Origin of the sequence: Kribbella catacumbae DSM 19601, from assembly GCF_000372465.1 — a bacterium.
Taxonomy (GTDB): Bacteria; Actinomycetota; Actinomycetes; order Propionibacteriales; family Kribbellaceae; genus Kribbella; species Kribbella catacumbae.
Genome location: NZ_AQUZ01000005.1, coordinates 1 through 112,081, shown reverse-complemented (window position 1 = coordinate 112,081; position 112,081 = coordinate 1). Strand labels below are relative to the sequence as shown.

Sequence of the window (112,081 nt, the reverse complement as noted above, 5' to 3'; positions counted from 1 at the left end):
CCGGGTGCTGCTGGCACTCAACACGGTGCTGGACTGCGGAACCGCGATCAGCGGCGAAAGCCACCGGACCCTTCCGCCGCTGGGCTGCAAGATCGCCGACAACCTGTTCGTCGCGGACGCCGGTCAGCTGGTGAACATGCCGTTCCAGGACGGCATCAGCTGGTCGGGCAACCTCCACTGGGGTCAGGCGATCGACGGCAACGCGCCGGCAGCGTCCTTCAAACGCCTCGACCCGAAGCTGGTTGCCGGGCCGGACGGCGTACGCCGGCTGACGCGGAAGAGCCCGGCCATCAACGCGGCCGCCGGTGGCTACCCACGCGTCGAGCTCGATGTGGACGGAGACAGCAGAGGACGCCGGGCAGATGTCGGCGCGGACGAGTACTCGAACCGCAAGTGCCGGTTCCATCCGCTGACGGCGGCCGACGTCGGTCCGAACGCCTCATGACTACGCAAGCGCTCGTCAAGACGCGCCGTGAAGAAGAACTGATCCGGACCCATCTGGACCGGCTCCGGCTGGATCTCGTCGTCGCCGCGAGGATCACCAGGGTTCATCGCGAATGGTCGCGTCCATTGCAGCCAGACCCGTTCTCGAGGCTGTACCTGATCCTCGAAGGCGAAGGCCGGCTCGTCGTGGGGGAGGAGGAGCTCTACCCGGAGCCAGGGGACCTCTGCTATCTCCCGGCCGAGGTCCCGGTGTCGTACGAGACGATCAGCGACAACGTCTTCCGCAAGCACTGGCTGCACTTCTCGGCGCTCATCGGCGACCGGGACATCGGCGAGCTGCTGACCTTGCCGTACATCGTCAAGAGCAAGGCACCGGAAGAGGCCGCGGCCCTGTTTGAGCAGGTCGGAGCGGCCGATCGCGATCCACCCGGCCTCGCGACACCGTTGCGCCTCCGGTCCGCGTTGACCGCGCTGTTCGCGCACTACCTGGACAGCGCGCCACCAGGGTCTGTCAAGCTCTCAGCGCAGCAGACGAGTGAGTCCAGCGTCGTCCAGTACATCCAGCAGAACCTCGGGACCCCGCTGACCGTCGAGGAGCTGGCCGCTCAGTTCGGCCAGGACCTGGCGACGTTCGTCCGGCGCTTCCGGACCGAGTTCGGATTATCGCCGAAGCAATACATCAAGCGCGCCCGGATCGAGTGGGCGCAAAGTGAGCTCGCGTCGACCACCCGGCCGATGGAGGAGATCGCGGCCGCGGTCGGCATGGACCAGTCGTACTTCTCGAAGGTGTTCCGCCAAGTCAGCTCGGTGACCCCGAGTGAGTACCGAAAGCTGTACCGCCCCAACGGTTGAGGAGACTTGTCATGGATCGTCGTGCTTTTCTGGCCGGCGGCATCGGTGTTGCTGCCGTCGCCGCCCTGCAACTACCCAGACCACGATCGGCGGACGCGCAGGCGACCGCAGTGGTCACATCGCTGTCCCAGCTCCAGTCGGCCATCAACTCCGCCACGGCCGGCACCACGATCGTCCTGGCCAACGGCTCGTACGCCGTACCATCGGGCTCGCCGATCACGGTCAGCGGCCGCAACGGCTCCAGCACGGCGCCGATCACCATCCAGGCGGAATCGCGCGGTGGCGTGACGCTGACCGGCGCGCAGAGCTTCGTGATGTCGAACTCGTCGTACGTCACGATCAGCGGGTTCGTCTTCAAGCAGACCAGCACGCTGGACCTGCCGTCCAGCTGCACCCGGATCCGGATCACCCGCAACGACTTCCAGCTCGGCTCGGCCGCCAGCCACTGGCTGGTCGTCCGTGGTGACGACGTGAAGGTCGACCGCAACGTGTTCCACGACAAGTCCACGATCGGCTGCTACCTGGTGATAGACGGCCCGTCGGGTGATGAGATGGCAAAGCGCACCTACATCCTGCGCAACCACTTCCGGGACCACTCCTTCGGTGGATCCAACGGTGGTGAGCCGATCCGTCTCGGAGTCAGCAGCCGCGCGTTGAGTACCGCGGCGGCGACGGTCGAGTACAACCTGTTCGAGCGCGCCAACGGCGACCCGGAGGCCATCTCGGTGAAGTCGTCGGGCAACACGATCCGTTACAACACGGTGCGCTCGTCCGTCGGCGGCATCGTGCTCCGGCACGGCAACACGAACCGGGTCGAAGGCAACTACTTGCTTGCTGGTAGCAACGGAATCCGGATCTATGGAAACGACCACCTGATCGTGAACAACTACGTCGGCGATGTCAGCAGCGCCGGGATCGTGCTCGGCAGCGGCACCGTGCGTGACCACTTCGAGGGCGAGTCGTCGAGTTCCCGCACGGGCAACGACGCACCCGACCGGGTCACGATCGTGCTCAACACGCTGCGCAACAACGCCCAGGCCATCGCCGGAGAGAGTCAGCGCACGCTTCCGCCCCTGGCGTGCAGGATCTCCGACAACCTCCTGGTCGGTTCGAGCGGCCAACTGGTCGACATGCCGTACCAGCAGGGCATCACCTGGTCCGGCAACCTCCTCTGGGGCTCGGCATCAAACGGCAACATCCCGTCCGGCGGCTTCACCCGGGGCGACCCGAAACTCACCGCCGGCACGGACGGCATCTACCGGCTCGCTTCCGGCAGTGCGGCGATCAACGCGTCCAGCATGGACCACTCATCGCGAGTCTCCGACGACCTGGACGGCCACCCCCGTACTGCGCCGTACGACGTCGGCGCCGACGAGTACTCGACCGCCCAGCCGGTACGCCGCCCGCTCACCACCGCCGACGTCGGCCCGAACGCCGCCTGACTCAATGCAGCCGTTCGACCAGGAGACCCGCGGCAATCAGGATCATCGCGACACCTGACCCGCGGGTTACCCCTCGCGCGACGGCCGGCCGCGTCCGCAGTACGGCGCGGGCCGCCGTCGCGACGCCGGAGTACACGACTCCGCAGATGACCACGTGCAGCAACCCGAGCGTCCCGATCTGGATCGCGACCGGCCAGCTCCCACCGATGAACTGTGGCAGCAGGGCGAGGAAGAGGAGGAACCCCTTTGGGTTGAGTCCGCTGATCCCGGCCCCTTTGAGCAGGACTCGCTTGGGGGATCGCTCGGCAGCAGAGCCTGCAGTCGGCTGGGCGGGCCGTGCCACCGTTTCGACGCCGAGCCAGAGCAGGTAGCCGGCGCCGACGACGGTCAATCCCGTCAGCACGGCCGGCCGGCTGGCAACCAACGCTGCCAGTCCAGCTGCAACCACGCAGGTCGCCGTCACATATCCGAGCAGCAACCCGCCGACAGCCGGTACGACGGACCGCTCCCGGAAGCCGGCCGCGATGGCATAGGCCCAATCGGCCCCCGGCACGAGGACCAGCAACACCGAGACCGTGGCGAAGGCGGCCAGCGAGGTAATCTCCATGTCTGGGAGACTATGAAGAATCTGCCCAAAGGTGGTTCCAACTTCTACCTCGACTGGGCTGCTCTGAGGGAGAATCTACCCCGTGGATGCAATCGACCGGCAGATCCTTGCTGAGCTCCAGTTGGACGGCCGGCTGACGGTCACGGACCTGGCGGCGAGGGTGCGCCTCAGTCTGTCGCCGTGTCACCGGAGGTTGCGGGATCTGGAGAAGGCCGGCGCCATTCGCGGGTACCGCGCGGTGGTGGATCCGGTGGCGCTCGGGCTCACCTTCGAGGCGCTGGTGTTCATCACCATGCGTCAGGAGGACCGGGACACGGTGGCGCAGTTCGAGGCGGCGCTGGCCGGGTTGCCGCAGGTCGTGCAGGCTCAGCGGCTGTTCGGCGATCCGGACTATCTGCTGCGGGTGGTCACGAAGGACCTCGAGGCGTATCAGCAGTTGTACGACGAACACCTGGCGACGCTGCCCGGCGTACAGCGGCTGAGTTCGACGCTCGTGATGAAGCAGATCGTGGACGCCAGGCCGCTGCCCACCTAGATCACCGTGGGCTGGGCGTTGCCCGCCTCGGCGATGCCGCGGCGCATGTCGACCCGGGAGAGCAGGACCAGGCCGATGACGAAGAAGATGCCGAGGGCCACGATCGCGGGCCGGTAGGAGCCGGTGATCTGGTGTACCAGGCCGAAGACGAGGGTGCCGAGCCAGGAGGTGCCGCGTTCGCCGGCCTGGTACAGGCTGAAGTACTCCGCTTCGCGGCCCTTCGGGATCAGCTGGCTGAAGGCCGACCGGGACAGCGCCTGGGTGCCGCCGAGCACGATGCCGATGGCGGCGCCCATCGCGAGGAACGGGACGATCTGCCGGGCCGGCAGCAGGAAGCCCGCGATCACGATCACCATCCAGACCACCAGCCCGCCCATGATCGTGCGCTGGGCGCCGAACCGGCGGGCGAACCGGCCGAAGCCGAGCGCACCGAAGAAGGCGATGAACTGGACCAGCAGGATCGTCATGATCAGCACCTGGGTCTCGAACCCGAGCTGCTTCTCGCCGTACGTCGAGGAGACCGCGATGACGGTCTGGATGCCGTCGTTGAAGAACAGGTACGCGACCAGGAACAGCAACGTCATGGGATAGGTCCGGACGTGCTTGAGCGTCGCGAACAGCTGCCCGAAGCTCTGCCGGACCAGACTCCCGCTACCGGTCGCTACGACGCTGACCGGCGGCCGGTTCTTCAGCCGGACGAACGGTACGAAGGTGAACAACCCCCACCACAGCCCTGCGGTGAGCAGGCTGAGCCGTACTGCGGCGCCCTGGCTGAGACCGAGAGCATCGTGCGCGGTGACCACGCCGAGGTTGATCGCCAGCAGGATGAAGCCGCCCAGGTAGCCGAAGGCCCAGGCGCGCGACGAGAGGTCGTCGCGGTCGTCGGGCGCGGCGATGTCGACCAGGATCGAGTCGTAGATGACCATCGACGACCCGAGGCAGAGGTTGCCGACGAACAGCAGGAACGCGCCGAGCTCCCAGCGGCCGCCGCCGACGAACACCATGCTGCAGGCGGCCAGCGCACCGGTCCACGCGAAGGCGCACATCAGCACCTTCTTGCGCGGCGAACGGTCCGCGATCGCCCCGACGATCGGCAGGAACAGCGCCGACATCAGCGTCGCCACAGTGACGACGTAGAACGCGAGCGATCCGGGGGAGATGCCGAGCCCGAGGACCTGGAGATTCGTGTGGCAGGGGTCTTCCGTCGTACCGACCCGGCCGCAGGCGGCGGTCTCGGCCACCGAGGTGAGGTACGGCGCGAACAGCACCGTGGCGACCGTGGTGACGTAGCCGGAGTTGGCCCAGTCGTACAGGTTGAAGCCCCAGTACTCACGCTTGTCGACACTCGCCGGGGCCGAGAGAATTCCCATGCGGAGGAGTGTGGCAGGTGTGAGGATGACTCGGTGCCTTCTTCGATAACTCTTCAGCCGATTGTCGCTGAACATCACCCGCTGACCGAGCGGCTCTGGCAGCTGTACCGGCACGACCTGTCGGAGTACTGGGGCACCTACCCGGACGCGGAAGGTCTGTTCGCGACTGCCCGGCTGCGGTCGTTCTTCACCGACTCGGACCGGTGCGGCTACCTCGTCCGGCAGGACGACCGGGTGGTCGGGTTCGTGCTGGTGCGCGGGTTGCTGAGCGGGCTGCGGGTGATGGGCGAATTCTTCGTACTCCGTGCGGCGCGTCGGCGGCAGGTCGGCTGGGAGGCCGCTCTCCTCGTAGTCCGCCGGCATCCGGGCGACTGGGAGATCGCGTTCCAGGAGAGCAACGCGGCCGCGGCGAAGTTCTGGCGTCGGGTGGCGACGGAGGTGGCCGTTGCCGGCTACAAGGACGAGGAGCGGCCGGTCCCCGGCAAGCCCGAGATCGATCCGGACACTTGGCTGTCCTTCACGGTGTGACCCACTGACCGCGCTGGACCAGTACGTCGCGGAGCAGGTCGGTCCGGTCGGTGATCAGCCCGTCGACCCCGGCATCGAGCAGCCGGTTCATCGCGGCCGGGTCGTCCACGGTCCAGACGTGCACCTGCTTGCCGAGGGCATGCGCTCGGCGGAGCAGCCCGGGGGTGAGCACGCGCAGGCGGCCGTAGTACTCGGGGATCTGCAGGCACGCTCCCCGCGACGACATCCGGTACGGCGCGAAGCGGAGCCGGGCGATCTCTCGCTGCCCGAAGCCGGTCGCCAGCCGCTCACCCAGGTCGCGCCGGATCAGCTCGACCCGAGCCTGCGAGAACGAGGAGACGCAGACCCGGTCGATCGCGTCGTGGTCGCGGATTACCTGGGCCGCGGGCAACACGCCGTTGTCCGCCTTGATATCCAGGTTGATCCGGACGTCCGGGAAGCGCTCCAGCAACTCCGACAGCAGCGGGATCGGCTCGTGCCCGTTGATCCGGGCCTGGCGCACCTCGGACCACGGGAGCTGCGAGATCACGCCGGTCCGGTCGGTGACGCGGTCCAGGCGGTGGTCGTGGAAGGCGATGACCACGCCGTCGCTGGTCGCGTGGAGGTCGGTCTCGAGGTACCTGTAGCCGAGCCCGACCGCGTGCTCGAAGGCGTGCATCGAGTTCTCGTAGCCGAGGTTCTCCGGGTGCAGAGCGCCGCCGCGGTGGGCCATCGCGATCGGCCCCTCGTGGTCGAGATAGGGATACACGCCGAGAAGTATGTACCGTTTGAGTGGTGACGGTACTCAGCCCCCGCCCAGACCTGTGGACCCTCGACCCTGAAATCCTGCACCTCAACCACGGTTCGTACGGCGCTGTCCCGCGCCGCACCCAGGAGTTGCTGGCGAAGCTGCGAGCGGAGACCGACGCGAACCCGATGCTCTGGTTTCGCTCGGTCGCCGAGCGCCTGACCACCAGCCGGCTGGAGCTCGCCGCCTACCTGCAGACCGACCCGGCCGGCTTCGCGCTCGTCCCCAACGCCAGCGCCGGCGTCACCGCGGCGCTCGCGACGATCCCGATCCCGGCCGGCAGCAGGATCGTGCTGACCAATCACGCGTACGGCGCCGTCCGGTACGCCGCGGAGCGCTTCGCCAAGGCGGCTCAGGCGGAGGTGGTGGTGGTCGACGTACCGCTGGAGGCCGACGACGACACGGTGGTCGCGACTATCGAGGCAGCTCTGGATGGCCGGACCGCCGCGTTGATCGTCGACCAGATCAGCTCGGCGACGGCGATGGTCTTCCCGATCCGCCGGCTCGCCGAGCTGTGCCGGTCGCGTGGCATCCCGTCGATCGTGGACGGCGCCCACGCTCCGGCGCTGCTGGACGCGCCGGCGGAGGACGGCGCCGACTTCTGGACCGGCAACTTCCACAAGTGGCCGGCGGCACCTCGCGCGACGGCGGGTCTCGTGGTGGCCGAGAGGTGGCGGAAGGCAACAGTGCCGTTGATCGTCAGCTGGTCGGAGTACGACGAACGCCTGCCCGAGCGTTTCGACCAGCAAGGCACGCACGACTACGCGCCGTGGATCGCCGCCCCCGAATCGTTGCGGGTCCTCGCCGAGCTGGAGTGGCCGCGACGCCGATCGGAACTCTCGGCCATGCTCGACGAAGGCGCGAAACTCCTCGCCAAGGCACTCGGGACGTCAGTCGCCGAGGTCGCCCGTCCCGCGGCCACCATGCGCCTGGTGGAGCTCCCCTTCGCCGGGGTGCCCTCGCCTGAGGCGGGCGAGGCCTTCAAGAAGAAGGTCTCCCGCGACCTGAAGGCAGAAATCACACTGACGGCCTTCGACACCCGCGTGTTCGTCCGACTCTCGGCCCACGCCTACAACAGCATCCACGACTACCAACTGCTCGCCGAGCGCCTGCCGTCGGTCCTCTGATTTTGTCGGAGGGCCTGGCTAACCTCCTGAGCCATGACCTCCTCCTACCTCCACGCCACCCAGACCTCCTACGACACCGTCGCCGCGTCGTACGCCGAGATCCTGGGCGACAACCTCGCGGAGAACCCGTACGACCGCTCGATGCTCGACCTGTTCGCCGAACTGGTGACCGGACAGGTCGGTGACCTCGGCTGCGGCCCGGGCCGGATCACGACGTACCTGGTCTCGCTCGGGCTGGATGCTTTCGGCATCGATCTGTCGCCCGAGATGGTTGCGGTGGCCAGCCAGTCCTACCCGGAGCTGCGCTTCGAGGTCGGCACGCTGCTGGACCTCGAACTCCCGGACGGCAAGCTCGGGGGAGCGCTCGCGTGGTACTCGCTGGTCCACACGCCGCCCGAGGACCTGCCGAAGGTCTTCGCCGAGATCCACCGCGTCCTGGCGCCCGGCGGTCTGCTGCTCCACACCTTCAAGGTCGGCACTGAGACCTATCACCTGGACCAGGCGTACGGGCATCCGCTGTCACTCGATGTCTACTGCTACGAGCCGGCGGACATCGCCGCACTGCTGACCGCCGCCGGCTTCACCGAGGTCAGTACCTTCACTCATGCTCCGCTGCCCCAGGAGAAGCAGCCCCAGGGCTACCTGCTGGTCCGCAAGGTCTAGCGCGGCAGCGGCCTCACGACTCCGTGATGACGGTCCGATCGGCCGGCCTGTTGGTCGAGGGCGGTGTTGTGCGGAGCGCAATGCTCAAAGCGCCACGGATCCCGCGTCTGACGAGTATGAAAGGGATGACACAGCAGTGGGTGTGTTGGTGGCATCGTCATCGAACACGACGGTGAACGCACCCGCGATAGACAGCGTCCTGACCAAGCTCGGTCTGGAAGGAGACAGTGATGATGTCGTCCATGCTGATGGGGTCATCTTCAGCCAAGATGTCACTCACATGCCTGAAGAGAGCCGTGAGCGACTGGTCAGCCGCATCCTCCGGTAGGCCGATCGAGAATGACTTGCATTCGAAGCCTTTAGTCATCAGCACATCGTGGCACCCGCCGTGCCCTGGCTGAGCCTGACGGCAACTTCGCGGTGGCCCGGCTTGGGGAGGATTTCTGCCCGAATCGGTAGCAAAATTCTCCCCAAGTCCGGTGAGAAGGAGCTCCCCGAACGGTAGGGACCGGAGCAGTGGCCGGCCTCAGTGGGGGTCCGTTGGAGAAGCAGCCCCAGGCGTATTTGCTGTTCCGAGCGTGAGGGCGCCGAGGAATTTCGGTGCGCCGGGCTGGTAGAAGACGTCGAGGTCGGTGATCGTGAACCCGGCGGTGGTGATGAGGTCGGCGATCGGTCGGGTGAGGTGGCAGCCGCCGGCCACGCGGCGCTGCACCGGCTCCAGGCGACGTTGCCAACGGCGTACGGGTTCGTCGGGGGCGAGACCGTGCTCGACGAAATGGAAGGAGCCGCCCGGCTTGAGGACGCGTTTGAGCTCACGCAGTGCAGCGACGGCATCCGGGATCGTGCACAGGGTCCAGGTGGACAGAGCACTGTCGAAGATCTGGTCTTCGAACGGCAACGCCTGACCGTCGAGGCCCGAGCGCAGTACCGGCACTCGGGCCTCGGCCAGGCGGTCCGTAGCGAGTCGCCAGGCGACATCGGACGGTTCGACAGCGGTCACCCCCGTCAGGGTCGCGGGGTAGTGACGAACGTTGTGACCGGACCCGAACCCGATCTCGACAACGTCGCCCTGCAGCCCTTCGCAAACCCGCTGCCGAAGCGGCTCGGCCAGCTTCGCCCCGCACATGACGTTGACCAGCCGGGGTACCACGCGATCCGAGTAGATGCCCATCTCCGCATGCTAGGCGCGGCCCCGGACCGCCAGCACTCACAAACCTCATCCGGCCAGTCCTGGTCAGGCGTGGGTGGGCGTGGCTTGGGCCGCGTTGAGCAGGTTTGTGAGTGGCGGCGGTCCGGGCCGGCCACCCCCTAGCCCTTCACCGCGCCCGCGGTCATGCCGGCGACGATCTGGCGGTTGAAGAACAGGAACATCACCAGCGGGGGAATGGTGATCAGCAGGATGTTCATGAACAGCAGGTTGTACTGCGTGGTGAACTGGCTGGAGAAGTTGTAGAGGGTGAGCTGGACGGTGGCGTTCTTGTCGCCGGGGAGGAAGTAGAGCGGGTTGACGAAGTCGTTGAAGACGACGACCGACTGGACCACCACGACCGTCACGATGACGGAGCGCAGCAGCGGGAAGATCACCTTGAAGAAGAGCCGGATCGGGCCGGCGCCGTCGATGATCGCGGCCTCGTCCAGTTCGCGCGGGATGGTCGCCACGAAGGCGCGGAACAGCAGGATGCAGAACGACAGCCCGAACGCGATCTCGACCAGGATCAGCCCGGGCATGGTCCGGAACAGGCCGAGCCGTTGCAGCACCCAGATCGTCGGTACCACCGCGGGCGGGATGATCAGGCCGGACAGCACCAGGAAGTGCACCAGCCCGTTCCAGCGGCTCGCCTTGCGCTGCAGCACGAATGCCGCCATCGCGGCGAGTACGACCATCCCGGCCACGCTCGCGACGGTGAGGATCGTGCTGTTGATGAACGCGATGATCAGCATGTAGTCGCGCGCCTCGACGACGGCGACGAAGTTCTGCACGAACTGGAACTGGTGCGGCCAGGAGAAGTCCAGCAGGGATGCCTGCTGGCGGTCCTTGACCGCGGTCAGCACGATGAAGGCGAACGGCACCACGAAGACGACGATCGACACCAGGATCGCCACCACGCTGAGCAGGTGGTTCTTCCGCGGCCGTGCACCGGCCAACGCCGTAGTACTGCTCACAGCTCCACCTCCTTGCGGTTGAGGAAGCGGGACAACGGCAGCACGATCGCCGTCACCACGACGAACAGGACGACGTTGCCCGCGGTGGACAGACCGTAGAAGCCGGCCTGGTACTGCTTGTAGATCACCGAGGCGATCACGTCCGAGGTGAAGCCGGGACCGCCACGGGTCATCGCCCAGATGAGGTCGAACGACCGCAACCCGCCGATCAGCGACAAGATGATCACGGTGACCGTCGCCGGCCGGGCGAGCGGCAGGATGATCCGCCGGAAGCTCTGCCAGGCCGAGGCGCCGTCGACCTTCGCAGCTTCGAGGTACTCACCCGGGATCGAGACGATGCCGGCGATGTAGATCAGCGTCGCCAGCCCGACCCCTTTCCAGACGTCGACCGCCGCCACCGACAACAGCGCGTACTTCGGATCGGTGAGCCAGCCCGGCCCGTCGATCCCGATCACCGAGAGCGCGCTGTTGATCAGCCCGCGCTCGGGGTTCATCAGCACGGTGAAGGTCAGGCCGACCCCGATCGTGCTGACCAGGACCGGGAAGAACACCACGGACCGCAAGTAGCCGCGGGCAACGATCTGCGAGGTCAGCAGGACGGCCAGCAGCAGCCCGAGGACGACCTTCGTTCCCGACGTGACGACGGCGTAGATCAAGGTGTTGGTGAAGCCCTTCACCAGGGCGGGCTCCTGGAAGAACGTGACGAAGTTGCCGAAGCCGATGAACTTGGACTCGAAGATGCTCCACCGGGTCAGGCTGAAGTAGAACGAGGCGAAGGTCGGGATCGCGAACAGTACGCCGTACACGATCGCGGCCGGCAGGTAGAACCAGGTCGAGTAGGGGCTACGCAACCGGCCGCGATCCGGCCCGGCGACGGTGGTGCGCGTCTTCGCGGGGGTGTGGATCGACGTCGTGGCCACGGCTCACCAGCCCGCCAGGCCGAGCTGCTGGGCCTGCTTCTTGACATCCTCGTCGTAGAGCGAGGCGCCGGCGGCGGCCTTGCGGATGCCGGAGCCGACCTCGACGGTGATCTGCTCCAGCGACGGGCCCTTGACCGGCGAGAGGAACTCCAGCGCGAGGCTCGACGCGCCCTCGGTGTCGATGTAGGGCTGCATGTCCTTGACCACCTGCGGTACCTCGGTGGGCAGCTTGCAGTCCTTCACCGCGAACGGGCCGGTGACGGCGCCGGCCTTCGCCTGCGAGTCGCAGCCCTCCTTGCTGGCCACGAAGGCGAGGAACTTCTTCGCCGCGTCCAGCTTGGCCCCGGTCGTACTGGTCGGGATGTAGACGCCGCCGGGCGACCAGACGGTCAGGCCGTTCTTCGCGGCGTCGTCTCCCGGGATGGCGAACAGGCCGACATCCTTGGCCGCCGCCGGGTAGGTGGCGACCAGTTCGCTGACCACCGCGGACAGGATCGGGTAGTGCGCACCCTTGCCCTGGGCAAGCAGTTTCAGTCCGTCCGGCATCTTCGCCGACGCGAAGTCCTTGTTCTCGTAGCCAAGGTCGTGCACCTGCTGGAGGTGCTCGAATCCCTTCCGGGCCGCGGGTGAGGTGCCGTACTTGGCCTGGTTCTGCGTGTACTTGTCGGCGAAGTCCGGCTCGGCCGCCGACACGTTGTGGAAGTCGCCGAGCACGAACAGCTGCGAGGTCCAGGTCTCGCCGTAGGTCTGGATCACCGGCGCGACCCCGGCGGCCTTGATCTTGGCGTTGTTCGCCATGAACTCCGCCCAGGTCTTCGGCACCTGCAGGCCGAGCTTGGCGTACAGCGGCTTGTTGTAAAGGATCGCGCCGCCCATGAAGCCGCCGTACGGCGCGCCGTACACCTGGCCGTCGGCGGTGACGGTGCTCTTGAAGTTGTCGGCCAGTGCGCCGGCGAACGGCTGGTCACCGACCGGGACGAGGTTCTTCTTCGGCGCGATCGCCTGGAACAGCGAGCCCGTGTTGTACAGGAAGACATCGGTCATGTCGCCGGTCGACAGCCGGGTCTTGATGATGTTGTCGCCTTCGCTGCCGGCCGGCCGGGTCTCCACCTTGATGGTGATGCCCGGGTTCTTCGCGGTGAAGTCCTTGCCGAGCTGTTCGGCCGTCTTCAGGGTCTGGTCGGCGTTGTCGACCAGGAAGTTGAGGGTGACGGCGTCGCTGCCACCCTCTTCGCTGGAGCCGAGGCTGCCCGCGCTGCAGGCGGTGAGCGCGAGCGCGGTGATCGCCAGCGTTGCCAGTGCTGTCGTGCGTGAGCGGATCATGCGAGAGGTGTTCATGAGTGGCCTTTCACTGCGCGGTGAGCAAGGAGTCGAGCCGTGCCCGCAAGGCCTCGGCGCCGGGTGAGAAGTCGCCCCCAGCGACATCGATGAGCTTGGCCACCGGGGCGTCGAGGTAGCGCTCCAGACGGCCTGCGAGTTGGGCCTCGTCTTCGACGACACCGGCCTCTACCGCCGTACTCACGACGGCCTGCCAGCTCGGCTCGTGGTCGACGAGTTGGCGGATGCTCGGATCAGCGCCGAGCGGCGCCACTTCGGCGTACGGGTCAGCGACCGTCCAATCGTGCTGGCCATGCAGTACTTCGACCGGAGTGCTGCTGTCTGGCAAGTGAACCGTCGCGGTCGCGCCGACGGGGATGGTGGCGGTCAGCCGGAAGCTGCCGTCCGCACGAGTCCACTCGACGCGGGCCTCGCCGTACGGCGTGAGGTGGCAGGCCGCGGCTCGTGTGAGTCGCGAGTCGGCCAGTGGGCGGATGACGATCGAGCGGTAGCCCGGTGAGCCGGCCGCAAGGCCTGCCACTCGTCGGTGCATCCAGTCGGCGACGGCGCCAAGGGCGTAGTGGTTGAAGGAGGTCATCTGGCCGGGGTTGATGCTGCCGTCGGGGAGCATGCTGTCCCAGCGCTCCCAGACAGTGGTGGCGTCCATGGTCACCGCGTAGAGCCAGGAGGGGCAGCCGGTCTGCAGGAGCAGCCGATAGGCCAGTTCGGGCTCACCGGCGTCTGCCAGCGCATCGGTCATCAGCGGAGTACCGATGAAGCCAGTGCTGATCCGGAAGCCCGCTATGCGCACCAGGTCGGCCAGCCGCTGACCAGCGCGCTTCCGCTGCGCCTCTGTCGGCAGCAGCGCCCACTGCAAGGCCAGCGCGTACGTCGTGGTGGCGTCACTGAGCACACGGCCACCCTCGGTCGTGTACTCCGCTGCGAATGCCGTGCGGACCCGGGCAGCGAGGCCGGAGTACTCGCGAGCGAGGTCGGCGTCGTCGGCCAGCTCGGCCGCCCAGCCGACGATCTCCGCCGAGCGGGCCAGGTGAGCCGTCGCGACGACATCGTGGTCGGCCTTGGCGCGGAACGGGTTGTCCGGGGGAGCGGTCGGGTCGAGCCAGTCGCCGAACTGGAAGCCGCCCGTCCACAACAGGTCATCGCCGGCCAGGTCGGCCATCCGATCGACCCACGCCCGCATGCTCGGCAGTTGCCGGACGAGCAGGTCGCGATCGCCGGTGCGCTCGTAGAGCACCCAGGGCACGACGACGGCCGCGTCGCCCCAGGCGGCTGTCGCCGGTCCAGCGCCACGGATCACATCGGGGATCACGAACGGGACCGAACCGTCCTTGTGCTGCTCGGCGGCGAGGTCGGCCAGCCAGTTGGTGAGGAAGCCGGCGCTGTCGAACAGGAAGCTCGCGGTGGGGGAGAAGACCTGGATGTCGCCGGTCCAGCCGAGCCGTTCGTCGCGCTGCGGGCAGTCGGTCGGTACGTCGAGGAAGTTGCCGCGCATGCCCCAGACGACGTTCTCATGGAAGCGGTTGAGCAACTCGTGCGACGACTCGAACCAGCCCGTACGCCGGAGGTCGGAGCCGACGACGACTGCCTCGAGGTCCTCCTTGGCGAGTCCGTCGACCCCGGTGACCTCGGCGTACCGGAAGCCGTGGAAGGTCAGCGCCGATTCGAGGGTGGCCTCGTCGGGGCCGGCGAGCACGTACGAGTCGGTGGCCTTGGCGGTGCGGAGTGGGCGGACGCCGAGTTCACCGTTCTCGAGTACTTCGGCGTGCCGTAGTACGACCTCGTCTCCGCGTGAACCGCCGCGTACGCGCAGGCGGACCCGGCCGACCACGTTCTGGCCGAAGTCGACCAGCGTCTTGCCTGTCGGCGACGTGGTGAGCTCGACGGCCGGAAGCACGTCGGTGACTCGCACGGGTGGGCCGTCGGGTGCGACCAGCAGGCTGAGGTCCGCATCCAGTACGTCGACCGGCGTGGGATCTGCCGGCGAGTGGGTGAAGTCCGTGCGCTGGCCGTCGTAGAGGTCGTCGGCGACGATCTGGCTGTCGCGGGCGGTCCAGGTGTTGTCGCTGGCGAGCACCTGGGTCTTGCCGTCGGCAGTGGTGACTTCCAGTTGGGCCAGTACGGACAGGCGTTCGCCGTACAGGCCGCGCTTGCCCTCGAAGCCGAGGCGGCCGCGGTACCAGCCGTCGCCGAGCAGGAAGTCCAGCCTGTTCTCACCTGGCTGCACGAGTTCGGTGACGTCGTACGTCTGATAGCGCAGGCGGAACTGGTACGCCGTCCAGCCGGGCGCCAGTTCCTCGTCGCTGACGCGGCGGCCGTTGAGTTCCGGCAGGTAGACCCCATGGGCGCTGGCGTAGAGGCGGGCGCTGACGATGCCGTCCGGCAGCGTCGTCGTGCCGCTGACGATCGGTGCGGGTTCGTCGTGGGAGCCGATGTCACGGGGACTGACGAAACGCGCGCTCCAGTCATCGGGGCTGAGCAGGCCCGCCTCGACGACGGCCGAATCGCTCCAGTCGCTCCACTCAGCGCCGTCACTGACTCTGATCCGTACCTGGGCCTGCTGGCGGGAGGCCAACGGCGTACCGGGCCAGGGGACCAGCACCTGGTCCGGCGACTGGACAGTGTGTACCTCGGGTAATGCGTCGCCTCGGACGATCTCGACCTCGTAGGCGGCTTGGCGGTAGTCGGCGGTCGCTGTCGGGACCTGCCAGGAGAGGCGGGGTGACGCGGTACCGAGGCCCAGTACCGGGCCGGGGCCGGTGTGGTGCTCGAAGCGGACGGACACAGGTGCGGCAGCAGGACGGGTCATGGCGCTCCAGACTGTGAAACGATTCATTCGCTATCCCCTGATCCTGCGGCCAGGGCTGGGCCGCGGATAGTCCGGAGTGCACCGGAGGTAGCACGAAATGCACCTGGGCCCGTATGTTGGACCATGGCCGATCCGCCGGTCGAGAACACCGGGACCCTGCTGCATTTCATCGACGGCTCGTACGCGTACGCCGGGCGCTACGTGCACCCGGACGCGCACCCGGTCCACACCCACAGCTTCTTCGAAGTCGCGGTGGTGATGGGTGGCGCCGGTATGCATCACAGCGCCGCCGGCTATCAGGAGCTGGTGGTCGGTGACGTGCTGCTGCTGCGTCCGGGCGTCTGGCACGGGTACACCGGCTGCACGAAGCTCGATGTGTTCAACTGCTGCTTCTCCGCCGACCTCTTGCAGCACGAGCTGGCCTGGACGCGCGAGGACCCGCTCCTCGGTTACCTGCTCTGGACCGGCCCGAACTCGGCCCGCCGACGAGGAGTACTGACCGGCCACCTCGATCCGATCGCGCTGGAGTCGTGCGTCAGCCAACTGGAGCACTTGGAGGATCTGCGCGCGCGGCCGTTCGATCTGCACCGAGGTGACGTGGTCGGACGGCTGTCACTGTTCCTGAGCTGCCTGGCCCGCGCGCTGGCCGGTGACGACCTCGGCGCGGCCCAGCCCGCGCATCCGGCAGTACTGACGGCGATGCGGTTGATGGAGGCCGATCCGGCCCATCACTGGACTCTGACCGAGCTGGCCGACGAGCTCCATCTGGCGCCCGGCTATCTGGTCCGGTTGTTCAAGTCGTCGACCGGACTGCCGCCGATCGCCTACCTGTCCCGCCACCGCGTCGAGCTGGCGGCGCACCGGTTGCTGCACACCGACGAGCCGATCAGCCGGATCGGCGAGGCGGTCGGCTGGCCGGATCAGAACTACTTCGCCCGCCGCTTCAAGTCCCACTACGGGTTGAGCGCGACGACCTATCGGGCCCGCTTCACCCGCGCTTGATCAGAACTTCGAGGCCGTCCAGGATCCGTTCCAGGCCGAAGATCAGGCCCTGGCTCTCGCTCCCGTCCATCGACTGCAGCGCGGCCGCGAGGCCGGGGAAGCGCTCGGCCTGAGTGTTCAGTACTTCGATCATTGCCGATGTGATGTCCTTCTCGGTCGCCCCCGTCGTTCCGCCCGGCATCGTCAACGACTGCTGCGCGACCGTCCGCACGTGCCCGACGATGGTCATCACCGAGTCCAGTTGCTGGCCGCCGTTCAGGCCGGTGTCCGTCAACGCCCGGACGCCGCACTCCGTCCAGGTGAGCTCGTTGGGTCCGAGCGCGCGCCGGCCGACGGTCGACAACAGCACCCACGGGTGCTTCTCGAAAGCGGCGTACAGGTCGAGAGCCCAGGCCATCAGCGCTTTCCGCCAGTGTTGCCGCGGGTGGTGCGGCGGTACGCCCATCGCGAGGTCGGTCATCAGCGACACCAGCTCGGCCTTGCCTGGCACGTAGCGGTAGAGCGCCATCTTCGTGAAGGACAGTTCGCCCGCGACGCGCTGCATGGACACGGCATCGAGGCCGTCGCGGTCGGCGACCGCGATCGCCGCTTTGGCGATGGCGTCCAGGCTCATCGCGGGCTTCGGTCCGCGGGTGGGTGGCGGCGGGTCGCCCCAGAGCAGATTGATCATCACGGCTCCCCAGCTTGTGAACCTCTGCGAACTGTGTCTACCATACACATTACTGAAACTGTGTCCGTCGGACACTATTAGGGAGGGCTTGATGAAGATCCTGATTTCGGGCGCGAGTGTCGCCGGACCGGCCCTGGCGTACTGGCTGGGCCGGGACGGCCACGAGGTGACCGTGGTCGAGCTGGCTCCGGCACTGCGCAAAGGCGGGTACGCCGTCGACTTCCGCGGCAGCGCGAACAAGGTCGTGCTGGAGCGAATGGGTGTCCTCGACGACCTGCGCGCCCGGCAGACGGGTGGCTCGGCGATGCGGTTCATCGCCGAGGACGGCCGGCAGCTGATGCGACTGCCTCCGGAGTTCGCCGGGGGAGAGCTCGAGGTACTGCGCTCCGAGCTGTCCCAGGTGCTCTACGACCACAGCCGCGACAGGGCGGAGTACGTGTTCGGTGACTCGATCGCCACGCTGGAGCAGCACGCCGGTGGAGTGGACGTGGCCTTCGAGAGCGGTTCCGCGCGGACCTTCGACTTGGTGATCGGAGCCGACGGGCTGCACTCCGTCGTCCGCCGGCTGGCCTTCGGGCCCGAGCGGGACTTCGTCAGCCATCTCGGCTACTACGTCGCCGGGTGGGATCTGCCGAACGAGTTCGGAGTCGAGCGGGACGGGCTGATGTACAACGTGCCGGGCCGGCTGGCGAGCGTCGGGGTGGATCACCGCGACAGCCGTAAAGCAGGTGCGATGTTCGTCTTCGCCTCACCCGAGTTGACCTACGATCGCCGGGATCCCCAGCAGCAGAAGGAGATTGTGCGCTCTACCTTCGCCGGGCTCGGCTGGCAGGTTCCGGAGCTCCTCGCCGGTCTGGACAATTGCAGCGAGCTGTACTTCGACTCGATCAGCCGCGTGGACGCCAGCCGCTGGTCGACGGGACGGGTGGCTCTGCTCGGGGACGCCGGCTATGGCGCGACCCTCGGTGGCATGGGCACCGGTACTGCGATCGTCGCCGCCTACGTGCTGGCCGGCGAGTTGGCAGCGGCGGACGGCAACCACGCGGCTGCCTTCGCGGCGTACGAGAGTCAGTTGCGCAAGCCCGTAAAGGCTTGTCAGGCGGGTGGGAATCGTGCGGGGAAGTTCCTGGCGCCGGCGACACGCTTCGGGATCGCTGCGCGCAACCGGCTGCTCGGTACGCCGTTCCTGCTCAACCAGATGCTGCGGCTAGGAGAGAAGGTCAGCAGTGACTTTGTGATCCGTGACTACGCTCGAGCGCCTCAATGCCAGTAGTGCGCCACCTGCCGCCGCGGCCGTGGTCAGCAGGAAGGCCAGTCGGAACTCTGTCGGACCGGGGGAGTCCGCGAGCACCAGCGTCAGCACAGCGATCGTCAGTGCTCCGGCAAGGTATTGCGAGGTCGTCAGCAGTGCGCCGGCCGTTCCTTGCTGAGCAGGGGCCACGTCGTGGGTGCCGATGATGAACATGCAGGTGTAGATCACGCCGTGGCCGAAGCCGCTGAGGAGTAGGCCGGGCAACAAGCTCCCGGCGTACGAGCTGCCGTCTAGGGCGAGGGCTAGCCACAGTAGGCCGACAGTGGCGATGGCGAAGCCCGCTGCGAGGACTGCTGCCGGGCCGTACCGGCGTACGGATCGCTCTGCGGCGGCGTTGCCGATGGTGACGAGTATCGCCAGTGGCAGGAACGCCAGGCCTGCTTGGAGTGGTGTGTATCCCTTCTGTGACTGCAGGAGCAAGGTGAGGACGTAGAACTCCGAACCCACGCTGGCCATGTAGAGCGCAGTGGCGGCAGCCCCCGCCTTCAAGGAGCCCGTACTGCGGAGCGCAGGCTCGATGAGCGCGTTGCGGGACCTGCGCTCGTTGCGGACGAACGCGACGAGCATGACGACGGCAAGCCCGAGGCTGACGGCTGCGGCGGTGGGGTGGTCAGCGCCGAGAGTCAGGCCGATCACTAGCGCTAGGACGGTCGCAGTACCGAGAGCGGAGGCGATGAGGGGAACACGGGAGGCGACACGGGTCTGTGGGGTGCTGATCCAGATGACGGCGCCTAGTGCGGCCAGCAGGGTGAGTGGGACGTTCACTAGGAAGGTCAGGCGCCAGGAGGCGCTGGTGAGGATGCCGCCGAGGATCGCTCCGGCAGCAAGGCCCGAGGCGCCGACCGAGCCCCACACCGCAAGCGCCCTGCTGCGAGCGGGACCGGCGGCGAACGTCGTACCGATCAGGCCGAGGATGGCTGGTTGCAGGAGGGCTGCCCCGAGACCCTGTGCACCGCGGGCGGCGAGCAGGACTGTGCCGTCCTGCGCGACGCCGCCGACTGCGCTGGCAAGTCCGAACCAGATGATCGCGGCAACGAACAGCCGCTTGGCGCCGAGGCGGTCGGTGAGCCGTCCGCCGACGACGAGGAAGCCGGCGAACAGGACGGCGTACGCGCTGATCACCCACTGCGCCAGCGCCGGCTCCAGCCGCAGGTCGGCGGAGATGCTCGGCAGCGCGATGTAGATGATCGAGTAGTCGAGCGCGATCAGGAACTGGGCGACGGACAGCACGGCCAGTGTGGCGGCCGAGGACTTCGGGCGGGTCATCCCGCCATTCTCAAACCTTCACACTGATGTGAAGGCAAGCGTCTCAGCCGAGCAGCGGCAGTTTGTGCAGGAACGTCTCCCACGAATCGGGCAGCCAGCCCGGTACGCCGAGGACGCCCATGTAGAGCCACATCGCGACCAGCACACAGACGAACAGGGCGAGGGTGCCGAGTGCCTTCAGCCAGGCCGGCTGCTTGCCGGTCCAGGCGGTGAGCACCTTGACCCAGTCCTTGACCTTGTAGAGCAGCCGCTGCGCCCACTCGAACTCGCTCGCCAGCACCGCCAGACCCGCGATGAACAGCGGGATGCCGCCCGGTCCGGGCAACCATCCGGTCAGCGGCGCGGCGATCAGCAGGATGCCGCCCACGATGCCGACCCCGATCCGGTAGATCAGGTGCTTGCGCGGGTTGGCACGGATCTTCCGCCGCCACTCCCAGCGATCGTCCTGGGCGTCCAGCGTGATGTTGTCGTCCGTGCGGTCGGGACTGGTCTGCTCGGCCACGACCCCAGCGTACGTGCTCACCGGGCCTAAAACCCGGGCATTTCTACGCACTTTGTGGTTTGCCGAACTCCCAGTGCCAGGGCTCTTCGCGGCTGCCGCCCTGGTCGGCCCAGGACGGGTGGACCCAGCCGTAGGCACCGGCGTGGGCGACCATCCACTGGTACTGCGCTGTGCCGAACTTGTCGACGCCACCACAGAGGTCGATGGCGACACCCCAGCCGTGGTTCGACGTACCGGGCAGGGCGGCCAGTGACGGCTTGCGGCCGTACAGGTCCACCTGTGCGGAGTACGAGCGGTAGGAGTCGGTGATGCAGAGGTTCTTGCCGAAGGCCTGCCGGAACGCGGTCGAGAGCTGCTGGTACGCCGCTGCCGCGTCGCAGCGGAGCATGTGGCCGTTGCCGAGGCCACAGAGCTGCGACGCCGGGATCAGGCCGTTGCTGTAGCCACCCCAGCCGGCACTCGTGCTGCCGGTCGCAAGGAACGGCATCGGGTTCACGGCGTCACCACCGAGGCGTACTTCGAAGTGCAGGTGCGCGCCGGTCGAGTTGCCTTCCGAACCGACCGCTCCGATGCGTTGGCCCGCGGTGACCTGGGTGCCGTCGGCGACGTCGATCGCGCTCAGGTGCGCGTACAGCGTCTCCAGCCCGTTGCCGTGGTCGATGCGAACCAGGTTGCCCGCCCACGCCGGGTGCTCGACCCGTACGACGCCTGCGGTGACCGCGCGGACCGGAGTACCGAGTGAGGCTGGGAAGTCCTGGCCGGTGTGGAGGCCGCTGGCCCACAGGGCGCCCGACTGGCCGAACGAAGTACCGATCTCGTAGGTGCCTTCAGCCAGCGGCCAGGTCCAGGCGCCGGTGCCGACGTCGATCGACGTGGCTGTGTTGCCGCAGCGGAATGCCGACGCGCTCGCCGTGGTCGCCGGGGCGATCTGTGCCTTGGCCGGCTTGCCGAGTGTCGGCCGCAGCGCGGCGTACAGGCTGTCGGGGATAGAGGTGACGACCACTGAGCCCTTGGCCTCGTCGGCGGCGATCATCTCGGCGTTGTCGAGGGCGATGCCGACGTGGAAGAGGCCGACGGACCGACTGCCCATCAGGAGGATGTCGCCTGGCTGCACCTGCGTGTTCGGGACTCGCTGGTAGTCGGCGTAGACGGAGTTCGCGAGGCCGGCGAGGGTCGTGTAGGGCTGCCAGGCGGCTCGTGCCGCGCCGAGGCAGCCGTACTTGGCCGGGCCGGTGTCACTGACACCGTACGGCTTGCCCATCAGCGAGAAGGCTTGATTGACCGCGCGGATCGTCTCGGCCGACAGCACGCGTACTGCGCGCCCGCCGTTGGCAACAGCTGCCGTTCCCGGCACAGGCTGCTTGGCGATCTTGAACGGCAACAGCCCGGTGGGAAGGTCGTAGGGGTTCTTGATCGTGGCGGCGGCCGGCGGCTTCACCTTCGCCGCAGCCAGCTCAGCCAGGTACGTCTGCCAGTTGGCGAGCGCCTGCTGGTTGCGTGTGGTCTGCAGCTGCTTGGAAAGCTGAGTCGCACCGGCCAGGTCGGCGAGTTGGCCTTCCATGGCCATCGCCGCGCTGGCTGCCTTCTCCCGAACCGTCTTGCCGAGCTCGGTGGCGGTGTTAGCCGCCTTGTCGGCTGCCGCGCGCTTGGTGGCGGCGTCGGCTGTCGCAGTACCGGCTGTTGACTCTGCTGCTGTGGCTGCCTTGTACTGCGCGACCTGGGTGCTGCCGAGCTGCCGGATGGCGGTCTGACGGTCGGCGATCTCCTGTAGGTTCTCCGCGACCGGTGCGAGAGACCACAGCATCGACTCGGTGCCGAGGACCGTCGGGATGCCCAGCTGGTAGGCCTGGGCTGTCAGCAGGCCGAGGCGGCGGCGCTCGACCTGCGACCTGTTCTGAGAGCTGGAGGCGTACGCCTCTGCCTTCTTCGCGGCGGCCTCGGTGGTCTGCGCGACCTTCAGAGCGTTCGTGTAGGCGACAGTGGCCTTGGCTACGTCGATCTGGATGGCGGCGGCCTCGGCCTGGAGCTGCTCGAGGGAGCGGTTCACATCCGTGACGGAGGCGGGTGGAGGCGGCGTGGGGTCGGCGAACGCGGCGTAACTGGGCAGCGCGACCACTGCAACCAGTGCGCCGACTGCGGCGAGCCGCAGCCTCCGGCCGTTGCCCAGCATCAAGCCCCCATGTCCTCGTGACCGAATCCCAACCAAAGGGCGCCTCACGCGCGCACGGGAGGAGGACCGCCCCCGTGCCTGGCCCAGCGTATGCGCCCGACGGTCATGACGGAACCCCAGGTAACCGTCCGTGACAATGAGGCAGGACACACCGCCCGATCGTGACCGTCGTCACCTGCTGTCGCCCGGCGCGGGAAACCCCGGCCGGACCGACTAGGATTTCGGTCATGGCCTCGCACTTTGACGTTGTTGTCCTCGGCGCCGGCCCGGGTGGGTACGTCGCGGCGATCCGCGCCGCCCAGCTCGGGCTCAAGACCGCCATCATCGAGAAGAAGTACTGGGGCGGTGTCTGCCTGAACGTGGGCTGCATCCCGTCCAAGGCGCTGCTGCGGAACGCGGAGCTGGCGCACATCTTCCGTAAGGAGGCGAAGACCTTCGGCATCAGCGGCGAGGTGAGCTTCGACTTCCCGACGGCGGTGCAGCGCAGCCGCAAGGTGGCCGACGGCCGCGTCAAGGGCGTGCACTTCCTGATGAAGAAGAACAACATCACCGAGTTCGACGGGTGGGGTTCGTTCGTCGACGCGAACACGCTCGACGTGTCGCTGAACGACGGAAGCTCCGAGACGGTCACCTTCGACAACTGCATCATCGCCACCGGCGCCACCACCAAGCTGCTGCCGGGCACCCAGCTGAGCGAGCGGGTGGTGACGTACGAGGAGCAGATCCTCACCGAGGAGCTGCCGGGCAGCATCATCATCGCCGGTGCCGGCGCGATCGGCGTCGAGTTCGCCTACGTGCTGGCCAACTACGGCGTGAAGGTGACGATCGTCGAGTTCCTGGACCGGATGGTCCCGCTCGAGGACGTCGAGGTCTCCAAGGAGCTCGCCAAGGCGTACAAGAAGCTCGGCGTCGACGTGCTCACCTCGACCCGGGTCGACTCGATCGACGACTCCGGCGACCAGGTGAAGGTGACCGTCACCGGCAAGGACGGCAACCAGCAGACGCTGGAGGCCGACAAGGTGCTGCAGGCGATCGGCTTCCAGCCGCGCGTCGACGGTTACGGCCTGGACAAGATCGGCGTCAAGCTGACCGAGCGCGGCGCCATCGACGTCGACGGCGTGCTGCGCACCAACGTGCCGAACATCTTCGCGATCGGCGACGTGAACGCGAAGCTGATGCTCGCGCACGCGGCCGAGGCGATGGCCGTGATCGCGGCCGAGACGATCGCCGGGGTCGAGACGATGGAGCTCGACTACGTGATGATCCCGCGCGCGACGTTCTGCCAGCCGCAGGTCGCGAGCTTCGGCTACACCGAGGAGCAGGCCCGCGAGGAGGGCTACGACGTCAAGGTCGCCAAGTTCCCCTTCACCGCCAACGGCAAGGCGCACGGTCTGGGCGACCCGACCGGCTTCGTCAAGGTGATCAGCGACGCGAAGTACGGCGAACTGCTCGGCGCGCACCTGATCGGCCCCGAGGCCACCGAGCTGCTCCCCGAGCTCACCCTGGCCCAGAAGTGGGACCTCACCACCAAGGAACTGGCCCGCAACGTGCACGCCCACCCCACCCTGAGCGAAGCCCTCCAAGAAGCCTTCCACGGCCTCGAAGGCCACATGATCAACTTCTGACCACCAGCTTCAGCGCGAAGGGCCCCGGCAACTGCCGGGGTCCTTTCTGCATTCCCGGGCGGATACTGAGGGAATGAGCGGGTGTTGCGAGCCGGATGACTGCGGGGCCGTTTTCAGTGAGCGGTTCGCGCGGCGAGTCGCGCGGCGCTATCGACGGCAAGGGTTGAGTCCGGCGGCGGAGCAGATCGTGCAGTTCGTCGCCGGGCAGGGGGTTCGCGGGGCGACGGTTCTGGAGATCGGGGGCGGGGTCGGTGAGATCCAGTTGGAGTTGTTGCGGCTGGGCGCCGCGCGGGTGACCAATCTGGAGCTCAGCGCCAATTACGAAGAAGAGGCCGAGCGGCTGATCAAGCAAGCGGGTGTGGGGGATCGGGTCACGCGGCGACTGCTCGACATCGCTGAGGCGCCGGGGGAGGTGGAGCCGGCTGATGTGGTGGTGCTGCATCGGGTGGTGTGCTGCAACCCGGACTACGAACGGCTGCTGTCGGCCGCAGGAAGTCACGCGAGGCGGATGCTCGTGTTCAGCCACCCGGGTGACGACGTGCTGGCGAGGACGGCGATCTGGTTCGAGACGCCCTCCGCAGGCTGAGGGGCAATTCATTCCGCGCCTACGCCCATCCAGCGGAGGCGATGGTGGCCGTAGCCGAAGCAGAAGGCTTCACAGCGCAGTACCGGCAGCGCTCGGGAGCCTGGAACGTCGTAGGAATGGCGCGCTAGGAGGCCGCTGAATTAGGGCGATTATTCAGCGCCCTCCTAGCGGGCTTGCTGACGGCATTGGCCGATGCGAGGCTCGGAGCCATGCAAACTCTCTATGAGGCTGCCGGTGGCGATGAGGGACTTCGCCGGCTCGCCGAGGCGTGGCATACGCGGGTGATGGCGGACGAGGTGGTCAGCCACGCGTTCAGCCATGGATTCCATCCCGAACACACCGAGCGCCTCGCCGCCTACTGGATCGAGGCGCTCGGCGGTCCGACGGCCTACACCGATTCCTACGGCAGCGAGACCTCGGTAGTCCGGATGCACAGCGGCAACGGACCCCACGAAGAGATGGATCGCCGAGCAGTAGCCTGCTTCGACCAAGCGTTGACCGATGTCGGACTCTCCTCAGACGATCCCGTACGCCCAGTCCTGTCCGCCTACTTCAGCTGGGCAACGAACAACAGCATGTCCCGGTACCACGGCTCCGCAGCCAACATCCCCGCCGACCTATCCATCCCCCGCTGGTCATGGACCGGCCTCCAAACCGGCTAGTCGGCGGAGCGTCCGCCAAGAACATCCGTCCGGCGCCCGGATCCGACGCATCCACCCACACCACTGGCCGCGGCCCGGCCGGCCTCTTCGCCGTCTTCAACCCCACCGCGTGAAGGAAATTTGCCGCTCCATGACCAATTTCCTTCACGCGGTGCGGATTGGTTCGAGCCCCCGCTTTTCGGCTTCGGCGAAGCACCTCCCGAACCGCTCAATTGACTCGCTTTGGGGTTAACCACCGAGAGGGCGGTTTGCCTAGCTGGATTCTGAGCAGGCAACCCACCCCTGGCGGGGTCAACCCCTCAGAGCGGGGTTCGCCCATTGGCGGTCTCAGGTTGACGGTACGGAGCGGTAGACCGTGACGAGAGGTTGAGGTGGGGCGTAGAGGTGGAGCGCCAGGCCGGGAGCGGCTTCGGTGTCGACCAGGCCGTTGGCGGCGGCCGGTTCGAAGGGTAGGGGAACGCTGGATCTGATGCCGGGGGCAACGAGTAGCGGGTGGCCGGCGAACGTGGTGGAGACGCCGTTGTGGACGTGGCCGGTGAGGATGGCGGTGATGGGCTTGTCACGCAGTACGGCGGCGAAGGGCTCGGCGTCCCGCAGGATCCACTGATCCATGACCGGGTGCTGGAGCTCGTTCGGCGGGTGGTGGAACGCCATGAACAATGGACCATCGACAGCTTTCGCCAGTACGCCGCTCAACCAGGCGAGCGAGTCGGCACTCAGCAGCCCGTGGTCCTCACCCGGCACCGACGTGTCGAGCAAGACGAACCGCGCCTCGCCGACATCCCGTACCTGATGCACCGGATGTCCCTCGCCAGGCGACTCGACAGGCAGCCCCGCGCGCAAAGGCGCACTGACATCGTGATTGCCCGGCAACAGCAGAACCGGTACGTCGAGCGCCAACTCAGCCGCGACCTCGGCGTACTCCGCCGCCAGCCCGTGATCGGCCAGATCCCCAGTCACCAGCACCACATCCACCGGCCTGCTGAACCCTCGCAGGTACGCCGTGACACGACGCAGCCGGTCTCGTGCGACTGAGGATCCATCCAGGTGCGGGTCACTGAGATGAGCGATCACGTACATCCGAACCTCCTACGAGCTAATGACAGACCTCCAACCTACCGTTAGAAGGTTCATCCGCAGAAGGCTGTGGGGAGGTCGGGGCAGGGGACCAGGCCGTCGCGTTCCAGGATCGGCTTGGCCGTTGCCGAGGTCAGATAGGTCAGGAACGCTTCCTGCAGGGTGTCCGGGCCGGGAGCCTTGTAGGTGTAGGCGTATTCGACCTCCCAGAACTTGTACGACGAGTCGGCCACCTTGGCCGCCTCGGGTACCACGCCGTCGATCGCCAGTGGCGTGATCGCCGGGAACTTCCGCGAGCTGCCGAGTTCGGCGTACCCGATGGCGCCTTCGATCTCGTTCACGCGGGCCAGCAGTTCCTCCGTCGTGCCGACCTCGCAGCGGTGCTGCTTGGCGACCGGGTCGTCCTTGGTGCGGCAGTCGTCGGAGGTGATGCCCAGCTCCTGGTCGCCGGCGAGGACCTTGTCGCGGAACACCCGCCGCGAGCCGGAGTCCGGCCCGACCCGGCTCACCATCCGGATCGGCAGGTCGCGCCCGCCGAGCTGCTTCCAGTTCGTCACGCGTCCGGCGTAGACGGCTCGCAGCTGAGCGGCCGACAGCGCGGTGACATCCGCCGACCGGTTCACGACGATGGCGAACACGACCACCGCCACCGGCTTGCCTTGCAGGTCGGGCGAGTCCTCGGCCCGCCCGTCGGACATCGCGATCAGCTTCTCCGCGGCGATCGGGTCCTTGGCGCCGGTCTCGTTCAGCGACCGCGTTCCGCTGCGACTGCCGTTGGCCGCGATCGTGATGTCGGCGCTCGTGCACTCGGCGGCGTACGCGCTGCGCAGTTCGCGGACCGTGGGCTCGACAGCGGTCGACCCGACGATCCGCAGTTGCCCGTCCGCGCAGTTGTCCGGCGGCTGCAGTACGTCGACCACGAACAGCGCGACGAGAGCACCGACCAGCACCATTGAGAGCGCGCCGAACATCAGCGTTCGCCGGCCAGGTCCACGCGGCCGTGGCTCGTGATAGACCCCGCCACCTGCGGACCCGCCGGCCAGGTAGCCCGAGTGCGTCACGCCGTCGCCGCGGCCGCTCAGTACGAGCAGGAACTTGAAGCTGTCGCCGCGGTTGATCGCGGTCCGCGGCAGGATCAGCTTGCTCGTCTCGATGAAATTCTCCGAGTCGAGCTGGCGCTGCAGCATCTCGCCGAGCGCCTCGGGCTTGGCCTCGGTCACCTCCAGCCCGACGATCTTGCGGTCCGGAAAGGCGAAGGACACCTTCTCGTGCACATGGTGCGGCTCGATGTCCATACCGCCCGCGTTGTCGACCCGCAGCAGCACGACGCTCGGGTCCGGTACGACGGCGCCCTGGTACCGCACCTCGACGTCGACCATGTGCGAACTCGGGAAGACCCCGATCGGCGCGTCCACCTGGACCCGGTAGACGAGCCGTTTGCGGCGCAGGAAGTACCGGTCGACCAGCCAGACGACCACCGTGCCGATCAGCGCGGTCGCGGCGATCACGGTCTCCAGGTTGATGTCCCCGAGGCCGGACAGGTCCACGGCCAGAACGTTCATAAAACCCAAGGCGGAATCCATTGCCCCCACAGCATCCGTCGGCGGACCGACGAGCGTAGGCAGCACCGGCGGCGACCCGGTGAACAACGGTTGAATCCCGCGCTGCAATCGTTGTCTTACCGCCCGGTGACGCGCCACCGCAAAGCTTGGCCGGCGCGGCGGTGTCTGCAAGATTGGCGGCATGGCTGAACAGGTTGACGTGGTCGTGATCGGGTTGGGTGTCGGCGGCGAGGAGACCGCCGGGCGGTTGGCGCAGGCCGGGCTGAAGGTGGTCGGGATCGAGTCGCGCCTGGTCGGCGGTGAGTGCCCGTACTACGGCTGCATCCCGAGCAAGATGATGATCCGCGCGGCCAACCTGATCGCCGAGACTCGTCGCGTCGACGGCATCGCCGGTACGGCGACGGTCACCCCTGATTGGGCCCCGGTCGCCAAGCGGATCCGCGAGGAGGCGACCGACAACTGGAACGACCAGGTCGCCGTCGACCGGCTGGTCGGCAAGGGTGTGACGTTCGTGCGCGGCCGCGGCACCTTCACGGGTCCGGGCCGGGTCGTCTCGGGCGATCGCGAGTTCGAGGCGAGCCGCGGCATCGTCGTCGCCACCGGAACGGTCCCGGTGATCCCGCCGATCGACGGTCTCGCCGGTACGCCGTACTGGACGAACCAGCAGGCGATCGAGACCGAGACCCTGCCGGCATCACTGATCGTGCTCGGCGGTGGCGCGATCGGGCTGGAGCTGACGCAGGTCTTCGCCCGGTTCGGCGTACAGGTGACGGTGGTGGAAGGCGCTGATCGGTTGCTGGCCATGGAGGAGCCCGAGTCGGGTGACCTGGCCAAGGAGGCGCTGGAGCGAGATGGCGTGACCTTCCGTACCGGCGTCCACGCCAAGCAGGTGAGCCACGACGGCGACGGCTTCACGCTGAGCCTCGAGGACGGCAGCGCGGTGACCGGGGAGAAGTTGCTGGTGGCAACGGGGCGCCGGGTGGACACGAAGGAGCTCGGGCTGGACAAGGTCGGCCTCGACCCGTCGGCCCGGCTCGTTGCGGTCGACAAGCAGGTCCGCGCCGCCGACGGCGTATGGGCGGTCGGTGACGTCACCGGGGTCGGCGCGTTCACCCACAATGCGATGTACCAGGCCAACATCGCTGTCTTCGACATCCTTGGCGCCGAGGACGCACCGACCGCGAGCTACCACGCGATGCCACGGGTGACCTTCACCGACCCGGAGATCGGTGCGGTCGGGCTGACCGAGAAGCAGGCGCGCGACCAGGGCCTCGACGTCCGGACGGGGATCAGTCAGGTGCCGGCGTCGACGCGCGGCTGGATCCACAAGGCCGGCAACGAGGGCTTCATCAAACTTGTCGTGGACAACGAGCGAAGAGTCCTGGTCGGCGCGACCAGTGCGGGGCCGACCGGTGGTGAGGTGCTCGGCGCGCTCGCGGTGGCCGTGCACGCCGCAGTACCGGTTCACTCTCTGCAACAGATGATCTACGCATACCCGACGATCCACCGTGCGATCGGGGACGCGCTCAGGGCATTGTGAGACCCCTTGTTGCGATCGGGTCGCAACAAGATCAAGAATGTGCCCATGCATGTTCCTGACGGGTTCTTCGACGCGCCCACCTCCATCGCCACCGGCCTGATCGCGGCCGGTGCGGTCGGCTTCAGTCTGCAGCGCGCGAACCGGGAGATCCGGGAGACGGGTCCGGCGCTGGCCGGGCTGACTGCCGCCTTCGTCTTCGCCGTCCAGATGGTGAACTTCCCGGTCGGCGCCGGCACCAGCGGCCACCTGCTCGGCGGCGCACTGGCCGCTGCGCTGGTCGGACCGTGGACGGCTGTCCTGGTGATGTCGACGGTGTTGCTCGTGCAGGGCTTGCTCTTCGCCGACGGTGGCCTGACCGCACTCGGCACGAACATCACCCTGATGGGCGTGGTGACCGTGATAGTCGGGTACTTCGTCACTCGCGCGCTGCTGAAGGCGCTGCCCAAGCGAGTCGGCAGCGTGGTGCCCGCGACAACCGTCGGCGCCCTCATCTCGGTGCCGGTCGCGGCGCTCTGTTTCACCGGCCTCTACGTGATCGGTGGCGCGGTCGACATCCCGCTCGGCAAGCTCGCCACGGCGATGGTCGGCTGGCACATCCTGGTCGGCCTCGGCGAGGCCGTGATCACCGCCGCCGTCCTGAGCGCGGTAGTCGCCACCCGCCCCGACCTCGTGTACGCCGCCCGCCACCTGCAGGCCGACCTCGTCCTGGTCGATGCCGATGGCAACACTTCGACAGTCTCGCCGGACAAGCCGATCGCCGCCAAGCCGGCCGGCCGCTCGTTCGGGGTCGGTGTCGCGGCGACGCTGCTCGTCGCGGGTGTGGTCAGCCTGTTCGCGAGCGCGCATCCCGACGGGCTCGAGTTCGTCGGCGCCAAGCTCGGGTTCGAGAGCGCAGCGAAGGACTCCGCCGTGGCCGGCAGCCCACTGGCCGACTATGGCGTGAGCGGCATCGGCAACTCCCAGGTGTCGGGAGCGCTGGCCGGCATCATCGGCGTACTGGTGACGATCGCCGTCGGTCTCGCGATCGCGAAGATCGCCTCGCTCCGTTCGTCCGCCCGCGCCGAGCAGACTGATCTGATGCAGTCGTGAGCGGTTCGGCCGGTGACGGCCTGCTGGTGGTGGTGGACAGCCGGATCCACCGGCTGCCCGCGCAGGTGAAGATCGTCGCCCTTTTCGTTTTCGTCCTGGCCGTCGTCTCCACCCCGGCCGGCGTCTTCTGGGCCTTCGCCCTGTACGCCGTCCTGCTGGCCGCCTGCGTCGCGCTCGCAAAGTTGCCGGTGGCAACCGTGATGAGGCGGCTCGCGGTGGAGACGCCGTTCCTCGTGTTCGCGCTGGTGCTCCCGTTCGTCGCGACCGGCCCGCAGATCGACGTACTGGGGGTGTCCGTGTCGGAGTCCGGCATCCTCGGCTCGTGGAACGTCCTGGCCAAAGGCACGCTCGGAGTGGTCGCGGCGATCGTGTTGTCCGCGTCGACCGCACCTCGCGAGCTGCTCGCCGGCCTGGAGCGGTTGCGGCTCCCGTCGACGCTCGTCGCGATCCTCTCGTTCATGATCCGGTACCTGAGCGTGGTCTCCGACGATCTGCACCGAATGCGAATCGCCCGCGAGTCCCGCGGGTACGCCGGCGGCCGGGCCGGTCACCTCAAGGCGGTCGCTGGGGGAGTGGGTGCTCTCTTCGTGCGGAGCTTCGAGCGTGGCGAGCGAGTCCACTTGGCGATGCAGTCCCGTGGCTACACCGGCCGGATGCCGCAGCTCGCGACTTCCGGCGCGGCCCGCAACCAGTGGCTGGAGGGTCTGACGATCTCCCTGCTCGCAGTACTGATCGCGGTGACGGCTAGGGTTGCCAGCTTGTGAGCGGTCCATCGATCCACGTCGAGCGTCTCGTCTTCGCCTATCCCGATGGGCGGCAGGCGCTGTACGGCGTCGACTTCACCATCCAGCGCGGCGAACGCGTTGCCCTGCTCGGCCCGAACGGCGCCGGCAAGACCACGCTCGTACTGCATCTGAATGGCATCCTCGGCTCGGTCGCGGGTGGCAGTGGCAGCGGGCGGATCCAGATCGGTGGCTCGGACCTGCACCGCGAGCACTTGCCCGAAGTACGTCGCAAGGTCGGGCTGGTGTTCCAGGATCCGGATGATCAGCTGTTCATGCCGACCGTGCGCGACGACGTCGCCTTCGGCCCGGCGAATCTCGGGTTGCGTGGTTCGGAGCTGGAAGACCGCGTCCAGGAAGCGCTGGTCCAGGTCGGGATGCAGGACCATGCCGATATCGCTCCACACCATCTGTCTTACGGGCAGCGCCGCCGGGTCGCCGTGGCCACGGTCCTGGCGATGCGCCCCGAAGTACTGGTCCTCGATGAGCCGTCGAGCAACCTGGATCCGGCGAGCAGGCGCGAGCTGGCGGACATCTTGTCCGGTCTCGACGTCACGCTGCTGATGATCACGCACGACCTGCCGTATGCGCTGCAGCTGTGTGAGCGCAGCCTGCTGATGGACGCCGGCCGGATCGTCGCCGACGGCGAGACGCGCGACCTGCTGGGCGACGCCGAGCTGATGGCGGCGCATCGGCTGGAGCTGCCCTACGGCTTCGACCCGCTGTCCGTTCCAGGTCCCGAACGCTGACTTCTGCCCGGCCTGTCGATTTCGTGCTGTCTCGCTCGACGCGTTGGCAAGACCAACCGAGAGGACAGCACCATGACCACCATCGCGACCACCACCCCGAGCACCACCGTCACTGCGCGCAGGCTGCTGACCGCGGGGATCGTGGCCGGCCCCTTCTTCAGCGTGGTCGTCGCCGCCCAGGCGCTGACCCGGGACGCCTTCGACATCCGCAAGCACGCCGCGAGCATGCTGACCGTCGGCGACCACGGCTGGATCCAGATCGCCAACTTCATCGTCACCGGCCTGCTGGTGATCGCCGGCGCCACCGCCCTGCGCCGCAGCTCGGGCAACCGCTGGGCGGGCCGACTGCTCACCGTCTACGGCGTCAGCCTGATCGCCGCGGGCCTGTTCGTTCCTGATCCGGCCCTCGGCTTCCCCGCCGGTACGCCGGAAGGCCAGCCCGTCACGATGAGCTGGCACGGTGGCCTGCACTTCGTGGCTGGGAGCGTCGGCTTCACCGGCTTCGTGATCGCCTGCTTCGTGCTGGCACGTCGCTTCGCCCGTCAAGGCGAGCGCGGCTGGGCGGCGTACTCGATCGTCACCGGGGTCTTCTTCCTGGCTGCCTTCGCAGGAATCGCGTCCGGCTCCGCCGGCGGCCCCGTCCTCGCCTTCTACGCAGCCGTCGCCCTGAGCTGGACCTGGATCTCCCTGGTACTACGCAAGTTCCAGCGGTCCGCCTAGTGCTTGAGGGTGCGACACCCCGGACCGCCACCACTCAGTAACCTCCGCAAGTAAGCACCCCGCCCGCTCAGCAGGCGGGGTGCTTACCGCCATTTGCCTACTTTGTGAGTGGTGGGCGTCCGGCTTGTCGCGAGCGTGTGGCTGACATCGACGGTGGGTGGCTCGGGTGGGAAACGGCGGTTACTGGTTGCGGCAATCTGTGGTGAATTTCTAACCGAGGCCTTGCATGTTACTGGCTGGTCGTGGATGGTGACTCTCAGTTCACCCTGCCTCGGTTCCCCCACACCAGAAGGCGGTCCGCCCCATGAAGACCCTTGCCGGACTCATCAGCGCAGCTGTTCTCGGCACCGCGCTCCTCACCAGCCCGACCGTCGCCCACGCGGCGGCGCCGGTCTATGTCGCTCTGGGTGATTCGTACGCCTCGGGCGTCGGCACCCGGACCTACATCCCCGAGAGCGGCTCTTGCCAGCGCTCCACCAAGTCCTATCCGTACCTCGATGCGGCCCGCGTCGGCGCCGCGCTCACGTCGGTCGCCTGCTCGGGTGCCCGGGTCTCCGACGTCACGGCCAACCAGCTCGGCCCGCTGAACAGCGGCGTCAAGTGGGTCACCCTCCAGGTCGGCGGCAATGACGCCGGCTTCTCGTCTGTGATCACCGAGTGCGCCAAACCGTCCTGGCTCGGTGACTGCACGACCGCGGTCAACAACGCTCAGGCGACCATCAACAACACGATTCCCGGCCGTCTGAACACGCTCTACGCCACGGTCAAGAGCCGCGCGTCGACGGCGAAGGTGATCATCGTCGGCTACCCGCGGCTGTTCAACGGCACCGACTGCAACGCCGGCACCTTCTTCAGTCCGACCGAGATGACCCGGCTGAACCAGACCGCCGATCTGCTCAACTCCAAGATCGCAGCCTCGGCGGGCGCGGCCGGTTTCACCTTCGTGAACCCGACCGCGCTGTTCATCGGCCACGCGGTCTGTGGCAGTCCCGAGTGGATCAACGGCCTGTCCAACCCGGTCAGCGAGTCCTACCACCCGAACACCACCGGCCAAACCGGCTACGCGAACCTCGTAGACGACCACCTGACCTAGAAAAGAAAACACCTCTCGACCTGCGCGGCGCCCCTGAACGTGATGTCATGCAGGGGTGCCGCAAAGGTCTGTTCGCTGGCTTCTGTCGGCACGGGTCCAGGCCAATGGCCTTGATCGTCCGGTGCACGGGGCCGGCCCCGGAGGGGTGGCCGACGTCGTCCGCCGGACGGTGGGGCTGCAGGCGCAGACCTGGCGAGGCGCCGCGTACGCCGTACGGGCCCGTTCGACCGCGACCACCTGGTCCGATGTCAGCCTCGCGCAGGAAGCCGATCGCTCGGTCATCCGCGGCTGGTTCATGCGCGGCACCCTCCAACTGGTCGCCACCGAGCACGCCGGCCCGCTCCTGGCCCTGCTCGCCCCCAAGCTCATCAAGGACAGCCGCCGCCGGTACGCCGAACTCGGGCTGACCGGCGATCTCCCCGACCGTGCAGCCGACGTGATCGAGTCCCACCTCCTCGCCAACGGACCCGCTACTCGCGCGCAGCTCGGCGCAGTACTGGTGAGCGCTGGGCTGATCAAGGAGCCGACCGGGCAAGCGGTCTACGCGTCGATCCGGCACACCGGCCTACTCGGGCGCCTTTGCTATGGGCCGGGCCATGACGCTGACGAGACTTGGGTGGCCGTGCGGGACTGGCTCGGCAGGCCCCTTGAGTTGTCGGGCGAGCTGGACGAGCTCGCGCGCCTGTACCTCACGGCGTACGGGCCAGCCACTGCGCAGGACTTCGCGACCTGGTCGGGGTTGCCGGTGCCAGTCGCCCGTACTGCGATCAAGGCCGTCGCGACGACGCAGTACAGCGTGGAGGGACAGGACCTGGCGGCGGTCGACGACCTGGCTGGTCGCGAGGACGTCAGGTTGCTGGGGGAGTTCGACCCCTATCTGCTCGGTTACAAGGACCGGCATTGGGCGCTCGCCGACGAGCATCGCAAGCACATCCATCCCGGCGGCGGCATGCTGCGCCCAGCCATCGTCGAAGGCGGCCGCGTGATCGGGACCTGGAAACACTCCGACCACGAGCTCGAGCTGTTCGACCCGCGACAGGTCGACGGACTGACCGCCGAGGTCGAAGATCTGGCGCGATTCCGGGGCTGAACGGCACCTGCGCCTTCGGTTGGCTGTGAGATGCATCACGTGAGGTCGCGCAGAGGATTCGCCGGATGACAGATTGCAGCGACTATGCCCGCCCGGCGTAGGCACTGCATTTGGGGAGGAATCTGTGAAATCTCGCACCTGGTTGGCCGGTCTCGCGGCCGGCGCAATCTCACTCAGCCTGACGGCTCCGGGGCTGGCCAACAGCGCACCCGTTCCGTCCACCGATTCGGCCGTCGCCAAGAGCCCGGAGATCCGCACCGTGGAGACTCCGAAGGCCGGCGGCAAAGGCCTCGTCACCAAACGGGACGCGACCGGCCGCGCCCACTCGATCCGGCCCGTGACCCCGCTGAAGGCACCCGCCTCGGTCAGCGCGAAGGCCGGCAAGTCCGCCACCAGCAAGCCCGACGCCGTCGCCGTCGCGAAGGCACAGATCTCGACGATCGCCCCGTACTTCGGCGCCCGCCCGGCCGACCTCGCGGCGAAGTCGAGCGCGCTCAACTCGTACGGCTCGCAGGTCCGTTTCCAGCAGAGTATCGACGGCGTCCAGGTGTACGGCGGCGAGATCGTCACCAACCTGGACAAGTCCGGCGCCCTGGAGTCCGCGAACGGTGAGGTCGCGCTCGCGACGTACGGCGCCTTCCCGAAGGCCGATGCGGTCGACGCCGCCAAGGCCAACGCGCAGAGTTCCGCACTGGAGGCGGTCGCGAGCCGCGGCAACCTCGACGCTTCGAAGCTGACCGCCAAGCTGGCCGGACCGCGCTGGCTCGACCTGAGCATCGTCACCCGCCAGCCTGGCTCGGTCGCCATCCCGGTCTACCTGTACGACGTGACCGGCGCCGGTGACGTCCGCTGGCAGGCGATGGTGCACGCGTCGGCCGGCAAGGCGCTGCTCGCCTGGGACATGACCGAGCACATCAACCGCGTCGTCTGCGACGCGAACCGCGCCATCATCCAGACCGGTGGCGAGGATGTCCGCTGTGGTGGCGGCGTCTTCGCTCCGACCCGGGTGGAGGGCGGCCCGGTCTCGTCGGTGCCGGACGTCAACCAGGTCTTCGAGTTCTTCGGTGACACCTCGAACACCTACGCCACGCTCGGCACGGACCTGACCCAGCTGATCGGCGTCGACTACGGCGACGGCCATGGCAAGGCGCTTCGCGGTACCGTCCGGATCTGCGTCGACGGCGGCTGCCCGTTCGCCAACGCGTTCTGGAACGGCGAGCAGATGGCCTTCGGTGAAGGCGTCAGCACCGACGACGTGACCGGCCACGAGTTGACCCACGGCGTCACTCAGGAGACTTCCGGTCTGGCCTACCTGTGGGAAGCCGGCGCGATCAACGAGGCGCTGTCCGACATCATGGGCGAGTTCGTCGACCTGACCAACGGCTCCGCGGACGACACCCCGGCCAACCGTTGGCAGATCGGCGAAGGCTCCAGCCTCGGCGTGATCCGGTCGATGTCCGACCCGACGCAGTTCAGGCACCCGGACAAGATGACGAGCGCGCGCTGGTTCGACGACCAGTTCTTCCAGGACAACGGCGGCGTGCATCGCAACTCGGGGGTCGGCAACAAGACGGCGTACCTGATCGCCGACGGCGGTTCGTTCAATGGCCAGACCGTGGCCGGCATCGGCCTGGACCGCTCCGCGGCGCTGTGGCACGAGACCCAGAAGGTGCTGACCAGCGGAGCGGACTACGGCGACCTGGCCGAGGGCCTGCGCTCGGTCTGCAACAAGCTGCAGAAGCACGACGTGAAGGGGATGACGAAGGCGCACTGCGCCCAGGTCGAGCTGGCAATCAAGGCCACCGAGCTGGACCTCGAGCCGGGGATCGGCAAGCCGGCCCAGGCACCGGTCTGCGACACCGCGGGCGCCAAGGTCAAGAACCTGATCACGACCAGCTTCAAGAAGTACCCGGACGGCGTCGTCACGCGCAGCGCGGGCTGGGTGCTGGGCAAGGGTGAGGGCGACCCGAACGCGCAGGTCGACACGTCGTACTCCTCCGACGGCAACGACTCGATGTTCGGCCAGATCACCCAGCCGGACGACAGCTCGATCACCGTCCAGACGGCGAACGCGATGAAGATCAAGAACGAGAAGACCTACCTGCGCTTCACCCACGCGTACAACTTCTACAACGTGTTCTTCATCTTCGCCGTCCGCACCGGCAAGGCGACGATGGAGTACTCCGCCGACAACGGCGCCAGCTGGGCCGACACCTCGGCGCTGCCCTGGAAGAACGGGCCGACGGTCGACCCGAACTTCCCCGCCGAGCCGGCCTCCTGGCACGGCAACTCCGGTGGCTGGGAGACCAGCCGGCTGGACGTCTCGCAGTTCAGCGGCGACCTGCTGAAGTTCCGCTGGAACGGGCGCGGGGGAGACTTCTCCGACCTGATCCCGGGCAACTGGTGGCTCGACAACGCCACCATCTACACCTGTAGCCAGTAGTCGACGGGGGAGCCCGCCGGATTCGTTCCGCCGGGCTCTCTCCTCGTCTCGTATATGCCTGATCGGGTATATATGGAGTCATGAGTGAAACGCTGACAACCGAGAACGGCCGGACCGTACTGCGGATGGAGCGCGCCCTGCATCATCCGCCGGAGAAGATCTGGCGAGCGCTCACCGAACCCTCGGAGCTGGCCGGCTGGTTCCCGGCGGCGGTCGAGCTCGACCTGCGGCTGGACGGGCGGATCGCGTTCACCTTCGAGGACGAAGATCACGACAGCGAGAACGCCGGCGTGATCCGCGCTTACGATCCGCCGCATGTGCTCGAGTACAACTGGGGTGTCGAGATCCAGCGCTGGGAGCTGATCCCGACCGCGGACGGCTGCCTGCTGAAACTCACCGCCACGTACGACGACCGCCCGGGCTCGGCCAGCTTCACGGCCGGCTGGACGCTTTGCCTGGACGCCCTCGACCGGGTCCTCGGTGGCTCCAGCGTCCCCCGAGAGCACTACGCGCTGCTGCATGAACACTTCATCAAGGTCTACGGCCTCGACCAGGGCAAGCTCCTCGAAGACGGCTCGATCCACTTCGAACGCCAGCTCACCGCCCCGAAGGAGGAGGTATGGCCGGAGCTGGCTAGCTTAGTTGCTGAAGGCATCGATGTCGGGCCGGTAGTGACAAGCGAGGAACCGGTCGAGCTGGCCTACTCCTGGCAGCACGGCGTCGTGACCTGGCGACTCCGAGACGGCAACGGGGGAGCGAGGCTCGAACTAACCCAGACCGGTCCGGCCGAGGAGTTCCTCACCCCCTGGCGCGACCTGATCGAACAACTAGCCACCAACCTAGCTACCCGCACTGCCACAGGCGTCTCTTGACCTCAACTCTTGTTGAAGTCCTATGGTCTCGGCATGACCTCTGACGAGAAGCTGATCCGGGATCTGGTGGCACGCAGCCAGGACGCACAGCTCGACCCCGCCGTACTGCCTGCGTTGCACACCGATGACCTGGTCATCGTCAACGTGGCCGGCCGCCGGCTGTTCGGACGAGACTCCTTCGCTTCGGCGATGGCGTCGGCGCTGTCCTCGCCGCTGAAGGATGTCCGGACCACGCTGGAGATCGACGACCTCCGTTTCGCCACCCCGGACGTCGCCATCGTGAGCCTGACCAAGACGATCCACGACGAACGCCCCGACGCAGGCCCGGCCGACCTGCCGTCGACCGGCGCGATGACGTACGTCCTGACTCGCGCCGGTGACGACTGGCGGATCGCCCTGGCTCAGACCACGCCGATCCACTGACCCGCTACACGTCGACGGTTGCTGGGGTGCCGACGTACTGGCGGAGGTGTTCGGCGGTGAGGGAGGCGCTGCTTTCGACCAGGTCGGCGGGGATGCCGGTGAAGACGATCTGACCGCCGTCGTGGCCGGCGCCGGGACCGAGGTCGATCAGCCAGTCCGCGTGCGCCATCACCGCTTGGTGGTGCTCGATGACGATCACCGTGTTGCCCTCGTCGACGAGCTGGTCGAGCAGGCTGAGCAACTGGTCGACGTCGGCCAGATGCAATCCGGTGGTCGGCTCGTCGAGGATGTACGTCGTTCCGTTCTTCCCCATGTGGATCGCGAGCTTCAACCGCTGTCGCTCGCCACCGGACAGCGTCGTCAATGGTTGCCCCAGGCCCAGATAGCCGAGGCCGACGGCAACCAACCGGTCCAGGATCGCCCGGGCCGGTCCCTTCCGGAAGAAGTCCCGCGCCTCGAGGGCCGACATGCTCAGTACTTCGCTGATGTTCTTGCCCCGCAACGAATACGCGAGCACCTCCGGCATGAACCGTGCACCGTTGCAGTCCTCGCACACCGAGGCGACCTCGGCCATCATCGCCAGATCCGTGTAGACGACCCCGAGCCCCTTGCAGCCCGGGCAGGCCCCGACCGAGTTCGCGCTGAACATCCCCGGCTTCACCTTATTCGCCTTGGCGAACTCGGCCCGGATCGGATCCAGCAACCCCGTGTACGTCGCGGGGTTGCTCCGCCGCGACCCACGAATGGGATCCTGCCCGGCGACGATCACACCCTCTCGCCCAGCCAGCGACCCGTGAATCAGCGAACTCTTCCCCGACCCCGCCACCCCGGTCACGACGGTCAGGACACCCAGCGGGATATCGACACTCACATCCTGCAGGTTGTGCAGCCTCGCCCCTTCGATCCGCAGACTCCCGGTCGGCTGCCGCACCTGATCCCGCAACCCGACCCGGTGCTCGAGGTATCGCCCGGTCAGTGTCCCGGACTTCTTCAGCCCCTTGAGATCACCTGCATAACAAAGCCGTCCACCCGCCTGCCCCGCACCAGGACCGAGATCGACCACGTAGTCGGCGATCTGGATCGTCTCCGGCTTGTGCTCGACGACCAGTACGGTGTTGCCCTTGCCTCGCAGCTGGAGCAGCAGCTCGTTCATCCGCTGGATGTCGTGGGGGTGCAACCCGACCGTCGGCTCGTCGAACACATAGGTGACATCGGTGAGGCTCGACCCCAGATGACGGACCAGCTTGACCCGCTGCGCCTCACCGCCGGACAGCGTCGACGACTCCCGATCCAGGCTGAGGTAACCCAGCCCGATGTCCACCATCGACTCCAAGGTGCCCAGTAGGCCGTCGAGCATCGGCCCGACGGCAGCGCTCTTGATTCCCCGGACGAACTCGGCCAGATCGCTGATCTGCATCGCCGAGCAGTCCGCGATCCCGACTCCGTCGATCCGCACCGACCGGGCCGCCTCGTTGAGCCGGGCGCCACCGCAGTCCGGGCACCGGGTCAGCTTCATCGCGCGATCCGCGAACACCCGGACATGGTTCTGCATCGACTCGCGATCCTTGGCGAGCAACTGCCGCCGTACCTTGGTGACCAGACCCTCGAAGGTCAGATTGCTCGTGCCGATCTTCACCTTCATGGACGGCTGGTAGAGGAACTGCTCCCACTGCTCGGCCGGATAGTCCTTCAGTGCGAGGTCCGGATCGAACAACCCTGACTTCGCCATCAACTGCCAGTACCAGGTACCGACCCCGAACCCGGGCACCTTCACCGCACCTTGATTCAGGCTCAGCTCCCGGTCGACGAACTCGTCCAGGTCGATCTCGGATGCCTTGCCGAGCCCTTCGCAGGTGGGGCACATGCCTTCGGCCCGGTTGAAGCTGAACACCGACGGCGGCCCGGCCTGCGGCGTACCGAGCCGGCTGAACAGGATCCGCAGCATCGTGTGCGCGTCGGTCGCGGTGCCGACCGTCGAGCGGGCGTTCGCGCCGATCCGCTCCTGGTCGACGATGATCGCGGCGCTCAGGTTGCGCAGCGAGTCGACCTCGGGGCGGGCCAGGCTGGGCATGAAGTTCTGGACGAAGGCGGTGTAGGTCTCGTTGATCAGCCGCTGCGACTCGGCGGCGATGGTGTCGAAGACGAGGGAGGACTTGCCGGATCCGGAGACGCCGGTGAAGACGGTCAGCCGGCGCTTGGGGATGTCGACGGAGACTCCGGCGAGGTTGTTCTCCCTCGCACCCCGGACCTGGATGACGTCGTGGCTGTCGGCGGTTTCGTGGGCGGAAAACTCCAGCTGATTCGTAGCAGGCATACGTTCAAGTTTCTCATTGACCCGCCTGTAGAAACTTTTCCCGTACTGCGCCCTGCCGCCGCGCCTAGCTGCCAGGTGAACCTTCTATCAGCAGGTTAAGCCGCTAGTGCCGGGTCAGCCGGTCACCGGCGCGCTCCAGAGGCCGACGAGGGCATCGATCAGCCCGGTCGCCATCTCGTCCCAGGCCGGCCGGGCGACCGGTGTCCCCTCGGCGAGGCCGCGTTCCTGCTCGGCCAGCAGATGCACCATCAGCAGCCGGGCCATCTCGCCGCGCTCCCGCCGTACTGCGGGCGGCAGCGCCGGCAGGCTGAGCTTCAACCCGTCGACGATCTGTTGCAGCGAGGGCGAGCTCAGGGACTCCTCGATCATGATCTGGCGCAGCCCGGGGTCCGTCATCACCTGGGCGCCGAAGCGCGCGAACCAGGTCGGCGGGCCGATCTCGGCGAGGTGCTCGGCCTGCGGCCGGATCAGGCAGTTCAGCCAGTCCCGGACGTCCGGGTCGGCATCGAGTTCGGCCAGCATCCGCGCCCGCACCTGCTCGATCTGCCCGGTGTGCCGCTGCACGATCGCGCGGACCAGGTCGGTCTTGGTGCCGAAGTGATAGCCGACCGCGGTGTTGTTGCCCTGCCCCGCGGCTTCGCTGATCTGCCGGTTGGAGACCGCGAACACGCCGTGCTCGGCGAACAGCCGCTCGGCCGTCGCCAGGATCACGTCGCGGGTGGCACCGGCCCGGCCGGCCCGTGGGGTCTTCTCGGCCGTGGCGGGTCGGCTCTTCGTCTCGTTCACAGGGCCAGTCTGCCAGCCCATTTGCTTAAGTCAACTGACTGACTTAAAGTCGATCACGCTGTCCACCCTTGCGTTCGTCGACCGGAGGCTCCCGTGTCCACTACCCCTGCCAATCCGGCCGAGGTGTCCACCCCACCCAAGGTCAGCGCCGTCATCGCGGTGCTCGCCTTCGGCGGCATCGTGGTCTCGCTGATGCAGACCCTGGTCATCCCGCTGATCCCCGAACTGCCCAAGCTGCTGAACGCCTCGCCGTCCGGCACGGCGTGGGTCATCACCGCGACGCTGCTCGCCGCCGCGGTCGCAGTACCGGTGGTCGGCCGCCTCGGGGACATGTACGGCAAGCGCCGGCTGCTACTGATCAGCCTCGGGCTGCTCATCACGGGTTCGGTCGTCGCGGCCTTGAGCGACTCGCTCCCACCGATGATCATCGGGCGCATCCTGCAGGGGATGGCCTCCGGCGTGATCCCGCTCGGCATCAGCATCATGCGCGACGAACTGCCGACCGAACGGCTCGGTTCCGCGACCGCGCAGATGAGCGCCTCGCTGGGTGTCGGCGGCGCGCTCGGGCTGCCCGCCGCCGCCTTCCTCGCCGACCGCGCGGACTGGCACGTGCTCTTCTGGACCTCCGCCGGCCTGGGTGCCGTCGTGCTCGCGCTGGTACTGACCTTCGTCCCCGAGTCCGCCGTCCGTACCGGTGGCCGCTTCGATCTCATCGGCGCAGCCGGTCTCTCGACCGGTCTGATCTGCCTGCTGCTCGCGATCTCGAAGGGTGGCAACTGGGGCTGGGGCGCGCCCAGGACGCTCGGCCTGTTCGGCGCGGCGATCGTCGTTCTGGGGATCTGGGGCTGGTGGGAGCGGCGGGCGCCGCAGCCGCTGGTCGACCTCCGCACGACCGCACGGCCTCAGGTCCTGCTCACCAACCTCGCGTCGGCCGTGTTCGGTTTCGCGATGTTCGCGATGTCGCTGGTCCTGCCGACGCTGCTCCAGTTGCCCAAGGCAACCGGTTATGGTCTGGGTCAGTCGATGCTGACCGCCGGACTCGTGATGGGTCCCTCCGGTCTGGTGATGATGGCGACCGCGCCGCTGTCCGCCGCGATCTCGAAGGCCCGCGGCCCGAAGGTGACACTGATGGCGGGTGCCCTCATCGTTGCCCTCGGCTACGGACTCGGCATCGTCGCGATGTCGGCCGTCTGGCAGCTGATCGTCGTGTCGGCCGTGATCGGCGCCGGTATCGGCTTCGCGTACGGCGCCATGCCGGCCCTGATCATGGGCGCCGTCCCGATCTCGGAGACGGCCGCCGCGAACAGCCTGAACACCCTGATGCGCTCGATCGGTACGTCGATCTCCAGCGCGGTCGCCGGTGTCATTCTCGCCCAGATGACGATGAGCCTCGGCCCGATCAGCGTCCCGTCCGAGAACGGCTTCCGCGTCATCCTCGCGATCGGCTCGGGCGCCGCCCTGACCGCCTTCATCATCGCCGCCTTCATCCCCCGCCGCCGTCCCGCGGTCACCGCGGAGGCCGCGCCCGCGGAGGTCGCCACGGTCGGCTGAGCCTCACGCGTCCAAGCCGGTTAGTGCAGTTGACGATGACCTACTGACGAAAGCGGGGGACGTCCGGACGGCCACCACTACCCAACCTGGCCAGCAAACGCTTCCCCTCAGCATGTCGAGGCGTCGGTGCTGGGTTAGGTAGTGGTGGCGGTCCGGGACCACCCCTGCGCCTACCGGGGCCGACCCCACCCACGACACCGGGGGAGGCGGTCGTGAGGATCAGGCGGGCGGTTCGGCCAGCGTGGTCACCTGGCCGCACGAAGCTCGGCAACGGTCGCGACGACCTGGGCTACCTCGTCTTCGGTGTTGTAGTAGTGCGGCGACAGCCGCAGACACCAGTCGACATCCTTGTCGCCGAAGTCGAACTGGGCGAACCGGCGGAAACTCAGAGCCGAATTGATGCCGCGGGCATCCATCGCCGCCTTGAACTCGTCGGCCTGCCAGCCCTCAACCGCGATGGTGACCAATGCGCCCAACTGCTCACCCCGATCCAGAGCCCGTACGCCGGGCAGCGCGTCGAGCTCGTCTCGCAACCGGCGAGCGAGCAACGGAGTCCGCGCCGAGATCGCCTCCAACCCGACTGCGCGGGCATACCGCACCGCCGCGGCGCAGCCGAGAACCGTCGCGTAAGGGAACTCCCACTCCTCGAAGCGGGCGGCCGTCTCGCTCGGCCGGTAGGCGCCCGTCGCCGTCCAGTCGGCACCGTGCATGTCGATGAACAACGGCTCGTATCCAGCGCGCAGGAAGCGATCCGAGACGAAGAGGAAGCCCGAGCCGCGCGGACCACGCAGGAACTTCCGGCAGGTGCCGGTCAGCAGATCGCACCCGATCTCGTCGACATCGATCGGGTACTGACCGACCGACTGGCACGCGTCGACCAGATACAGCAGCTCCAGCTCCCGGCAGTGCCGGCCGATCTCCGCGACCGGTTGGACCAGACCGGAGTTGGTCGGGATGTGCGTCGCCGCGACGAGTCTCGGCCGATGCTCCTTCATCACCTGAGCCATCGCCTCGACGTCCACTCCACCCGAAGGCAGGTCGGGCGCATGCACGATCTCGACGCCGAATCGCCGGCGCAGCGAGAGGAACGCGATCTGGTTGGAGATGAAGTCGTTCCGCGTCGTGAGGATGACGTCGCCGCGCTCGAACGGAATCGCCGACAGGGCAGTGGCATAGGCGTGGGTCGCGCTCCCGGCGAAGGCGATGTTGTCCGGACCGCAGCCGATCAGGGCGGCCAGCTCGGTGTAGAAGCCACGGACCTGCTCGGACCGGGCGGCGGCAGCCTCGTACCCACCGATCTGCGACTCCAGCTCGAGGTGGTCGAGCATCGTCTGCAGGACCGGCTTCGCGAGCAGTCCGCAGCCTGCGTTGTTGAAATGGATCACCTGCTCGCAGCCTGGAGTGTCTGCCCGCAGGCCCGGAAGTGATTCCCAATCCGGCTCAGTAGCGCTACTGTGTGCTCTCATGGCCGACAGTAGCACTTCTGAGGAGCTGGTTGGCGTCCTGCGCAGCCTGGTCCAGCAGCTGGCGCCGGGGGACAAGCTGCCGAGCAGTCGCGAGCTCATCGACCGTCATCACGTCGGCCCAGGAACGGTGTCGCGGGCCATCGCCCAGCTAACCGCCGAAGGCGCTGTCATCACGCGCCCCGGCAGTGGCACGTACGTCGCTCCGAGGGCGGTGTCGACGGAGATCCCCATCGACACCGCCTGGCAGACTGTCACGCTGGCCGACCGAAGCGTCGATTCGCGGGCACTCAGCGACTCGCTCGGACCCGCACCGGACGGCGCGATCCGCCTCGACGGCGGCTACCTGCATCCGTCGCTCCAGCCAACCCGCGCCCTGAGCGCTGCACTGGCACGGGCCGCACGCCGTCCCGATGCCTGGGATCGCGCTCCCGCCAGCGGGCTGACCACGCTGAGGACGGTCTTCGCGAGAACGGCCGGCGCCGGCGCGACCGCGGACGACGTACTGGTCACAGCCAGCGGGCAGAGTGGTCTGTCGATTGCCTTCCGAGCGATCGCCGGGCCGGGCAGTCCTGTCCTCGTGGAGTCGCCGACTTACCCAGGCGCACTGGCTGCCGCGCGTGCGGCTGGCCTAAGCCCGGTGCCGGTCCCGATCGATCAGCACGGACTCCGCCCTGACCTGCTGGAGGAGGCGTTCGCAAGGTCAGGCGCCCGCCTGCTGTACTGCCAGCCGACGTACCAGAATCCGACCGGGACAGTGCTGGCGGCCGACCGACGGCGACGCGTCGTCGAGGTGGCTCGCACTGCCGGAGCGTTCATCCTGGAGGACGACTTCGCGCGACTCCTGGGCCATGGCGCGTCGGTACCCAAGCCACTGCTGGCCGAGGATCGCGACGGCACGGTCGTCTATCTCACCTCGCTGACCAAGCCTGCCGCGCCGAGTCTGCGGATCGGCGCCCTGATCGCTCGCGGTCCGGTTCTCGAACGATTGCGGGCCATTCGCCAGGTCGACGACTTCTTCGTACCCCGTCCGCTCCAAGAGGCGGCCCTTGAACTCCTTGGCTCACCAGGCTGGGAGCGTCATCTGCGGGCTCTTGCTGCCTCGCTCCGACAGCGATCGCACGGTCTCGTCGCCGCGCTCGGGAAGGCTCAGCCGGACTGGGTCGTGACCAGCCCGCCCGACGGCGGGCTTCATCTCTGGGTAGGTCTGCCGCCGGACGTCGACGACACGACCGTCGCGGCCGAGGCTCAGCGACTCGGTGTCGTGGTCAGCGCAGGCCGGCGCTACTTCGCCACCGAGAAGCCCGGTTCCTGGCTGCGCTTCAACTTCGCCGCGGCCGCCGACCCGGCCGAGCTGTCAACGGCCGCGCGGCGGCTTGCCGGGATCTGATCGCACTCGGCCGCTGACGTCATCGAGCAGCGACTGCAGCTTGCCCGCAAGGAGGTCGCGCTCGGACTCGGTAAGGGAGGAGACCAGCTCGGACTCCCGGCTGAGGACCTGGTCGACGGTTCGCTCGACGAGCGCGTGACCGGCTTTGGTGAGCGAGACGATCACGGCCCGAGAGCCGTCGCCCTCGGTACGCCGCTCAACCAGGCCGGCCTGTTCGGCCCGCCCGACGCGCTGCGAGATCGCGCCCGCCGTCACCAGCGTCCGCTCGGCGAGTTGGCGGGTGTTCAGCTCGTACGGCGTACCGGCGCGGCGCAGCACGCTGAGCAGGTCGAGGGTGGCCGGATCGACGCCGAGCTCGGTGAGCAACCGGCGCCGGTCGTCGGCGAAGAGCTTGGCCAGGCGCCACAGGGGAGTGACGATCCCGATCGAGTCGGTCGGCGTCCCTGGTCGCTCGCGCCGCCAGGCCTCGGCGATGGCCGCGGCCGGATACGGACTGGGCTGGTCGAGCGGGTAGGCGTCGGCTGGCATGACTCCATGGTACGTTTAGGTCTAAACATTTAGACCTAAACGTGAGGGGTTGGCGTGTCGAGAACGATCGTGGTGACCGGAGGAGCGACGGGAATCGGCCGGGCCGTGGCCGAGCGGTTCCGTGCCGACGGCGACACCGTGGTGATCACCGGCCGGCGAGCCGAGCTGCTCGAGAAGGCGTCCGCCGAGCTGGGCGCACAGGCGGTGGTGTGCGACGGGACCGATCCCGACCAGGTACGCCGGCTCGTGGAGGCGCTGCCGGGGGAGGTGCACGTCCTGGTCAACAACGCGGGCGGCAACACCGACTTCAGTGCTCCCGGCGACGGTGACTTGGCGGCACTCAAGAACAACTGGCTGGCCAACTACGACGCGAACGTCCTGACCGCGGTCCTGACGACCACCGCGCTGGCGCCGCGGATCGCCGACAGGGGAGCGGTGGTCCATGTCGGCTCGATCGCCGGCACTCGCGGCGCGGGATCGTACGGCGCGGCGAAGGCGGCGCTCGCGACCTGGAACCAGGATGTCGCCGCCGAGCTCGGCCCGCGGGGGATCACCTCGAACGTCGTCGCGCCCGGCTTCACCGCCGGCACCGAGTTCTTCCAGGGCCGGCTGACCGGCGAACGGCGTGAGAGGTTGCTGGAGGCAACCATGACCAAGCGCGAAGGGGAGGTCGGCGACATCGCTGCTGCGATCCACTTCCTCGGTTCGCCGGCGGCCCGGCACATCACCGCACAGGTACTGCACGTCAACGGCGGCGCTCTCACCAGCCGCTGACAACGAAGGCATTGCAGGGTCGCGCGACGCGTCGGCGACAATAGCTGCATGCGAGCCACCGTCAAGGACGTCGCCAAGCTGGCCGGGGTGTCCCCGAAGACGGTCTCGAACGTCATCAACGGCGTCGTTTTCGTCCGCCCGGAGACCCGCGCCCGGGTCGAGCAGGCGCTGGCCGAGCTCGACTACGTGCCGAACATGAGCGCCCGCGGCCTGCGCAACGGCCGGTCCGGGATGATCGGCCTCGCGCTGCCCGACCTGCTCCGCCCGTACTCCGCGGAGATCACCCATCTCGTCGTCGAGCTGGCCCACCGGCGCGGCTGGGGAGTGCAGATCGAGCAGACCGCCGCCGAGCCGAAGCGCGAGTTCGAGCTGCTCTCCAAGGCCCGCGCGCATCTGGTCGACGGCCTCATCCTGAACCCGGTCAACCTCGACGACAGTGCCGTGATGACCGCAGGCCCGTTGCCGCCCGTCGTCCTGATCGGTGACGTCGACCAGGACATGGTCAGCCAGGTCGCGATCGACAACGTCGCTGCCGCACGCGACATGACCAAGCACCTGCTCGACCAGGGATTCCGCCGGATCGCCGCGGTCGGCACGCCGGAGATCCCGGGCGGCTCCAGCGGCGCCGGCCGGATCGGAGGCTCCACCGACGCAGCCGGTACTGCGGCGGCGCGGCTCCGCACGATCGGCTATCGCGAGGCGCTCACCGCGGCCGGTATCGACTCCGATCCGGAGCTGGAGATCGCGCTCGACCGGTGGAGCCCGGAAGGTGCCGCGGCGGTGGTCGGGCGTTACCTGGAGAGCCACGAACCGCCGGACGCGTTCTTCTGCTTCACCGACACGATCGCCGTTGGCGCGCTGTCGGCACTTTGGACGGCTGGCGTCGCAGTACCGGGCGCCTGTGCGGTCGCCGGGTTCGACAACATCCTGGAGAGTCAGTACACGGTGCCGCCGCTGACCACGATCGACTTCGACCGGCGGCAGTTCGTCGAGTCGGCGCTGGATCTGCTCGCCGAGCGGATGACGGACAAGGACGCGACCCCGCGCCGGGTGATGATCCCGCACCGGATCGTCAGCCGGGCCAGCACCAACCCCCAGCTAACCAGCCCTCGCCCAACCAACAACCCGCCTGCCTAGCCGGCTGCCGGGTTGCCTGCCATCCCGATCCTCGCCAGGCCGACAGCACCTGATCACTCGCCCCCTTTTGCGTCCTTCGGTGTGGTCCGCTTTGATCACCCCCGGCCACCTCGCGCGCCGCCCAGGCACCCAACCAGCCGAACGACGCTGAACGGCGCCCACGCCGTACCCAGGTCCGATCCCGCCTCGCCGGTTGAGGAGGAAAATGTCCCGGACCGGGCGCAAAATCCTCCATGGGTCCGGCGGAAAACCTCCTCAATCGGCGATTCGGGCAAAAGGGGGCGAATGATCACCGGGGTTGGGGCGGAATCGCAGACCCCTGGCACGAAAGGTCGGCGGCGACGAAAGGTCGGCGGCGACGCAGTCCCGGGGCGCAACACCGGGAGGATCCGGACGTCGGTGCATCCCCATCTCGGGCCAGCAAACGCTTACCTCGGGGCATCGGGGCGGGGGTGTGCGTGCGCAGCCGTCCGCGCTTTCACCTTCCGAGCCCGCAGTGGTCCGGTTCGCGCGGTGTGGGTGCCGCAGCCGGTGCCGCTCCGCACGGAAGGGGACTTGACCCGGCGTTAGTCCACAAAGGTGCACAAAAACCAAGACGTCTACCCTCTTGTCAACCCATTCCAACGATGTAATGATCGGTGCCGCCTGCGAAGGAGAAGCCCATGGCATCGATGGACCGTCCGTTCTCCCGGCGCCGCCTGCTCGCCGGAGCGGCCGCTCTGGCCGGTGGCGGAACGCTGCTCGGCTGTGCGCCGAGCGCGAGCAGATCCGCGGACGAATTGAGCTACTGGCACCTGATGAGCGGTGGCGACGGCATCGTGATGGCAGGACTGGTCGACGCGGTCAACGCGTCGAACGCCGGCTCCGGTGCCGGCTTCAAGGCCACCCAGACCGTGCTCGCCTGGGGACCGCCGTACTACACGAAACTCGCGATGGCGTCGGCCGGCGGCCGGGCACCCGACGTCGCGGTCATGCACGCGTCCCGGATCGCCGGCTACGCACCCGGCGGACTGTTAGAGCCCTGGGACCTGGACCTGCTGGCCGAGGTCGGTATCCACGAGCGTGATTTCCCGCCGCTGGTCTGGCAGAAGGGCCAGTACGACGGCAAGCTCTACTCGATCGCGCTCGACACACACCCGTTCGTGCTCTACTACAACACCTCCCATGCCGATAAGGCCGGTGTCACGGACGCGCTGCACTCGATGAACTCGCCCGAAGGGTTCACGGAGGTGGCGACCAAGCTCCAGAAGGTGACCGGCAAGCACGGTCTGTCGTACGGGTATCTCGGCGACGGCTCGCAGATGTGGCGACTGTTCTACACGCTCTACCGCCAGCAGGGCGCCGAGATGAAACTCGTCCCCGGTCAGCAGGCTCAGGTCGACGAAGCGGCCGCGGTCAAGGCGCTGACCTTCGTCCGCTCACTGCTCAACGACACGATCGCGACCCGCAGCGGTGACGGCGGAACGGCGACGAGTGAGTTCCTGCACGGCGAGAGCGGGATGTTCTTCGGCGGCGTCTGGGAGTTGCCGGTGCTGAAGGCATCCAAGCTGCCGTTCGACGCGATGCCGATCCCGGCACTGTTCGGCACCCAAGCGGCGTACGCCGATTCGCACACCTTCGTGCTGCCCCGGCAGTCGGAGGTGTCAGCCGAGCGGCGCCGGCACACGTACCAGCTGGTGGCCGAGATCCTCAAGCGCTCGGTGTCCTGGGCGGGTGCCGGGCACATTCCGGCGTACCAGCCGGTGATCAAGAGTTCGGAGTACCAGGCGTTGAAGCCGCAGTCGAACTACGCCGGCATCCCGGCGTACGTGAACTACGACCCGGACGCCTGGTTCGGTGGCGCGGGCAGCGACTTCCACCGGTACTTCGCGGAGAACGTGCAGAACGTCTACCTCGGCAGCGGCGATCCCGCGGCCGGGTTCGACGGATTCGTGAAGCGGCTGAACGTGCTGCTCGACCGGCCGCAGCCGGTCTGAGCTCGGAAGGGAGACCGGTATGTCGACCGCCATCGACAGTCCCGCGGCCACGACGCCAGTTGTTGCCGAGGGCAAGCTCAAGGCCCGGCGCGGGGAGACGCTGACCGGCTGGGCCTTCGCCGCGCCGTTCGCGGTGCTGTTCGTGCTCTTCCTGGTGGTGCCCGCGGTCTACGGGCTGTACCTGAGTTTCACCGGGGAGACGCTGACCGGCGCGAACAGCGGGGTGATCGGTTTCGCCAACTATGCCGAGGCCTTCCAGGACCCGGATCTGTGGCGTTCGCTCGGCAACACGATCTGGTTCACCGTGCTGTCGACGGTGCCGTTGGTCGTCTTGTCGCTGGCATTCGCGTTGCTGGTGAACCTCGGACTGCCAGGCCGATGGTTGTGGCGGCTGTCGTTCTTCATGCCGTACCTCCTTGCCTCGACCGTCGTCGTGCTGTTCTGGGCCTGGATGTACAACCCCAAGATCGGCCTGATCAACGGCGTGCTGGCCGAGTTCGGGATCGCACCGGTCGCCTGGCTGCAAGATCCGAACGTGGCGATGTTCTCGGTGGTGATCACCACCTTGTGGTGGACGATCGGGTTCAACTTCCTGCTCTACCTGGCCGCGCTGCAGAACATTCCCGAGCAGCAGTTCGAGGCCGCCGCGATCGACGGCGCCGGCAAGTGGCGGCAGTTGTTCGCGATCGTGATCCCGCAACTCGCGCCGACGACCGCGCTGATCGTGACGCTGCAGTTGCTCGCCTCGCTGAAGGTGTTCGACCAGATCTACATGCTCACCAACGGCGGACCGGCCGGCTCGACCCGGTCGATCGTGCAGTACATCTACGAGTCCGGCTTCACCGGCTACCGGTTCGGCTACTCCTCGGCGATCTCGTACCTGTTCTTCGCGATCATCGTGCTGGTGTCGCTGGCGCAGTACAGACTTCTCAACCGCAGGAGCGGCCGATGAGCACCTACACGTTGTCGAGGGCCACCAAGCAGACTCACAAGCCGGGCGAGAATCCGTGGAGCGTTTCGCGGATGGTCGCGCTGCTGATCCTGGCGTTCCTGGCGGCGACCTGGCTGGTCCCGTTCGCCTGGGCGGTCCTGACGTCGCTGAAGAGCGAGGCCGATGCCGGTGCGTCGAACCTCAGCCTGTCGCCGCCGGACGGGTTCAGCTTCGATGCCTACCGCAAGGTCCTCTCGGCCGGCGACATCCCGGCGTGGGCCTGGAACAGCCTGATCACCTCGGCGGCGATCACCTTCATCACGGTCGCGACGTCCGCACTGGCCGGTTATGCGTTCTCCCGAATGGATTTCCGCGGCCGCCGCTGGCTGTACGCCGCGATCATCGCGGCCATCATCATCCCGCCGCAGTTGCTGATCGTGCCGCTGTTCCGGCAGATGCTTGCCTTCGACCTCGTCGACACGTACTGGGGAATCATTCTCCCGCAAGCGTTCGCGCCGGCGATGGTGCTCATTTTGAAGCGCTTCTTCGATCAGATCCCGGTCGAACTCGAGGACGCCGCCCGGGTCGACGGCGCGAATCGGCTCCGGGTCTTCTGGTCGATTGTGCTGCCCTTGTCACGGCCAATCCTGGCGGCCGTTGCGATCTTCGTGTTCATAGGTGCTTGGAACAACTTCCTCTGGCCCTTCATCGTGACCACCGATGCTCAGCTGATGACGCTGCCGGTCGGGCTGCAGACCGTCAAGAGTGCATACGGCCTGCAATATGCGCAGAACATGGCGTCCGCCATCCTCGCCGCACTGCCGCTGGTCGCTGTTTTCCTGTTTTTCCAAAGGCAGATCATCAAGGGAATCGCGACCACTGGGTTCGGTGGGCAGTAGTTTCCTGGACAGTGGTTCCGGTGGGCGGGATTCCCTCGGTGATCCCTTGAAAACGCCGTCACGGTGAGCAAGGCTTCCGGGATCACTTCCGCGCCGGGGCCGGTGTGGGGTGATGGCAACTGTTGCGCAGTGCTGTGCAGGGCAGTGCAGTGAGGCCGTTGCGCAGGACTGACAGTTGCCCCGTCAGTAACTGTTCCTCGGGGGAACGAAGAGAGGGGGATTTGTGTCAGCGATGAAAGAGCTCGCCGAGCAGTGCCGTGGTGTGAGGAGCCACGGTACGACGCAACTCGGACGGGCTGCGATCCAACCGGCGGTTTGCACCGGCATCCACGAGGTGACCTCGTCGATTCCGTCCGGGCAACCGCGCCGCGTGGCGGTGCTGAGGCTCAGTAGCGGCCTCACCACCACACTGCGTCTCGGCGACGGCGTGCAGGCGCCGGAGCGAGGCGCGACGGTGTTCGTCCAGGGTGGCCGGGGCATGGGAGATCAGCCCGCCTCAGGTGGGGTCACCCTCGCACGAGCTGCCCCAGCCGAACGGGCTGGGCTGACCAAGACCGGGTAACCACCCGGCCTTCGGCTGGGCACACCGGCTGAATCAGTGACTCGCCGGTCTCAGGTCAACGCCGAGCTGAGGCCGGCAAGTCCCTGGTACGCCGGGGGCCTACTCATCGAAGGGCTGCGTCAGCGCACGGACCTCGATCGGGGAGTAGGGGGCTTCCGGGAGCCTCGCGGCGAGTTCCGTCGCGCGCTCGAGGGTGCAGTCGAGCAGGTAGTAGCCGGCCAGCACCTCTTTCGACTCCGTGAACGGTCCGTCCGTCACGGCCGCCACCCCGTCCTTGACCTGGACGACCCGCGCCTGCTCGGTGGCCAGCCCGTCGGCCGCCACCAACTCGCCGCTGGCGCGGGTCTCGGCCAGGATGCCGCGATGTACGTCGTACACCGACTCGATCCCGTCGGCCGCCAACGCGTCCCAGGTCCCGGTATTGCCGTAGATCAACAACATGTACTTCACAGCGACTCCTCTGCCGATTCAGATACCAGAGACGTCGGAGGCCTCCGCGTCACTTCGACATGATCGCCGCTGCCCGGCTCAACCGGGTCAAGACCAGGTGGCGCCGGCGGGGGCGCGGACGGTGGTGTTGAGGCGGTTGAACAGGTTGGTGAGGCTGATCATCAAGATGATCGCGGCCAGTTGCTGCTCGTCGAAGTGCTCCGCGGCCGCGGCCCAGATCTCGTCGGTGACCGCGTCCGGCCGGTCGGCCAGCCGGGTGGCGGCTTCGGCCATCGCCAAGGCGGCGCGTTCGGCGTCGGTGAACAGCTCCGACTCCCGCCAGGCAACGACCTGGTGCAGCCGCTCGTCGGTCTCACCGTGCTTCTTCGCGCTGTCGATCCCGCCGTAGATACACGCGCTGCAGCCGTTGATCTGGCTCGCTCGCAGGTGCACCAGCTCCATCGTGGTGGCCGGTACCCCGCCCTTGTACATCGCCTTGTAAATGTTCTGAATCCCGGTCATTGCGTCCGGCAACAACGCCGCGGGGTTCTTCATCCGTGCAGTCATCTCGTCGTACTTCCTTTGCTCCGTCTGGACTCTTATCTCCCTGACGGAGCTCAGCGGGCAGATGTGACAGCAGCAGCCTGAGCAAATTGCAGGTCGGCCATCACCCGGACCTCGACCGGCACCGACGGATCGGAGTACTGACCGGTGAGGCAGATCGGGCCGGTGTAGTCCTCGAGGTGCTGGAAGATCGTCGGCCAGCTCGACAGTCCCTCGCCCGCCTGGCCGAACCAGGTCTTCCAGCCGTCGCTGGTCTGGACGTACTTAGCGTTCTTCAGGTTGACGATGCCCAGCCGATCCCGGACCAGGTCCAGCGTGATCGCGGGATCGTCACCGGCCAGAGCATCGTGAGCCGCGTCCCAGACGACCTTGAACTCGTCCGGAAGGCCGTCCAGCAACTGGAGAACACCCAGCGACGACGTGACGAACCTGCCGTGATGCGGCTGCACACCAACCTGTACGCCGTACCGCTGGACCAGCGCGGCGGATTCCTCGAGCTCCTGCCTGATCCGGCGGACCGAGGCCGCGTACCCGTCCGGTCCGATCGGCGCCATGATGCGGATCATCGGGACGCCTGCCTTGGCGCACGCGGAGAAAGCGCTCTCTGACAGGTCGCTCGCGATGCTGATCGGCTCGACACCTTCGGCGCGGAGCTGATCGGTGAACTTCGGCAACTCGGCCTCGGCGGTGGCCGGCGTGACGTAGGCGGTGTCGCGGACAGGGATCTCGGCGCCGGTGAAGCCGAGCCCGGCGACGAGCTTGCCGAGCTCGTCACCGGGGAGGCCGGACCACGGCTTGGTGAAGACGGACCACGTGTAGGTCGACCGGGGCGGTGGGGTGGGAAATGTATCAAGCACAGTCAGCGGCCTCCGAGCCCGCTCATGGTGATGCCTCTGATGAACCAGCGCTGGGTCAGGAAGAAGAGCACGATCAACGGCACCGTGGTGATCGTGGCTGCCATCAAGAGCAGGTTCCACTGGGTGCCGTTGATGTCCTGGAAGACCTGCAGCCCGACGGCCGCAGTACGGGTCGAATCGCTGTTGGAGATGACGAGCGGCCAGAGCAGGTTGTTCCACTGGCCGATGAACTTGAACACCGCGAGGGTCGCGATCGCCGGCACCGCCAGCGGCACGATCACCCGGATGAACGCCTGCCACCGGTTCGCGCCGTCGAGCCGCGCCGCCTCCTCGTAGTCGCGCGGGATGCCGAGGAAGAACTGCCGCAGCAGGAACACGCCGATCGCGGTGAACGCATGCGGCAGGATCATTCCCGGCCAGGTGTCGATGCCCTGCAACTTGGCGACCAGGATGAACTGCGGGATCAGCGTCACCTGCGACGGGATCATCAAGGTGGCCAGATAGATCCCGAACAACCAGCTCCGGCCGGGAAAGTTCAGCCGGGCGAACGCGTACGCCGCCAGCGCGGCCGTGACGGTCTCCAGCAGCGTCGTACCGGCCGCGAAGATGACCGTGTTGACCAGATAGCGGCCAAGCGGCACCAGGTCGAAGGCGCGTTGGAGGTTCTCCGGATGCCAGCTGCTCGGCCAGAACGACGGCTGCGCGGCCATCGACTCGGCGTCGGACTGGAACGCGACCAGCACCATCATCACGACCGGTACCAGCGTCACCGCGGTGACCAGGAAGCAGGCGAAGACGATCAGCTTGCGGGTCGCCACCGGGTTCTTGAGCAAGGGTGTGACGGCGTCAGTTGTCATAGTGGACAAGCCTCCGCTGCAGCACGAACTGCGCTGCGGTGATGACGACGATGAACCCGAACAGGACCAGCGACTGCGCCGCCGCGTATCCCTGGTCGTAGTTCTCGAAGCCGGTGCGGTAGATGTACATGACGAGCGTGGTGGTGCGCGATCCTGGCCCGCCGTTCGTCATGATCAGCGCTTGGTCGAAGACCTGGAACGAGCCGATGATCGAGGTGACGATGACGAAGAACAGGGCCGGCGACAACATCGGCAGGGTGACGTTGCGGAAGGACTGCCAGGCCGAGCTGCCGTCGACCCTGGCCGCCTCGTAGAGCTGCTGCGGAATCGCCTGCAGACCGGCCAGGAAGACCACCATGCCGAACCCGAAACTCTTCCAGACACTCATCGCGATCAGCGCCGGCATCGCCCAGAAGTCACTGATCAGCCAGGCCGGACCGTTGATGCCGAACCATCCGAGCACGGTGTTCGCCAGGCCGCCGTGCGGGATGTAGAGCCAGATCCAGACGAACGCCACCGCCACCGTGATCGTTGCGTAGGGCAACAGCAGCAGGGAGCGGAAGACCGCGATCCGGCTCAGTCCCTGGTTGAGCAACAGTGCGAGGCCGAGACTCACCAGGATGGTCAGCGGCACACTCACCAAGGTGAAGTACGCCGTATTGCCGAGCGCCGACCAGAACGTCGGATCGGGACCCAGGCGAGCGAAGTTCTTCAGGCCCGCGAATGTGGGAGAGCTGAACAGGTTCCAGTTCAGCAGCGAGATCACGCCCGCGGCGAGCACCGGACCGGCGGTGAAGATCAGGAACCCGATCAGGCTGGGCAGGATGAACAGCCACGCGGCGATCGTCTCCTTGTTCCGCCAGCGCGGCGTCGGGCCGGCCGGCGCGGCCTGAGGTCGCGGAGCCGTCCGCGCGGGGAGCGTGTCGACAGCCATCCGAGCTCACCCCTTCCTGGCTTCGGCTTGGCGGATGTTGTCCTGGTGCTGCTTCATCAGTACGTCGAGCCGCGGCTTCAGCCCGTTGAGTGCATCCGGTACGGAGACCTGGCCGAGGAACGTGCGCGGCAGGTCCTGGCCGAGCAACTGCTTGACCTGGTTCCAGTTGGTGGTGACATCGAACGGATGCCCGCCGGCCACCTTGCCGGCCAAGATCTCCTGCACCACTCCGAGGTTGTCGGGTGGCGGCTTGAATGCGCTGCCCGCCGACAACCGCGCCGGATTGTTCCGGCCGGCCTTCGCATAGATGTCGAGAGCACCGGTACTGGTCAGCGTCTTGAGCAGCTTCCACGCGAACTGCAGGTCGTCGCCCTTGACGCCGGACGGGATCGCGAACGCCGATCCCGACACTCGCGGCGTACTGCCGACCGGCCCGGCCGGGAACGGGATGACGTCCCAGTCGAACTTCGCCTTCCGGATATTGACCACCTGCCATGGACCGTTCTGCATAAAGGCGACGTTGCCCTCCATGAAGTTGGCCGATGAGCTCTCGGTGACCAGGTTGCTGATCGGTGGCGTCACCTTGTCCTTGACGAACAAGTCGATGACGAACTGGATCGCCTGACTCGCCTCCGGTGCGTCCAGGGTGCTGACCGTGCCCTCGTCGTTCATCACGTTCCCACCCGCGCAGTAGATCCAGGAGACCAGATCGTCGATCGCCGGCGCGCAGGTGAAGCCGTACTGGTCGGGCGGTCTGGTCAGCTCCTTCGCGAGCTCCCGGAACGTCGCCCATGTCATCGGTTCGGTCCGCGACGGCGGTGGGACACCGGCCTTGGCCAGTAGCGTCTTGTTGTAGTACAGGACGGTCGGCGCGACGTCGAAACCGATCCCGTAGGTCTGGTTGTTGAAGGTGGAGATCTTCCGGATCGCGGGATAGAAGTCGTCGAGCTCGAAGTCGGGGTCGGCGGCGAGCAGGTCGTCGAGCGGCCGGTGCGCTCCGCGGGCGGCGTACGTCGGGATCAGCGTGCCGTTCAGCGCGGTCACCAGGCCGGCCGTTCCGCTCACGAGTTGGAGGTCGAGCTTGGTCGGGTAGCCGCCGGACGGGGTCAGGGACGGGATCGACTCGACCTTCAGCTGCTGCTGGACGTACTCGCTGAAGGCCTCCCAGACCTTGCGTTCGGCGGGGCTGCTCGACCACATCGACCAGGTGGCAGCCCCCTTTGGGGTGGACGAGCAGGCGGTGAGTAGTCCGGAGGCGGCCGCGGCAGCACCGGTATATTTGAGGAAGCTGCGGCGGGACAGCTCTTTCATTGATGACTCCTCAGCTGAAGAGCAGGTCGATCGACTCGGCGCGGATCCGCTCCTCGTCGACCTGGACGCCCAGACCGGGCGCGGTGGGGACCGTCGCGACGGCCTTGGTGATGGTCAGTCCCTCGACGTACAGGTCGGAGAGCAGTTCAGGCCCGTTCAGCTCGGCCGGCAGGGCGAGGTCGAGCTGGCTGAACAGATGCAGCGCGGCCGCGAAGCCGATCCCGCAGTCGGTGAGCCCGCTGGCTAGGATCTCGACGCCGCCGGAGAGCGCTACCTGAGCGGTCTTCAGCGCGTTCCGCAGGCCACCGGACTTGCAGATCTTCACCACCACCAGATCGGCGGCATCCAGCCGGATCACCCGGGCCAGGTCCTGCGCGGTGAAGCTGCCCTCGTCGATCGCGATCGGCAGGTCGATCAGCTCGCGCAGCCGGTGCATGGCCAGCGTGTCGGTACTCGGTACTGGTTGCTCAACGCAATGAATCGTCCGGACGTGCCTGGTCCGGTCGAGCAACTGCTTCAGCGCGCTCGGACGGTATGACTGGTTGGCGTCCAGCCAGAGTGCCTTCGCGCCGGCAACCTCCGCGACGGTCTCGATCGCGGCGACGTCGGAGTCCAGATCGCCGCCGATCTTCACCTTGTACGCCGAATAGTCCGACGACTGCTGCGCGTGGCCCCGGACAGTGTCCGGGGCGCCGACCCCGATCGCCGAGCAGAGCGGTATCTCGTCGTGCACCTTGCCACCGAGCAACGCGTGCACCGGTACTCCGGCGAGCTTGCCGGCCGCGTCGTGCAGCGCGAGGTCGACCGCCGCGCGGGCGAAGGGAAAGCCGTTCGAGACCGAGGGACTCAGTCGCTTCGTCACGCGCTGATGGAAGAGCTCGACATCGAAGGGCGTCAGCTCGAGCAGGATGGGTTCGAGGTGACGCTTGATCACGACGGCGATCGTCTCGGCGGTTTCGTAGCTCCAGCTGGGGAGCGCTCTCTGCTCACCCCAGCCGACCACGCCGTCCTCGGTCGTGAGCTTCACGAAGACGACAGCCGCCGCCTGGTCCGGGGCCTGGCCGGGCGATCCGACGGCACCGCTGCCGAGGACGAAGTGCCGCGCGAACGGTACGGCGACCGGGAAGACTTCGACCGACCGGATCCTGCTCATGCCGCGATCGCCCAGCCGGCCGGATCGACGAAGCTCGGACCGCGCACGCCATGGTCGAGCCAGTTGAGGACGTCTTCCACGACATAACCTGCCAGCGCGAGGTGACCTTCGACGGTGTCACCGGCGATATGCGGGGTGAGCAACAGGTTCGGCGCGGCCAGTACGTCGGGGCCGAACCTCGGCGGCTCGGGGTCGTAGACATCCAGCGCCGCGAACAACCGGCCGTCGAGACAGTGCTCCAGCAGCGCCGCCTGGTCGATGGCCGGTCCGCGCGAAGAGTTGACGACGATCGCCTGGTCGGGCAGTTGCTCGATCAGCTTCCGGGTCAGCAGACCGCGCGTCTCCGGGACATCCGGTACGTGGATGGACAGCAACCGGCACTGCAACGTCTCTTCCAGCTCCGCCGTCCGTACGCCGAGCTGCTGCGCGCGCTCGGGTGTCAGGTACGGGTCGTAGACCACGATGTCGCAGCCGAAGGGCTTGAGCAGCGTGATGAGCGCCCGGGCTGTCGAGCTGGCGCCGAGGATGCCGACCTTCTGGCCGGCGAGCTCTCCGCCTCGCAACTGCGGCTGCTTCCAGCCACCCGCACGCAGGGCCTGGTCGAACTGGGGGAGTCTGCGCGCCAGCGTGAGCATGGACGCCAGGCAGTACTCGCCGACCGACCAGGCGATTCGCGTCCCGGCGGAGAAGACGGCGACGCCCTGGTCGAGGATCGCCGGGTCGACGAGCTTCTTCACCGAGCCGGCCGCGTGTGCGACCACCTTGGGTCCGTTGCCATCGGCCCACAGCGCCTTGTCGAGGTGCGGCGTACCCCAGCTGGTCAGGACGACATCGCTGCCGGCGGCGAGTTCGAGGTTGAGATCGGGACGGGCCCAGCTGACCTCGAATCTCTCGGCGAGCAGCTCGCGGGTCTGTGGGCTGCAGACGTCGTCGGCCCGGTCGGGCGTCATCAAGACGGCAAGCTTGGACAAGCTGACTCCTCGGGTCGGAACTCCTTGAGCTCGAAGGTAAGGGCTTTCCGTTATGCTCGTCCAAACCCATTTCCGCATGGACCAATACCGTGGGGGCATCAGATGGACCTCTCGCTCCAGCAGTTGCGCGGCTTCGTCGCGGTCGCCGAGGAACAGCACTTCGGCCGCGCCGCCCAGCGGCTGAATCTGACCCAGCCGCCGCTGACCCGGCAGATCCAAGGGCTGGAGCGCTCTCTGGGCGTCTCGTTGTTCGACCGGACCGGCAGGGGAGTGCGGCTCACCGCCGCGGGTGGCGTTTTCCTCGAGCACTGCCGACGGGTCCTGGCGCTGCTCGAAGTCGCGCCCGAGGCGACCCGGCGGGCTGCCGACGGACAGACCGGCACGTTGCGAATCGCGTTCACCGCGATCGGCGCGTACGCCGTACTGGCCGACTTCCTGACGATGGTGAGCAAGCGGACCCCGGCGGTGACGGCGGAGCTGACCGAGTTGGTGAGCCCGGACCAGTTCGAGGCGCTGGCGAATCTGGAGATCGATCTCGGGCTGGTGCGGCCGCCGATTCCCGACCAGTTCGACTCGGTGCTGGTGCATTCGGAGGATCTCGTGCTCGCAGTACCGGCCGATCACAAGCTGGCGGATGGCGAGAGAGCGGTCTCTCTGGCTCAGGTGACCGACGACTACATCGGCTACAGCCCCGAAGGCTCGCAGTACCTGCATGACATCTGCGCGGCGATGATCGGCATGAACCGGTACGCCGTCAGCCAGCTCGCCTCGCAGGTGCCGACGATGCTGGCACTGGTCCGCGCCGGTCTCGGGTGCGCGCTGATTCCGCGATCGATCATGGCGATGGGGGTGCAAGGCGTTCGGTACCGCGAACTGGAGGCAGCTGATGCGCACTCGGTGACGCTGCACGCGGCCTGGAGCCCGGACAGCCCGAACCCGGCCCTTCAGCGCCTGGCCGAGTCGCTGAAGGGCAACCCGCGCCTCGACGCTTGACCTAGAGTCGACTCTAGTTCGTAGTGTCGTGGCCATGAGCACCCCACAACACAAGATCGGCTCGGGCTTCGGCCACGACAGCACGGCGGACGACGTCCTGAGCGGCATCGACCTCACCGGCAAACTCGCGCTCGTCACCGGCGGCTACTCCGGCCTCGGACTGGAGACGACTCGCGCACTGGCGAAGGCGGGCGCGCACGTCGTCGTACCGGCGCGGCGGCCGGCGGCTGCTCAGGAAGCGCTCTCTGGGATCGATGGAGTCGAGATCGCTGAACTGGATCTGGCCGACCTGGACAGCGTTCGCTCATTCGCCGACGGCTTCCTCGCCTCCGGCCGGACGATCGACCTGCAGCTCAACAACGCGGGCGTGATGGCCTGCCCCGAGACCCGGGTCGGTCCTGGCTGGGAGGCGCAGTTCGCGACGAACCACCTCGGGCACTTCGCGCTCGTGAACCGGCTCTGGCCGGCGCTCGCCGACGGCGGTGCACGGGTGGTGTCGGTGTCCTCGGCGGGGCACCGGCGCTCGGACATCCGCTGGGACGACCCGCAGTTCGAGCAGGGCTACGACAAGTGGGCGGCGTACGGGCAGGCGAAGACGGCGAACGTGCTGTTCGCCGTCCAGCTCGATGCCTTGGGCAAGGACTCCGGCGTACGGGCCTTCACCTTGCACCCGGGCGGAATCCTGACACCGTTGCAACGGCACCTGCCGCGCGAGGAGATGGTTGCCTTCGGCTGGATCGACGAGGACGGCAACCCGCTGAACCCGGCGTTCAAGACGCCGGAACAAGGCGCCGCGACCCAGGTCTGGGCGGGTACGTCGCCGCAACTCGACGGCCAGGGCGGAGTCTTCTGCGAGGACTGCGAGATCGCGGAGCTGTCGACGGACGATGCGCCCGGAGTACGGCCGTATGCGGTTGATCCCGCGGCTGCAGCGCGGCTGTGGACGCTGTCTGCCGAGCTCACCGCCGTGAACGCCTTCAGGTAATCTGGCGGCATAACTACCTCCATCATCGTCAGCACCCTCCGCGCCGCCGGCTGTGTCTTCGCCGAGGACGAGGCGGACCTGCTGATCGCCGCGGCCCGCGACGACGCCGAGCTCACCCGCATGGTCGAGCAACGCGTCGCCGGGCTGCCGATCGAGCACGTGGTCGGCTTCGCGGAGTTCTGCGGACTGCGGATCTCGTTGGATCCTGGCGTATTCGTGCCGCGTCGACGGACGGAGTACCTGGTCGCCGAAGCCATCGCGCTCAGCCGGCCGGGTGCGGTGGTGGTCGACCTCTGCTGCGGCTCCGGCGCGTTGGGTGTCGCCGTTGCCGCCAAGCAAAGCATCGAGCTGTACTCCGCGGACATCGAGCCGACGGCGGTCAGCTGCGCCAGACGCAACGTCGAACCGATCGGCGGGCAGGTCTTCGAAGGCGACCTGTACTCCGCCCTGCCGGGCTCATTGCGCGGGCGGATCGACATCCTGCTGTCGAACGTGCCGTACGTGCCGACCGACGAGGTCCGCCTGCTGCCCGCGGAAGCGCGATTGCACGAACCCTTGGTGACGCTCGATGGCGGCGGCGACGGCCTGGAAGTCCTTCGCCGTGTCAGCGTCGAAGCACGTTCTTGGCTCGCCGTCGACGGCAGCGTGCTGGTGGAGACCAGCGAGGAGCAGGCGCCGATCGCTGCTGCGGTATTCGAGCAGGACGGCTTGGCTGCCCGCATCACGACGTCCGACGAGCTGTACGCCACGGTGGTCATCGGCACGAAGCTACGGTGAAGGCCATGAGCATCCCCGAGGTCAGGCCCGCCACCGCCGATGATCTGGCTGGTGTCGTCGCCTCCAGTGCTGCGTTGTTCGCCGAGGACGCGGGACAGCGGGATCGGTTTCGCAATCCGGACTGGCCCGCGGCACATGGCGAGAAGTGGTGTGCGGAACTACTCGCCGATCCGGATGCGCAGGTGTTCGTGGCCGTTGCGGATGGCGAGATCGTCGGACACCTGGTCGGGATCTACGCGCCGCCGTCGGCGATGTGGCTGGTCGCTCGGGCCGAGCTGATGAGCATGTTCGTGCGGGAGACATCGCGCGGTCGTGGCGTGGGCGGGCGGCTGGTGGACGCGTTCGCCGAGTGGGCCAAGCAACGAGGCGCGGTGCGGCTGCACGTTACGGCGTACGCGGCGCGTTTGCGCGCCAGGTTCGATAGTGGTGGCCGTCCGTCCGCCCACACCCAGCACGGAGCGGTTGGTGTTGCTCGCGCTCAGACTCTGCGGAGTACGTGGAGCAAGTACTCGCGGCGGTTGAGGGGGTCGTTGTCGGTGCGGGGGCGGTTGGGGAGCTGGCCCGTGACGGGTTGGTAGCGCTCGAAGGCTGACTCCAGGACGCCTTCGCCGCGGGAGAGTCCTGGCAGGTGCTGCTCTAGTTGGTAGACGGCCGCTGCTGGGATTTCTCCTTCCAGGATTGAGGTTTCGGAGCCGAGGGCCGGGACCTGCGGGATCGCGCGGAGGCGAGTCAGAGCCGCGAGAACACCTCGCACCGTGTCGGTCGGGATGTCCAGCTGGAAGCGGTGCATCGGCTCGAAGACCGTCGTACCGGCTTCTTGCAGGGCTGTCATCAGCACGAGTGGCGTGAGGTTGCGGAAGTCGCCGGCCGTGCTCGACATGCTCTTGTCGAACACCGCATGCGCGTGACTCTGCCGCGCGGAGTACCCCGAATGCGTCATCACCACCGTCGCATCGGGGATCTGCCAGCCGTGCACACCTTGCCGCATCGTCTCGTGCACGGTCTCCTCGACCGCCTTGATGAACGCGTACGGCATCGAGCCGAGCTCGACTTCGAGCTTGAACGTAACGCCGGAGTTCAGCGGCGCCGGCTCCACCCGCAGGCCGATCGTCGCGAGGAACGGGTTCGGATCCTGCTTGTTGAACTCGACCGCCGCACCGGTGCCGTCGAGCCGCTCGATGCAGATCGTCGTCGTCTCCCGGAACGTGACGTCGATACCGAACTCGCTCGCCAGCGTCGTCTGGATGACCTCCTTCTGCACCTCGCCGTACAGGGACACGAAGGTCTCCTGGCGGATGTCGTCCTGGCGCAGGTTGATCAGCGGATCCTGCTCGGCGAGCTGAGAGAGCGCTACCTGCAGGTTGCCCTTGTCGGACGGTCTGGCCGGCGCGATCACGGTTTCCAGGGTCGGGGGAGCGAAGTAACCGCTCTCTGCGGTGCTGCCCTCGATGCCGATCGCGTCACCTATCTGGATGTCGCCCAGCCCCCACAACTTGCCGATCTGGCCCGCCGACACCTCCGGCCGGGTCAGCACCGAACCGCTGTCGAAGACGCTGATCGCGGTCACTTTCGATTCCTTGTCACCGTGGAATCGCAGCCGATCCCGGGTCCGGATCGCGCCCGAGAACATCCGTACGAAGGCGATCTTCTCCCCGGCCGGACCTCGCTCCACCTTGAACACCGAGCCCGACACCGGGCCCTCGACATCGCCCTCACTGGCCGGCAGCAGTTCGCGGATGCCCGCGATCAAAGCGTCCGTGCCGGCGCCGGTGATCGCGGAACCGAAGTACACCGGGTGTACGAGTGCCCGCTGCGTCTGCTCGGCCAGGCGGGTACGCAGGGCGTCGTACGAGAGCGCTTCCTCGTTGTCCACGTACGTCGCGAGCAGTTGGTCGTCATGCTCGGCGAGCAGATCGATCATGGCGAAAGTGAATCCCGCATCGTCTCGCCCGTACGGCGTGAACGCGGCGTCGCGATCGCCGAGGCTGGTCGGCTCGCCCATCGCGATGAAGTCAGCCGACAGCCTGTCGGCGATGCTCTTCAGCAACTCCGCTGCCTGGGCTCCGCGACGGTCGAGCTTGTTCACGAAGATCAGAGTCGGGATCCGGAGCCGTTGCAGCGTGCGCATCAGCACCCGGGTCTGCGCCTGCACGCCCTCGACCGCGGAGATGACGAGCACCGCGCCGTCGAGCACGCTGAGCGCCCGCTCCACCTCGGCGATGAAATCCGGGTGACCGGGAGTGTCGATCAGGTTGACCGTGACGTCGTCGATCGCGAATGAGACGACCGCCGACTTGATCGTGATGCCACGCTGCCGCTCCAGCGCCAGCGAGTCGGTCTGGGTGCTGCCGTCATCGACACTGCCGACCTCGTCGATGACCCCGGCGGCGTACAGCAGCCGCTCGGTCAGGCTGGTCTTACCGGCGTCGACATGCGCCAAAATCCCCAAGTTCAGTGTTCTCACAAAGCTTCATGTCCCTTGCTGAGGTGGAATGACCTTTCTGGTCGGACATGAAGTGAGGTCGCATGAGACTGCGCTCCTTTGGTGAGAACTCGACGTGGTGCCGTTCAGGAGTACACCAGAGAGCGCTCCCTGGCGGCAATCGGTTTTCCCTGCGCTCCACTCCAAGTGGTCCTCTCCGCAGCTTCCCGATTGGTCCTTCAGGCGAGACCAGTGCTCGTCGAGGATCGAAGCACCCAGTTCGTGAACTATCAATCTGCTGAAGGAGTAGACGTGACGATTCAGAGTGACGTACGGGAGTTCAGTGGCGGAACGCGCCGGCGCAATCGGGCTCTCGCGGTGGTCGGGGCCGTCGTGGCGGCCGTCCTGGTCTGGGTGGTGGGCGAGCCGTTGCTCGGCCACGACATGGTCATCAAGGCCGAGGGGCAGGAGCCGCAGGACCTCGGGGCGAGCGCGATGGTCATGTTCTCGCTGTTCTTCTCCCTGCTGGGCTGGGCGCTACTGGCCCTGCTGGAGCGCGTGACCCCCCGCGCCGCCCTGATCTGGACGGTCGTGGCGCTGGTAGTCCTGGCCGTGTCGTTCTTCTTCCCGCTGTTCACCATCGAGGCGTCGAGTGGGACCAAGGTCGTGCTCGCGCTCGCCCACGTCGCGGTCGCCGCAGTGCTCATTCCGGTGTTCCGGGCGACCTCGACGAACGCCCGCAAGTAGGGGCCGGAACTGGCACGCGAGATCATGGGCGTGCTCGATCAGGCATCGATCAGTCGATGAGGGTGCCGATGTGGGCGCCGGAGCTGATTGCGGCTGCTGCGCCCTGGCGTTCGATGTCGAAGACGTGGAGCGGTAGGCCGTGGTCGCGGGCCAGGATGAAGGCGCTCTGGTCCATCACGCCGAGGCCCTTGGTGATGACCTCCTGATAGCTGAGCCGGTCGAAACGGCGGGCGGTCGCGACCTGGTTCGGGTCGGCGTCGTACACGCCATCGGTACCGTTCTTCGCGACCAGTAACGCGTCCGCATCGAGCTCGATCGCGCGCTGGACCGACGGATAGTCGGTGGTCGTGAACGGCTGCCCGTTCCCGCAGGCCAGCAGTACGATCCCGCCCTTCTCCAGATGACGCAGCGCGCGCAGCCGGATGTAGGGCTCGGCCAGATTGTTGATCGGGATCGCGGTCATCAGCCGGACGTCGTCCGCCCCGAGCGCCGCGAGCCGCCCGCGCAGCAGGACCGCGTTGATCACCGTGCCGAGCATGCCGATGTTGTCGGCCTCGACCCGATCGATGCCCCAGTCCTCGGCCCGGTTGCCGCGGAACACGTTCCCGCCACCGATCACCACGGCGACCTGTACTCCGGTGTCGTGCGCGGCGATCACCTCCCGGGCGAGATGAGTCAGGCTGTCGCTGTTGAAACCGAACTCGGCCGATCCCGCGATCGCCTGGCCGGATAGCTTGATGACAAGCCTTCGGTACATGGGTCTCCTCACTGAAACCTTCCCGCCCCAACCGCCCCTAGCTCTGCGCGGATCAGAAGGCGGTGATCGTGCGCGGCGCCCGCTCCGCCCGAGCCAGCGTACGCAGTACTGCGGTCGCTCCGTGCCGACGAACGGAGAGTCGCGTGAGCAGACCGACCACCGACTCCACCGCACTCGGCGGAAGCTCCGGTGTCGGCAGCCCGACGCTGACGGCCAGATCGTCGGAGTGCACGGCCAGCTCCATCAGCCTGGTGAGCAGCATGTCGTCGAGCATCAGCGACCAAGGTCCCCACAGCGAGATCCGCACCGGACGGTCGGCGACCGATGGGAGATCGGCACGCAACTGCTCCAGCGCCGCGTCCAACCGATCAGCCAGCGCCTCGGGGCCGTCGGCCGCGACGAGATCGCCGCCGGACCGGATCCGCACGCTGATCTCGTCGTCCAGACCGGCGTCGATCCATTCCACCCGGTCGTAGTGATCGAGCACCGAGATGGTCGGCTCGGTCGGGATCGGCGCGACGACGATCTCCGGGATCGCCAGCACCTGGTAGGCGAGATGGCCGGCGAGCCCGCTGACGCCGAACTCCTCCAGCGCACTTGGATTCGACCATGCTTCGGCCACTGCGGGGTCGCGGAGTAGCTGTGCGGCGGACGCGCCGACAGCGAGGAAGTCGTCTCTGATCGCAGCCACGCCTCACATTCTGGCCCCGATGTGCCCGTTCACGCCCTGCCCGAACGGGCACTGGCGTGACAGATTATCGCGACAGTCTCGGTGGCAGGGTCGTCCAGATCGATCTCTTCTCCCAGGACGAGGAGACAGAACTCCTTAGCTGCTGTCGCAGCGGCACGTGGATTGCGGCATCTCCAGACCGACTGGAGCCCGTCCGACAAGTCCCAGCCTACGGGCTGAACCATAGCCAGGGGAGGAGGCTTCGGTTCGGGCTAAAATCTAGGTAGATTGGATTTACGTAAATCAAATCTACCTGATGGAGCCCGGTTGTGACTGGATTCATCGGTCGACACAATGAACTCGCTCTGTTGGACAAGCGCCTGCAGAGAGTGACGGCTAGCGGGACAGGCGCTGCTGTTGCAGTGCGAGGCCGTCGGCAGGTCGGTAAGTCCCGGCTCGTTCAGGAGTTCTGCGATCGCGCCGATGTTCCCTACATGTACTCGACAGCTACCAAGGGCGCGTCACCGGTGGAGGCTGTGTCCAGCTTTCTGACAGATCTTAGAGAGTCTGCTCTCCCCGTGGATCAGGAGCTCGTCTCACTCACTGCGTCCGGCAGTTGGCCAGACGCATTCCGCATTCTCGCCTCGGTCATTCCGACGTCTCCGTGCGTGGTGGTCCTTGATGAGGTCCCATGGCTGGCAGAGCAGGATGGCCTCTTTGACGGAGCCCTTCAGACTGCGTGGGACCGGTTGCTGTCATCACGCCCTGTCCTGCTGCTCCTCCTTGGTAGCGATCTGCACATGATGGAGCGCCTCACGGCTTATGACCGGCCGTTCTTCGGCAGGGCTGACAATCTCGTTCTGGGGCCGCTGAACCCCGCGGACACCGGCGCAGCCCTGGGCTTGGAGGGTGCTGACGCTATCGATGCGCACCTTGTCTCGGGTGGTCTGCCGGGCGTCTTGCGTACCTGGACGCATGGAACGCCCGCTCTGGAGTTCCTGCGGGCGGAGTGTGCTGACCCGGCGGCGGCGCTCTTCAGCGTGCCCGAGGCGGCATTATCGGCCGAGTTCCCTAGTCCGGATGCATCCCGACGGGTGCTGGAGGCAGTCGGCGCCGGTGATCGGACCCGTGCCAACATCGCCGCCACAGCCGGCAACCGGGACGGGGCGCTCCCTTCGGGCGCCTTGACTCCGCTTCTTCATCGCCTGGCGGAGGAGAAACACGTCCTGTCGGTAGACGAGCCGCTGTCTGTGAAAGCAGGAAGGCCGGCCCTCTACCGGGTGGCCGACAGCAATCTCCGGTTGTACCTGGGTGTCCTGCGCGTGGCACACGAACAAGCTCGCCGGGGTCGCCCTGAGGCGGGCATTCGTGTGGTGGAGCGACGTTGGACGGCATGGCGTGGCCGCGCTGTCGAACCGCTGGTTCGTGAGTCCCTGGAGCTTGCCGCGGTCGCTGGAAGCCTTCCTTGGCCGGATGTCGGAGTCGTCGGCGGCTGGTGGAACCGGCAGTTCGATCCGGAGATCGATCTGGTTGGCGCTGACCGGGCTCCGGTCGCGATGCGCTTGTTCTTCGCGGGTTCGATCAAGTGGTTGGCCGGGCAGTTTGACGCTCATGATCTCGGCGCGCTTCGTGGCAGCGCTGCGCAGATCCCGGGTTTCGACCCGGCTGCATGCGGCCTGATTGTCGTTTCGCTGTCCGGTATCGCAGCCGAGGTCGATTCGAGCCTCTTGGATCTCGCCTGGACCCCGAAAGACATCGTGGAGGCTTGGCGGGCCTGAGGCTAGCGTTCGGGGCGGACGGTGTCACTCCTCGATCGGGGGACTGATGACCTGGTCCAGAGAGCGGTAGGTGCGGTTGCTCGCGGCCGCGGCTCGTTGCTCCCGGCCGGTGGCTTCGATGTAGTTCTGGCTGGTGGCGAGGCTCGCATGGCCGAGCAGTCTCATGATCTCCGTCGCGGTCGCCCCGTCCTCAGCCAGTCTGGTGGCGAAGGTGTGGCGCAGAGCGTGCAGGTTCGCGCCGGCTGGAACGCGATCGTGCAGTCCGGCCCAGCGGTAGCAGGACCTCACCAGATACTCCAGGCCACCGCGGCCGATCGGCTCGCCGGTACGGTCCAGCAACAGCTTGGTGGAGCGGCCGAATCGCTTGCTGGGAAAGCGTTGCGCGCACGATTCGACGTACGTCTCGATGATTTTGGCCATGATCGGCTCGACCGGGATGGAGCGGTCGCGGCTACCTTTGCCAAGGATGTGCAGGCGCATCTCGCCGGGTCGGCCGGCGAGCGAATCGGCGGTGAGGGTGCGCATCTCGGCTGATCTCAGGCCGGCGACCAGGCCGAGCGCGATGACCAGGACGTCGCGCTCCGGCCACGGGTCGCGGGAACGCCGTACGCCGTCGGCGACCGAGCGCAGCAACACCTCTGGGGTGTCGTCGCCGCGAAGAGGCTTGGGGGAGAGGGGAGGGGTTTTGGGTCTGGCCACTGCTCCCATCGGGTTGCCGGCCAGGAGGTTGTCCGACACGCAGAAGGTGAGGAACTGGTTCCAGGTGGACCACGCGCGCAGTACGGAACTCTTGGCGTGGTCGTCGGCGAACGCACCGAACGCGGCGCGCAGTTCATGCGCGGTCAGCTCGTCGACCTCGAGGTCTTCGAGGCTGCGGTCGAGGTTGGCGCAGAGCAGCGTGGTGATGCCGGCGAGATCGCGGCGGTAGGCGTCGGTGGTGTGGGGGGAGTCCTTCCGGGGACGCCGGGCAGCGAAGAACGCCGACTGAGCCGCGAGAACCTTCATAGGGGGAGTTCTACAGACCGCCACCGACAGTTTCCGGCTGACTCCCCCAGGCCATGTCGTTGCGCTAGGCAACTACCTACGCAACTGCTGCATAATGGTGATTATGCATGACAAAACCGCCGCGAGCGGCCCGTGCGAATCCGCGGGGGATCTTTGGATGCGCACGCATCCGACGGTCGCCGCCAGACCGTCGCCGGCCGGATCTCGTCCACTGACTCGTCCGACCAGCTCGCTTACGTTGCCGCTGACAGAACTTGCTGCTGCGCGACCCAGGCCACGGAATGCTTTCAGAGTCAGCTAATCGAGAGCCCTGAGCCCCTCAGTCAGCCTTGTCCCTGGATGTCCGATAACTGACATTATGTCAACTAGTAGGCTGCGTATTGCATCAGATGAATCACCGATGCGGACTGCGTGCCACTACCCCGGCGACCTCGAGTGCCCTCCGTCGCTGGTTGCCGACGCCCTCGGGTACAGCCACCAAGTCGCGTTCCTCCATGCTGAGAAGGCCGCAGAACCCTGGGCGCGCTACGCGGGCCGCCGTGTCCGCTCGCCGTAATGCACGCAGCAGGACTCCTCGTCCGAGGCGTTGCGTTGACCGCCTGAACCCGCACCGATGAGAGGGCGCAAACGTCCTGCGAGCAACCGCGCGCTCCGGCCAGGGGCTGAGAGCCCGGTGTCTATACCTTGCTCGCGACCACCATGTAGTTCTCGGCCTCAAGATCGAACGTGCTCACTTCCGTCCGGAGTCCGACCAGGTGCAGCTCGACTTCGAGTTCCTCGTACCGGTAGGGCCAGCAGGACAGCAGTTCCGAGCGGACAAGAACCAACCCAGTCGCGTCAACTTGCGCGATCGCAATCTCGATGTGGTGCTCCTCCTCCCAATGCGGCGCAATCTCCCAGCGGTAGACCACGACGGCATCGCGACCGTTCCGGCGGACGAGTCGGTCACTGATGTCCAGCCGGGAACCTCTGGCCCTCACGAGTTCCCAAGTGCGGGATGTGAGTACCAGGCGCCCGCCAGCGCGCAGAAGCCGTGACATCGACTCCAGAGCAGCACCCCTGCCTGTCGCGCCCGCGGCATGGTGAAGCGAGTTGCCAACGCAGAACACCATGTCGAACGTGCCGTCCTCGAAATGGTCGGGCAACTCTTCCCAGTTCGCCCGCACGGCCCGGACGGATGCCCCGAACTCCTCAGACAACTCTGCCGTCCGACGAACCATCGCTTCGCTGGCGTCAGTTGCGACAACTTGTATGCCACGACCGGCGAGGCCAACCGCCAACTGTCCGGTTCCGCACGAACAGTCGAGGACGTGAGCGTTCGACGGTAGGAGACTGAGGACCTCATCGAACGACGCAGCGAACTCGGCTGGAGGCAACTTTGCATCCGAGATGAGCCATTCGTACACCTCGGCAAGCACGTCATAATCCGTCACAACCACTACCTCCGTCACGCGGCACACTCACCGTGGGACGTCAGTCCATCAGCGGAGCAAGCCGGGCACCAATGGTTTTCGCAAGGACAACCCGTCCGCGCATGCCGCGGATAGCGCGAGCTGATCCGCTCGGTCATTCGCCGTGTTCGGCGCTTCGGAACTATCAGTACGTCCGAACTTGATACGCAGCGTGTCCAGTTTGGCCCACGATCCTCGTCGAGGGTGAGCTGTCGAAGCGCCTCCAATCGTTCCCGGACCGAGCCGATCACGCCGAGATCCTCGCCTGGCTGCTCGGGCGGGCACCCGCGCCGAGCTGGCCGGGCCTTGGTAGCGGCAATTGGCCGCCGACGCTGGGACTCCCTGCCGAACGGAGCTGAAACTCACGGACAACCAGAGCTCTCTCCATGAATCGTCACAGCCACCTATCCAACTCATCGGTGTCTGATCGCCCGGGTTACCAGTTACGCCCTATGGGAGCGTTCTTGACCCTCCCCCCGAGCAGCCGCCCCGACGCTGCTTGGACGTTGATTGCCCGCTCTGCGGCCTCTTGACGACCTTGTGGAGTATCAGGATGTGCAGGGCGCGGTCGAGTCGGGCCGGCGGGCTAGCTTGCCGGAGGCCCTGTCGATGAACACCTCGTCGCAGCCGGCTGCGTCGAGCGCGTCGTGCTGGGCTTCAGGGTGCTGGTCGCGCGTGGAGACCCGTCCGTAGCCGATTCGCAGAACAGAAGCTGTATCGCGAACCCCCGACAGCGTGACATTGCCGCGTACACCGGTTGCGTTACAACACTCCCACGCTCAGCGGTTTCAGGTGACTGGGGCGTCTCCCGAACGGCGTTTCTGCGCCCTCGTCGCCGGCCCGCACGAGTACGTCAGCACCGCTGCTCACTGCGTGAGTGGAAGCTGGGTAGCTTACGACGCACGAACACGGCCGCCTCCAGGCTCCAGTTGGCCGACGACTGGATCGACCTGCCTGAGCCGCTGACCACCCTGCTGCGCTCCTACCTGCAAACGCGCTCCGCGAGGCCGGCCTCCGCCCCTCGCCGCCCGGAACTACACCTGGCTCCAACTCGTTCGCGAAGCACCGCCCGCCATCCTCGCCAAGACCCTCGGCATCACCCCGAAAACCGCGATGCAACACGCCACCCGCTGGCCCGACTACCTTGCCTTCGCCGCAGCCAAGACCTCAGCCACTCGTCCCTGACCGAACGCGGCGCTCACGTGCAGATCACGGCGTCCGGAGGCCGGCCCTTCAGAAGCCGAAGGAGTTATGAGGCTCAGGATCGGTACGGAACATCCGCGCAAGCTTCCCGACTGCGTTTCCGGTGAGAGGGAGGAGATGTCCGGCCTGGGTGAGGTCGTGGGCTGACATTCCGCCCAGGTACAGCGAACTGAGTGCCTGGATGTCGATGACAAGGTCCGCCAATCCGGTGGTCCGTGAGAGTTGCGCGGTGGGCCCGTCAGCAACCAGGCGCCAGGTGCCGACGTTGGCGGGACACATGGTGTCGTCCTCGATGGTGAAGGTGATTTCGCCTGGCACTTCGTATGCCCGACCTTCAAGGGCTTTCTGGACGTCGAGGATCCGCGCCCACAGGTTGTCGGACTGCCGGGTGATACGAAGGGCACGAGGGTTGGCGAGCATCCACTTCAGCGGTTCCTCTCGTGGGCGAGCGGGGGCGATGACAATCTGGGTGAGGTCGAAGTCGAGGAGCAGCGCCCACATGGCACGGTAGGCGGCCGGATTCGTGGCCTCGAACGCTTCGACGATCAGCGAGCCGGCCTGCTCAGCGGTCCTGGACCAGGGCAGCCGGAAATGGGCGATACCATCCACAGTGCCGTCCGGGTGGCGGTGGATCAGATAGCGCAGGGGTCCGTCGGTGCCCGACGCTGCGTCGGTGAGTCCGTCCCAGCGCCCCGGCAAGGGAGAGAGTTCGCCGACCCGCCCCGCGCGCACTGCGAGATGAACAGCCGGCCACTCGGCTGTTGCGGTAGCGGCGTCGACCAACTCCAGGGATCCCTCATCCGGCTCGGCGGACAGCAGTCGCGCCTCGCTACGGCGGATCTCCCACCTGGCGCGGAAGGTAGCTGGCGAGAAGCCGAATCGGCCATAGATGCTGCCCTCGCTCGCGCTCAGCATGGCGAGCGGCTCGCCGCGCTCGAGCGCGGCGTCGAACATCGACTGCATCATCAGACGCAGCAGCCCCCGTCGTCGGTGGGTTGCAATGACACCCGTCCCGGTCACACCTCCCATCGGGAGCGAACGCCCGCCCGGGACCGTCACGTCGAACGACAGCATGGCGGAAGCGCCCACCACTTTAGTGTCGACGAGTGCGGCGACTGGGTGGAAGGCGGCATCGGCCAGGTCGGCCTCGGCCCACTCTCCGAGTTGCTCGGCCGTCGCGGGCGTGCGTGGAGGCGGCCACGGCTCGGGGCCGCCGTGCCACGCCGCCGGAGCCGGCTCCCAACTGGGCAACCCGTTGGCAAACGGCAACGCCCGGTAGTAATCGGCCATCTCCGCGCGCGACGGTTCTCGGATCTCGATCTGCACCGGCCCATATCTACACGACGGCCACCACAACCGCAGCCCGTTTTCACCGACGCACAGCCCACGCGACGAGATACGCCTCTGAACGCCCAACTCATCGTCTCGGAACAGCTCGGCCTACCAGTTCCCCCTGCTTGGCTGGCCCGAGCCCGCGCTGGTCCGGGGTCGGGTGTTCAGCGCCTGGTCTCGTACCTGGTCAGGAGCACGCCGTCGGGAAACTTCCGGGTCTCCACCAGGTTCAGGTTCACCCAGTTGTCCAGGGCCGTGAAGAACGGCGTGCCGCCGCCCACCAGGACCGGGTGGGTGACGATCGCGTACTCGTCGATCAGCCCGGCCCGCATGGCCGCCGCGGCGAGGGTGGCGCCGGCGACGTCCATGGGACCGCCATCCTCAGTCTTGAGCCGGGTGATCTCGGTGACAGCGTCGCCGGTGACCAGGCGGGCGTTCCAGTCGACCGCGCTGGTCGTCGAGGAGAACACCACCTTCGGCATCTCCCGCCAGCGGCGGGCGAACTCGATCTGCGCCGATGTGGCGCCAGGCTGCTGGTCGGCGGTCGGCCAGTGGGAGCTCATCGTCTCCCACAGTTTGCGCCCGTACAGCGCCAGGCCCGTCGCCCCCACCCGGTCGGACCACCACTGGAACAGCTCGTCGCTCGGCACGCTCCAGCCGAGGTCGTCGCCGGGCGCGGCGATGTAGCCGTCCAGGCTCAGGTTCATGCCAAAGGTCAGTTTCCGCATGGCGTCAGCCTCCCGTGAGTCGGTACTCGGCGTACAGACCAACACGGCGCGGAAAGTTCATCGGTCAGACCACACCGAGGGCCGGTTGACCACCGCGCCAAGCGGATGCTGCGTACGGAAGGGAAGGGTTGCGGGAACCCTAGGGGACGCCGCAGATCGGCTCGCCGGGCCGGCGTCGTGGCGTCCCGCAAGAGCCGTCCGGGTCTATGTCCGGGACCGGTGCCACTTGCGACCACATACCCGGCCGCTCGGCCTGCCCATTGACACCCTTGATTGGGGGTCAATACGTCGGGTCTTGATACGCAGGCTGTCCACTAGTTGACGGCGTATTGCAGGGGTTACCTGCATCTGGCGGCGGCGGGTTAGTTAGAAACCCGTATCGCCGCAGGCCCCTGACGAATAGGCTCGCGCTCATGACCGACGGCGACTGGAGGGATGGCGGGCTCAGGCAGCGTCGGCCCTCCGTGGAGACTCTCGCCTGGGCTACCGATCCGGCGCTGCGGAGGACGCTGGCGGCCGCTGGTCTGCCAGCAACCGGGCGCTTTGTTCCAAAGGCCGGCTGGGTTAGCCGCGTGTGGGTCGGCGACGATTACGTCGTACGACTGAACAACGGACAATTCCGCGACGCGTATCGCCACGAGGCTACAGTCGTCAACCTGCTCGCCGGCAGCGAGGTCCCACACGCCCGACACCTCGCCTACGGCGACGGCCCGGACGGGCCGTGGTACATCTCCGAACGCCTGCCCGGCCGAACCCTGTACGACGCATGGCCGGCGGCGGACTCGCACACGCGCCAAGCAATGATCGAAAGCCTCGGCGCTGCGTTGCGCGCACTTCACCGCGTTCCTGTCCCGGCCGACCTGCTGCCGCCCTGGCTGGCCGACGCGCTCGCCGGCAAGCCGTGGCCTGCGTTCCACCCACCCGTAGTGAGCGCGACGCTCCAGCAGGTCGAGGCTGCCCGGCGACTGCCCAGTCATGACTCGCGCCTGCTCGCGGACGTCGCCGATTGGATCCAGGAGCGGCTGGCGGTGTTCGCCGCCGACGAACCCGTCCTCGTCCATGGTGATTTACATGGATCCAACGTGATCGTCGACCAAGGACGCGTCACCGGTCTTATCGACTTCGCGGAGGCGTTGGCTCAGCCAGCGGATGTCGAGCTCGATACCATCCTGCGCTGGTGCGCGAAGGCGCGAGAGTACCCACCCACACCCGACGAACAAGGGCTCGACGAGACCACACTCACAGAGGTCCCCGGATGGCTGCACGGCGCGTATCCGGAGCTGTTCGAGCGCGAGCATCTGCGCGAGCGGTTGAACTTCTATGACATGTACGGGGAGCTCGCGCTATACGCACACCACCCCCAGCCTGACATACGCGAAGCGGCGCAGGACCGCATCGCTCGCCTGCTTTCCGGCCATAACCATCTAGATGGACTCGTCTGGTAGTAGCCGCCGGTGGCCGGTCAATGGGGCGGCCTACGGACACCCCAGATCGGACGAATACGCGCGAACTCAATAGGCATCGCTCCCAGCTGACCCCTTGGCTCGAACTCGTCCGCGAAGCACCACCTGCAATCCTCGCCAAAACCCTCGGCATCACGCCGAAGACCGCGATGCAGCACGCCACTCGCGCCGGCACCGACTACCTCGCCTACGCCGCAACCAAGACCAGAAAAGCCTCAAGCCCCTAGCAGATCGTCTGCGGGCAGGCCCGAAATCTAGGCAGTGTCAACAGGTCGTTGGCTACCGAGTTCCTCTGCTTCTTGGTCAAGCCAGTCAAGTGCGATCGGGGCGACCTCGGCTGCAGTCAGATTTCGGGTGTCGAGGCAAAGATGCCGATTACGGGTGAGGAATCCGTCGGCCGGAGTCGACGTGGATCCGGTTGGATCCGTAGTCATTTGATGGGCTTCCATGCTACGGACGTTGCCATCAGACCATTCCACATTCCGCTTGCTCGGTTTGGCAGCCAGCCGAGTTTCGCCCCGGTTGCGCACTAGGCGCGTTTCAAGGTCAGCGGTCAACTCGAGCACGCATACCTCACCACCGGCCTCCTCGAACGGCGTGACGAGCTGTTCAACGTAGGCGGTATCAGCTGGGTCCCGCAGATCCCAGACGAATGTGAAGATCAAATCCACATTGTTGCGTGCGGCTTCTTCGATCACTCGCCGGCGGAACTCGATGTTCAAGACGTTGAATGGCGCAGTGCCGTAGCCGAAGACCTCAACCAGCGGCTCAATGGTGTGGTGATTGTGGAACAACCTGAAGTCACTGTGCGCGGCGATCTCTCGGCCCACCGTCATCTTGCCGACAGCCGGTGGTCCAATGATCAGAAGCAGCCGCATGGTCGGCAACAGTCCCAGACACCCGTCTCACGTGCAACCAGGTTCGCATCCGACCCGCAGAGCTGGCTGGCCGGCACCATCCTGATGTGCCAATGTCTGCTTACCTCGCCGGCCACTGGCGCGACCAACTCACGCCCTCATACAGCTCGGCTTACCCAGTTGTAGTCTGCGTATTGCATCAGGTGAATCAATCGCCGAACCTCGCGACTGGTACGGGCTTTGAGAGTGGTTGACCGGCTGTGTGTTCGGAATCTGGCAGTGGTTGACACGCTGGCGCGACATGCAGCAAGATCAGTTTTGGCGTTGACTGACGCCCAGCCTCTGAGGATCTGCCCCAGCCGGGCCTCGTGATGGCGAAGGGGAATCTGCCCTCAAGGTTGCTGCTACCTTTCCAGGCCTGTTTCGAGTGTCGCGCTGCTGGGGAGCGAGGACACGTCGAGGAGGCTTGCCATGACCAAGCAGGGCAGTTTCAAGCGGGCAGTGCGTCAACACGCACGCCGCTCAGGGCAGCGCTACACCGAAGCGCGTGTCGACCTGGAGATCGCCGAGCGACAGGCGTTCATCCACGATCGCCCGTTCGAACACGACGCGCTCACGGCCCACCTCGAAGCGCAATACGGGATTCAGATCACCTCGTTAGCCTCGATCGACGACGACCCCAACACGCGGCCGCGCGACTCGTGGCCCGGCCACTACCCCGCAACCCTGCTCCTCAGGTGCAAGGACGGCCCGCCATGGATCGCGCGGATCTTCTCCTCACCCGCCGACCAGGTCAGCCGGGTGGTGGGCGATGCGGGCATCCTGCGTTTCCTGTCCGCGCACAACTTTCCTGCCGAACGTTTGGCGCATCAGGAGCCGGTGTCGGTATTCAACGGCAGCGGCGTGATCGTGACCCAGTTCGTCGAGGGCGGCCGTCCCGATGCGGCCGCGATCCAGCACGAGCTCGGGAGCCTGCTCGGCCGGCTGCACAGCCTTCCCGCCGCCGACGGCGCGGTCGCTCGGCCTGGCGGCTCCGACGAATCCGGCGGCGGCGTCCATGTCGGACGACCGAAAGAGGACCTTGCCGCGGCCATGAACTTCCTGGTGAGCGTCGAGGATGACGTTGCCCCCGAGGGCAGGGAGGGTTTCGAACTGCTCCGTGATCGGGTCGAGAATGCCGACGATGCTGAAGGCCTTCCCGAAGCCCTGACCCACGGCAACTACCACGCCTGGTCCGCGGTCGGCACGCCTGAAAGCCTTGTCATCGTCGGCTGGGCCGGATCAGGGCGCGGTCCACGGCTGCCTGCGCTCGCCTGGCTTCTCACGACCGCGGCAGAGGGCGGTCTATCACGCGTCGACGAGGCTGTTCGGGGTTACTCCGAACACATCCAGCTCACCGGCGAAGAGATCGACAGACTCCCCGGTGTCCTCCACATGAAACCGCTCTGGCTCGGCTGCCTCGACTATCGCCAAGCGGTGCTCAGCGGGAGAACGCCAACTCTGGAAGACGGTTGGCCACCCTGGGCCGCCGACCGCACCGATCAGGTCGAACGAATCGCGGCTCGCGCAGTTGCAGCACTACGCACCTGAACAGCGGGTCCGCGATCGCTGCCCGATGACCGGCGATCGAGCCGCCTTCGGCATCCGCGGGATCGGGCCGGATCTGTCGGTATCCAGCAACGCCGCGCGCCCAACGCGGCATGAGAGTGTGTTCGCGCCTAGTGTGCCGCCATGGTTGCCCAGATTCCGATCTCAGTCGCTGTACTTGTGCGCGACGGTCTCGTGCTCCTTGTGCATCGCCATCCATCGCGTCGGTGGTATCCCGACCGCTGGAGCTTCTCCGCCGGCGGACATGTCGAGTCGGGTGAGTTGCCTCACCAAGCCGTCAGTCGGGAATGCCTCGAAGAACTCGGTGTCCACGTCCACGACCCCGTACCCATCCCAATGACGGTCAGTGACCCGACCCTCGACGTGCACGCGTTCCTCGTCACGCGCTGGGACGGGGAACCTGTCAACGCCGCACCGGAGGAGCACGACGATCTTCGCTGGTTCCGGCCCAGCGAGCTCGCGGACTTGAAACTGGCCCACCCGGAGAGCCTGTCGAGCATCCTGAGCGCCGTCCAGGTCGCAACCGGATCCCACCGCCCATAGAGCCGAGCCCAGTACTCCGTCTCCGCAGCCTCACTCGGTGTTCGCACCAATGGTTCAGGACTCGTCACCGCAGACCTACTGGGCTTCGAGTACTGGGGTTCTTGTGGTTTGGGTGCGGTGTTGGCGGGGGCTGATGCCGCGTTCTCGTTTGAAGGCGGTGCTCAGGGCGAAGGCGCTGCCGTAGCCGACTTCGTGGGCTACCGATTCCAGGGTGGTGTTCGGGTCGAGGATGCGGTCGGCGGCCAGGGCGAGTCGCCAGCCGGTGAGGTAGGTCATCGGTGCCTCGCCGACGGTTTCGGTGAATCGCTTGGCCAGGGCTGCGCGGGAGATGCCGGAGTGGCTTGCGAGGCTTGCGACCGTCCATGGCCGGGCCGGTTGCTCGTGGAGTAGGCGCAGCGCGTTCGCGACGATGGGATCGCCGTACGCGCGGTACCAAGCGGGGCGCTGGGTCGCGTCGCGCGAGAACCAGGCTCGGAGGACAGCGGCGAAGACGAGGTCGAAGAGGCGGTCGAGTACTGCGTCCTGTCCGGGGCCGTCCTTGTCGAGTTCCGCGGTGAGGAGTGGGATCAGTGGCGGATCGAGTTCCGCGGCCGGGACCATGAGCATCGTGGGCAGAGCGGTGAGCAGCCGCTTGCTGACTTCCCCGCGCAACTGGTGACATCCCAGCAGCAATGAGGTGGAACCGCTGGAGTCGTTGCCCCACAGGCGCTCTCCAAGGCTCAGGCTGATCTCCTCGCCGGCCGCGTTGGTGCACCGCAGGCCCGGAAGGAGGATGACCTGGGGCTCGGTCGACGGACCGTCCGCGACAGTGAACTCGTCTGGCCCACGGAGCACTGCGACATCGCCCGGCCCGAGAGTTACAGATGCACCGGCGTCGTCGCCGATCCACGCTCCCCCAGCGAGCACCGCCACCAGCCCGACCGGCGCCTCGTCCCGCATCCGCACACCCCACGGCGGCTCCATCCGTCCCCGCAGCAGGTACGCTCCGCCTCCGCGTGGTCCGTCCAGCAACCTGGTCAACGCATCCATGTCCCTCAGGGTAGACGCTCGCGCATGTAATCAAGCCTTCTGACCATGGAGGCTCCAGCCTGGAGCGATTTCACTGGTCACATGACCAATCACACACAGCTCCCAGACCCACGGCTTTCGGGCCTCACTCTCGTTACCGCCGGCACCGGCAAGACCGGTCGCCGGATCGTGCAACGTCTGACGGACCGGGGCCTGCCGGTTCGGGTTGGCTCCCGGGCCGGCGACCCGCCGTTCGACTGGTCCGACCAGGGCACCTGGCAGGGCGCGCTGGCCGGGGTCGATGCGGCGTACGTGGCCTATCTGCCGGACATCGGCGCACCGCAGGCCGCCGACGACCTCGCCGCCTTCGCCACCCTCGCAACGGACATTGGGGTCGGGCGGGTGGTGCTGCTGTCGGGGCGCAACGAGCCCATGGCGCAACGCTGCGAGGAGGTACTGCAAAGCTATCCGTGGCAGTGGACGGTACTGCGCTCCTCGGTGTTCAGCCAGGATTTCAGCGAGGCGTTCTGGCTCGATCCGGTCCGCAGCGGCATCGTGGCCGTCCCGGCCGGTGAACTGATCGCCGAACCGTTCGTCGACATCGAGGACGTCGTCGACGTCGCCGTCGCGGCACTCACCGAGCAGCGGCATGCGGGGCAGGTCTACGAGCTCTCCGGGCCACGGTCGGTACCGCTGGCTGAGGCGACTGCCGAGATCGCTGCCGCCATCGGGCGACCGGTGCGCTACGAGCCGGTGACATCCGAACAGTACGTCGCGGCCATGACGGCGGAGGGAGTGCCGGCCGAGGAGGCCCAGTTCGTCGCCGACCTGTTCGCTGCTCTCTTCGACGGCCGCAACGCCGCGACCACCGACGGGGTACAGCGGGCGCTGGGCCGGGCACCTCGGGAGTTCCGCGACTTCGTCCACAAGACCGCGGGTACCGGCGTCTGGGACATCGACCACGAAGGCTGAGCCACTACCTCTCGTAGGAAACCCGTTGCGAGCGGGCGGCATCAGATGCTTGGTTGACCCCATGTCGTTGCCCTCCCCCACGCTGCACACTGCTCGCCTTAGCCTTCGTCCCTTCGACGACGCGGATGCGGACGACCTCTTCGCGCTACAGAGCAATGCCTACGTGTTGCGCTACTGGGACTCACCGCCCTGGAGCGAACGCGCGCGCTCCGAGCGGTTCATCACGGCTTGCCGGAAGATGGCAGAGGAAGGCACCGGGGCGCGGCTGGCCGTGGATCGCTTGTCCGACGGGGTGTTTCTCGGCTGGTGCAGCCTGAACAGCTGGAATCCGGACCTCCGCAGCGCATCGCTGGGCTATTGCTTCAACGAAGCGGCGTGGGGCCACGGGTACGCGACGGAAGCCGCGCGCGCTTTGCTGGGGTGGGCCTTCGACACGCTGGACCTGAATCGCGTCCAGGCTGAGGCCGACACCCGCAACCTCGGATCTGCCCGCGTGCTGGAGAAGCTCGGGTTCGTGCGGGAAGGAACGCTGCGGGAAGACTGCATCGTGAACGGCGACGTCTCCGACTCGTGGGTCTACGGTCTGCTTCGACGGGAATGGCGGGAAGAAGCTGTCGTTAATCGCTTTGCCTGGGCGATTCCTGGACGGTTACCGTGCGGCATGACTTCTCATCTCTTCGCACTGTCGTTCGATGCGCATGACCCGGGGCGGCTGGCGCGTTTCTGGGCCGGCGTGCTGGACCGGAAGTTGGCGGGCGACGGGGTCACGGTCCTGCCGAGTAGTGACTTGGGGTTCCCGATTCGCTTTCTGCTGACCCAGGCGGAGAAGACCGGGCCGAACCAGATGCACTTCGATCTGACGAGTGCGTCGCCGGAGGACATGCAGCAGACGGTGGCCCGGGCGCTCGAGCTTGGTGGTCGGCACCTCGACATCGGCCAAGGGCCCGAGATACCTCATGTGGTGCTCGCTGACCCCGAAGGCAATGAGTTCTGCGTTATCGAGCCTGACAACAACTTCCTGGCCGACACGGATGTGATCGGAGCGCTGTCGTCCGACGGATCGCAGCAGGTCGGGTACTTCTGGAGCGAGGCTCTGAGCTGGCCGCTGGTCTGGGACCAGGATGAGGAGACCGCGATCCAGTCGCCGCTCGGCGGCTCGAAGATCAGCTGGGGTGGTCCCCCGGTCAACCCGAAGACCGGGAAGAACCGCCTGGTTCTCGAGCTCGCGGCCGACGGCGATCAGCAGGCAGAGGTCGACCGTCTCGTCTCCCTCGGTGCGACTCGCGTCGAGGGCGAGCTGGACGAGGACGGCCGGGTGCCGATGCTCGATGCCGACGGCAACGAGTTCTGGGTGTTGGCTCCCCGATAACGCGACCAGTCCCCCGGTACGCCGTACGTACGGCGTACCGGCGGACTGAAGCTGCCGGGTCAGGACGGCCAGGGATAGAACTCGCTCGAGTCGATCTGCCGGCCGGCCGCGTCGTACCCGCGGACCACCCTGGCGGGGCGACCAGGATCGTCCTCATCGGGGTTCCGGAGGCTTGATCGTTACGTTGTGTCAGGGAATTGGCCGGCTGAGGGCTGTCATGTCGCGCTGTGTGAGCACATACTCAGGGCACAAATCCTGTGGGGGGACTCATGACAGACAACGTTCAGCCGGGAGGCGGCGGCCAGGCCGCTGAGGTCTCGGGGTGGGAGAAGTTTCTGATCGAGGCCGGGTGGGCGGCGTTTGCCGTCACCTTGCTCGGCTCCACCTCGGTCACGGCGCTGATCAGCAACGCGTCGGAGAAGCCGGGGCGGGCTGGTGCCGGTGACCTCGGGACACTGATTGTCGCCGGGCTGGCGGCGCTGGCGTTGACGCTCGGCGTGGCGATCTTCGTCGCGATCTACCAGAACAGCGATCCCAAGCCGACAAGCTACCCGCTCGCCATGCTGGCCATCGTGTGTATCGGAGGCGGGACACTGGTGGCGAACTTTCTGGGCTTCGCCACGGTTGGCATGCACGACCTGACGCAGGCCGTCAGCACCAACTCCAACGGGAACCCGGTGGTGACAGTCGGTGTCCTGATCGGTGCCTTCCTGATCGCGTACGGCTGGGTGGTGGCAGCCCAGGGGGACATCGTCGGTTTCTTGTTAGGACGCTGGGCAGCGATCCTCTCGCGGAACTGAGCTCAGGGCAGGGCCTCGGCGATCATGCGGAGGCCCTGTTGCTCGAAGTCTTCGGCGCCGACCTGGTGGGCCCAGGCCGCCGTGCCGATCGCTTCGCGGATGTACTGGCGTTGCCAGCTCTCTGGATCGCGGGGGTCGCCGCCGTAGCCGTCGAAGAAGGCTGCTTCGAGTGCTGGGTCGGTGCGGAACTGCTGAGCGGCGAGCCGCCCGAGGTCCGTGTACGCCGGTCGCAGGCCGGCGCGGCCGAAGTCGATCACGCTGACTATCCCCTCGTGCATCAGCCAGTTGCGTGGTTGCCAATCGCCGTGCGTCGGGACGAGCCGGCTGCTCGGCGTTGGCCATGACTTCACCGTGGCGCGCAACTGTTCCGCGACGTCCGGGGCGATCCGGTGCGGCTTGTCCAACCAGGCGAGTGCTCGCTGGTTGAGTTCCGTCTCGAAGTGGTCGTCTTCGATCGCGAGTTGGCCGTGGAGTTGCGCCATCAGCTCGCCGGCCTGGCGGTAGGTCTCAGGGAGTCGCTCGTAGTCAGTGCCCTCGACCAACTCCCCCGGCAGATAACGGGTGACGACCAGCTTGGCGACCTCGTCGCCGTGGACGAACTCCGGCGCTCGCTGCTGCGCCGTCCATGGTTTCAGCCAGGCGGGATGTGCTTGCAGCTCTCGAGCGATGTTGCCATCGGCGGAGTCACCCGCCTTGGCGACGTACCGGCAGTCGTCCTGGAGCAACTCGAGGACAGTTGTGCCGACGAGGCCCCAGCTGTGGTCCTTCACCACCTCGGCTCGGGGCAACCAGCTCGCCAGGAGTTCCTGTTGCTCTTGGCTGAGTTCACCCATTGGCATCCGACGGCGAATCTCCACGCAGGTCTACTTCCGCAGTGGTTGCTGTGCCCGCTTTGCGGCCCGGAGCGGCGTGGTAGGTCCAGTACAGGTTGGTGTGCGCGATGACCTTGTCGGGTGTCGGCGCACCCCACTCGGACTGGTCTTCAGTCGTGTGGGCATCGCTCACGAGCAAGGTGTCGTATCCGCGGACGATCGCGCCGTGCAGCGTCGATCGGATGCATTCGTCGGTTTGTGCGCCGGTGACCACCAGGCGGCCGATCTTGCGCTCGGCGAGAACGGATTCGAGATCGGTCTCTTCGAAGGAGTCGGGGTACCGCTTGTGCACCACCGGCTCCGACTCCCCCAGCTTCAACTCCGGAACGTACTGCCAGCCGTCGCTGTCGATCGGCATCCCGTCACTGGAGTGCTGGACCCAGATCACCGGCACGTCCTCGGCTCGGGCCCTGTCGACGAGGATGGCGATGTTCGCGACCACGGTGTCCCGGTTGTGTCCCTCCGCGACCACGTTGTTCTGTACGTCGATCACCACCAGCGCAGAGCCCGGCCGATCCCCCAGCGTCGTCATGACTGCCTCCTTCACCGAACTTCACCGATCAGTTCCTGTCGGGACCCATGCTAGGAACCTCCGCCGACAAAAACCGCGATCGGCTCGGCGACGGCCGCTGGGGCCGTGGCGACCGAGAAGTGATCTCCCCCCTCGAGGATGACCTCTTCGCGCTGCGGGAACAGCTCGTGGAGGAAGGCTCGCGTCGCCGGGTTGATCCGGTTGTCCGAATCGGTAGTCCACGAGAGCACGGGGTTGTCGATCGTTGCCGCCTGCTCGACCCCGTAGTTCCATTCGACCAGTGCGGATGCCTCGCCCTCGACGAACGTCGCCGCGTCCTTGATGCCTTGGTCTACGACACCAGGTCCCGCGGCTTTCGCCGCCGTGCGCCAATCCAGGCCAGTCGGCTCGAAGAGCGAGTCGTAAGCGCCTGGGATGTCGCCCGCCTGGTACCGACCCGCCATCGCCTCGAACGCCGGTCCCAGAACTCCCAGCAGCTCCGCGAACTCGCCGGCCGCCAGCCAACTGCTTGGCGGCAGCGGCTCGAGCAGCGCCAGGGACCGTACCCGGTCGGGGTGGGAGGCTGCGAGTACGAGAGCGATCATCGCCCCCTCGGAGTGACCGACGAGGTGTGCCCTGTCCACCCCGAGGTGGTTGAGCAGGGCAACGATGTCGGCCGCCTGCTGATCGAAGCCACCGGCCGGTCCCCCGCTCTCGCCGTACCCGCGCCGGTGGTAGCGAATCCTCTGGAACCCGCTGAACGCGGGCTGTTCGGCCAGCGGGCGAAGGAAGTCCGCAAAGATGGCGCCGTGGATGAAGAGCACCGGCTCCCCCTCCCCCTCGACGTCGTAGGCCAGCTCGATGCCGTTCACGCTTGTTGTCTTCATCAGAACCCCTTAGTCCGTAGGTCTTCTGATCTGAGACTGGCCGACCGATCAGCCGGAGGGATCGGTATTGACTGCCACCCTGAGCCCGAGGGCGTGGGTACAACTACCTATCTCCGACCCGCCGGGCCATGCTGGAGCCATGGACGCCGTCACCACGGCACACCTGGCCCGCGCGCGGGAGCTTCACCACGCCTCCCGCTGGGCGGAGGCGTGCACGGAGTACGCCGCGGCAGACGCCGAGGAGCCGCTCTGCGTCGAGGATCTGCAAGCGTTCGCCGAGGCGGCCCAGGTTTCTGCCCGGGGGGACGAGGCGGTTGCCCTGCTTCACCGTGTCTTCGAGCAGCGGGTCAGTGCCGACGAGTTAGAGGATGCGGCGCAGGTCGCGTTCTGGTTGTGGTGGGTCCTGTTGAACACCAACGAGGTCGTTCAGGCAAGCGGTTGGCTCAAGCAGACGAGCCGCATCCTGGGCCCTGAGCTGGCCGGCAGCCTGTGGCTCAGGATCCCCGAGGCGATGTTCCAGGCGGCGACGGGCAACCGCTCTCGCGCCGGCGAGCTGCTGAGGGCGATCGTCGACGAAGGTCAGGGCGAGGTGGTCCCGTGGGCCTTGTGCATGTGGGGTCAGACCCTGATCGAGGACGGGCGGCTCGAGGACGGGCTCGATCGCCTGGAGGAGGCGATGGCCATTCTCCGCAACCAGGGCCTGTCGCCACGCGTCACCCCGTGGATCTACTGCGCCGCCGTCCGCGGGTGCTGTGTGGCACGCGACTTCGCCCGCGCCCGGGACTGGAACCGGTCGATGGCCAGGTGGCTCGATTCGCTGAGCAGTGTCGGCGGGGCGTACCTCGGGAACTGCCGCATCTACCGCTCACGGTTGATGTCCCTCAACGGTGCCTGGCCGGACGCCGTCGACGAGATCGCCGCAGTCTGTGCGGACCTCGATGGCTACACCGGTTGGGTCTGCGGGCACGCGTTCTACCAGCTCGGTGAGGTACGGCGACTGCGTGGCGAGTGGGATGCCGCCGAAGGCGCCTACCGCCGCGCTGCTGAACATGGTTGCCCGACGCAACCGGGACTCGCGCTCCTCAGACTCGGCGAAGGCGAGCTCGACGCCGCGTCAGCCGGCGTACGTCGGGCGCTGACCGAGGTCGCCGCGACGCCCGACCGCCTGGACCTGTTGAAGGCCGCCGTCACCATCTATCTCGAGCAGGGGGACATCGAGGCTGCCCGGGTAGCCGTGACCGAGTTCGAGGAGCTCACTGAGGATCTGACGATGCCTGTCATCGATGCCGAGAGGTGTGCCGTCCGAGGCGCGCTGTCGCTCTCCGAGGGCGATCCCGTAGGCGCGTTGCCGCTCCTACGGCGGGCCGTCGCTACCTGGCAGGATCAGGATGCGCCGCACGAGAGAGCTCAGGTGAACGTCCTGATCGGGCAGGCTTGCAGGGCGCTGGCTGACCAGGATGGCGCGCGGCTCGAGTTCTCGGCGGCCCGGGAGACCTTCGAACGGCTCGGCGCTCGTCCGGATCTGGCTCGGCTGGACCGGATCATCGCGGCTACCGACGCTGGTGCCGGGACATCCGGGCTCACTCCGCGGGAGATCGAGGTCCTCTGCCTCATCGCCCGGGGCAAGGCGAACCGTGCGATCGCCAACGAGCTGCACCTCAGCGAGCGCACGGTCCATCGCCACGTGTCCAACATCTTCACCAAGCTCGACGTCGACTCGCGGACCGCCGCGGTCGCGTACGGGATCCGGCACGGCATCGTCGAGCGGGGCACTCTCTAATCAAAGTTGTCAGCGGGTGAGCAGTTTGTTTGCGAGGATGTGGGTATGCGTGCTGACCGGCTGGTGGCGACCTTGTTGCTGATGCAGGCTCGGGGGCGGGTCACCGCGGCGCAGTTGGCTGAGGAGCTGGAGATCTCGGTCGCGACGGCGCGGCGGGATCTGGAGGCGTTGTCGACGGCCGGCATCCCGGTCTATCCACAGCCTGGGCGCAACGGTGGATGGTCGTTGCTGGGTGGTGCGCGAACGGATCTGAGTGGTCTGAACGCGACCGAGGCGCAGGCGTTGTTCCTGCTGGTCGGGCCGGCAGCTTCGGTGGCACCGGAGGCGAAGGCTGCGCTCAGGAAGCTGGTGCGTGCGCTGCCGGACACCTTCCGTGCGAATGCCGAGGCGGCGGCTGAGGCAGTGGTGATCGATCCGGCGCGCTGGGGTGAGCACGTCAAGGAACGGCCCGAGATGGTCCGCCGCCTGCAGGACGCCGTCGTCAGCCGGCTGAAGGTCAGACTCCGGTACGCCGGTCGCGGCCGCGCCGAGAGCGAGCGCCTGATCGACCCGCTCGGACTGATCGACAAGGACGACATCTGGTATCTGATCGCGGGTACTGAGAAAGGCCAGCGCACGTTCCGGGTGGAGCGGATCACGGAAGCCGAAGTCACCGACCAGCCGGCCGAACGGCCCGCCGACTTCGACCTTTCCGAGGAGTGGAGCCGGGTGGTCGAGGAAATGGAGCAGCAGCGTTCGCTGATGGCGGCGACCTTGCTGATCGACGAGCGTTTTGTCTGGGTGATGCGCGGTCGGCACGGCCGGCATCTCGAGGTGGTCGGCCCGGTCGACGACGGCCGGATCAAGCTCCGCCTGACCGCGCCGACTCCGCTGATGATCGCGCAGCATCTGGCGGGCTGGGGCGCGACGATCGAAGTACTGGAGCCGCCGTCCGTGCAGGCTGAGCTGGCCCGGCTCGGGTCGGAACTCGCGAATCGCTACAGCGGAACGGTGTAGAGGATGAAGCCGCGGTTCTCGGCGACCTGGTCGTAGAGGCGGCGGGCTGTGGCGTTGGACTCCTGGGTCGCCCAGTAGACGCGTCCGCAGTTCCTGGCACGGGCCCAGTCGGTGACGGCTGCGATCAGGGCGCGGCCGACGCCACGGCCGCGGGCTTCCGGGGCGGTGAAGAGGTCTTGTAGATAACAGGAATCGGGCGAGGTGGTACTCGCGTGAACGAGGAAATGCGCGATCCCGACCAGCTGCCCGTCGATTCTGGCGGCCAAGGCGTGAATGCGGTCAGCGCCAGTGAATTCCGCCCAGGAATGGTCGAAGAATTCGTCCGGCATGGTGCGTCCGTAGAATTCGTTGTACCCCGCGAACAGCTGCTGCCAGGTACTGCGGTCCGCCGGCTCGAGCGGGCCGATGGTCAGGGCGCCGGGGATTTCCGGTGCTGCGGCTGGGTCGGTCACTGGAGCTCCCGCTGCGGGTCGGTGACGGATGGGAATCGATCGATGACGGCTGGTGGGCAGCCCGCCCACGGTCCGGACACCGTTTCATACCGGGCGCCATCCTGACCTTTGCGGGTGAGTAGGGTGCGGTGTTCGGTTTTGTCCCAAATCGAGTAACAGGATTCTTTCGTGACCACTACCCCTCCCCAGCCTCCGCAGCAGCCCCCGTTCCAGCCCGACGGTGGCGGCTACGCTCCTCCGCCCGGCCCGCCGCAGTACCAGCAGCCCCAGTACAACCAGCAGCAGCCGCCGCAGGCGCAGTTCCCGCAGTACGGGCCGAATGACCAGCAGGGCGCGCAGTACCAGCAGCCGGGTCAGCAGCAGTTCCAGGGTGATCCGGGTCAGCAGCAGTACGCCCAGCAGCAGCCGGGGCAGTTCCCGCAGGGGCAGCAGTTTGCCCAGGGCCAGCTGCAGTGCCGGTTCTGTGGTGGCATGCCGGCCGTCGAGGCGACCGTGCGCGGTCACCAGGGCTTCCTGATCATCATGCGCATGCTGAAGCTGCAGGGCCCGTTCTGCCGGACGTGTGGTGTCGCCACCCTGCGCGACATGAGCGCGAAGAGCATGTGGCAGGGCTGGTGGGGTCTCATCTCGCTGATCGCCAACCCGATCACGTTGCTGTCGAACCTCGGCACCTACTCGAAGTTCAAGCACCTGCCCGAGCCGGCCCCGGGTGCGCCCGGCCGGCCGATGGAGCTGGGCAAGCCGCTGTTCAAGCGCCCGGTCGTGCTCGGCCTGGTGGTCCCGGTCGCCCTCATCGGGGCCATCGTGTTTGTCAACTCGCGGTCGGTCTCGTCGGCCGACGTCGGTGCCTGCGTGGTCAACAAGGGCACCCCCGCGAAGCCGAACGTGAAGGTCGTCGACTGCGGGTCCAGCGATGCGGCGTACAAGATCGTCGGCAAGATCGACGACACCGCGAACGGCGACGCGTGCGCGAAGTTCGAGAACTCGACCGTCTCGTACACCGACGAGCGTGGCTCCTCGAAGTACACGCTCTGTCTGGCACCCAACAAGTAGGTTGGTACTGCGCATCGCGGGTGCGATGCGCAGTACGTCAGACGTAGTAGCCGTCGACGGGCGCCCGCGCCTCGTCGTACAGGGCAGGTCCTTCCTGGGGCACCGCGGCGAATCCGCCGCCGGGCTTGAGCCCGTTGAGCTGTTCGCCGGACAGCGCGTACACGACCCGGCCGAGCCCCGAGCGTTCGATGGCGCCGGTGCACATGCCACACGGCTGGCAGCTCGTGTACATCGTCGTGTCGGCAGCGGTGTCGAGGTCCAGTTCGCGCGCGGCCCACTTGGCGAGCTTGAGTTCCGGGTGCGCGCTGATGTCGCCGTCGGTGATGCTCGTGTTGTGCTCCTCGGCGATGACGGTGCCGTCGGGGCCGACGAGCAGCGAGCCGAACGGCGGGTTGCCGGATTCCCGGGCCGTCGCGGCCAGGCCGATCGCGCGTCGCAGGAAGTCTTCTGCTTCGGGGGTCATTGCTGCTCCAGTCCTAGTGCTTCCAGGACGCCGCGACGGTCGCGAGATCCTTCCACGCGTACTCCGGCCGCTCGGTCTCGACAGGATCGCCGGCAAACGGATCCAGTACTACGGTCTGCGCGCCCAGCAGCCGCAGTTCCTCGAGATCGCCCAGCACTTGGTCGAGCGATCCCTCGCCGGCGACTCGCTCGGCTTCGGGCAATGGAGTCGAGGTCAGCCGCAGCAGGATCCGCGGCGCGAAGCCTGGTACCGGCGAGCCCTCCTCGGCGGCAAGCTCCTTCAGCCGCTCGAGCTTGGAACGCATCCAGTCGACGCGTTGCCGCAACGGATGCCAAGCATCACCGAGCCGTACTGCGCGTCGCAGGCCGGCGTCGCTTCCACCGCCGACCCAGATCGGGATCTCCCCGCTGCGGTAGTCGGCGTCGTTCTCCCAGGCCTTGCGGACGTCGCGGATCAACTCGTCGGTGAGCTGGCCCCTGCGCTTGAAGTCGACACCGAGCGCCTCGAACTCCTGTCGCGCCCATCCCACTCCGACGCCGAGCACGAGCCGGCCGCCGCTGAGCTGGTTGAGGTTGGCAGCCATCCGGGCGACCAGCAGCGGATGCCGGTACGGCGCGATCAGTACCGTCGTACCGAGACCGATGGTGGTGACGCCGGCCAGCCAGCTGAGCGTGGTGAAGGGCTCGTAGAACGGCGCCGGGTACTGCGTGGCGACGTCGGGCGTGATCGCGACATGATCGGAGACCATCAGCCGGTCGTAGCCGAGCCCTTCGACCGTACGAGCCCAGTCGCGAAGCCGGCCGGGGCCGGTGCCAGGACCGAAGTTGGGGACGTTCACAGCGAGAAGCACCCCTTCAGGCTATCCAGCCGAAAGGGTCCTCCTGAAGGGAGTCCTCAGCGAAAACTCCGCGCTATGCCGTGGATTCCCCGGTATCTTGGCCGGATGACCGAGACACTCGACCCGACCGACTGGGCCATCCTGGTCGAGGTGCAACGGGACGGCCGGATTCCTCTGACCGAACTGGGCCGCCGGGTCAATCTCAGCGCCTCGGCAACCACCGAGCGGTTGAAGCGGCTGGAGGCCGCCGGCGTGATCAGCGGCTACCGGGCGGACGTCGACCTGGCGAAGGTGGGGTACGCGGTACTGGCCGTAGTACGGCTGAAGTATCCGGGCAACAAACACGACCCGCTGAAGAAGCTGTTGCAGCGCAGGTTCGAGATCCTCGAGTGCCTGCGAACGACGGGCGACGACTGTTACACCCTCAAGGTCGCGGCAGGTTCGATGGCGCACCTGGAGGACCTGGTGAACGAGCTCACCGAATTCGGCAGCACCACCACCAACCTCGTCTACAGCCAAACCCAGCCCTACCGCGGCCCCCAAACCCCTCCACCGGAGCTGTAGATGAAGCTTCTGATTACTGGTGGGGCCGGGTATCTCGGGCGTGAGCTGGTACGGCTTGCTGACTGCGAGGTGGTTGCTACCTACGGCCGGGTGCCAGTGCCCGGTGGTGTGCCTCTGGATGTGCGGGATCGGGCAGCTGCCGAGGCGGTGGTGCGGCAAGTCCGTCCTGACGTGGTCATCCACACCGCCTACCGCCAGTCCGACTGGAGAACCACCGCTGACGGTGCCGCCAACATGGCGATCGCGGCGCGCGGCGTACGGCTCGTGCATGTCTCCAGTGATGCCGTCTTCTCTGGTGCTGACAGTCCGTACGACGAGGACGCGATGCCGGACCCGATCACGCCGTACGGCGCCGCGAAGGCTGCTGCCGAGACTGCGGTCGGTGCGATCGATCCCAGTGCGGTGATCGCACGGACCTCGTTGGTCGTGGGTGGCGGGTCGACCCAGGAGGCGATGGTCCACGCGATCGCCAGTGGCCAACCTGGGGCACTCTTCTCCGACAACATTCGTTGCCCGATCCACGTCACTGACCTCGCCTCCGCCTTGCTGGAGTTGGCCAGGTCAGCTCATGCCGGAATCGCTCACTTGGCCGGGCCGGACGCGCTCAGCCGGTACGAGATGGGCCGACTGATTGCTGCTCGTGACGGACTCGACCCCGCCAGCCTGCGGACCGGCTCCGGCCCTTCTGACATCCGCCTCGACGGAGCCCGCACCCAGCAACTCCTGGCGACCAGGATCCGTGGCGCTCGCGAGTTCCTCGGTTAAAGCCGGCTAGCCCCGCGACGTCCAGCGGGTTCCGGCGACCAATCGGTGTGCTCCGCCCCGCCGGGCGGGCATCACCCACTGGTAGACCAATGGGTTAACCCCACACCGAGGGGCGAACCCCTCCGAAGTACGGGTAACCCCAGTCGGCCCAGCCATCGAAGCCGCGCCGAAGGCGGGCCGATGCACTGGGCTCGCGGACCGCCATCACTTGCCAACCCGGCGCCAGCGTCTCGACACGCCGGTGGAAGCGTCTGCTCGCGAGGTTGGAAAGTGATGGCCGCCCGCCCTACTCAGCGATTCCGTCATCCCCCCGGACGAAGCCCAGGCGAGGGTCCCTGACAGCCTGACGGTCCTACCAACCGACTTTGCGCTTAGGCAGAAGGCTCGTCGAAGAGGGTGGTGGTGACCGGGGTGCCTAGTTCTACTGTGCGGCTGACAGTGCAGAGGCGGTCGTGGGACATCTTGACGGCGCGGGGCAGGGCTTCGCGGGCCTTGTCGCCGTCTTCGCCTTCGGGGAAGGTGATGGTGAACTCGACGGCGAGGTTCTCCAGCCGGTTGCCCTGCTCGGGATCGCGGATCTTGTCGCCGCTGACCACCGCGCGGAACTCGGTGGGTTCGGCTCGGCGGCTCGTCACGACGTCGACGTCGATCGCGGAGCAGGTGCCGATCGCGGCCAGCAGGAGTTCCACCGGGGTGAAGTCGGTGTCGGCGCCGGAGCCGACCGACAGGCTGCCGCCGCGGATGTTACGGACCTCGTACTTGCTGTTGGCGGTGCGCTCGAACTGCACCTGCCGGAGGGTGTCGTCGCCCATGTCCTTCACAATCTGTTGCCAGCGGCAACGTCAGAGGTTCGCCAGTGCCTCGGCGGCGGGGGTGTCGCCGGCGATCAGTTCGAGGGTCCGGCCGATCGATGCGGGGGTGTCGCACAGCCCGGCCAGGACGAGCGCGACGTCGTCGCGGGTGATGCTGCCGCGGCCGGTCTTGTCCGCGAGGTTGACCAGCCCGGTGCCGGGGTCGTTGGTCAGTACTCCCGGACGCAGGACCGTCCAGTCGAGCCCGTCGCGGGCGCGCAGGTCGTCCTCGGCCGCCTTCTTGGCTTTCAGGTAGATCGTGAAGCTGTCGTCCGGGTCGAGCTCGTCCGCGCGGTCGGCGCCCATCGAGCTGACCTGCAGCTGCCGCCGTACGCCGGCCAGCTCCGCCGCGTCCGCCAGCAGCGTGGCCGCGCCACGGTCGACCGTGTCCTTGCGGTCGTTCCCGCTCCCCGGACCCGCACCAGCGGAGAAGATCGCGACGTCGGCGCCGGTCAGTACCTTCGCGACGGCGTGAAGCTCAGCGGTCTCGAGATCCAGTACTGCGACCTCGCCGCCGGCCGCGACCACGTCGGCCTGATGCGCGGGATTGCGCACCAGCCCGACCACCGAGTGCCCGCCCGCGGCCAGCACCTTCGTCAGCCGCAGCGCGATCTGCCCATGTCCACCAGCTATCACGACTCGCATGAAACCGAGCCTAGTCGACGCGCAGGATCGGGCGGAGGGCGTCTAGCACGCTCGCGTCCTCGATCGTCGACGGCACCGGTTCGTCGCGGCCGTCGGCGATGCCGCGCATCGTTTTGCGGAGGATCTTGCCTGAGCGGGTCTTCGGCAACGCCTCCACCACCGACACGTCCCGGAACGCCGCGACCGGGCCGATGTCACGGCGTACGGCGGCGACCAGTTCCTCCTGCAGCACAGCCGGTGAGATCGTCGCTCCGGCTTTCAGTACGACGAGCCCGCGCGGCAGCTGGCCCTTGAGCGCGTCGTGCACCCCGATCACCGCACATTCGGCCACCGCCGGATGCGCCGCGAGCACCGCCTCCATGCTTCCGGTGGACAGCCGATGCCCGGCCACGTTGATCACGTCATCGGTCCGGCCCATCACGAACACGTAGCCGTCGGCATCGATGTAGCCGGAGTCGCCGGTCAGGTAGTACCCGTCGAACCGGCTCAGATAGTTGTCGATGTAGCGCTGATCATCACCCCACAGCGTCGGCAGCGCCCCCGGCGGGAGCGGCAGCTTGATCGCGATCGACCCCTCCTCCCCCGCAGGCATCGAACTGCCGTCGCCGTCCAGGATCCGCACGTCCCAGCCAGGCAACGGCACGGTCGCCGAGCCGGGCTTGACCGGCAACGGCTCGAGCCCGCGCGGGTTCGCGACGATCGGCCAGCCGGTCTCGGTCTGCCACCAGTGGTCGACGACCGGTACGCCGAGCTTGTCACGCGCCCAGCGATAGGTCTCCGGGTCGAGCCGCTCGCCGGCCAGGAAGAGCGTCCTGAAGTGCTCCAGCCCGTACTTCGTCAGCTCGCTCCCCTCCGGATCGACCTTCTTGATCGCCCGGAGCGCGGTCGGCGCGGTGAAGAGCGCCTTCACCCGGTGCTCGGAGATCACCCGCCAGAAGGCGCCGGCGTCCGGCGTACCGACCGGCTTGCCTTCGTAGAGGACTGTCGTGGCGCCGATCAGCAGTGGCGCGTAGACGATGTAGGAGTGGCCGACCACCCAGCCGACGTCGGATGCGGTCCACCAGACGTCACCCGGTCCGATGTCGTAGACGGCGCCCATCGACCAGGCCAGTGCGACGGCATGACCGCCGTTGTCGCGAACGACGCCTTTCGGTTTGCCGGTCGTACCGGATGTGTAGAGAACGTAGAGCGGATCAGTCGCGGTGACCGGCACCGGCGAGGCCGGTACGGCGCCTGAGAGCGCGCTCTCCCAGTCGAGATCGCGCTCTCCGAGCTTCCCGGGCGCCATTTCGCGCTGCAGCAACACTGTGTGCGAGGGCTGGTGGGTCGCGAGCTCCAGCGCGGCGTCGATGATCGGCTTGTACTCGACCACGCGGGCCGGCTCGATCCCGCAAGAAGCCGCGACGATCACCTTCGGCGTCGCGTCGTCGATCCGCGCCGCCAGCTCCTTCGGGGCGAACCCGCCGAACACGACCGAGTGGATCGCGCCCAGCCGCGCGCAGGCGAGCATCGTGATCACGGCCTCGGGGATCATCGGCAGGTAGACGATCACCCGATCGCCCTTGCCGACACCCAGCCCGCGCAGCGCACCGGCGAACAGTGCAACCTCGTCGCGCAGTTCGGCGTAGGTGTATCGACGCCCGGTGCCGGTGACCGGGGAGTCGTAGATCAGCGCGGTCCGGTCCCCGTGCCCAGCTTCGACGTGGCGATCGAGCGCGTTGTACGACGTATTGAGCTCGCCATCCGGAAACCAGCGGTAGATCGGCGCGGCCGAGTCGTCCAGCGCCCGAGTGGGCGGCCGGGTCCAGCTGATCGAGCCAGCGGCGTCCAGCCAGAACCCCTCCGGATCGGCCAGGCTGCGGCGGTGGCTCTCCTCGTACGCACCCATCTTGTCGCCTCCGTCTCATCGTGAAGCTCGAACCACGGTAGTCCTCCGCAGCGCGTGGCAAGGTGGAACACATGACCGTGACTCGTAATGACGTTGAACTCGCCGCCCGCCGGATCGCCGGCCGGGTCCGCCGTACGCCGGTACTGCGGGTGTCCCCGACGCTGACCTTCAAGTTGGAGCTGCTGCAGCACGTCGGGTCGTTCAAGCCGCGCGGCGCGTTCAACCGGCTACTCGCCGCTAAGGAGCAGGGCACACTCACGGGGCAGGGCATCGTCACCGCGTCCGGCGGGAACGCCGGTCTGGCCGCCGCGTACGCCGCCCGCGAGCTCGGCGTACCGGCGCGGATCTTCATCCCGGTCACCGCGCCGGCGGCGAAGGTCGCGCGGCTGCGGACACTGGACGCCGATGTGGTCCAGGTCGGCAACGAGTACGCCGAGGCACACGAGGCAGCTTTGATCGAAGCAGACGAGTCCGGCGCGTTGCTGCTGCACGCGTATGACCAGCCGGAGGTCGTGGCCGGCCAGGGGACGATCGGCCTGGAGTTGCTGGCGGACCTCGACGGCCAGTTCGACACCGTGCTCGTCGCGGTCGGCGGTGGTGGCCTGATCGGCGGCATCGCGACGGCCCTCGGGGATCAGGCTCAGGTGGTAGGAATCGAGCCCGAGCTGGCTCCCACGCTCAACCAGACTCTCGAGGCGGGCGAGCTGGTCGACGTACAGGGCGGTGGCGTCGCGGCGGACTCGCTCGGCGCCCGGCGCTTCGGCGCACTCGCCTTCGAAGCCGTCAAGGCGAACAACGTCAAATCGGTGCTGGTGACCGAGGAGTCGATTGTTGCTGCCCGCAACGAGCTGTGGAAGGAGTTCCAGCTCGCCGTCGAGCACGGCGCGGCGGTGACCTACGCGGCCCTGCAGAGCGGCGCGTACCAGCCCGCGCCGGACGAGCGCGTCGTCGCGGTGATCTGCGGCGCGAACACCGACCTGTCAACGATCGGCTAGCCGCAGCGTGGTCCAGGTGGCGCCCTCGTGGACGTAGCGCTCGAACTCGACGAAGCCGTGGGCGAGAGCGAAGCGCAAACCGTCCTGATTGGGCTCCAGCACGATCGTCTCCACCGACTCGGCGAGCGCTCTCCCGGCAGCCAACTCCCCCGCATACATCTCACTACCGAACCCCTGCCGCCGGTACGCCGGAAGCACGCGCACGATTACCGTCGCCGCCGGCGTCTCCTCAGACGGCGGCCGCACGGTCGAGCAGCCGACCAGCTGGTCGCCGTCATAGGCGACGGTCAGCCTGTTGCGCTGGGCGCGCTCGCGGATGGCCTCCACCCCCCTCCGTTCATTCGCCCCCTTTTCACCCTCTAGTTCAGCGACCCAGTGACCGTTGGCGGCCATAGAGGGTGAAAAGGGGGCGAATGAACGGAGGGGGTGGGTCGATCTCGTTGTGGACGTGCTGCCAGTCCAGCAGGCCGGCCTCGTCGGCCGCCTGGATGATCCGCAAGCTCAAATCACTGGTTCCGTCTTCTTCTTGGGGCGATCGTCGGACAGGACCCAGGCTGCGAAGACACCGGCGATCGCACCGAACAGGTGGCCCTGCCAGGAGATGCCGTCTTGGGGAAGCAGCCCGCCGAGCAGTGCGCTGCCCCAGACCAGGACGACGATCACGCCGATCGCGACCTGGCCGAGGCGGCGGTTGAAGATGCCGCGGGCGATCAGGTAGGCGGCGAAGCCGAAGACCAGGCCGCTCGCGCCGATCGTGATCGTGTGCGGTGGCGAGATCAGCCAGGTGCCGAAGCCGCCGATCGTGGTGACGATCGCGGTCACCGAGAACAGCCGCATCGCGCCGCTGACGGCGATCAGCGCGCCCAGGGTGACCAGGGGCAGCGTGTTGGAGATCAGGTGGCCGAATCCCAGATGCAGGAACGGCGCGGTGATGATGCCGAACAGGCCGTCGGGGTCGCGGGCGATGATCCCGTACTGGTCGAGCTCACCGTTCAGGGCGGTGTCGACGGTCTCGCTCAGCCACATCAACCCGATCAGCAGGACCAGCAGCTTGAGCCCGCTGCTGATCTTGGCGCCGTCGACGACGCTGCGGGTGCGTCGCGCTGGGGTCGGGTAACTCATGCACCAACTCTGCCCGATCAGGCCAAACGAAACCGTCCGCGCCGCGCGCCCCAAGGCTTCACCCACGCCGGGCTGCGGAAAATTGCAGGAACCTGCAACCGTCCGAGGTCTGGGCGTGGCGCTGCGTAATCATAGGCGCTCGGTCACACTTGATCACAAGGTCGCATAACTCGCCGCGACCAGGCGAGGGGACCGTTCTGAGCTGCCTGTACGACCCAGAATCCGGAGGGGAAATCCCGCGATGCCGCTCGCTGTCTACATCCTGGGCCTGGCCATCTTCGCCCAGGGCACGTCCGAGCTGATGCTGGCCGGCCTGCTCCCCGAGCTGGCGACCGACCTCGGGGTGTCCATCCCGGATGCGGGCCTGCTGATCTCGGCGTTCGCGGTCGGCATGCTGATCGGTGCCCCGGTCCTGGCCGTGGTCACGCTGCGCTGGTCGCGGCGGACGGCGTTGCTGCTGTTTCTCGCCCTGTTCGCGCTCAGCCACGTCGCCGGCGCGCTCACCCCGAACTACGAAGTCCTGCTGGCCACCCGCGTGATCGGCGCCTTCGTGTACGCCGGGTTCTGGGCCGTCGCCGCCGTCACCGCGGTCGGGCTGGTTCCCGTCACGGCCCGGGCGAGAGCGATGAGCGTCGTCACCGGCGGGCTCACGATCGCGACGATCGTCGGGTTGCCGGCCGGGACGGTGATCGGTCAGCACTTCGGCTGGCGGGCCGCGTTCTGGACTGTGGCCGTGATGTCGATCTGCGCCATGGTCGGCGTGCTGGCCACGATCCCGCTGGGCCGTCCCGACCCGGGCAAGACGCCCCGGATGTCGGCCGAGCTGCGCGCGATGGCGAACCCGCGGCTGTGGCTGTCCTACGCCACCACCGCGCTCGTCACCGCCGCGATCCTCGTCGTCTTCAGCTACTTCGCTCCCCTGCTCACCGAGGAGACCGGCCTGCACCCCGCCGCCGTCCCGGCCGTCCTCGCCCTGTACGGCGTGGGCTCGCTGATCGGCATCACGATCGGCGGCCGGTACTCCGATGCGTTGCCGTTCCGGACCCTGGCGATCGGGATCAGCGGGTTGTGCGCGATGTCGACCGTGCTCGCCGTCTGGGCGACGACGCCGGTGATCGCGATCGCGGCGATCTTCCTGCTCGGCGGCTTCGGCTTCGCGGTGAACCCGGCCCTCAACGCGCGGGTGTTCAGCCTCGCCGGTGCCGCTCCGACCCTGGCGACGGCGATCAACTTCTCCTCGTTCAACGTCGGCATCACGATCGGCCCGTGGATCGGCGGGGTGGCGATCGACGCCGGCGCCGGCTACCAGGTGCTCGGCTGGCTCGCGGTCGTCCTCGGATTGCTTGCCTTGGGCACCGTTGTGCTCGCCGCCCTGCTACCGCTCCACCCAGTCGGCCGGCCCGCGCCGGTGGACACCGCTGTGGTGCCCACCGGACGCAGTACGGACGGCTAGTTGACCGGACCGCTCGGGTCGAGGTGGGTTGGGTCGAAGTCGGCCTTGCGCTTGAAGACGTACTTGTTCAGCAGCCAGGTGATGGCCCACAGGGCGACACCGATCAGCATCAGGTAGCCGGCGATCTTGTAGTCCTGCTTGGCCCGGCCGGACAGCGGGCTGGCCAGGTAGACGCAGAGCACGAGGCCCAGCACCGGTAGAGCCGTCGGCGCGTGGAAGTGCTTGTGCTCCACCCGGTCGCGGCGCAGTACCAGCACGGCGACGTTGACGATCGCGAACACGCACAGCAGCAGGAACGCGGTCGTGCCGCCCAGCGCGGCCAGGTCGGCGTACCCGATCAGCAGGAAGGCCAGCAGGGTGGTGAACAGGATCGCCACCCAGGGAGTCCGGCGGCGCGGCAGCACCCGGCCGAGCGGGCCCGGCAGGACCTTCTCGTGCGACATGCCGTAGAGCAGCCGGCTGGCCATCAGCATGTTGATCAGCGCCGAGTTGGCCACCGCGAACATCGTGATCCAGGCGAAGATCTGGAGCGGGAAGTCCGGTGCGCCGGCCTGGATCACCTTCAGCAGCGGAGTCGCGCCCTTGTTCAGCTCCTCCGGCGAGACCAAGGCGACCGCCGAGATCGCGACCATCACGTAGATGACGCCGGTGACGCACAGGCCGATCAGCATGATCTTGGGGAAGATCTTGACCGGGTCCTTGGTCTCCTCGGCCATGTTCACCGAGTCCTCGAAGCCGACCATCGCGAAGAACGCCAGCGCGGTCGCCGCCGTCACCGCGCCGAAGGCCGAGTCGCCCTCCGGTGTGTTGAACTCGGTCAGCCGGGAAGTGTCGCCGTCGCCGTTGGCCAGCGCCCAGACGCCGATCGCGATCACGATCAGCAGACCGGTCAGCTCGATCAGGGTCAGTACCACGTTGGCCTTGACGCTCTCGCCGACGCCGCGAAGGTTGACGATGGCAATCAACGCCATGAACGCCAGCGAGGTGATCATCAGTACCGAGCCGCGGTCGGGGTCGATCTTCACTGCGGAGAAGAAGTTCGCCGCGAACGCCTTCGACGCGCTCGAGGCGGACGTCAGACCCGAGCACATCACCGCGAAGGTGAGCAGGAAGGTGAGGAAGTGGATCCCGAACGCCTTGTGCGTGTAGACCGCGGCGCCACCGGCCTTCGGGTACTTCGTCACCAGCTCCAGATAGCTCGTTGCCGTCAGCAAAGCGACGATGAACGCGCACAGGAACGGCAACCAGACCGCGCCGCCGACCTCACCCGCCACCTTGCCGGTCAGTGCGTACACGCCGGTGCCGAGGATGTCGCCGACCACGAACAGCAGCAGCAGTCCGGGCCCCATCACCCGCTTCAGCTCGGGGCGATCCTCGGTCGCGGTGGACACACTCGCGCTCTCGCTCATCCTGCCTCCCAGGTCTCTGACTGTCAGCAGTCGACCACACTCCGGGTGCACCTGCCCAGGGGTTCGGCGTGGCCTGAAGGGGCCATCGGTCGCTGACGGACCCAGCTGAGCGACCCAGCGGCGAAGGCGTCCGGCACCGGTCTGAAACCATGGGGCGGTGATGCACCTTCGTCTCATCGTCCCACCGGATCGCGCCCGGCGCGTTCTGGACACGCTCGTCGCCGACGACCGGCTCACCAGCATCGTGTACCTAGCCGGCGCCGCTCACCGGCCCGCCGGCGACGTCATCGAGTGCGACGTCACCCGCGAGGCGACCTCGGATGTCCTTGCCTGGCTGAAGGAACAAGGCCTGTACGACGAGGGCTCCGTCGCGGTGACCGAGGTCGGCGCGACCCCGTCGAAGAACGCCCGGGCCACCGAGAAGGCGGCGCCAGGCGCACCGGACGACGCGGTGATCTGGGACGCCGTCGTCGATCAGTCCTACAACGAGTCGGGTGGCTCCTGGGCGTACTACGCGTTCCTGACGCTGGCCACGATGATCGCGGCCGTTGCCGTCGTCACGGATTCCTCGATCCTCGTCGTCGGTGCGATGGTGGTCGGCCCGGAGTTCGGTGTGGTGGCCGCTCTGGCGGTGGGGATCGCGGTGGGCCGGCGGGACCTGAGCGCGCGATCGCTGCTGTTGCTTGTCAAGGGATTCGCGCTGGCGATCCTGCTGACCGCGCTGGCGGCTCTGCTGGCCCGGGCCGTCGGCTGGATCGACACCGCGGACGTCACGGCAGCCCGTCCCCTGACTGGCTTCATCTGGCGCCCGGATCGATGGTCCGCTGTCGTCGCGGTCCTGGCCGGTTGCGCGGGTGTCCTGTCGCAGACAGCCGGTCGGGCGAATGCCTTGGTCGGCGTCTTCATCTCCGTGACGACGGTCCCGGCAGCAGGCGATCTGGCCTTGTCGGTCGCGCTCTGGGCACCGCATCACATCGGCGGTGCGGCGGCACAGCTCGGGATCAACCTGGTGGGGATGACGGCCGCGGGTGTGGTCACGTTGCTGGTGCAGCGGGTGGTCTGGAGATGGGGGCCGGGTGCGCGCGCTGAGGCTTGACCAGGCGTGCAGGTGGTTCGGCGCGAGGGGTTATCGATCCGTAAGGTAGGGCGGTGCCCTGTCCGGTGGGCGGCCGTCTTAGGTTTGGAGGGACAGTCATCCGCCCCGTCTTGGAGTTTGTGTTGCTCGTCCGACGATTCGCTCCCGCCGCCTTGGCCGCTGCCCTGTTCGCGCTGGCGGGATGCGGCGCGGGTTCCCCACCGGCTGCCGGTCCGGCATCTGGTGGGACCACCAGCGCGCCTCCTCCAGTCACGACACCGGTTCCGGTTCCCCGGTCCTCGGGCGGGTCGACTTCGGCGCCGGCCGCCGTACCGGAAGCTTTGAAGTTCACCGGCACTACTCTGGATGGGAAGGCTTTCGACGGCGCCACGCTGGCTGGGAAGCCGGCCGTGTTGTGGTTCTGGGCGCCGTGGTGCCCGAAATGCCGGGCCCAGGCCGAGGCGACGGCCAAGGTTGCCAGCGACTACCAGGGCAGGGCCAACGTCGTCGGGGTCGCGGGCCTGGACAAGGCCGAGGCCATGCGCGGTTTCGTCTCGGATCAGAAGGTGGGCGGATTCCCGCACCTGTCGGACGAGACCGGCACCCTCTGGAAGCGGTTCGGGATCACCGAGCAGAGCGTCTATGTAGTACTGGATGCCAAGGGCAACAAGGTATTCAGTGGGATACTGCCGGCCGGTGAAGGGCTGGCCGGCAAGGTCGCCGAGCTCGTCGGCTGACGGGGCCGGTATCCCGGATGAGTGAGGTTCCGTTCGCGTTGGCGCTGGCCGCGGGCATGCTGGCCGCGGTCAACCCGTGCGGCTTCGCCCTGTTGCCCGCGTACCTGTCGCTGCTGGTGATCGGTGACGACTCGCCGTCCCGGATGGTGGCGGTCGGGCGGGCGCTGACCGCGACCTCGGCGATGACGGCCGGGTTCGCGACGGTCTTCGGCCTCTTCGGTCTGGCCATCGCCCCGGCGGCCGGCCAGATCCAGCAACACCTGCCCTGGTTCACCATCGTCCTCGGATTGACGCTGGTCGCCGCCGGTGGCTGGTTGCTGACCGGCCGGGATCTGCCCGCCTTGATACCCAAGCTACGCCGCAGCCAGGGCGTCACCCGGTCGGCCTTCTCGATGGCCCTGTTCGGCGGCGCCTACGCGATCGCGTCGCTCGGCTGCACCATCGGGCCGTTCCTCGCGATCGTGGTTTCGGCTTTCCGCGCCGACTCGACCGCGACCGGGATCGCGCTGTTCGCAGCCTATGCCGCCGGCATGGGCCTACTCGTGGGCACGGCCGCGCTCGCGGTGGCGCTGGCCCAGCCCGGTACCGTCAGGAGCATCCGCCGCTTCGGTGGTATCGCGTCCCGGCTCGGAGGCGGGTTGCTACTGGTCGCCGGAGCCTACGTCGCCTACTACGGCTGGTACGAGATCCGGGTGTTCCGCGGGACCACGACCACCGATCCGGTCATCGACACGGCCGGACAGATGCAGCGCTGGATGGCCGATGGGCTCGGCCGGCTCGGGACTCCCGCGGTTGCCGCCGTCTTCGCGCTCCTACTGCTCATTGCGATCGTCGTCCGCCGCGCCAGGCGATCCCGGAGTCACACCGAACTGTAACCGCGGTCACCGACGCGACGTGATCGCCAGGCGTACTGTCCCGGTCGACGCAGGATTCGTGCGGTTGGAGGAGGATTTCTGATGTCTTCGGCAGGTACCACCACGAGCATGCGAGCACTCCCCAAGAACCTGGTCACCGGCGCCGCCGCCGGCGTCGTCGCCGGGCTCCCGCTGGGCATCATCATGCAGCTTCGCGACGCCGACCCGAAGATGATGCCCGGCATCCAGATGATCGAACAGGTCGGCGACCTGATCTCCGATCCCTCGACCGGCCTCGGCTGGCTCATCCACCTGTTCAACTCCGCTCTGTTCGGAGCGGTCTTCGTCCTGCTGCTGTCCCGCTGGCTCACCCAGCGCGGGCCCGCGATGATCCTCGGGCTGCTGTACGGGGCGGCGTGGTGGGTCGTCGGAGCGCTCTGGATCATGCCCGCCTGGCTGGGCATGGACGCCATGGTCTTCGAGGTCGGCGCCAACCAATGGTGGAGCCTGGCCGGACACCTGATCTACGGCCTCCTGCTCGCCGCCGGCTACTTCATCGGCCGCAGCCACCTGTCCAAGGCATAAGCGACGCCAGACGCGAAGAGTCGAAGCGATAACGAGGTGTCATGGCCGACCTGAACCAGAGGTACTGTCTGGTCGAGGGCTTGCATGCCCTCGACCAGCGGTCTGGGGGCGCACCCCCGCCCTGGGCGCCAGGACAACGCGAGGAGTGGGCCGACGTGGAACGAGCCGCCCGCAACCCCGGTCCCGGCAACAACAGCGACGACATCTGGTGCATGACCGAGGTCGACATCTTCGCCGACCTGACCGACACCGAGATGGAAGTCATCGCGGCAGCCGCGCCGATGAAAACCTATCCGGCCGGTGCGTTGTTGTTTTCGCCGCATCAGCCGGTCGAGGCTCTGTTCATCCTCAAAAAGGGCAGGGTCCGGATCTTCCGGGTCTCCTCCGACGGTCGCGCGCTGACCACCGCCTTGATCACCCCGGGCACGGTCTTCGGGGAGATGGTGCTGCTCGGCCAGCAGATGCACGACAACTTCGCCGAGGCCCTCGACGAGGTTGTCGTCTGCGTAATGAGCCGCGCCGATGTCCGCCAGTTCCTGCTGTCCGACCCCCGCATCTCGGCCCGGATCTCCGAAATCCTCGGCCGCCGCGTCGCCGAACTCGAACGACGGCTGTCCGACACCGTCTTCAAAAGCGTCCCCCAGCGGGTCGCCGCCACTTTGTGTCTCCTCGCCGGCGAGCAGCAGAAACGACCACTGGGCCGAGGCGTCCAACTGACCCTCACCCACGAACAGATCGCCGCCCTGACCGGCACCTCCCGCGAAACCACCACCAAGGTCCTCGGCGAGTACGCCGACCGCGGCCTGCTCCGCCTCGGCCGCGGCAAGATCACCATCCTCGACCCCGACACCATCGCCACCGAAGCCGGCCAATGACTGCCCCGGGGCCCGTGCGGATTCACTTCTGAGGCGGTGTGACCTCGATGTTGACGGTGAGGGGTGAGTTCGGAGGGGGCAGGATGAGCGGATCCCCGAGATCGGGTGGTGACGACTTCGCCCAAAGCAAGATTGCGACGGCTAGTCCAGCGGTCGCCGCGATCGCCAGGACCGGAGTCGCGATTCTGGCCGTCCTTCGGCGTCCTCGCTTCTGCGACCGCAGCCTGCGGGTGACGAGTAGTTCGGTCGCGATGCCGAGTGCAGCGCGGACCAGCAGGAACGTTGCGAGTCCCCAGAGATCCCACAGCAGAGCGGCGAGGAGGGGGCCCAATGCCTCGCCGAACGACAGAGCGGTGTCGAGCGTCGCGACTACCCTGCCTCGGCGTGGGCCGGAGCGTCTGGCGGCCTGCGCGAGCATCGTCCCCCAGGTGGGCCGGAATGCCGCCTTGCCGGCATCGTCGACGATCCGGCCCCCCAGGATCCCGCCGAAGGATGGAAAGACCAGATACGTCAAGGAGGAGACCGCGTTGGCCACGCCGCGTGCGCCCGCCAGGGCGTCGGTGCCGAAGCGATCCGCGCTCCATCCGGCCAGCGGCCCGACTACGAGCAGTACGACGAATGAGAACGAGTAGATCAGCCCGATCTGCGCGACGCTGAGACCAGCGACCTCGGCGGCAAGGACCTGGAACATGCCGTGAGTCATGTGTGCGGTCATTCCGGTCAGCAGTCCCAGCACGCACAACAGCCGCAACCGCCGATCACGCAGTACCCCTCGCGCCGGCGGCTGGGGCGGCTCGGCCTCGACAGTTTCGTGCACCGGCTGCGCAGCAGTACTGGACACTGGCGAATCAGCAGGGACCCAGAGCCACACGACGACGACCGGGAGCACTGCGAGCACTGCAACGATCGTCCACAGCACCGTGAAATTGCCACCAGTGACGGCCAGAACAGCACCGCCCGTGGCGCCGGCTGCGACATTGCCAAGGTCCTTGGCGCCGATCGTCAACGAGAAGGTCGTTCCGAGCCTGCGGGTCGTACTAGCTGCGACCACGTTCATCGAAGCTGGGTCGCGGGCGGCGGAGGCCGCGCCCTGGATGAGGCGTACGCCGTACAACAGGGCGGGGGTGCTTGCGCCGAGGAGCAGTATGGACGCCGCCAGCCTGATGGTGACGGCTGTGAGGTAGCCGCGGCGCGCGCCCCACCGGTCGACGGCGGCGCCCATCAGCGGTTTGACCGCAGGTTCGATGAAGGCCTTCGCGCCGATGAGGAGACCGATCTCGACCAGCGACATCCCGAGCTGCAACGCGTACAGGGGCAGGGCGAAGGTCACCATGCCGAACCCGAGCCGGGTGGTGAAGCCCTCGACGGTGACCGCCCAGACCGGGCGGGCTTTCATCGGTCCGCCGCGAGTGCTTGGATCACCGCGTCCGCGACCCAGGCTGCGGCGGCCGGCACGCTGCGGTACCCGGGAAACGCGTTGACGTCTACGAGAACTGGGCCGTCGGGGCCGAGCAGGATGTCGGCGCCCCAGCAGATCAGGCCGCAGGTGTCGGCGGCCGCGATGGCGATGCGGGCGATATACGGGTCAGGCTCGAAAACAGGTGAGCGGACGCCGTCGACCTTTCCCGGCTCGACCCGCATCCGGCGCAGCGCCGTTCGTGGCCCCACGCCGTACACCTTGACGTCCATGCTGTCGGAGGGGACGAGTTCCTGGATCAGCCAGGGGCCGTCGCCGTCAGGTCGCTGCCCGGGCCTTAGGGCGACGGCGCCGGTGCCGTGCGCGCCGCGCAATGGCTTCACGAATGCCGGGACGCCAGCCCGGTCGAGGATGGAGGCCACGGCGTCGGCGTTGGCGGCGACGACGGTGCAGGGGACCGGTAGCCCGGCTTGCTGAAGAAGGGCCACGATCCGAGCCTTGTCCGCTGCTCGCAGCGTCGCCTCCAGGTCGTTGAGGCATGGCGCACCACGGTCGGTGAGGCAGCCGGCGGCGGCGAGCACTGCCGGGTCGTCTCCCTTGATCAGGTACAGGTCCGCGTCCGGTAGGTCCGATGGTGACCAGGGCGCGGTGGCGTCGAACACGGCCATCACGACCTGGCGTAAGGCGAGTTGTCCGGCGAGCGTCGCAAGCAGCGGGTTACGGCCCGGGGCGCTGAGCGCCTCGACCAGGACACAGACCCGGCGCGGGGTCATGTGGTCTGGGTCTCTTCCGGCGCAGCCGGCGGGAAACGCACACCGTCATCGAGGAACACGAAGCCCCTGTAGCGCTGCGCTACTGCCGCTGCGAATGTGTCCCCGGGGCGCAGGCCGCAGACGTCGGTCAGCACCGAGTCGACACCGTGACTTTCCAGCATCCCCCGGAGCCGGCGAGCCTGATCGTCGGTTGCGAGCACGTCCGCGTCATCGAATCCGTACAGGAGCGCGGCCGCTACACCGAGAGCGAAGTGCGCCGGAACGAGCGCCTGGTTGCGGCGCAGCAACGCGACCGGCCCGAGGAGCCGGTCGGACGGTGCTAGCTTGCGGATCGGTTGGCGGGCGACCCGTTGGATCGGGTCTGCCAGCTCGACATCACCGAACCGCGCCAGCGCCTCCGCCACCGGGCCATGGACAGCGTCGTCCCCGCTCGCCGGCCCGGCCTGCAGCGACGGATGTGCGGCGAGGACGGCACGGCGCGCTTCGAGCAGAGCTCCCGCCACGAGCGGTCGGACGAACGGGTCCCGGATGGCGTCGGCGATCGTGCTGTGCCGGCGCAACCAGCCGAGGTAGGCAGTCATCGCGTGGCCCGCGTTGAACACGTACAGCTTCTCCCGCAGTCGAGCCTGGTAGTGCCTAGTCGACCGGACGCCTGGAAGGTCTGGTGGTTCTCGTTGCAGGCCTACGGCGTCGACCACCATTGTGCGTGCGGCGTCGCCGACGAATTCCGGCCGTACTGCGCCCCGCCACGAACCGCGGCCGACGGCCACCGTCGCCACCGCACCGGCAACACCAATCGGTGGCAACGTGACGCCGGATTCGGCTGCCGCGCGATCGATCGCGTCACGTATTCGCCCGGCGCAGTCGCCGTTCTCCACTGCCCAGATGTCGACACCTGGCCCGCGTCGATGGGAAAGTCCGCGGACCAGAGCCCGACTCGCGTCGGCGACATTGCCGACCCCGACGCTGGTCATGATCAAGTCTGCTGCCGCTACCGCGTCGTCGAACTCGGCATCACCAACGGCGACGGCTTCGGCACCATACACGCTGCGGGCGCCTCCACTGGGCCCGGTCACCCGCACCGACCAATCCCCTGCGTCGCGGATCCGGGCCGCCGTCTGGGTAGTGCGGCAGCCCAGGACCACATGATGGCCTGCCTCCAGGAGCAACGGCGCCAGATATCCGCAGCCGATCCGGCCGGCACCCAGGATCACCACCCGCAGCCGGGACTGCTGATTCATGCCCCGACCGTCTCGGTCAACCGTGCTCTGACCAGATCCGCGAGCGCATCCGGGGCCTCGCCGATCCCGGTGTAGTTCGGGAAATCGTTGACGTCCACAACGAGCGGACCTCGCTGCGACGGCAGCACGTCGATGCCATACAACTCCAGGCCGAAGGTGTCCCGACACGCGTAGGCAAGATCGCGCAAGAGATCGGTAACCGGCGCCGGAACCGGTATGTCCGGGCCATCTGGGCGGCCAAGCGGCGAGCGGCGCCTGACCGCCCACAGCGCGTCGCCGCAGCCATACAGCTTGAGATCGACACCGGCGACCTCGACATACTGCTGAGCCAGAACGATGTCGTCGGGCCACGCCAATCTGTCCAGGGCAGCGGGTGAGTCCACCAGCACAATGCCTTCACCGTTGTTGCCCAGCGACGGCTTGAGCAGCAATGGCCACGCTCCGCCGGGGAGATCGCGCAAGGCGGCAGGGTGGTCGGCGAGGAAAGTGCGGGGGGTTGGGACGCCCCGCCGGGCTAGTGCCAAAGCGGCGCGGGGCTTGTCGCGGACCGAGGTGACCGCATCGCAACTGTTGCAGGACCGTGCGCCCGCCAGCTCGGCGCGGCACAGCATCGACAATGCCATCGGGTTACGGGTACGGGGTACCACCAGATCCCCTGGGGCAGGAGCGAAAACGTCATCTCGACCGACCTCGCTGAGCAGCCGGTCGGCACACACCACCGTCGCCTCCACACCGGCCCGGTCAAGCGCCCCCACCAGAGCGGTCGGCATCCGCTGCCGCAGATAGCGTGAGTCCGTCAGAATCCACGTGCCGGTCATCGGACCGCGATCCTGTCGCTGAGCACATTCCCCACCAGATCGCACAGTGCCGCAACGGAGAACGGCTTCACCACGAACGCCGCTGCACCACCCGCCAGGCAGATTGATCTGCACTGGGGCTCGTCCTGGCCGGTGAGAATCACTACCGGCAGAAACGGCCGGGTCATGGACAGGGCACTGAGGACGTCGATGCCCGACCGCGCCGGCAACCCGAGATCGAGGATGACGAGATCGGCGTCGTCTTCCGCCGCCAGGAAGAGCCCGACCTCACCATCTTCCGCGACCACGACGGAGTGCCCCGCGCGTCGTACCGCCTTGGCTACCAGAGCAGCAATTCGCGGTTCGTCTTCGACAACGAGGATTCTGGCCATCTCACACCTCTGGTCGACAACCGATGAACACCAATTGGCTCAGAGGTTGCTCCCCGAACATGAGGATTCGATGAGTGGTCGGTGAGCGCCTTCTCATCATCACCGCAAAGCATCAACGCACAGCCTTCCAGTACTGCCCGATTGCCCGCTCAGCGACCTCGGGCCAGCGTCGCGAGGTAGTCGGCGATCCACGCCGGCGCCGACGTCACACCCTTGAAGCCCGGAAACGCATTCACATCGACCACGACCGGGCCTGTTTCCATCAGGATGTCGACCCCGAACAGCTCCAGACCAAGCGCTTCGCCCACTACCAAGGCGATCTGCCGCTGCTCTGCGGACGGAGCGAACGGTGTGCCTAGCTTGTCCTGTAAGGCCATGGCAGGCCACCGGCGCAAGACCCCAGCGACCCGGCTCCCCACGACGTACAGCTTGTAGTCGACACCGTTGCCAGACACGAACTCCTGCACCAGATACGGCCCAGGAAATGGCGCGATGGCTGGCGGGCGTCCGTCGGGTAACAGCAGCACATCCCGGCCACCACTCCCCTCCGTCGACTTCACCACGATGGCCGATCCTGCGAATGAACGGACCTCGGCCCACGTTCGGGCAGTCATCGTCAGTGGCAACGGCAGACCAGCCGCGGCGAGGAGCGAACACGCGAGCTCCTTGTCACGAACGGCAGCCGTTGAGGCGACCGAGTTGCAGAAGCGAACGGGGCCGGCTTGGCGCTGTCCGAGCGCGGCCAGCTGCCAGGTCGAGAGATGGCGAAGCCCCACCACGTCGGCGTCGGTCAGCGGGCCGGAAAGCCGGCGCCCATCGTCCGCCGTATGGATGCGGGCCGATATCCCCTGGCGCTCAAGCCGCGCGATCACCGCAGGCACAATCGACGCCGCGCCGTGCCGGCGCCCCTCCACGATCACCACGCTGTGTGCCACCAAATGAGTGTCTCCATGCCCAGTGATCTGTGCATGAGGGCAGCGTGAGAACCCTCTAACCCCACCGGCCCGCACTTGGTCGCGTGGTTCTCATCTCCATCTCATCCTGCTCTCATCCGCGGGGGGCACAGTCAGGATGGTGCCGCCCGGCCCCCCACCCCCCGCCGGGCGGCTCGTCTGTGGTCGAACAACCCACGACCGGCGCCGGTCTGATCCGTGAGCCGGTGGCAATCTGAAGCTCTCGCTGATTCCGCGCTCGTCCTCGTGTTCCGGCTTCTAGGCGAGGGGCAGGACGCCCCGAGCACGACTCGTCCTGTGCATCCGCTAACTCAGTCAGGAAGCTGACTGCGACCCCTTGACTACTGATCGGCCAGGGAGGAATGTTTCGATCGGGGCGGGGTTTCGAGGGGGAACTTGTCGACCATCGCTTCGGCTGCAGCGCCCCCATCGCTTCAAGGTGGAGGGGACGATCGTGCGGTTCCGATTGCTGCTTGTGATTGCGCTTGGCTGCCTGGCGCAGCTGAATGTCGGAGTCAGTTGGGCGCATGCGGACTCGACCGGCAATGTCACGCCAAATGGATCCAGCAATACCTGTGTGGTCAGTGTTGAGACGGCCCGGACGATGTGCTTCCCATCCTTCCGAGACGCCATCGCGCATGCGACACGAGGGCGCGTGACAGATGCACCTCCCTCGGCAGTCGGGGCGGACAGCGATGCTCGCCTGACGTCGAAACTAGACCAACTGGCGAAGGATAACTCTGCTCAATCGATCGTTTTATCGGTGGAGTACTGCGCCCTGAACTATGTATGTGGCTATGGCCCCAGGGCGATTGCAAAGTTGATCTGGCCGCGGCTGGCGTGTCGGTTTTGACTTGAGGTGGCGGCGTGCGTGGCGCGGGCGTGGAGACAGCGGCTCCGTTGGGATGCTGCAGGTTCCTACACCGTTGCCGCGTCGCAAGGAGCCGCTGTCGTGTCGTCATTGTCGTTGCTCGTGGGTGTGCTTGACCAGCCGTCGGAGATGGAGGCTCGGGCCCGACGCGATGTCTCGGGTTTGATGCGGGCATTGGAATCGGTTCCAGACCAGCGGAAACGGCGTGGGCGGCGGTTCAATCTCGTGGTCGTACTCGCGATGGCGGTCTTCGCGGTGTGCTGTGGCGCATCGACGTTCGCGGTGATCGCGGAGA

The 112,081-nt window shown here is 67.3% G+C and carries 111 protein-coding genes (1 of these 111 cut by a window edge); 56 read left to right on the top strand and 55 right to left on the bottom strand.

The features are described from left to right. The 3 genes in view from A3ES_RS0107385 to A3ES_RS0107375 are tightly spaced (at most 11 nt apart) and all read left to right on the top strand, a layout consistent with a single transcriptional unit that may run on beyond the window. Positions 1–445 carry the 3' end of a polysaccharide lyase 6 family protein gene (locus tag A3ES_RS0107385; protein ID WP_026162634.1) on the top strand. It extends 992 nt beyond the left edge of the window, so the window shows 445 of its 1,437 coding nt (coding positions 993–1,437); the start codon falls outside the window, past its left edge; the stop codon is at positions 443–445. Continuing rightward, a complete protein-coding gene (locus tag A3ES_RS0107380; RefSeq protein ID WP_020386149.1) occupies positions 442–1,296 on the top strand; it encodes an AraC family transcriptional regulator in 855 nt (284 codons plus the stop codon). The genes A3ES_RS0107385 and A3ES_RS0107380 overlap by 4 nt, the downstream gene beginning before the upstream one ends. An 11-nt stretch (positions 1,297–1,307) precedes the next feature. Continuing rightward, positions 1,308–2,738: a polysaccharide lyase 6 family protein gene (locus tag A3ES_RS0107375; RefSeq protein ID WP_020386148.1), complete on the top strand. Its 1,431-nt coding sequence runs from the start codon at positions 1,308–1,310 to the stop codon at positions 2,736–2,738. A gap of 1 nt (position 2,739) precedes the next feature. On the opposite strand, the gene A3ES_RS0107370 is transcribed toward A3ES_RS0107375, so the two are convergent. Further along, on the bottom strand, positions 2,740–3,345 hold the full coding sequence (locus tag A3ES_RS0107370; protein ID WP_020386147.1) for a LysE family translocator: 606 nt from the start codon (positions 3,343–3,345) through the stop codon (positions 2,740–2,742). 82 nt (positions 3,346–3,427) lie between these two features. Here A3ES_RS0107370 and A3ES_RS0107365 point away from each other — a divergent pair, with 82 nt between their 5' ends. After that, positions 3,428–3,880, top strand: a complete 453-nt coding sequence (locus A3ES_RS0107365) for an Lrp/AsnC family transcriptional regulator (RefSeq protein WP_020386146.1) — start codon at positions 3,428–3,430, stop codon at positions 3,878–3,880. On the opposite strand, the gene A3ES_RS0107360 is transcribed toward A3ES_RS0107365, so the two are convergent. Continuing rightward, complete coding sequence (locus tag A3ES_RS0107360) at positions 3,877–5,250, bottom strand: MFS transporter (protein WP_020386145.1); 1,374 nt, start codon at positions 5,248–5,250, stop codon at positions 3,877–3,879. The two genes, A3ES_RS0107365 and A3ES_RS0107360, sit on opposite strands and share 4 nt — an antisense overlap. Positions 5,251–5,283: 33 nt before the next feature. Between A3ES_RS0107360 and A3ES_RS0107355 the strand changes: the two genes are divergently transcribed. Further along, complete coding sequence (locus tag A3ES_RS0107355; protein WP_020386144.1) at positions 5,284–5,778, top strand: GNAT family N-acetyltransferase; 495 nt, start codon at positions 5,284–5,286, stop codon at positions 5,776–5,778. On the opposite strand, the gene A3ES_RS0107350 is transcribed toward A3ES_RS0107355, so the two are convergent. Then, positions 5,768–6,526: a glycerophosphodiester phosphodiesterase family protein gene (locus tag A3ES_RS0107350; protein ID WP_020386143.1), complete on the bottom strand. Its 759-nt coding sequence runs from the start codon at positions 6,524–6,526 to the stop codon at positions 5,768–5,770. The genes A3ES_RS0107355 and A3ES_RS0107350 overlap by 11 nt on opposite strands. 26 nt (positions 6,527–6,552) lie before the next feature. On the opposite strand from A3ES_RS0107350, the gene A3ES_RS0107345 reads away from it, so the two are divergent. Then, entirely contained in the window at positions 6,553–7,692 is a 1,140-nt protein-coding gene (locus A3ES_RS0107345; RefSeq protein WP_157630377.1) for an aminotransferase class V-fold PLP-dependent enzyme, read from the top strand. Between the two features lie 33 nt (positions 7,693–7,725). Next, positions 7,726–8,355: a class I SAM-dependent DNA methyltransferase gene (locus A3ES_RS0107340; RefSeq protein ID WP_020386141.1), complete on the top strand. Its 630-nt coding sequence runs from the start codon at positions 7,726–7,728 to the stop codon at positions 8,353–8,355. Between the two features lie 157 nt (positions 8,356–8,512). On the opposite strand, the gene A3ES_RS0107335 is transcribed toward A3ES_RS0107340, so the two are convergent. The 6 genes from A3ES_RS0107335 to A3ES_RS0107310 all read right to left on the bottom strand — a co-directional run bounded on the left by A3ES_RS0107335 (position 8,513) and on the right by A3ES_RS0107310 (position 15,609). Further along, positions 8,513–8,722 carry a hypothetical protein gene (locus A3ES_RS0107335; protein ID WP_020386140.1) on the bottom strand — a complete coding sequence of 70 codons (210 nt, stop codon included), beginning with the start codon at positions 8,720–8,722 and terminating at the stop codon, positions 8,513–8,515. 159 nt (positions 8,723–8,881) lie between these two features. Beyond that, on the bottom strand, positions 8,882–9,526 hold the full coding sequence (locus tag A3ES_RS0107330) for a class I SAM-dependent methyltransferase (RefSeq protein WP_020386139.1): 645 nt from the start codon (positions 9,524–9,526) through the stop codon (positions 8,882–8,884). A 137-nt stretch (positions 9,527–9,663) separates the two neighbouring features. Beyond that, a complete protein-coding gene (locus A3ES_RS0107325; protein ID WP_020386138.1) occupies positions 9,664–10,518 on the bottom strand; it encodes a carbohydrate ABC transporter permease in 855 nt (284 codons plus the stop codon). Then, entirely contained in the window at positions 10,515–11,438 is a 924-nt protein-coding gene (locus tag A3ES_RS0107320; RefSeq protein ID WP_020386137.1) for a carbohydrate ABC transporter permease, read from the bottom strand. Before A3ES_RS0107320 ends, A3ES_RS0107325 begins: the two co-directional genes overlap by 4 nt. Positions 11,439–11,441: 3 nt before the next feature. After that, positions 11,442–12,761 carry an ABC transporter substrate-binding protein gene (locus A3ES_RS0107315; protein WP_020386136.1) on the bottom strand — a complete coding sequence of 440 codons (1,320 nt, stop codon included), beginning with the start codon at positions 12,759–12,761 and terminating at the stop codon, positions 11,442–11,444. 25 nt (positions 12,762–12,786) lie between these two features. Beyond that, entirely contained in the window at positions 12,787–15,609 is a 2,823-nt protein-coding gene (locus A3ES_RS0107310; protein WP_083933251.1) for a family 78 glycoside hydrolase catalytic domain, read from the bottom strand. A gap of 96 nt (positions 15,610–15,705) precedes the next feature. Between A3ES_RS0107310 and A3ES_RS0107305 the strand changes: the two genes are divergently transcribed. After that, on the top strand, positions 15,706–16,584 hold the full coding sequence (locus A3ES_RS0107305) for an AraC family transcriptional regulator (RefSeq protein WP_020386134.1): 879 nt from the start codon (positions 15,706–15,708) through the stop codon (positions 16,582–16,584). Here the strand turns inward: A3ES_RS0107305 and A3ES_RS0107300 are convergent. Beyond that, entirely contained in the window at positions 16,571–17,254 is a 684-nt protein-coding gene (locus tag A3ES_RS0107300; RefSeq protein ID WP_020386133.1) for a TetR/AcrR family transcriptional regulator, read from the bottom strand. The two genes, A3ES_RS0107305 and A3ES_RS0107300, sit on opposite strands and share 14 nt — an antisense overlap. A gap of 91 nt (positions 17,255–17,345) precedes the next feature. On the opposite strand from A3ES_RS0107300, the gene A3ES_RS0107295 reads away from it, so the two are divergent. Beyond that, positions 17,346–18,527, top strand: a complete 1,182-nt coding sequence (locus A3ES_RS0107295) for an FAD-dependent monooxygenase (protein ID WP_020386132.1) — start codon at positions 17,346–17,348, stop codon at positions 18,525–18,527. Here A3ES_RS0107295 and A3ES_RS0107290 read toward each other — a convergent pair. The 3 genes from A3ES_RS0107290 to A3ES_RS0107280 are packed head-to-tail and all read right to left on the bottom strand — an operon-like array spanning position 18,462 to position 22,504. Beyond that, positions 18,462–19,832, bottom strand: a complete 1,371-nt coding sequence (locus A3ES_RS0107290) for an MFS transporter (protein ID WP_020386131.1) — start codon at positions 19,830–19,832, stop codon at positions 18,462–18,464. The two genes, A3ES_RS0107295 and A3ES_RS0107290, sit on opposite strands and share 66 nt — an antisense overlap. 43 nt (positions 19,833–19,875) lie before the next feature. Further along, positions 19,876–20,334: a PGPGW domain-containing protein gene (locus tag A3ES_RS0107285; protein WP_237744874.1), complete on the bottom strand. Its 459-nt coding sequence runs from the start codon at positions 20,332–20,334 to the stop codon at positions 19,876–19,878. A 43-nt stretch (positions 20,335–20,377) separates the two neighbouring features. Further along, complete coding sequence (locus tag A3ES_RS0107280; RefSeq protein ID WP_020386129.1) at positions 20,378–22,504, bottom strand: peptidoglycan DD-metalloendopeptidase family protein; 2,127 nt, start codon at positions 22,502–22,504, stop codon at positions 20,378–20,380. A 227-nt stretch (positions 22,505–22,731) separates the two neighbouring features. Here A3ES_RS0107280 and lpdA point away from each other — a divergent pair, with 227 nt between their 5' ends. The 3 genes from lpdA to A3ES_RS0107265 all read left to right on the top strand — a co-directional run bounded on the left by lpdA (position 22,732) and on the right by A3ES_RS0107265 (position 25,377). Continuing rightward, positions 22,732–24,129 (top strand): dihydrolipoyl dehydrogenase, encoded by a 1,398-nt coding sequence (gene lpdA / locus A3ES_RS0107275; protein WP_020386128.1) that lies wholly within the window; start codon positions 22,732–22,734, stop codon positions 24,127–24,129. Positions 24,130–24,202: 73 nt separating this feature from the next. Continuing rightward, complete coding sequence (locus A3ES_RS0107270) at positions 24,203–24,715, top strand: class I SAM-dependent methyltransferase (RefSeq protein WP_020386127.1); 513 nt, start codon at positions 24,203–24,205, stop codon at positions 24,713–24,715. A 209-nt stretch (positions 24,716–24,924) separates the two neighbouring features. Further along, on the top strand, positions 24,925–25,377 hold the full coding sequence (locus tag A3ES_RS0107265; RefSeq protein ID WP_020386126.1) for a group II truncated hemoglobin: 453 nt from the start codon (positions 24,925–24,927) through the stop codon (positions 25,375–25,377). A 327-nt stretch (positions 25,378–25,704) separates the two neighbouring features. Here A3ES_RS0107265 and A3ES_RS0107260 read toward each other — a convergent pair whose 3' ends face one another. Both A3ES_RS0107260 and A3ES_RS0107255 read right to left on the bottom strand, forming a co-directional pair. After that, entirely contained in the window at positions 25,705–26,457 is a 753-nt protein-coding gene (locus tag A3ES_RS0107260) for a metallophosphoesterase (protein WP_020386125.1), read from the bottom strand. Positions 26,458–26,507: 50 nt separating this feature from the next. Continuing rightward, positions 26,508–28,016 (bottom strand): PstS family phosphate ABC transporter substrate-binding protein, encoded by a 1,509-nt coding sequence (locus A3ES_RS0107255; RefSeq protein WP_020386124.1) that lies wholly within the window; start codon positions 28,014–28,016, stop codon positions 26,508–26,510. Positions 28,017–28,197: 181 nt separating this feature from the next. Here A3ES_RS0107255 and A3ES_RS0107250 point away from each other — a divergent pair, with 181 nt between their 5' ends. From A3ES_RS0107250 to A3ES_RS0107205, 10 genes are all read left to right on the top strand, one after another. Further along, positions 28,198–29,556 (top strand): dihydrolipoyl dehydrogenase family protein, encoded by a 1,359-nt coding sequence (locus tag A3ES_RS0107250; RefSeq protein WP_020386123.1) that lies wholly within the window; start codon positions 28,198–28,200, stop codon positions 29,554–29,556. Positions 29,557–29,601: 45 nt separating this feature from the next. Then, positions 29,602–30,645 (top strand): energy-coupling factor ABC transporter permease, encoded by a 1,044-nt coding sequence (locus tag A3ES_RS0107245; RefSeq protein ID WP_020386122.1) that lies wholly within the window; start codon positions 29,602–29,604, stop codon positions 30,643–30,645. After that, on the top strand, positions 30,642–31,409 hold the full coding sequence (cbiQ, locus tag A3ES_RS0107240) for a cobalt ECF transporter T component CbiQ (protein WP_020386121.1): 768 nt from the start codon (positions 30,642–30,644) through the stop codon (positions 31,407–31,409). Before A3ES_RS0107245 ends, cbiQ begins: the two co-directional genes overlap by 4 nt. After that, a complete protein-coding gene (locus A3ES_RS0107235; RefSeq protein WP_020386120.1) occupies positions 31,406–32,176 on the top strand; it encodes an energy-coupling factor ABC transporter ATP-binding protein in 771 nt (256 codons plus the stop codon). The genes cbiQ and A3ES_RS0107235 overlap by 4 nt, the downstream gene beginning before the upstream one ends. A 72-nt stretch (positions 32,177–32,248) precedes the next feature. After that, entirely contained in the window at positions 32,249–32,896 is a 648-nt protein-coding gene (locus tag A3ES_RS0107230; RefSeq protein ID WP_020386119.1) for a DUF998 domain-containing protein, read from the top strand. A 304-nt stretch (positions 32,897–33,200) separates the two neighbouring features. After that, positions 33,201–33,989 carry an SGNH/GDSL hydrolase family protein gene (locus tag A3ES_RS0107225; RefSeq protein ID WP_020386118.1) on the top strand — a complete coding sequence of 263 codons (789 nt, stop codon included), beginning with the start codon at positions 33,201–33,203 and terminating at the stop codon, positions 33,987–33,989. Between the two features lie 145 nt (positions 33,990–34,134). Then, on the top strand, positions 34,135–35,079 hold the full coding sequence (locus A3ES_RS46500; RefSeq protein WP_020386117.1) for a winged helix DNA-binding domain-containing protein: 945 nt from the start codon (positions 34,135–34,137) through the stop codon (positions 35,077–35,079). A gap of 124 nt (positions 35,080–35,203) precedes the next feature. Further along, on the top strand, positions 35,204–37,522 hold the full coding sequence (locus A3ES_RS0107215) for a M4 family metallopeptidase (RefSeq protein WP_020386116.1): 2,319 nt from the start codon (positions 35,204–35,206) through the stop codon (positions 37,520–37,522). An 80-nt stretch (positions 37,523–37,602) separates the two neighbouring features. Next, positions 37,603–38,394, top strand: coding sequence for an SRPBCC family protein (locus A3ES_RS0107210; RefSeq protein WP_020386115.1), 792 nt, complete (start codon positions 37,603–37,605; stop codon positions 38,392–38,394). A 33-nt stretch (positions 38,395–38,427) separates the two neighbouring features. Then, positions 38,428–38,817 carry an SgcJ/EcaC family oxidoreductase gene (locus A3ES_RS0107205; RefSeq protein ID WP_020386114.1) on the top strand — a complete coding sequence of 130 codons (390 nt, stop codon included), beginning with the start codon at positions 38,428–38,430 and terminating at the stop codon, positions 38,815–38,817. Positions 38,818–38,821: 4 nt separating this feature from the next. On the opposite strand, the gene A3ES_RS0107200 is transcribed toward A3ES_RS0107205, so the two are convergent. Further along, complete coding sequence (locus A3ES_RS0107200; protein WP_020386113.1) at positions 38,822–41,131, bottom strand: excinuclease ABC subunit UvrA; 2,310 nt, start codon at positions 41,129–41,131, stop codon at positions 38,822–38,824. A gap of 114 nt (positions 41,132–41,245) precedes the next feature. Next, entirely contained in the window at positions 41,246–41,917 is a 672-nt protein-coding gene (locus A3ES_RS0107195; protein WP_026162626.1) for a TetR/AcrR family transcriptional regulator, read from the bottom strand. 93 nt (positions 41,918–42,010) lie between these two features. Between A3ES_RS0107195 and A3ES_RS0107190 the strand changes: the two genes are divergently transcribed. After that, positions 42,011–43,468: an MFS transporter gene (locus tag A3ES_RS0107190; RefSeq protein ID WP_020386111.1), complete on the top strand. Its 1,458-nt coding sequence runs from the start codon at positions 42,011–42,013 to the stop codon at positions 43,466–43,468. A 245-nt stretch (positions 43,469–43,713) separates the two neighbouring features. On the opposite strand, the gene A3ES_RS0107185 is transcribed toward A3ES_RS0107190, so the two are convergent. Beyond that, complete coding sequence (locus tag A3ES_RS0107185; RefSeq protein ID WP_020386110.1) at positions 43,714–44,853, bottom strand: aminotransferase class V-fold PLP-dependent enzyme; 1,140 nt, start codon at positions 44,851–44,853, stop codon at positions 43,714–43,716. Between the two features lie 79 nt (positions 44,854–44,932). On the opposite strand from A3ES_RS0107185, the gene A3ES_RS0107180 reads away from it, so the two are divergent. Further along, entirely contained in the window at positions 44,933–46,321 is a 1,389-nt protein-coding gene (locus A3ES_RS0107180; protein WP_020386109.1) for an aminotransferase-like domain-containing protein, read from the top strand. Here A3ES_RS0107180 and A3ES_RS0107175 read toward each other — a convergent pair. Beyond that, entirely contained in the window at positions 46,289–46,849 is a 561-nt protein-coding gene (locus tag A3ES_RS0107175) for a MarR family winged helix-turn-helix transcriptional regulator (RefSeq protein ID WP_020386108.1), read from the bottom strand. The two genes, A3ES_RS0107180 and A3ES_RS0107175, sit on opposite strands and share 33 nt — an antisense overlap. Before the next feature lie 54 nt (positions 46,850–46,903). Here A3ES_RS0107175 and A3ES_RS0107170 point away from each other — a divergent pair, with 54 nt between their 5' ends. The 6 genes from A3ES_RS0107170 to A3ES_RS0107145 all read left to right on the top strand — a co-directional run bounded on the left by A3ES_RS0107170 (position 46,904) and on the right by A3ES_RS0107145 (position 53,128). After that, positions 46,904–47,623 (top strand): SDR family NAD(P)-dependent oxidoreductase, encoded by a 720-nt coding sequence (locus A3ES_RS0107170; RefSeq protein WP_020386107.1) that lies wholly within the window; start codon positions 46,904–46,906, stop codon positions 47,621–47,623. A 48-nt stretch (positions 47,624–47,671) separates the two neighbouring features. Further along, positions 47,672–48,760 (top strand): LacI family DNA-binding transcriptional regulator, encoded by a 1,089-nt coding sequence (locus A3ES_RS0107165; RefSeq protein WP_020386106.1) that lies wholly within the window; start codon positions 47,672–47,674, stop codon positions 48,758–48,760. A 662-nt stretch (positions 48,761–49,422) separates the two neighbouring features. Then, complete coding sequence (locus tag A3ES_RS0107160; RefSeq protein ID WP_020386105.1) at positions 49,423–50,736, top strand: extracellular solute-binding protein; 1,314 nt, start codon at positions 49,423–49,425, stop codon at positions 50,734–50,736. 19 nt (positions 50,737–50,755) lie between these two features. Then, on the top strand, positions 50,756–51,688 hold the full coding sequence (locus A3ES_RS0107155) for a carbohydrate ABC transporter permease (RefSeq protein ID WP_020386104.1): 933 nt from the start codon (positions 50,756–50,758) through the stop codon (positions 51,686–51,688). Then, a complete protein-coding gene (locus A3ES_RS0107150) occupies positions 51,685–52,566 on the top strand; it encodes a carbohydrate ABC transporter permease (RefSeq protein WP_020386103.1) in 882 nt (293 codons plus the stop codon). Before A3ES_RS0107155 ends, A3ES_RS0107150 begins: the two co-directional genes overlap by 4 nt. 223 nt (positions 52,567–52,789) lie before the next feature. Further along, positions 52,790–53,128, top strand: coding sequence for a hypothetical protein (locus A3ES_RS0107145; RefSeq protein WP_157630376.1), 339 nt, complete (start codon positions 52,790–52,792; stop codon positions 53,126–53,128). A 99-nt stretch (positions 53,129–53,227) separates the two neighbouring features. On the opposite strand, the gene A3ES_RS0107140 is transcribed toward A3ES_RS0107145, so the two are convergent. From A3ES_RS0107140 to A3ES_RS0107105, 8 genes are all read right to left on the bottom strand, one after another. Next, positions 53,228–53,569: a YciI family protein gene (locus tag A3ES_RS0107140; protein ID WP_202806455.1), complete on the bottom strand. Its 342-nt coding sequence runs from the start codon at positions 53,567–53,569 to the stop codon at positions 53,228–53,230. Between the two features lie 96 nt (positions 53,570–53,665). Beyond that, positions 53,666–54,124 (bottom strand): carboxymuconolactone decarboxylase family protein, encoded by a 459-nt coding sequence (locus A3ES_RS0107135; protein ID WP_020386100.1) that lies wholly within the window; start codon positions 54,122–54,124, stop codon positions 53,666–53,668. 50 nt (positions 54,125–54,174) lie between these two features. Beyond that, positions 54,175–54,978: a sugar phosphate isomerase/epimerase family protein gene (locus A3ES_RS0107130; RefSeq protein WP_020386099.1), complete on the bottom strand. Its 804-nt coding sequence runs from the start codon at positions 54,976–54,978 to the stop codon at positions 54,175–54,177. 2 nt (positions 54,979–54,980) lie between these two features. Beyond that, positions 54,981–55,835, bottom strand: a complete 855-nt coding sequence (locus A3ES_RS0107125; RefSeq protein WP_020386098.1) for a carbohydrate ABC transporter permease — start codon at positions 55,833–55,835, stop codon at positions 54,981–54,983. Next, the gene (locus A3ES_RS0107120) at positions 55,825–56,769 is read right to left on the bottom strand and encodes a carbohydrate ABC transporter permease (protein ID WP_020386097.1); all 945 of its coding nucleotides are present in this window, start codon (positions 56,767–56,769) and stop codon (positions 55,825–55,827) included. The genes A3ES_RS0107125 and A3ES_RS0107120 overlap by 11 nt, the downstream gene beginning before the upstream one ends. Positions 56,770–56,775: 6 nt before the next feature. Next, positions 56,776–58,080, bottom strand: coding sequence for an ABC transporter substrate-binding protein (locus A3ES_RS0107115; RefSeq protein ID WP_020386096.1), 1,305 nt, complete (start codon positions 58,078–58,080; stop codon positions 56,776–56,778). 10 nt (positions 58,081–58,090) lie between these two features. Continuing rightward, positions 58,091–59,233 carry a mandelate racemase/muconate lactonizing enzyme family protein gene (locus tag A3ES_RS0107110; protein ID WP_020386095.1) on the bottom strand — a complete coding sequence of 381 codons (1,143 nt, stop codon included), beginning with the start codon at positions 59,231–59,233 and terminating at the stop codon, positions 58,091–58,093. After that, the gene (locus A3ES_RS0107105; RefSeq protein ID WP_020386094.1) at positions 59,230–60,204 is read right to left on the bottom strand and encodes a hydroxyacid dehydrogenase; all 975 of its coding nucleotides are present in this window, start codon (positions 60,202–60,204) and stop codon (positions 59,230–59,232) included. Before A3ES_RS0107105 ends, A3ES_RS0107110 begins: the two co-directional genes overlap by 4 nt. 102 nt (positions 60,205–60,306) lie before the next feature. Between A3ES_RS0107105 and A3ES_RS0107100 the strand changes: the two genes are divergently transcribed. From A3ES_RS0107100 to A3ES_RS52395, 4 genes are read left to right on the top strand one after another with little or no spacing between them, the layout of a single operon-like run. Beyond that, complete coding sequence (locus tag A3ES_RS0107100; RefSeq protein WP_020386093.1) at positions 60,307–61,197, top strand: LysR family transcriptional regulator; 891 nt, start codon at positions 60,307–60,309, stop codon at positions 61,195–61,197. A gap of 34 nt (positions 61,198–61,231) precedes the next feature. Continuing rightward, positions 61,232–62,182, top strand: a complete 951-nt coding sequence (locus tag A3ES_RS0107095) for an SDR family NAD(P)-dependent oxidoreductase (RefSeq protein ID WP_020386092.1) — start codon at positions 61,232–61,234, stop codon at positions 62,180–62,182. Between the two features lie 9 nt (positions 62,183–62,191). Then, on the top strand, positions 62,192–62,959 hold the full coding sequence (locus A3ES_RS0107090) for a putative protein N(5)-glutamine methyltransferase (protein WP_040454186.1): 768 nt from the start codon (positions 62,192–62,194) through the stop codon (positions 62,957–62,959). 5 nt (positions 62,960–62,964) lie between these two features. Then, positions 62,965–63,537: a GNAT family N-acetyltransferase gene (locus A3ES_RS52395; protein ID WP_083933275.1), complete on the top strand. Its 573-nt coding sequence runs from the start codon at positions 62,965–62,967 to the stop codon at positions 63,535–63,537. Here A3ES_RS52395 and A3ES_RS0107080 read toward each other — a convergent pair. After that, complete coding sequence (locus A3ES_RS0107080; protein ID WP_026162623.1) at positions 63,438–65,423, bottom strand: elongation factor G; 1,986 nt, start codon at positions 65,421–65,423, stop codon at positions 63,438–63,440. The two genes, A3ES_RS52395 and A3ES_RS0107080, sit on opposite strands and share 100 nt — an antisense overlap. A gap of 270 nt (positions 65,424–65,693) precedes the next feature. Between A3ES_RS0107080 and A3ES_RS0107075 the strand changes: the two genes are divergently transcribed. Continuing rightward, positions 65,694–66,128 (top strand): DUF6069 family protein, encoded by a 435-nt coding sequence (locus A3ES_RS0107075; RefSeq protein WP_020386088.1) that lies wholly within the window; start codon positions 65,694–65,696, stop codon positions 66,126–66,128. A 49-nt stretch (positions 66,129–66,177) separates the two neighbouring features. On the opposite strand, the gene pyrH is transcribed toward A3ES_RS0107075, so the two are convergent. Then, complete coding sequence (gene pyrH, locus A3ES_RS0107070; RefSeq protein WP_020386087.1) at positions 66,178–66,885, bottom strand: UMP kinase; 708 nt, start codon at positions 66,883–66,885, stop codon at positions 66,178–66,180. Positions 66,886–66,937: 52 nt separating this feature from the next. Then, entirely contained in the window at positions 66,938–67,576 is a 639-nt protein-coding gene (locus tag A3ES_RS0107065; RefSeq protein WP_020386086.1) for a maleylpyruvate isomerase N-terminal domain-containing protein, read from the bottom strand. A 308-nt stretch (positions 67,577–67,884) separates the two neighbouring features. Between A3ES_RS0107065 and A3ES_RS0107060 the strand changes: the two genes are divergently transcribed. Beyond that, positions 67,885–69,333, top strand: coding sequence for an AAA family ATPase (locus A3ES_RS0107060; protein ID WP_026162622.1), 1,449 nt, complete (start codon positions 67,885–67,887; stop codon positions 69,331–69,333). A gap of 24 nt (positions 69,334–69,357) precedes the next feature. Here A3ES_RS0107060 and A3ES_RS0107055 read toward each other — a convergent pair whose 3' ends face one another. The 5 genes from A3ES_RS0107055 to A3ES_RS0107035 form a co-directional block, all read right to left on the bottom strand. After that, positions 69,358–70,338 (bottom strand): tyrosine-type recombinase/integrase, encoded by a 981-nt coding sequence (locus tag A3ES_RS0107055; RefSeq protein ID WP_020386083.1) that lies wholly within the window; start codon positions 70,336–70,338, stop codon positions 69,358–69,360. A gap of 677 nt (positions 70,339–71,015) precedes the next feature. Next, a complete protein-coding gene (locus A3ES_RS0107045; protein WP_237744872.1) occupies positions 71,016–71,789 on the bottom strand; it encodes a class I SAM-dependent methyltransferase in 774 nt (257 codons plus the stop codon). 548 nt (positions 71,790–72,337) lie between these two features. Next, positions 72,338–72,487, bottom strand: a complete 150-nt coding sequence (locus A3ES_RS52390; RefSeq protein WP_237744885.1) for a recombinase family protein — start codon at positions 72,485–72,487, stop codon at positions 72,338–72,340. Positions 72,488–73,022: 535 nt separating this feature from the next. After that, positions 73,023–74,318, bottom strand: a complete 1,296-nt coding sequence (locus A3ES_RS0107040) for a GNAT family N-acetyltransferase (protein ID WP_020386080.1) — start codon at positions 74,316–74,318, stop codon at positions 73,023–73,025. 170 nt (positions 74,319–74,488) lie between these two features. After that, positions 74,489–75,052 carry a dihydrofolate reductase family protein gene (locus A3ES_RS0107035; RefSeq protein ID WP_026162620.1) on the bottom strand — a complete coding sequence of 188 codons (564 nt, stop codon included), beginning with the start codon at positions 75,050–75,052 and terminating at the stop codon, positions 74,489–74,491. 413 nt (positions 75,053–75,465) lie between these two features. Between A3ES_RS0107035 and A3ES_RS0107030 the strand changes: the two genes are divergently transcribed. Next, positions 75,466–76,497 (top strand): phosphotransferase family protein, encoded by a 1,032-nt coding sequence (locus A3ES_RS0107030; RefSeq protein WP_063745923.1) that lies wholly within the window; start codon positions 75,466–75,468, stop codon positions 76,495–76,497. Positions 76,498–76,517: 20 nt separating this feature from the next. Continuing rightward, positions 76,518–76,742, top strand: a complete 225-nt coding sequence (locus tag A3ES_RS53860; RefSeq protein WP_157630375.1) for a hypothetical protein — start codon at positions 76,518–76,520, stop codon at positions 76,740–76,742. A 27-nt stretch (positions 76,743–76,769) separates the two neighbouring features. Here A3ES_RS53860 and A3ES_RS0107025 read toward each other — a convergent pair whose 3' ends face one another. Then, a complete protein-coding gene (locus A3ES_RS0107025; protein ID WP_020386077.1) occupies positions 76,770–77,393 on the bottom strand; it encodes an AAA family ATPase in 624 nt (207 codons plus the stop codon). 450 nt (positions 77,394–77,843) lie between these two features. Between A3ES_RS0107025 and A3ES_RS0107020 the strand changes: the two genes are divergently transcribed. Together A3ES_RS0107020 and A3ES_RS0107015 are read left to right on the top strand one after the other, a co-directional pair. After that, positions 77,844–78,962 (top strand): phosphotransferase, encoded by a 1,119-nt coding sequence (locus A3ES_RS0107020; RefSeq protein ID WP_020386076.1) that lies wholly within the window; start codon positions 77,844–77,846, stop codon positions 78,960–78,962. Positions 78,963–79,103: 141 nt separating this feature from the next. Then, positions 79,104–79,523 (top strand): NUDIX domain-containing protein, encoded by a 420-nt coding sequence (locus A3ES_RS0107015; RefSeq protein WP_026162619.1) that lies wholly within the window; start codon positions 79,104–79,106, stop codon positions 79,521–79,523. 75 nt (positions 79,524–79,598) lie between these two features. On the opposite strand, the gene A3ES_RS0107010 is transcribed toward A3ES_RS0107015, so the two are convergent. Next, positions 79,599–80,552, bottom strand: a complete 954-nt coding sequence (locus A3ES_RS0107010) for an AraC family transcriptional regulator (RefSeq protein WP_020386073.1) — start codon at positions 80,550–80,552, stop codon at positions 79,599–79,601. 81 nt (positions 80,553–80,633) lie between these two features. Between A3ES_RS0107010 and A3ES_RS0107005 the strand changes: the two genes are divergently transcribed. The 3 genes from A3ES_RS0107005 to A3ES_RS0106990 all read left to right on the top strand — a co-directional run bounded on the left by A3ES_RS0107005 (position 80,634) and on the right by A3ES_RS0106990 (position 83,672). Then, a complete protein-coding gene (locus A3ES_RS0107005) occupies positions 80,634–81,503 on the top strand; it encodes a Rossmann-fold NAD(P)-binding domain-containing protein (RefSeq protein ID WP_020386072.1) in 870 nt (289 codons plus the stop codon). 61 nt (positions 81,504–81,564) lie between these two features. Next, positions 81,565–82,872 (top strand): GNAT family N-acetyltransferase, encoded by a 1,308-nt coding sequence (locus A3ES_RS55955; protein WP_020386071.1) that lies wholly within the window; start codon positions 81,565–81,567, stop codon positions 82,870–82,872. Between the two features lie 269 nt (positions 82,873–83,141). Continuing rightward, on the top strand, positions 83,142–83,672 hold the full coding sequence (locus tag A3ES_RS0106990; protein ID WP_020386070.1) for a hypothetical protein: 531 nt from the start codon (positions 83,142–83,144) through the stop codon (positions 83,670–83,672). Positions 83,673–83,674: 2 nt separating this feature from the next. On the opposite strand, the gene A3ES_RS0106985 is transcribed toward A3ES_RS0106990, so the two are convergent. The 3 genes from A3ES_RS0106985 to A3ES_RS46490 are packed head-to-tail and all read right to left on the bottom strand — an operon-like array spanning position 83,675 to position 85,942. Further along, positions 83,675–84,505: a phosphotransferase family protein gene (locus A3ES_RS0106985; RefSeq protein ID WP_020386069.1), complete on the bottom strand. Its 831-nt coding sequence runs from the start codon at positions 84,503–84,505 to the stop codon at positions 83,675–83,677. Further along, on the bottom strand, positions 84,498–85,076 hold the full coding sequence (locus A3ES_RS0106980) for an isochorismatase family protein (RefSeq protein WP_020386068.1): 579 nt from the start codon (positions 85,074–85,076) through the stop codon (positions 84,498–84,500). The genes A3ES_RS0106985 and A3ES_RS0106980 overlap by 8 nt, the downstream gene beginning before the upstream one ends. Positions 85,077–85,126: 50 nt before the next feature. Then, on the bottom strand, positions 85,127–85,942 hold the full coding sequence (locus A3ES_RS46490; RefSeq protein WP_083933244.1) for an alpha/beta fold hydrolase: 816 nt from the start codon (positions 85,940–85,942) through the stop codon (positions 85,127–85,129). Positions 85,943–86,081: 139 nt separating this feature from the next. Between A3ES_RS46490 and A3ES_RS46485 the strand changes: the two genes are divergently transcribed. Together A3ES_RS46485 and A3ES_RS0106965 are read left to right on the top strand one after the other, a co-directional pair. Further along, positions 86,082–87,722, top strand: a complete 1,641-nt coding sequence (locus tag A3ES_RS46485; protein ID WP_020386066.1) for a helix-turn-helix transcriptional regulator — start codon at positions 86,082–86,084, stop codon at positions 87,720–87,722. Positions 87,723–87,767: 45 nt separating this feature from the next. Further along, entirely contained in the window at positions 87,768–88,718 is a 951-nt protein-coding gene (locus tag A3ES_RS0106965; RefSeq protein WP_020386065.1) for a helix-turn-helix transcriptional regulator, read from the top strand. Here the strand turns inward: A3ES_RS0106965 and A3ES_RS0106960 are convergent. Next, positions 88,700–89,170, bottom strand: coding sequence for a GNAT family N-acetyltransferase (locus A3ES_RS0106960; protein ID WP_020386064.1), 471 nt, complete (start codon positions 89,168–89,170; stop codon positions 88,700–88,702). The genes A3ES_RS0106965 and A3ES_RS0106960 overlap by 19 nt on opposite strands. 168 nt (positions 89,171–89,338) lie before the next feature. Here A3ES_RS0106960 and A3ES_RS0106955 point away from each other — a divergent pair, with 168 nt between their 5' ends. Then, entirely contained in the window at positions 89,339–90,223 is an 885-nt protein-coding gene (locus A3ES_RS0106955; RefSeq protein WP_020386063.1) for an LppU/SCO3897 family protein, read from the top strand. Positions 90,224–90,260: 37 nt separating this feature from the next. Here the strand turns inward: A3ES_RS0106955 and A3ES_RS0106950 are convergent, their stop codons facing one another. Then, the gene (locus A3ES_RS0106950; RefSeq protein ID WP_020386062.1) at positions 90,261–90,686 is read right to left on the bottom strand and encodes a nucleoside deaminase; all 426 of its coding nucleotides are present in this window, start codon (positions 90,684–90,686) and stop codon (positions 90,261–90,263) included. Between the two features lie 13 nt (positions 90,687–90,699). After that, positions 90,700–91,536, bottom strand: a complete 837-nt coding sequence (locus A3ES_RS0106945; protein ID WP_020386061.1) for an LLM class flavin-dependent oxidoreductase — start codon at positions 91,534–91,536, stop codon at positions 90,700–90,702. A 93-nt stretch (positions 91,537–91,629) separates the two neighbouring features. On the opposite strand from A3ES_RS0106945, the gene A3ES_RS0106940 reads away from it, so the two are divergent. Then, a complete protein-coding gene (locus tag A3ES_RS0106940; RefSeq protein ID WP_020386060.1) occupies positions 91,630–92,088 on the top strand; it encodes an Lrp/AsnC family transcriptional regulator in 459 nt (152 codons plus the stop codon). After that, the gene (locus A3ES_RS0106935; protein WP_020386059.1) at positions 92,089–92,853 is read left to right on the top strand and encodes an SDR family oxidoreductase; all 765 of its coding nucleotides are present in this window, start codon (positions 92,089–92,091) and stop codon (positions 92,851–92,853) included. Positions 92,854–93,224: 371 nt separating this feature from the next. On the opposite strand, the gene A3ES_RS0106930 is transcribed toward A3ES_RS0106935, so the two are convergent. Genes A3ES_RS0106930 through A3ES_RS0106920 form a run of 3 tightly spaced genes read right to left on the bottom strand, consistent with a single transcriptional unit; the run spans position 93,225 to position 96,237 of the window. Further along, positions 93,225–93,665, bottom strand: coding sequence for an OsmC family protein (locus A3ES_RS0106930; protein ID WP_020386058.1), 441 nt, complete (start codon positions 93,663–93,665; stop codon positions 93,225–93,227). A gap of 30 nt (positions 93,666–93,695) precedes the next feature. Further along, on the bottom strand, positions 93,696–94,349 hold the full coding sequence (locus tag A3ES_RS0106925; RefSeq protein WP_020386057.1) for an SDR family oxidoreductase: 654 nt from the start codon (positions 94,347–94,349) through the stop codon (positions 93,696–93,698). Positions 94,350–94,359: 10 nt separating this feature from the next. Continuing rightward, positions 94,360–96,237, bottom strand: a complete 1,878-nt coding sequence (locus tag A3ES_RS0106920) for a propionyl-CoA synthetase (RefSeq protein WP_020386056.1) — start codon at positions 96,235–96,237, stop codon at positions 94,360–94,362. Positions 96,238–96,308: 71 nt separating this feature from the next. Between A3ES_RS0106920 and A3ES_RS0106915 the strand changes: the two genes are divergently transcribed. Beyond that, positions 96,309–97,232, top strand: coding sequence for a threonine/serine dehydratase (locus tag A3ES_RS0106915; protein WP_020386055.1), 924 nt, complete (start codon positions 96,309–96,311; stop codon positions 97,230–97,232). Here A3ES_RS0106915 and A3ES_RS0106910 read toward each other — a convergent pair. Continuing rightward, the gene (locus A3ES_RS0106910) at positions 97,218–97,559 is read right to left on the bottom strand and encodes a GNAT family N-acetyltransferase (protein WP_020386054.1); all 342 of its coding nucleotides are present in this window, start codon (positions 97,557–97,559) and stop codon (positions 97,218–97,220) included. The genes A3ES_RS0106915 and A3ES_RS0106910 overlap by 15 nt on opposite strands. Before the next feature lie 174 nt (positions 97,560–97,733). Continuing rightward, a complete protein-coding gene (locus A3ES_RS0106900; protein WP_020386052.1) occupies positions 97,734–98,354 on the bottom strand; it encodes a rhomboid family intramembrane serine protease in 621 nt (206 codons plus the stop codon). 241 nt (positions 98,355–98,595) lie between these two features. Between A3ES_RS0106900 and A3ES_RS0106895 the strand changes: the two genes are divergently transcribed. After that, a complete protein-coding gene (locus A3ES_RS0106895; protein WP_020386051.1) occupies positions 98,596–99,807 on the top strand; it encodes a Cmx/CmrA family chloramphenicol efflux MFS transporter in 1,212 nt (403 codons plus the stop codon). On the opposite strand, the gene A3ES_RS46480 is transcribed toward A3ES_RS0106895, so the two are convergent. Then, entirely contained in the window at positions 99,804–101,216 is a 1,413-nt protein-coding gene (locus A3ES_RS46480) for an APC family permease (protein WP_040454183.1), read from the bottom strand. The two genes, A3ES_RS0106895 and A3ES_RS46480, sit on opposite strands and share 4 nt — an antisense overlap. Before the next feature lie 160 nt (positions 101,217–101,376). Here A3ES_RS46480 and A3ES_RS0106885 point away from each other — a divergent pair, with 160 nt between their 5' ends. The 5 genes from A3ES_RS0106885 (at position 101,377) to A3ES_RS0106865 (ending at position 105,342) form a co-directional block, all read left to right on the top strand. After that, complete coding sequence (locus tag A3ES_RS0106885) at positions 101,377–102,312, top strand: DUF389 domain-containing protein (RefSeq protein WP_020386049.1); 936 nt, start codon at positions 101,377–101,379, stop codon at positions 102,310–102,312. Between the two features lie 320 nt (positions 102,313–102,632). Further along, the gene (locus A3ES_RS0106880) at positions 102,633–103,028 is read left to right on the top strand and encodes a redoxin domain-containing protein (protein ID WP_020386048.1); all 396 of its coding nucleotides are present in this window, start codon (positions 102,633–102,635) and stop codon (positions 103,026–103,028) included. A 17-nt stretch (positions 103,029–103,045) separates the two neighbouring features. Further along, complete coding sequence (locus A3ES_RS46475; RefSeq protein WP_020386047.1) at positions 103,046–103,903, top strand: cytochrome c biogenesis CcdA family protein; 858 nt, start codon at positions 103,046–103,048, stop codon at positions 103,901–103,903. Between the two features lie 81 nt (positions 103,904–103,984). After that, a complete protein-coding gene (locus A3ES_RS0106870; RefSeq protein WP_020386046.1) occupies positions 103,985–104,467 on the top strand; it encodes a DUF6789 family protein in 483 nt (160 codons plus the stop codon). A gap of 41 nt (positions 104,468–104,508) precedes the next feature. Continuing rightward, positions 104,509–105,342: a Crp/Fnr family transcriptional regulator gene (locus A3ES_RS0106865; protein WP_020386045.1), complete on the top strand. Its 834-nt coding sequence runs from the start codon at positions 104,509–104,511 to the stop codon at positions 105,340–105,342. Positions 105,343–105,364: 22 nt separating this feature from the next. Here A3ES_RS0106865 and A3ES_RS0106860 read toward each other — a convergent pair whose 3' ends face one another. The 6 genes from A3ES_RS0106860 to A3ES_RS0106835 all read right to left on the bottom strand — a co-directional run bounded on the left by A3ES_RS0106860 (position 105,365) and on the right by A3ES_RS0106835 (position 110,897). Beyond that, positions 105,365–106,738: an MFS transporter gene (locus A3ES_RS0106860; protein WP_020386044.1), complete on the bottom strand. Its 1,374-nt coding sequence runs from the start codon at positions 106,736–106,738 to the stop codon at positions 105,365–105,367. Next, a complete protein-coding gene (locus A3ES_RS0106855) occupies positions 106,735–107,532 on the bottom strand; it encodes an ATP-grasp domain-containing protein (RefSeq protein WP_020386043.1) in 798 nt (265 codons plus the stop codon). Before A3ES_RS0106855 ends, A3ES_RS0106860 begins: the two co-directional genes overlap by 4 nt. After that, positions 107,529–108,773 (bottom strand): mannitol dehydrogenase family protein, encoded by a 1,245-nt coding sequence (locus tag A3ES_RS0106850; RefSeq protein WP_020386042.1) that lies wholly within the window; start codon positions 108,771–108,773, stop codon positions 107,529–107,531. The genes A3ES_RS0106855 and A3ES_RS0106850 overlap by 4 nt, the downstream gene beginning before the upstream one ends. Then, entirely contained in the window at positions 108,770–109,591 is an 822-nt protein-coding gene (locus tag A3ES_RS0106845; protein ID WP_020386041.1) for an ATP-grasp domain-containing protein, read from the bottom strand. Before A3ES_RS0106845 ends, A3ES_RS0106850 begins: the two co-directional genes overlap by 4 nt. Next, positions 109,588–109,962, bottom strand: a complete 375-nt coding sequence (locus A3ES_RS0106840) for a response regulator transcription factor (protein ID WP_020386040.1) — start codon at positions 109,960–109,962, stop codon at positions 109,588–109,590. Before A3ES_RS0106840 ends, A3ES_RS0106845 begins: the two co-directional genes overlap by 4 nt. A 149-nt stretch (positions 109,963–110,111) precedes the next feature. Beyond that, positions 110,112–110,897 carry an ATP-grasp domain-containing protein gene (locus A3ES_RS0106835; RefSeq protein ID WP_157630374.1) on the bottom strand — a complete coding sequence of 262 codons (786 nt, stop codon included), beginning with the start codon at positions 110,895–110,897 and terminating at the stop codon, positions 110,112–110,114. Between the two features lie 970 nt (positions 110,898–111,867). Between A3ES_RS0106835 and A3ES_RS46470 the strand changes: the two genes are divergently transcribed. After that, positions 111,868–112,081, top strand: a 214-nt coding sequence (locus A3ES_RS46470; protein ID WP_040454179.1) for a transposase family protein, incomplete at its 3' end; no start/stop codon positions are given.

Coding starts and splice junctions, on each gene's coding strand:
- A3ES_RS0107175 (WP_020386108.1), bottom strand. CDS start 46,849: ATGCCAGCCGACGCCTACCCGCTCGACCAGCCCAGTCCGTATCCGGCC.
- A3ES_RS0107310 (WP_083933251.1), bottom strand. CDS start 15,609: ATGAATCGTTTCACAGTCTGGAGCGCCATGACCCGTCCTGCTGCCGCA.
- A3ES_RS0107230 (WP_020386119.1), top strand. CDS start 32,249: ATGACCACCATCGCGACCACCACCCCGAGCACCACCGTCACTGCGCGC.
- A3ES_RS0107200 (WP_020386113.1), bottom strand. CDS start 41,131: ATGCCTGCTACGAATCAGCTGGAGTTTTCCGCCCACGAAACCGCCGAC.
- A3ES_RS0107155 (WP_020386104.1), top strand. CDS start 50,756: ATGTCGACCGCCATCGACAGTCCCGCGGCCACGACGCCAGTTGTTGCC.
- A3ES_RS0107020 (WP_020386076.1), top strand. CDS start 77,844: ATGACCAAGCAGGGCAGTTTCAAGCGGGCAGTGCGTCAACACGCACGC.
- A3ES_RS0107295 (WP_020386132.1), top strand. CDS start 17,346: ATGAAGATCCTGATTTCGGGCGCGAGTGTCGCCGGACCGGCCCTGGCG.
- A3ES_RS0107100 (WP_020386093.1), top strand. CDS start 60,307: ATGGACCTCTCGCTCCAGCAGTTGCGCGGCTTCGTCGCGGTCGCCGAG.
- A3ES_RS0107165 (WP_020386106.1), top strand. CDS start 47,672: ATGCGAGCCACCGTCAAGGACGTCGCCAAGCTGGCCGGGGTGTCCCCG.
- A3ES_RS0107255 (WP_020386124.1), bottom strand. CDS start 28,016: ATGAACGTTCTGGCCGTGGACCTGTCCGGCCTCGGGGACATCAACCTG.
- A3ES_RS0106935 (WP_020386059.1), top strand. CDS start 92,089: ATGAAGCTTCTGATTACTGGTGGGGCCGGGTATCTCGGGCGTGAGCTG.
- A3ES_RS0107245 (WP_020386122.1), top strand. CDS start 29,602: ATGCATGTTCCTGACGGGTTCTTCGACGCGCCCACCTCCATCGCCACC.
- A3ES_RS0106895 (WP_020386051.1), top strand. CDS start 98,596: ATGCCGCTCGCTGTCTACATCCTGGGCCTGGCCATCTTCGCCCAGGGC.
- A3ES_RS46485 (WP_020386066.1), top strand. CDS start 86,082: ATGGACGCCGTCACCACGGCACACCTGGCCCGCGCGCGGGAGCTTCAC.
- A3ES_RS0107025 (WP_020386077.1), bottom strand. CDS start 77,393: ATGCGGCTGCTTCTGATCATTGGACCACCGGCTGTCGGCAAGATGACG.
- A3ES_RS52395 (WP_083933275.1), top strand. CDS start 62,965: ATGAGCATCCCCGAGGTCAGGCCCGCCACCGCCGATGATCTGGCTGGT.
- A3ES_RS0107095 (WP_020386092.1), top strand. CDS start 61,232: ATGAGCACCCCACAACACAAGATCGGCTCGGGCTTCGGCCACGACAGC.
- A3ES_RS0107140 (WP_202806455.1), bottom strand. CDS start 53,569: ATGTTGTTGATCTACGGCAATACCGGGACCTGGGACGCGTTGGCGGCC.
- A3ES_RS0107015 (WP_026162619.1), top strand. CDS start 79,104: ATGGTTGCCCAGATTCCGATCTCAGTCGCTGTACTTGTGCGCGACGGT.
- A3ES_RS0107305 (WP_020386134.1), top strand. CDS start 15,706: ATGGCCGATCCGCCGGTCGAGAACACCGGGACCCTGCTGCATTTCATC.
- A3ES_RS0107120 (WP_020386097.1), bottom strand. CDS start 56,769: ATGGCTGTCGACACGCTCCCCGCGCGGACGGCTCCGCGACCTCAGGCC.
- A3ES_RS0106885 (WP_020386049.1), top strand. CDS start 101,377: ATGCACCTTCGTCTCATCGTCCCACCGGATCGCGCCCGGCGCGTTCTG.
- A3ES_RS0107280 (WP_020386129.1), bottom strand. CDS start 22,504: ATGCTGGGCAACGGCCGGAGGCTGCGGCTCGCCGCAGTCGGCGCACTG.
- A3ES_RS0107370 (WP_020386147.1), bottom strand. CDS start 3,345: ATGGAGATTACCTCGCTGGCCGCCTTCGCCACGGTCTCGGTGTTGCTG.
- A3ES_RS0107300 (WP_020386133.1), bottom strand. CDS start 17,254: ATGATCAATCTGCTCTGGGGCGACCCGCCGCCACCCACCCGCGGACCG.
- A3ES_RS0107010 (WP_020386073.1), bottom strand. CDS start 80,552: ATGGATGCGTTGACCAGGTTGCTGGACGGACCACGCGGAGGCGGAGCG.
- A3ES_RS0107160 (WP_020386105.1), top strand. CDS start 49,423: ATGGCATCGATGGACCGTCCGTTCTCCCGGCGCCGCCTGCTCGCCGGA.
- A3ES_RS53860 (WP_157630375.1), top strand. CDS start 76,518: ATGGGGCGGCCTACGGACACCCCAGATCGGACGAATACGCGCGAACTC.
- A3ES_RS0106840 (WP_020386040.1), bottom strand. CDS start 109,962: ATGGCCAGAATCCTCGTTGTCGAAGACGAACCGCGAATTGCTGCTCTG.
- A3ES_RS0107005 (WP_020386072.1), top strand. CDS start 80,634: ATGACCAATCACACACAGCTCCCAGACCCACGGCTTTCGGGCCTCACT.
- A3ES_RS0107260 (WP_020386125.1), bottom strand. CDS start 26,457: ATGTACGTGATCGCTCATCTCAGTGACCCGCACCTGGATGGATCCTCA.
- A3ES_RS0106920 (WP_020386056.1), bottom strand. CDS start 96,237: ATGGGTGCGTACGAGGAGAGCCACCGCCGCAGCCTGGCCGATCCGGAG.
- A3ES_RS0107115 (WP_020386096.1), bottom strand. CDS start 58,080: ATGAAAGAGCTGTCCCGCCGCAGCTTCCTCAAATATACCGGTGCTGCC.
- pyrH (WP_020386087.1), bottom strand. CDS start 66,885: ATGTACCGAAGGCTTGTCATCAAGCTATCCGGCCAGGCGATCGCGGGA.
- A3ES_RS0106940 (WP_020386060.1), top strand. CDS start 91,630: ATGACCGAGACACTCGACCCGACCGACTGGGCCATCCTGGTCGAGGTG.
- A3ES_RS0107330 (WP_020386139.1), bottom strand. CDS start 9,526: ATGGGCATCTACTCGGATCGCGTGGTACCCCGGCTGGTCAACGTCATG.
- A3ES_RS0107055 (WP_020386083.1), bottom strand. CDS start 70,338: ATGAAGGTTCTCGCGGCTCAGTCGGCGTTCTTCGCTGCCCGGCGTCCC.
- A3ES_RS0107340 (WP_020386141.1), top strand. CDS start 7,726: ATGACCTCCTCCTACCTCCACGCCACCCAGACCTCCTACGACACCGTC.
- A3ES_RS46490 (WP_083933244.1), bottom strand. CDS start 85,942: ATGAAGACAACAAGCGTGAACGGCATCGAGCTGGCCTACGACGTCGAG.
- A3ES_RS0107205 (WP_020386114.1), top strand. CDS start 38,428: ATGACCTCTGACGAGAAGCTGATCCGGGATCTGGTGGCACGCAGCCAG.
- A3ES_RS0106990 (WP_020386070.1), top strand. CDS start 83,142: ATGACAGACAACGTTCAGCCGGGAGGCGGCGGCCAGGCCGCTGAGGTC.
- A3ES_RS0107110 (WP_020386095.1), bottom strand. CDS start 59,233: ATGAGCAGGATCCGGTCGGTCGAAGTCTTCCCGGTCGCCGTACCGTTC.
- A3ES_RS46475 (WP_020386047.1), top strand. CDS start 103,046: ATGAGTGAGGTTCCGTTCGCGTTGGCGCTGGCCGCGGGCATGCTGGCC.
- A3ES_RS0107250 (WP_020386123.1), top strand. CDS start 28,198: ATGGCTGAACAGGTTGACGTGGTCGTGATCGGGTTGGGTGTCGGCGGC.
- A3ES_RS0107150 (WP_020386103.1), top strand. CDS start 51,685: ATGAGCACCTACACGTTGTCGAGGGCCACCAAGCAGACTCACAAGCCG.
- A3ES_RS0107135 (WP_020386100.1), bottom strand. CDS start 54,124: ATGACTGCACGGATGAAGAACCCCGCGGCGTTGTTGCCGGACGCAATG.
- A3ES_RS0107035 (WP_026162620.1), bottom strand. CDS start 75,052: ATGCGGAAACTGACCTTTGGCATGAACCTGAGCCTGGACGGCTACATC.
- A3ES_RS0106985 (WP_020386069.1), bottom strand. CDS start 84,505: ATGGGTGAACTCAGCCAAGAGCAACAGGAACTCCTGGCGAGCTGGTTG.
- lpdA (WP_020386128.1), top strand. CDS start 22,732: ATGGCCTCGCACTTTGACGTTGTTGTCCTCGGCGCCGGCCCGGGTGGG.
- A3ES_RS0107125 (WP_020386098.1), bottom strand. CDS start 55,835: ATGACAACTGACGCCGTCACACCCTTGCTCAAGAACCCGGTGGCGACC.
- A3ES_RS0106915 (WP_020386055.1), top strand. CDS start 96,309: ATGACCGTGACTCGTAATGACGTTGAACTCGCCGCCCGCCGGATCGCC.
- A3ES_RS46480 (WP_040454183.1), bottom strand. CDS start 101,216: ATGAGCGAGAGCGCGAGTGTGTCCACCGCGACCGAGGATCGCCCCGAG.
- A3ES_RS0106860 (WP_020386044.1), bottom strand. CDS start 106,738: ATGAAAGCCCGCCCGGTCTGGGCGGTCACCGTCGAGGGCTTCACCACC.
- A3ES_RS0107335 (WP_020386140.1), bottom strand. CDS start 8,722: ATGACTAAAGGCTTCGAATGCAAGTCATTCTCGATCGGCCTACCGGAG.
- A3ES_RS0106845 (WP_020386041.1), bottom strand. CDS start 109,591: ATGACCGGCACGTGGATTCTGACGGACTCACGCTATCTGCGGCAGCGG.
- A3ES_RS0107270 (WP_020386127.1), top strand. CDS start 24,203: ATGAGCGGGTGTTGCGAGCCGGATGACTGCGGGGCCGTTTTCAGTGAG.
- A3ES_RS0106855 (WP_020386043.1), bottom strand. CDS start 107,532: ATGACCCCGCGCCGGGTCTGTGTCCTGGTCGAGGCGCTCAGCGCCCCG.
- A3ES_RS0106865 (WP_020386045.1), top strand. CDS start 104,509: ATGGCCGACCTGAACCAGAGGTACTGTCTGGTCGAGGGCTTGCATGCC.
- A3ES_RS0106870 (WP_020386046.1), top strand. CDS start 103,985: ATGTCTTCGGCAGGTACCACCACGAGCATGCGAGCACTCCCCAAGAAC.
- A3ES_RS0107375 (WP_020386148.1), top strand. CDS start 1,308: ATGGATCGTCGTGCTTTTCTGGCCGGCGGCATCGGTGTTGCTGCCGTC.
- A3ES_RS0107030 (WP_063745923.1), top strand. CDS start 75,466: ATGACCGACGGCGACTGGAGGGATGGCGGGCTCAGGCAGCGTCGGCCC.
- A3ES_RS0107290 (WP_020386131.1), bottom strand. CDS start 19,832: ATGACCCGCCCGAAGTCCTCGGCCGCCACACTGGCCGTGCTGTCCGTC.
- A3ES_RS0106950 (WP_020386062.1), bottom strand. CDS start 90,686: ATGACCCCCGAAGCAGAAGACTTCCTGCGACGCGCGATCGGCCTGGCC.
- A3ES_RS0106925 (WP_020386057.1), bottom strand. CDS start 94,349: ATGCGAGTCGTGATAGCTGGTGGACATGGGCAGATCGCGCTGCGGCTG.
- A3ES_RS0107225 (WP_020386118.1), top strand. CDS start 33,201: ATGAAGACCCTTGCCGGACTCATCAGCGCAGCTGTTCTCGGCACCGCG.
- A3ES_RS55955 (WP_020386071.1), top strand. CDS start 81,565: ATGTCGTTGCCCTCCCCCACGCTGCACACTGCTCGCCTTAGCCTTCGT.
- A3ES_RS0107210 (WP_020386115.1), top strand. CDS start 37,603: ATGAGTGAAACGCTGACAACCGAGAACGGCCGGACCGTACTGCGGATG.
- A3ES_RS0106980 (WP_020386068.1), bottom strand. CDS start 85,076: ATGACGACGCTGGGGGATCGGCCGGGCTCTGCGCTGGTGGTGATCGAC.
- A3ES_RS0107265 (WP_020386126.1), top strand. CDS start 24,925: ATGCAAACTCTCTATGAGGCTGCCGGTGGCGATGAGGGACTTCGCCGG.
- A3ES_RS0107380 (WP_020386149.1), top strand. CDS start 442: ATGACTACGCAAGCGCTCGTCAAGACGCGCCGTGAAGAAGAACTGATC.
- A3ES_RS0107180 (WP_020386109.1), top strand. CDS start 44,933: ATGGCCGACAGTAGCACTTCTGAGGAGCTGGTTGGCGTCCTGCGCAGC.
- A3ES_RS0106930 (WP_020386058.1), bottom strand. CDS start 93,665: ATGGGCGACGACACCCTCCGGCAGGTGCAGTTCGAGCGCACCGCCAAC.
- A3ES_RS0106965 (WP_020386065.1), top strand. CDS start 87,768: ATGCGTGCTGACCGGCTGGTGGCGACCTTGTTGCTGATGCAGGCTCGG.
- A3ES_RS0106900 (WP_020386052.1), bottom strand. CDS start 98,354: ATGAGTTACCCGACCCCAGCGCGACGCACCCGCAGCGTCGTCGACGGC.
- A3ES_RS0107360 (WP_020386145.1), bottom strand. CDS start 5,250: ATGGGAATTCTCTCGGCCCCGGCGAGTGTCGACAAGCGTGAGTACTGG.
- A3ES_RS0106850 (WP_020386042.1), bottom strand. CDS start 108,773: ATGAATCAGCAGTCCCGGCTGCGGGTGGTGATCCTGGGTGCCGGCCGG.
- A3ES_RS0107315 (WP_020386136.1), bottom strand. CDS start 12,761: ATGATCCGCTCACGCACGACAGCACTGGCAACGCTGGCGATCACCGCG.